Origin of the sequence: Ruminococcus sp. RTP21358st1_G6_RTP21358_211008, assembly GCF_040908885.1 — a bacterium.
In the GTDB taxonomy this organism is placed as follows: Bacteria; Bacillota; Clostridia; order Lachnospirales; family Lachnospiraceae; genus Blautia_A; species Blautia_A faecis.
The window spans coordinates 57,672-155,056 of the sequence record NZ_JBDGDM010000002.1 but is presented as its reverse complement, the minus strand read 5'-3'; the positions used below and the strand labels follow the sequence as shown (position 1 = coordinate 155,056).

General features: G+C 43.6%; 85 protein-coding genes and 8 pseudogenes (1 of these 93 only partly in view). 74 read left to right on the top strand and 19 right to left on the bottom strand.

Going from position 1 to position 97,385, the window contains the following annotated elements; all coding sequences use genetic code 11:
* Positions 1-82 precede the first annotated feature (82 nt).
* From AB5Z12_RS01515 to rpsA, 20 genes are all read left to right on the top strand, one after another.
* A complete protein-coding gene (locus AB5Z12_RS01515) occupies positions 83-1,687 on the top strand; it encodes a DUF1538 domain-containing protein (RefSeq protein ID WP_330602360.1) in 1,605 nt (534 codons plus the stop codon).
* Positions 1,688-1,875: 188 nt separating this feature from the next.
* Positions 1,876-2,568 (top strand): P-II family nitrogen regulator, encoded by a 693-nt coding sequence (locus tag AB5Z12_RS01510; RefSeq protein WP_118578026.1) that lies wholly within the window; start codon positions 1,876-1,878, stop codon positions 2,566-2,568.
* Between the two features lie 134 nt (positions 2,569-2,702).
* The gene (locus AB5Z12_RS01505) at positions 2,703-3,971 is read left to right on the top strand and encodes a D-alanyl-D-alanine carboxypeptidase family protein (RefSeq protein WP_173736118.1); all 1,269 of its coding nucleotides are present in this window, start codon (positions 2,703-2,705) and stop codon (positions 3,969-3,971) included.
* 323 nt (positions 3,972-4,294) lie between these two features.
* Positions 4,295-6,043, top strand: a complete 1,749-nt coding sequence (locus AB5Z12_RS01500) for an ABC transporter ATP-binding protein (RefSeq protein WP_148461980.1) — start codon at positions 4,295-4,297, stop codon at positions 6,041-6,043.
* A gap of 39 nt (positions 6,044-6,082) precedes the next feature.
* On the top strand, positions 6,083-7,111 hold the full coding sequence (locus AB5Z12_RS01495) for a molybdopterin-binding protein (RefSeq protein WP_173717744.1): 1,029 nt from the start codon (positions 6,083-6,085) through the stop codon (positions 7,109-7,111).
* Positions 7,093-7,218 carry a DUF6783 domain-containing protein gene (locus AB5Z12_RS01490; RefSeq protein ID WP_368356998.1) on the top strand — a complete coding sequence of 42 codons (126 nt, stop codon included), beginning with the start codon at positions 7,093-7,095 and terminating at the stop codon, positions 7,216-7,218. Before AB5Z12_RS01495 ends, AB5Z12_RS01490 begins: the two co-directional genes overlap by 19 nt.
* Complete coding sequence (locus AB5Z12_RS01485) at positions 7,190-7,978, top strand: metallophosphoesterase (protein WP_118578029.1); 789 nt, start codon at positions 7,190-7,192, stop codon at positions 7,976-7,978. Before AB5Z12_RS01490 ends, AB5Z12_RS01485 begins: the two co-directional genes overlap by 29 nt.
* 17 nt (positions 7,979-7,995) lie before the next feature.
* Complete coding sequence (locus AB5Z12_RS01480) at positions 7,996-8,787, top strand: ScpA family protein (RefSeq protein ID WP_118578030.1); 792 nt, start codon at positions 7,996-7,998, stop codon at positions 8,785-8,787.
* 3 nt (positions 8,788-8,790) lie between these two features.
* Positions 8,791-9,360 (top strand): SMC-Scp complex subunit ScpB, encoded by a 570-nt coding sequence (gene scpB / locus AB5Z12_RS01475; protein WP_118578031.1) that lies wholly within the window; start codon positions 8,791-8,793, stop codon positions 9,358-9,360.
* A gap of 194 nt (positions 9,361-9,554) precedes the next feature.
* Positions 9,555-10,289 (top strand): zinc dependent phospholipase C family protein, encoded by a 735-nt coding sequence (locus tag AB5Z12_RS01470; protein WP_368368534.1) that lies wholly within the window; start codon positions 9,555-9,557, stop codon positions 10,287-10,289.
* 152 nt (positions 10,290-10,441) lie between these two features.
* Complete coding sequence (locus tag AB5Z12_RS01465) at positions 10,442-11,770, top strand: D-alanyl-D-alanine carboxypeptidase family protein (protein WP_243249254.1); 1,329 nt, start codon at positions 10,442-10,444, stop codon at positions 11,768-11,770.
* Between the two features lie 172 nt (positions 11,771-11,942).
* Positions 11,943-13,379: an acyl-CoA carboxylase subunit beta gene (locus AB5Z12_RS01460; protein ID WP_195409343.1), complete on the top strand. Its 1,437-nt coding sequence runs from the start codon at positions 11,943-11,945 to the stop codon at positions 13,377-13,379.
* 14 nt (positions 13,380-13,393) lie between these two features.
* Positions 13,394-14,125, top strand: coding sequence for an OadG family transporter subunit (locus tag AB5Z12_RS01455; protein ID WP_118578035.1), 732 nt, complete (start codon positions 13,394-13,396; stop codon positions 14,123-14,125).
* An 18-nt stretch (positions 14,126-14,143) separates the two neighbouring features.
* The gene (locus AB5Z12_RS01450) at positions 14,144-14,512 is read left to right on the top strand and encodes a biotin/lipoyl-binding carrier protein (protein WP_118578036.1); all 369 of its coding nucleotides are present in this window, start codon (positions 14,144-14,146) and stop codon (positions 14,510-14,512) included.
* A 16-nt stretch (positions 14,513-14,528) separates the two neighbouring features.
* Complete coding sequence (locus AB5Z12_RS01445; RefSeq protein ID WP_118578037.1) at positions 14,529-15,677, top strand: sodium ion-translocating decarboxylase subunit beta; 1,149 nt, start codon at positions 14,529-14,531, stop codon at positions 15,675-15,677.
* 87 nt (positions 15,678-15,764) lie between these two features.
* Entirely contained in the window at positions 15,765-17,177 is a 1,413-nt protein-coding gene (locus AB5Z12_RS01440) for an oxaloacetate decarboxylase subunit alpha (protein WP_195409342.1), read from the top strand.
* Between the two features lie 175 nt (positions 17,178-17,352).
* Positions 17,353-18,630, top strand: coding sequence for an NAD(P)/FAD-dependent oxidoreductase (locus tag AB5Z12_RS01435; protein WP_173715970.1), 1,278 nt, complete (start codon positions 17,353-17,355; stop codon positions 18,628-18,630).
* A 60-nt stretch (positions 18,631-18,690) separates the two neighbouring features.
* Positions 18,691-19,359 (top strand): (d)CMP kinase, encoded by a 669-nt coding sequence (gene cmk / locus AB5Z12_RS01430; protein WP_195409341.1) that lies wholly within the window; start codon positions 18,691-18,693, stop codon positions 19,357-19,359.
* A 3-nt stretch (positions 19,360-19,362) separates the two neighbouring features.
* Positions 19,363-20,232 (top strand): 4-hydroxy-3-methylbut-2-enyl diphosphate reductase, encoded by an 870-nt coding sequence (ispH, locus tag AB5Z12_RS01425; RefSeq protein ID WP_195409340.1) that lies wholly within the window; start codon positions 19,363-19,365, stop codon positions 20,230-20,232.
* Complete coding sequence (rpsA, locus tag AB5Z12_RS01420; protein ID WP_195409339.1) at positions 20,213-21,292, top strand: 30S ribosomal protein S1; 1,080 nt, start codon at positions 20,213-20,215, stop codon at positions 21,290-21,292. The genes ispH and rpsA overlap by 20 nt, the downstream gene beginning before the upstream one ends.
* A gap of 1 nt (position 21,293) precedes the next feature.
* On the opposite strand, the pseudogene AB5Z12_RS01415 reads toward rpsA, so the two are convergent.
* Positions 21,294-21,470 (bottom strand): annotated as a pseudogene (locus tag AB5Z12_RS01415) (DUF6783 domain-containing protein); the annotation flags it as partial.
* 55 nt (positions 21,471-21,525) lie between these two features.
* On the opposite strand from AB5Z12_RS01415, the gene AB5Z12_RS01410 reads away from it, so the two are divergent.
* Positions 21,526-21,603: a DUF6783 domain-containing protein gene (locus tag AB5Z12_RS01410; RefSeq protein WP_334285302.1), complete on the top strand. Its 78-nt coding sequence runs from the start codon at positions 21,526-21,528 to the stop codon at positions 21,601-21,603.
* A 71-nt stretch (positions 21,604-21,674) separates the two neighbouring features.
* Here the strand turns inward: AB5Z12_RS01410 and AB5Z12_RS01405 are convergent, their stop codons facing one another.
* The gene (locus tag AB5Z12_RS01405) at positions 21,675-22,697 is read right to left on the bottom strand and encodes a ribonuclease H-like domain-containing protein (RefSeq protein WP_368356997.1); all 1,023 of its coding nucleotides are present in this window, start codon (positions 22,695-22,697) and stop codon (positions 21,675-21,677) included.
* A gap of 132 nt (positions 22,698-22,829) precedes the next feature.
* Here AB5Z12_RS01405 and AB5Z12_RS01400 point away from each other — a divergent pair, with 132 nt between their 5' ends.
* The 17 genes from AB5Z12_RS01400 to AB5Z12_RS01320 all read left to right on the top strand — a co-directional run bounded on the left by AB5Z12_RS01400 (position 22,830) and on the right by AB5Z12_RS01320 (position 41,611).
* Complete coding sequence (locus tag AB5Z12_RS01400) at positions 22,830-23,720, top strand: hypothetical protein (protein ID WP_173715973.1); 891 nt, start codon at positions 22,830-22,832, stop codon at positions 23,718-23,720.
* 100 nt (positions 23,721-23,820) lie between these two features.
* Positions 23,821-25,146, top strand: coding sequence for an electron transport complex subunit RsxC (rsxC, locus tag AB5Z12_RS01395; RefSeq protein ID WP_256144057.1), 1,326 nt, complete (start codon positions 23,821-23,823; stop codon positions 25,144-25,146).
* 17 nt (positions 25,147-25,163) lie between these two features.
* Entirely contained in the window at positions 25,164-26,144 is a 981-nt protein-coding gene (locus tag AB5Z12_RS01390; protein WP_118578045.1) for an RnfABCDGE type electron transport complex subunit D, read from the top strand.
* Positions 26,141-26,755, top strand: coding sequence for an RnfABCDGE type electron transport complex subunit G (locus AB5Z12_RS01385; RefSeq protein WP_118578046.1), 615 nt, complete (start codon positions 26,141-26,143; stop codon positions 26,753-26,755). The genes AB5Z12_RS01390 and AB5Z12_RS01385 overlap by 4 nt, the downstream gene beginning before the upstream one ends.
* Positions 26,752-27,462, top strand: a complete 711-nt coding sequence (gene rsxE / locus AB5Z12_RS01380; protein WP_118578047.1) for an electron transport complex subunit RsxE — start codon at positions 26,752-26,754, stop codon at positions 27,460-27,462. Before AB5Z12_RS01385 ends, rsxE begins: the two co-directional genes overlap by 4 nt.
* Positions 27,463-27,468: 6 nt before the next feature.
* A complete protein-coding gene (gene rsxA, locus AB5Z12_RS01375; protein ID WP_021925525.1) occupies positions 27,469-28,044 on the top strand; it encodes an electron transport complex subunit RsxA in 576 nt (191 codons plus the stop codon).
* Positions 28,045-28,056: 12 nt separating this feature from the next.
* On the top strand, positions 28,057-28,854 hold the full coding sequence (locus AB5Z12_RS01370) for an RnfABCDGE type electron transport complex subunit B (protein ID WP_173773324.1): 798 nt from the start codon (positions 28,057-28,059) through the stop codon (positions 28,852-28,854).
* Positions 28,855-29,109: 255 nt separating this feature from the next.
* Positions 29,110-30,396 carry a putative ABC transporter permease gene (locus AB5Z12_RS01365; protein WP_330602879.1) on the top strand — a complete coding sequence of 429 codons (1,287 nt, stop codon included), beginning with the start codon at positions 29,110-29,112 and terminating at the stop codon, positions 30,394-30,396.
* A 193-nt stretch (positions 30,397-30,589) separates the two neighbouring features.
* Entirely contained in the window at positions 30,590-32,128 is a 1,539-nt protein-coding gene (locus AB5Z12_RS01360; protein WP_173773322.1) for an alkaline phosphatase, read from the top strand.
* Positions 32,129-33,250 (top strand): YibE/F family protein, encoded by a 1,122-nt coding sequence (locus AB5Z12_RS01355; RefSeq protein WP_173773321.1) that lies wholly within the window; start codon positions 32,129-32,131, stop codon positions 33,248-33,250.
* 254 nt (positions 33,251-33,504) lie between these two features.
* The gene (gene ruvA / locus AB5Z12_RS01350; protein WP_118578051.1) at positions 33,505-34,119 is read left to right on the top strand and encodes a Holliday junction branch migration protein RuvA; all 615 of its coding nucleotides are present in this window, start codon (positions 33,505-33,507) and stop codon (positions 34,117-34,119) included.
* An 88-nt stretch (positions 34,120-34,207) separates the two neighbouring features.
* Complete coding sequence (gene ruvB / locus AB5Z12_RS01345; RefSeq protein WP_173715981.1) at positions 34,208-35,209, top strand: Holliday junction branch migration DNA helicase RuvB; 1,002 nt, start codon at positions 34,208-34,210, stop codon at positions 35,207-35,209.
* Between the two features lie 277 nt (positions 35,210-35,486).
* Complete coding sequence (gene zapA / locus AB5Z12_RS01340; RefSeq protein ID WP_021925518.1) at positions 35,487-35,894, top strand: cell division protein ZapA; 408 nt, start codon at positions 35,487-35,489, stop codon at positions 35,892-35,894.
* A 172-nt stretch (positions 35,895-36,066) separates the two neighbouring features.
* Positions 36,067-38,274 (top strand): DUF3656 domain-containing protein, encoded by a 2,208-nt coding sequence (locus AB5Z12_RS01335; RefSeq protein ID WP_368356996.1) that lies wholly within the window; start codon positions 36,067-36,069, stop codon positions 38,272-38,274.
* 6 nt (positions 38,275-38,280) lie between these two features.
* Positions 38,281-39,654, top strand: a complete 1,374-nt coding sequence (locus tag AB5Z12_RS01330; RefSeq protein ID WP_118578052.1) for an FtsW/RodA/SpoVE family cell cycle protein — start codon at positions 38,281-38,283, stop codon at positions 39,652-39,654.
* Positions 39,578-41,059 (top strand): penicillin-binding protein 2, encoded by a 1,482-nt coding sequence (locus AB5Z12_RS01325; RefSeq protein ID WP_187564807.1) that lies wholly within the window; start codon positions 39,578-39,580, stop codon positions 41,057-41,059. The genes AB5Z12_RS01330 and AB5Z12_RS01325 overlap by 77 nt, the downstream gene beginning before the upstream one ends.
* 96 nt (positions 41,060-41,155) lie before the next feature.
* Positions 41,156-41,611: an NUDIX hydrolase gene (locus AB5Z12_RS01320; protein ID WP_021925514.1), complete on the top strand. Its 456-nt coding sequence runs from the start codon at positions 41,156-41,158 to the stop codon at positions 41,609-41,611.
* 46 nt (positions 41,612-41,657) lie between these two features.
* On the opposite strand, the pseudogene AB5Z12_RS01315 reads toward AB5Z12_RS01320, so the two are convergent.
* Positions 41,658-41,768 (bottom strand): annotated as a pseudogene (locus AB5Z12_RS01315) (DUF6783 domain-containing protein); the annotation flags it as partial.
* On the opposite strand from AB5Z12_RS01315, the gene AB5Z12_RS01310 reads away from it, so the two are divergent.
* The 5 genes from AB5Z12_RS01310 (at position 41,727) to AB5Z12_RS01290 (ending at position 44,110) form a co-directional block, all read left to right on the top strand.
* A complete protein-coding gene (locus AB5Z12_RS01310) occupies positions 41,727-41,846 on the top strand; it encodes a DUF6783 domain-containing protein (RefSeq protein WP_368357000.1) in 120 nt (39 codons plus the stop codon). The pseudogene AB5Z12_RS01315 and the gene AB5Z12_RS01310 sit on opposite strands and share 42 nt — an antisense overlap.
* A 141-nt stretch (positions 41,847-41,987) precedes the next feature.
* The gene (locus AB5Z12_RS01305; protein WP_118578053.1) at positions 41,988-42,299 is read left to right on the top strand and encodes a hypothetical protein; all 312 of its coding nucleotides are present in this window, start codon (positions 41,988-41,990) and stop codon (positions 42,297-42,299) included.
* A 4-nt stretch (positions 42,300-42,303) separates the two neighbouring features.
* Positions 42,304-43,470 carry a DUF2953 domain-containing protein gene (locus AB5Z12_RS01300; RefSeq protein ID WP_368356995.1) on the top strand — a complete coding sequence of 389 codons (1,167 nt, stop codon included), beginning with the start codon at positions 42,304-42,306 and terminating at the stop codon, positions 43,468-43,470.
* Between the two features lie 2 nt (positions 43,471-43,472).
* The gene (locus AB5Z12_RS01295) at positions 43,473-43,850 is read left to right on the top strand and encodes a GerW family sporulation protein (protein WP_118578055.1); all 378 of its coding nucleotides are present in this window, start codon (positions 43,473-43,475) and stop codon (positions 43,848-43,850) included.
* A 122-nt stretch (positions 43,851-43,972) separates the two neighbouring features.
* The gene (locus AB5Z12_RS01290; protein ID WP_173715983.1) at positions 43,973-44,110 is read left to right on the top strand and encodes a hypothetical protein; all 138 of its coding nucleotides are present in this window, start codon (positions 43,973-43,975) and stop codon (positions 44,108-44,110) included.
* A gap of 235 nt (positions 44,111-44,345) precedes the next feature.
* Here AB5Z12_RS01290 and rpmB read toward each other — a convergent pair whose 3' ends face one another.
* A complete protein-coding gene (gene rpmB / locus AB5Z12_RS01285) occupies positions 44,346-44,531 on the bottom strand; it encodes a 50S ribosomal protein L28 (RefSeq protein WP_118578056.1) in 186 nt (61 codons plus the stop codon).
* Positions 44,532-44,743: 212 nt separating this feature from the next.
* On the opposite strand from rpmB, the gene AB5Z12_RS01280 reads away from it, so the two are divergent.
* The 9 genes from AB5Z12_RS01280 (at position 44,744) to AB5Z12_RS01240 (ending at position 60,042) form a co-directional block, all read left to right on the top strand.
* The gene (locus AB5Z12_RS01280; RefSeq protein ID WP_117851829.1) at positions 44,744-45,103 is read left to right on the top strand and encodes an Asp23/Gls24 family envelope stress response protein; all 360 of its coding nucleotides are present in this window, start codon (positions 44,744-44,746) and stop codon (positions 45,101-45,103) included.
* Positions 45,104-45,124: 21 nt separating this feature from the next.
* Entirely contained in the window at positions 45,125-46,810 is a 1,686-nt protein-coding gene (locus AB5Z12_RS01275) for a DAK2 domain-containing protein (RefSeq protein ID WP_118578114.1), read from the top strand.
* A 249-nt stretch (positions 46,811-47,059) separates the two neighbouring features.
* Positions 47,060-49,138, top strand: coding sequence for an ATP-dependent DNA helicase RecG (gene recG / locus AB5Z12_RS01270; protein WP_368356994.1), 2,079 nt, complete (start codon positions 47,060-47,062; stop codon positions 49,136-49,138).
* 275 nt (positions 49,139-49,413) lie between these two features.
* The gene (locus tag AB5Z12_RS01265; protein ID WP_118578057.1) at positions 49,414-49,926 is read left to right on the top strand and encodes a DUF6465 family protein; all 513 of its coding nucleotides are present in this window, start codon (positions 49,414-49,416) and stop codon (positions 49,924-49,926) included.
* A 561-nt stretch (positions 49,927-50,487) separates the two neighbouring features.
* Complete coding sequence (gene miaB / locus AB5Z12_RS01260; RefSeq protein WP_118578058.1) at positions 50,488-51,936, top strand: tRNA (N6-isopentenyl adenosine(37)-C2)-methylthiotransferase MiaB; 1,449 nt, start codon at positions 50,488-50,490, stop codon at positions 51,934-51,936.
* 376 nt (positions 51,937-52,312) lie between these two features.
* Complete coding sequence (locus AB5Z12_RS01255; protein WP_368368533.1) at positions 52,313-53,365, top strand: GGDEF domain-containing protein; 1,053 nt, start codon at positions 52,313-52,315, stop codon at positions 53,363-53,365.
* Positions 53,366-53,422: 57 nt separating this feature from the next.
* Positions 53,423-54,964: a GGDEF domain-containing protein gene (locus tag AB5Z12_RS01250; RefSeq protein ID WP_368356993.1), complete on the top strand. Its 1,542-nt coding sequence runs from the start codon at positions 53,423-53,425 to the stop codon at positions 54,962-54,964.
* The gene (locus AB5Z12_RS01245) at positions 54,961-58,575 is read left to right on the top strand and encodes an ATP-binding protein (protein WP_368356992.1); all 3,615 of its coding nucleotides are present in this window, start codon (positions 54,961-54,963) and stop codon (positions 58,573-58,575) included. Before AB5Z12_RS01250 ends, AB5Z12_RS01245 begins: the two co-directional genes overlap by 4 nt.
* Positions 58,576-58,671: 96 nt before the next feature.
* A complete protein-coding gene (locus tag AB5Z12_RS01240) occupies positions 58,672-60,042 on the top strand; it encodes an MATE family efflux transporter (RefSeq protein ID WP_325064514.1) in 1,371 nt (456 codons plus the stop codon).
* A gap of 206 nt (positions 60,043-60,248) precedes the next feature.
* On the opposite strand, the gene AB5Z12_RS01235 is transcribed toward AB5Z12_RS01240, so the two are convergent.
* Both AB5Z12_RS01235 and AB5Z12_RS01230 read right to left on the bottom strand, forming a co-directional pair.
* A complete protein-coding gene (locus AB5Z12_RS01235; protein WP_368368535.1) occupies positions 60,249-61,484 on the bottom strand; it encodes a M56 family metallopeptidase in 1,236 nt (411 codons plus the stop codon).
* Between the two features lie 28 nt (positions 61,485-61,512).
* Positions 61,513-61,917, bottom strand: a complete 405-nt coding sequence (locus AB5Z12_RS01230; protein ID WP_173715990.1) for a hypothetical protein — start codon at positions 61,915-61,917, stop codon at positions 61,513-61,515.
* Between the two features lie 279 nt (positions 61,918-62,196).
* On the opposite strand from AB5Z12_RS01230, the gene AB5Z12_RS01225 reads away from it, so the two are divergent.
* Both AB5Z12_RS01225 and AB5Z12_RS01220 read left to right on the top strand, forming a co-directional pair.
* Positions 62,197-63,243 carry a 5'-3' exonuclease H3TH domain-containing protein gene (locus AB5Z12_RS01225; RefSeq protein ID WP_313718522.1) on the top strand — a complete coding sequence of 349 codons (1,047 nt, stop codon included), beginning with the start codon at positions 62,197-62,199 and terminating at the stop codon, positions 63,241-63,243.
* A gap of 205 nt (positions 63,244-63,448) precedes the next feature.
* Positions 63,449-68,251, top strand: coding sequence for a hypothetical protein (locus AB5Z12_RS01220; RefSeq protein WP_368356990.1), 4,803 nt, complete (start codon positions 63,449-63,451; stop codon positions 68,249-68,251).
* 112 nt (positions 68,252-68,363) lie between these two features.
* On the opposite strand, the gene nrdG is transcribed toward AB5Z12_RS01220, so the two are convergent.
* The 5 genes from nrdG to AB5Z12_RS01195 form a co-directional block, all read right to left on the bottom strand.
* Positions 68,364-68,873 (bottom strand): anaerobic ribonucleoside-triphosphate reductase activating protein, encoded by a 510-nt coding sequence (gene nrdG / locus AB5Z12_RS01215; RefSeq protein ID WP_227199024.1) that lies wholly within the window; start codon positions 68,871-68,873, stop codon positions 68,364-68,366.
* Positions 68,874-69,099: 226 nt separating this feature from the next.
* Positions 69,100-71,289, bottom strand: a complete 2,190-nt coding sequence (gene nrdD / locus AB5Z12_RS01210) for an anaerobic ribonucleoside-triphosphate reductase (RefSeq protein WP_118578071.1) — start codon at positions 71,287-71,289, stop codon at positions 69,100-69,102.
* A 432-nt stretch (positions 71,290-71,721) separates the two neighbouring features.
* Positions 71,722-72,585: a carbohydrate ABC transporter permease gene (locus AB5Z12_RS01205; protein WP_118578072.1), complete on the bottom strand. Its 864-nt coding sequence runs from the start codon at positions 72,583-72,585 to the stop codon at positions 71,722-71,724.
* Position 72,586: 1 nt separating this feature from the next.
* Positions 72,587-73,465 (bottom strand): carbohydrate ABC transporter permease, encoded by an 879-nt coding sequence (locus tag AB5Z12_RS01200; protein ID WP_227200503.1) that lies wholly within the window; start codon positions 73,463-73,465, stop codon positions 72,587-72,589.
* Positions 73,466-73,612: 147 nt separating this feature from the next.
* Positions 73,613-74,842: an ABC transporter substrate-binding protein gene (locus AB5Z12_RS01195; protein ID WP_226840958.1), complete on the bottom strand. Its 1,230-nt coding sequence runs from the start codon at positions 74,840-74,842 to the stop codon at positions 73,613-73,615.
* 103 nt (positions 74,843-74,945) lie between these two features.
* On the opposite strand from AB5Z12_RS01195, the gene AB5Z12_RS01190 reads away from it, so the two are divergent.
* Positions 74,946-75,071 (top strand): hypothetical protein, encoded by a 126-nt coding sequence (locus AB5Z12_RS01190; RefSeq protein WP_368356989.1) that lies wholly within the window; start codon positions 74,946-74,948, stop codon positions 75,069-75,071.
* Between the two features lie 13 nt (positions 75,072-75,084).
* On the opposite strand, the pseudogene AB5Z12_RS01185 reads toward AB5Z12_RS01190, so the two are convergent.
* Positions 75,085-75,231, bottom strand: a pseudogene (locus tag AB5Z12_RS01185) (DUF6783 domain-containing protein); the annotation flags it as partial.
* Between AB5Z12_RS01185 and AB5Z12_RS01180 the strand changes: the two are divergent.
* From AB5Z12_RS01180 to AB5Z12_RS01170, 3 genes are all read left to right on the top strand, one after another.
* A complete protein-coding gene (locus AB5Z12_RS01180; protein WP_368356988.1) occupies positions 75,181-75,420 on the top strand; it encodes a DUF6783 domain-containing protein in 240 nt (79 codons plus the stop codon). The pseudogene AB5Z12_RS01185 and the gene AB5Z12_RS01180 overlap by 51 nt on opposite strands.
* A 1-nt stretch (position 75,421) precedes the next feature.
* Entirely contained in the window at positions 75,422-75,679 is a 258-nt protein-coding gene (locus tag AB5Z12_RS01175) for a hypothetical protein (protein ID WP_148462016.1), read from the top strand.
* A gap of 133 nt (positions 75,680-75,812) precedes the next feature.
* On the top strand, positions 75,813-76,745 hold the full coding sequence (locus tag AB5Z12_RS01170) for an AEC family transporter (RefSeq protein ID WP_173717774.1): 933 nt from the start codon (positions 75,813-75,815) through the stop codon (positions 76,743-76,745).
* Here AB5Z12_RS01170 and AB5Z12_RS01165 read toward each other — a convergent pair.
* Complete coding sequence (locus AB5Z12_RS01165) at positions 76,723-76,848, bottom strand: hypothetical protein (RefSeq protein WP_368356999.1); 126 nt, start codon at positions 76,846-76,848, stop codon at positions 76,723-76,725. The two genes, AB5Z12_RS01170 and AB5Z12_RS01165, sit on opposite strands and share 23 nt — an antisense overlap.
* Between AB5Z12_RS01165 and AB5Z12_RS01160 the strand changes: the two are divergent.
* A pseudogene (locus AB5Z12_RS01160) lies at positions 76,813-76,887 on the top strand (DUF6783 domain-containing protein); the annotation flags it as partial. The gene AB5Z12_RS01165 and the pseudogene AB5Z12_RS01160 overlap by 36 nt on opposite strands.
* Positions 76,888-76,911: 24 nt before the next feature.
* Here AB5Z12_RS01160 and AB5Z12_RS01155 read toward each other — a convergent pair.
* The 3 genes from AB5Z12_RS01155 to gnpA form a co-directional block, all read right to left on the bottom strand.
* The gene (locus tag AB5Z12_RS01155) at positions 76,912-78,255 is read right to left on the bottom strand and encodes a sensor histidine kinase (RefSeq protein ID WP_173769053.1); all 1,344 of its coding nucleotides are present in this window, start codon (positions 78,253-78,255) and stop codon (positions 76,912-76,914) included.
* A gap of 2 nt (positions 78,256-78,257) precedes the next feature.
* Positions 78,258-78,974 (bottom strand): LytTR family DNA-binding domain-containing protein, encoded by a 717-nt coding sequence (locus AB5Z12_RS01150; RefSeq protein WP_173717776.1) that lies wholly within the window; start codon positions 78,972-78,974, stop codon positions 78,258-78,260.
* 117 nt (positions 78,975-79,091) lie between these two features.
* Positions 79,092-81,254 carry a 1,3-beta-galactosyl-N-acetylhexosamine phosphorylase gene (gene gnpA, locus AB5Z12_RS01145; RefSeq protein ID WP_173769052.1) on the bottom strand — a complete coding sequence of 721 codons (2,163 nt, stop codon included), beginning with the start codon at positions 81,252-81,254 and terminating at the stop codon, positions 79,092-79,094.
* 269 nt (positions 81,255-81,523) lie between these two features.
* Between gnpA and AB5Z12_RS01140 the strand changes: the two genes are divergently transcribed.
* Positions 81,524-82,348 (top strand): AraC family transcriptional regulator, encoded by an 825-nt coding sequence (locus AB5Z12_RS01140; protein ID WP_173716000.1) that lies wholly within the window; start codon positions 81,524-81,526, stop codon positions 82,346-82,348.
* Positions 82,349-82,678: 330 nt separating this feature from the next.
* On the opposite strand, the pseudogene AB5Z12_RS01135 reads toward AB5Z12_RS01140, so the two are convergent.
* Positions 82,679-82,933 (bottom strand): annotated as a pseudogene (locus AB5Z12_RS01135) (DUF6783 domain-containing protein).
* On the opposite strand from AB5Z12_RS01135, the pseudogene AB5Z12_RS01130 reads away from it, so the two are divergent.
* From AB5Z12_RS01130 to AB5Z12_RS01075, 12 genes and pseudogenes are all read left to right on the top strand, one after another.
* Positions 82,871-83,047: pseudogene (locus AB5Z12_RS01130) on the top strand (DUF6783 domain-containing protein); the annotation flags it as partial. The pseudogenes AB5Z12_RS01135 and AB5Z12_RS01130 overlap by 63 nt on opposite strands.
* Complete coding sequence (locus AB5Z12_RS01125; protein WP_148462023.1) at positions 82,999-85,104, top strand: ATP-binding protein; 2,106 nt, start codon at positions 82,999-83,001, stop codon at positions 85,102-85,104. The pseudogene AB5Z12_RS01130 and the gene AB5Z12_RS01125, both read left to right, overlap by 49 nt.
* A 176-nt stretch (positions 85,105-85,280) precedes the next feature.
* The gene (locus AB5Z12_RS01120; protein WP_148462024.1) at positions 85,281-86,642 is read left to right on the top strand and encodes an MATE family efflux transporter; all 1,362 of its coding nucleotides are present in this window, start codon (positions 85,281-85,283) and stop codon (positions 86,640-86,642) included.
* 204 nt (positions 86,643-86,846) lie between these two features.
* The gene (locus AB5Z12_RS01115) at positions 86,847-88,184 is read left to right on the top strand and encodes a TrkH family potassium uptake protein (protein ID WP_148462025.1); all 1,338 of its coding nucleotides are present in this window, start codon (positions 86,847-86,849) and stop codon (positions 88,182-88,184) included.
* 18 nt (positions 88,185-88,202) lie between these two features.
* Entirely contained in the window at positions 88,203-88,850 is a 648-nt protein-coding gene (locus AB5Z12_RS01110; RefSeq protein WP_148462026.1) for a TrkA family potassium uptake protein, read from the top strand.
* Between the two features lie 43 nt (positions 88,851-88,893).
* Complete coding sequence (locus tag AB5Z12_RS01105; protein WP_148462027.1) at positions 88,894-89,169, top strand: hypothetical protein; 276 nt, start codon at positions 88,894-88,896, stop codon at positions 89,167-89,169.
* A gap of 37 nt (positions 89,170-89,206) precedes the next feature.
* On the top strand, positions 89,207-90,844 hold the full coding sequence (locus tag AB5Z12_RS01100; RefSeq protein WP_226815022.1) for an ATP-binding protein: 1,638 nt from the start codon (positions 89,207-89,209) through the stop codon (positions 90,842-90,844).
* The gene (locus tag AB5Z12_RS01095; protein ID WP_173771418.1) at positions 90,837-91,556 is read left to right on the top strand and encodes a response regulator; all 720 of its coding nucleotides are present in this window, start codon (positions 90,837-90,839) and stop codon (positions 91,554-91,556) included. The genes AB5Z12_RS01100 and AB5Z12_RS01095 overlap by 8 nt, the downstream gene beginning before the upstream one ends.
* A 79-nt stretch (positions 91,557-91,635) precedes the next feature.
* The gene (locus tag AB5Z12_RS01090; protein WP_173771420.1) at positions 91,636-92,685 is read left to right on the top strand and encodes an FUSC family protein; all 1,050 of its coding nucleotides are present in this window, start codon (positions 91,636-91,638) and stop codon (positions 92,683-92,685) included.
* A 180-nt stretch (positions 92,686-92,865) separates the two neighbouring features.
* Positions 92,866-93,086 (top strand): annotated as a pseudogene (locus tag AB5Z12_RS01085) (amidase); the annotation flags it as partial.
* A gap of 30 nt (positions 93,087-93,116) precedes the next feature.
* Positions 93,117-93,872 carry an N-acetyltransferase gene (locus AB5Z12_RS01080; protein ID WP_148462030.1) on the top strand — a complete coding sequence of 252 codons (756 nt, stop codon included), beginning with the start codon at positions 93,117-93,119 and terminating at the stop codon, positions 93,870-93,872.
* A 27-nt stretch (positions 93,873-93,899) separates the two neighbouring features.
* Positions 93,900-94,751, top strand: coding sequence for a DegV family protein (locus AB5Z12_RS01075; protein ID WP_148462031.1), 852 nt, complete (start codon positions 93,900-93,902; stop codon positions 94,749-94,751).
* 59 nt (positions 94,752-94,810) lie between these two features.
* On the opposite strand, the gene AB5Z12_RS01070 is transcribed toward AB5Z12_RS01075, so the two are convergent.
* Positions 94,811-95,191 carry a hypothetical protein gene (locus tag AB5Z12_RS01070; protein WP_368368532.1) on the bottom strand — a complete coding sequence of 127 codons (381 nt, stop codon included), beginning with the start codon at positions 95,189-95,191 and terminating at the stop codon, positions 94,811-94,813.
* A gap of 52 nt (positions 95,192-95,243) precedes the next feature.
* Between AB5Z12_RS01070 and AB5Z12_RS01065 the strand changes: the two are divergent.
* Positions 95,244-96,013 (top strand): annotated as a pseudogene (locus AB5Z12_RS01065) (IS5 family transposase).
* 17 nt (positions 96,014-96,030) lie between these two features.
* On the opposite strand, the gene AB5Z12_RS01060 reads toward AB5Z12_RS01065, so the two are convergent.
* Positions 96,031-96,765: a helix-turn-helix domain-containing protein gene (locus tag AB5Z12_RS01060; RefSeq protein WP_368357259.1), complete on the bottom strand. Its 735-nt coding sequence runs from the start codon at positions 96,763-96,765 to the stop codon at positions 96,031-96,033.
* 234 nt (positions 96,766-96,999) lie between these two features.
* On the opposite strand from AB5Z12_RS01060, the gene AB5Z12_RS01055 reads away from it, so the two are divergent.
* A protein-coding gene (locus tag AB5Z12_RS01055) for a sigma-70 family RNA polymerase sigma factor (protein ID WP_148462033.1) crosses the window boundary here: on the top strand, positions 97,000-97,385 show its 5' portion. It continues 94 nt past the right edge of the window; only the first 386 of its 480 coding nucleotides appear in the window; it begins with the start codon at positions 97,000-97,002; the stop codon falls past the right edge of the window.

The window sequence follows — 97,385 nt, the reverse complement described above, 5'->3', positions numbered from 1 at the left end:
TGTGGCTTATTCACTGAGATATGAAAGGTTGAAAAACCTTGAATTTTCAATAAAAAACACTTGATTATATGAGGAGGTATATGTGGAAAAAAGAAAATTAATCAGAGAACTTCAGTCCCATCAGTCCGTCTTAAAGGAAAAAGCCAGGGAGAAAGCCAGAGAATCCATCAGCGCAGTGATTCCCATTGTACTGATCGTTTTTATACTTGGTTTTACCGTGGCTGCGTTATCTCCAGGCATCCTGGTGGAATTCCTGGTAGGATCTGTGCTTGTGATCCTGGGAATGATCTTTTTTTCCATGGGAGCAGAATTATCCATGACGCCCATGGGAGAACATGTGGGAGGCAGTATGCTTCGCACGAAAAAGTTAGGCTTTATTATAATTATCGGTTTTATTCTGGGCTTTATTATCACAATATCTGAACCAGATCTGCAGGTTCTTGCAGAACAGGTTTCTTCTGTGCCCAATCTGGTGCTGATCTTATCCGTGGCACTTGGTGTTGGTGCGTTTCTTGTTGTGGCCTTATTGCGTATCCTTTTTGGAATTGCACTGCCGCCATTGTTATTCAGTTTCTATATTTTAGTATTTGTATTAGCCATGTTTGTTTCTGAGAATTTTCTGGCAGTGGCATTTGATTCCGGTGGAGTGACCACTGGACCTATGACAGTACCCTTTATTATGGCATTGGGTGTTGGTATTGCATCCATCCGTAATGATAAACATGCCGGAGATGATAGTTTCGGGCTTGTGGCCCTGTGCTCCATTGGACCTATTTTGGCAGTTCTGATTCTGGGACTTTTGTACCACACGGAAGGCAGTGCTGCGCTGGAAGTGGTTTCTGAAGTGGAAAATTCTATAGAACTGGGAAAATTATTTGCAGTTGCACTGCCGAAATATTTTAAGGAGATCGCCGTATCCCTTTTCCCAATTGTTGTTTTCTTCGGAATTTTCCAGATTGTTTCGCTAAAATTGAATAAAACTGTGCTGATCAAAATTTGTATCGGTTTATTTTATACATATATAGGACTTGTTCTGTTTCTTACCGGAGCAAATGTAGGCTTTATCCCAGCTGGAAATTACCTGGGGATGGTATTGGGAAATCTGCCTTATAACTGGATTCTTGTGCCTCTTGGAATGGTGATCGGTTACTTTATTGTAAAAGCCGAGCCTGCGGTATATGTGCTGATGAAGCAGGTTGAGGAGCTGACTGACGGAGCGATTTCCGGGAAATCTATTCAGATCGGTTTGTCTGTGGGTGTGGCAGTCTCTGTTGGGATTTCCATGCTTCGGGTGCTGACCGGAATTTCCATTTTCTATTTTCTGGTGCCAGGCTATGCTATTGCTTTAATTCTCAGCCTGTTTGTGCCGAAAATTTTTACTGCCATTGCATTTGACTCTGGTGGTGTTGCCTCAGGACCTATGACCGCAACCTTTCTCCTTCCTCTTGCACAGGGCGCCTGTGAAGCTGTGGGGGGAAATATTGTGACAGATGCCTTTGGAGTAGTGGCGATGGTTGCCATGACGCCTCTTATTACTCTTCAGGTGCTGGGCTTGGTTTACCAGGTAAAAGGCGGCGAGCTTGGAGGCAAGGGGAAGAATTTGCCTGCGGACAAAATACCAGTGGAAGCTATACCAGTGGCGGAACTGTTTGAAGAACTGGAAGACACAGAAATTATAGAGTTATAGAAAATTAAGAAAATAGGGATTGAGTGTTGACTCAAACACATTATAAATGAACAATTATAGTTAGGAAGACCTAATAGATGCCATTTTTGTGTGGCACAAAGTGGAAGTACAGATTATAGGAATGATGATTGGGTACACTCAGGGAAGATTATGAACAGCAACGAACTTTATAAAGAAAGGAATCATCTATGAGCGAATTATACATGATGGTTACCATCACCAACCGAAAATACATGTCGAAATTTGCAGCACTTTACCGGGAAAATCAGATAGAAGTAGGAACGGTTTCCCTTGGTATGGGAACTGCCTCAAGCTCCATCCTTGACTATATGGGATTAGAAGATGATGAGAAAAGCATCTGTTTTCACTTTGTGACAGAAGCTACCTGGAAAAAGGTGAAAAAGGGCTTGCAGAACCAGCTGCGGATCGACGTGCCCGGAACTGGGATTGCATTTACCATTCCCATGAGCAGCATTGGCGGCAAACGGGAATTGGGATTTCTCATTCAGGGACAGGAGTTTGTAAGAGAGGAGGAAGGTACATTGAAAGAGACAAAGCATGAACTGATCGTGGCAATTGCCAATTACGGATATAACACCCAGGTGATGAAAGCAGCAGAGGAGGGTGGCGCAACCGGCGGTACCGTTCTTCATGGAAAAGGGGTAGGAATGAAGCGCGCCGAACAGTTTCTTGGCGTTTCCCTGGTTTCCGAAAAAGAGGTGATCTTCATTGTGGCAAAATCAGAACAGAAAAATGCCATTATGAGTGCTATCATGGAAAAAGCCGGTCTCACCTCCAAAGCAGGAACCATCGTATTTTCCCTCCCCGTAACCAGCACAGCCGGGCTGCGGATCCTGGAAGATGAGGAAGAAAATTCGTAAACTCCACTTTTTTACGTGGAGAAGTCATGGAAATATTTGCAGATTGGTGATGCTTTTGCATTCTGAGATTATAGTAATAAAATTATGGTGACCGCTTTACAATAGAATAGAACTTATTTTTGAGGAGACATCCTATGCTTGGAAAGGCAATAAGAAAGGCGGTTTTACCTATTTTGCTGGCCAGTCTCATGGTGGGAACTGGCTGTCGGATTGTATATGGGAAAGCAGATATATCGTTGAATGAAAGGGCAGAAAATTTTACAAGTGATAATACCGCTGCATCCCCGGAAGAACAAGAAAAAACCACGGAGCCAGCAGCACCTGATGATGCGCTTGTGCAGGCACCTTCTGCTCTTTTAATGGAGGCCAGTACAGGCACTGTAATTTACGAAAAAGATTCGGATACCAGGCGAAGTCCAGCGAGTATTACAAAGATTATGACGTTAATCCTGATTTTCGATGCGTTGGAGAATGGTACACTGAAAATGGATGATCTGGTAACCACCAGTGCCTATGCGAAATCTATGGGTGGCTCCCAGGTATTTCTGGAGGAAGGAGAAACCCAGGACGTGGAGACTATGATCAAGTGCATTGTGATCGCCTCTGGAAATGACGCCAGTGTAGCAATGGCAGAGCATATTGGAGGCAGCGAGCAGGAATTTGTGCGGCAGATGAATGAGCGGGCAGCAGGGCTTGGAATGGAGAATACCCATTTTGTAGACTGCTGTGGATTGACAGAATCCACAGATCACTACACAACTGTCCGGGACATTGCCATTATGAGCCGGGAGCTGATCACCAAATATCCGAAGATCCTGGAGTACTCTTCTATATGGATGGAAAATATTACTCATGTGACCAGACAAGGCTCCAAAGAGTTTTGCTTAACGAACACTAACAAACTCCTTCGAAGCTACGACGGATGCATCGGTCTGAAAACTGGAAGTACCAGTCTGGCAAAGTATTGCGTATCTGCTGTGGCGTCCCGAAATAACATTACCTTGATTTCTGTAGTTATGGCAGCACCCGATTACAAAGTTCGTTTCAAGGACGCCGCTGCCATGCTGAACTACGGTTTTTCAAAATGCAGCTTTTACACGGATGAAAATCCCGAAAAGCTTCCCCAGATAGAGGTCCGAAAAGGAACCAAACCTACTACAGAAATAAAATATGAAAAGAACTTCCAGTATCTGAGCACCGACGGCAAAACCATAGGCGAAGTGGAACGGAAACTGAATCTGGAAACTCAGGTCCAGGCGCCTGTAAAAGAAGGCGATGTTGCCGGTACCCTGGAGTATTACCAGAATGGACAAAAGCTTGGAGAGGTGAACATTCTTTTTTCTGAAACTATAGAAAAAGCAACCTATAAAAACTGTCTGGAAAAGCTATTAAAGCTATTGTAAAGAACGTAGTATGGCAGGAGAACCTGATTTTCACCTTTGCCCCTAAAAAGTTACTGTTCACTGGTAACGTTCCGCGAGGCGTTTTTTGTGAACAAAGTTCACAGAAAACCCGAGAATTGCGGCGCGAAATCATGCGAATGCATGATTTCTGTGCATCGCGAAGCGCGTTACTGTGAACGGAGTGAACAGTAACCCTAAAAATAGTTATACAAATTACAGAAGCATTTTGACAAAACAGTCCTCATCGGTTTATAATAAACTCTGTATGAAAATTTTTGCTGATGTCTTACAAAAATATAGCAGCAAAAGCGGAGGAGAATCATATGAAACAAGAGAAAAAACAGCCTGGCAGATTAAAGATGCTTGCAGGCTATTATAAACCATATAAGGGACTGTTTTTTGCAGATCTTTTTTTTGCATTCCTTGGGGCAGCAGTGACACTTGTCATTCCACTGATGGTTCGTTATATTATGAATTCCATAAGTGAAATGCCAGCGGCTGAAGCGAAGACCATGATTTTGAAAATCGGGGTGGGAATGCTGGTATTGATCCTGGTGCAGCTTGGAAGCCGTTATTTTATCACCTATTATGGACATATGATGGGTGCTTATATTGAGCATGATATGCGAAACGAGATATTCAGCCATTACCAGAAGCTCTCTTTTGCATTTTATGATAATCAGAAGGTCGGCCAGCTTCTTTCCAGGATCACAAGTGATCTTTTTGATATTACAGAGCTTCTCCACCATGGACCGGAGGATATTCTGATCTCAGTGATCAAGCTGTTCGGAGCACTGATCATTCTTATGAATGTAAAGCCGCAGATGGCGCTGCTGTGTTTTGCAGTTGTAATTATTATGCTGATCTATGCACTGATTTATAATAAAAAGATGAAAAGTGCATTTAAGGAAAACCGTGTGCGCATGGGCGAGATCAACAGCCAGATCGAGGACAGTCTTTCCGGAATCCGTGTGGTAAAATCTTTTGGAAATGAGAAGCGTGAGATTGAGAAATTCCGTAAAGGAAATGAGCGTTTTGTGGATTCCAAGCGTGTGACTTACCGCTATATGGCAGGTTATCATGCAGGCATGGATGCGTTTACCACGCTGATCACAGTTACTGCACTGGTTTCCGGAGCCATGTTCTTGGCAGCAGGAGATTTAAGCGCCACAGATCTTGTGACCTTTCTTTTGTATATTAACAATTTTACAGAGCCGGTTACCAAGCTGGTAAACTTTACCGAGCAGTTCCAGAACGGCTACAGTGGTTATGACCGCTTCCTGGAAATGATGTCCATTGCGCCGGATATTGAGGATGCGCCGGATGCCGTTTCTATGGATCATGTAAAAGGAGATATCCGTTTCGAAAATGTTTCTTTCCACTATGAAGACCACAATGAGAAAGTGCTTTCTAACGTAAATCTGGAAGTGAAGCCCGGTGACTATGTTGCCCTTGTAGGCACCTCTGGAGCTGGAAAGACTACCCTTTGCAGTCTGATCCCCAGATTTTATGATGTTTCATCTGGTGCCATTTATCTGGATGGAAAAGATATCCGAAAGATCAAACTGAAGGATCTTCGTAATCAGATTGGAATTGTGCAGCAGGATGTATACCTGTTTGCAGGAAACATTATGGAAAATATCAGATATGGCCGTCCGGACGCTACCGACGAGGAAGTCATCCGCGCAGCCAAGCTTGCCAATGCTCATGATTTTATTATGGAAATGCCGGATAACTATGGCACAGACATTGGACAGCGTGGCGTGAAGCTTTCCGGAGGACAGAAACAGCGTCTTTCCATTGCGAGAGCGTTTCTGAAGAATCCGCCGATCCTGATCTTTGATGAGGCAACATCCGCCCTGGATAACGAAAGTGAGAAGGTAGTGCAGCAATCTCTGGAACGTCTTGCCAAAGACCGAACCACCTTCGTGATCGCCCATCGTCTTTCCACGATCCGCAATGCCAGAAGGATCCTGGTGCTGACCGAAGATGGAATTGCAGAAGAAGGTACACATCAGGAGCTGATGGAGAAGGACGGCGTATATGCGAAACTTTGCAAAGCCGGATTGTGATCGTAAACAGCAATTATATGCGAAAGGATGAATTGCAGAATGAAAGAAATAAGAACCGAAGACGCAGCAGGCCAGATCCTCTGCCATGATATTACACAGATTATAAAGGATGAGAAGAAAGGCGTTCTGTTTTCCAAAGGACATATTGTGAAAGAAGAGGACATTCCGCTGCTCCTTTCTGTTGGAAAAGAACATCTTTTTGTGTGGGAAAAGAAAGAGGGAATTCTTCATGAAAATGAGGGCGCTGATATTTTGTATAAAATCTGTGCAGGAGATTCCATGCATGGAACTGATGTGAAAGAAGGCAAGATCGAACTGGTAGCAGACGAGGACGGAGTTCTGAAAATCCGCAGAGATGCCCTTCTGGCAGTGAATTCTCTGGGGGAGATGATGATTGCTTCCCGCCATGGGGACTTCCCGGTAAAAAAAGGAGATAAACTGGCTGGCACCAGGATCATCCCTCTTGTAATCGAAAAAGAAAAAATGGACAGAGCTGTGGAAGCCGCTGGCCCGGAACCGATTTTTTCCATTCTTCCCTATCATTTTAAAAAGGTTGGAATCGTTACAACTGGAAGCGAGGTAAAAAAAGGTCTGATTCAGGATACTTTTACCCCTGTATTAAAAGAAAAGCTTTCTGAGTACCCCACTGAGGTGATCGGTCAGACGACTCCAGGAGATGACAAGGCACAGATCACAGACGACATTATGGAATTTATTAACCAGGGTGCAGACATGGTAGTCTGCAGCGGCGGTATGAGTGTGGATCCAGATGACCGTACACCTGGAGGAATCCGTGATACAGGAGCCAGAGTTGTTACTTACGGTGCACCGGTACTGCCAGGAGCCATGCTTCTCATCGCTTACTATGAGAAAGAGGGCAAATGCATCCCAATCCTTGGGCTTCCTGGATGTGTCATGTATGCGAAGCGTACTGTATTTGACCTGGTTCTGCCAAGAATCATGGCAGACGATGAAATTTTCCCGGAAGAAGTTGCTGCATACGGAGAAGGCGGTCTCTGCCTGAGCTGCAAAGTCTGTACCTTCCCCAATTGTGGATTTGGAAAGTAAGCAGGGCCTGGGGCGTGCAGATTGCAGAAGGCCTTTTTCAAACACGCTCTGGAAATTACAAAGTATTTAAGGAGATTTATGGAAAAATTTCGAACTGTAACCTATGAAGTCCATAACCCGAAAATAAAAAAAAGCGTGCGCTTTGCTGTTCTTGCAGACCTTCACGGAAGCATTTTCGGCGAAGAGAACAGTGCTTTGCTGAAAAAAATCCAGGAAAATGACCCCGATGCCATTCTTCTTGCCGGAGACATGGTGGTCCGGATGGATCCTTCCACCCTGGAAACTGCCAGAAAACTGCTTTGTACACTGGCGAAGAACTTCCCCATCTTTTACGCCATGGGAAACCACGAAACCAAAATGAAAGCCAAAGGGCACCTTTATCGGAATGAGTACCTGAAATATCAGGCAGAGTTGAAACAAAAAGGAATCTGTTTTCTGGCAAATGAGAAGAGCAAAGTTGTTCTGGCTGGCAATTCCTTTGTGGTAAATGGACTGGAACTTCCACTGGAATACTATCACAAGCCTTTTTCCCCGAAGCTAACTTCTGAAAAAATGGAAGAGCTTATGGGAAAGCCAGATCCGGAAGCCATAAATATTCTTCTTGCCCATAACCCAAAATATGGCAGAACCTATTTCCACTGGGGGGCAGACCTGATTCTGTCTGGACATTACCATGGCGGTGTGCTCCGTTTTTCCAGACATGTGGGAGCCATCAGTTCCCAGTTTATACCTTTTCCAAAATACTGTTGCGGCGATTTTTACAAAAATGGCAAATGTATGATCGTAAGTGCAGGCCTTGGGGAACACACAGTGCCTCTTCGGATCCATAATCCAAGAGAGCTGATTTTTATAGAAATGAAACCGTAAGGGAGAGAGGAAAGCGCATGGCAATTCCCGTAAAACTGAATGTTTTTGAAGGACCGCTTGATCTGCTCCTTCACCTTATTGATAAAAATAAAATTGATATTTATGATATACCGATTGTGGAGATTACGGATCAGTATATGGAATACATTCACGCTATGGAAAAAGAAGATCTTGGAGTTATGAGTGAGTTTATGGTCATGGCAGCCACACTTCTGGATATCAAGTGCCGGATGCTTCTTCCAAAAGAAATCAATGAAGAAGGAGAAGAGGAGGACCCCAGAGCGGAACTGGTTCAGAAACTTCTGGAATATAAGATGTATAAATATATGTCTTATGAGCTGAAGGACAAAATGGACGATGCCAGCGGCGTTTATTTCCGTGAGCCGGATGTGCCAAGGGAGGTGCTTCAGTATCGGGAGCCAGTGGATCCCTCAGAACTTCTGGCTGGTCTTACTCTTGAGAAATTAAACGCCATTTACCAGTCGATCATCAGGCGGCAGGACGACAGACGGGACCCTATCCGAAGTCAGTTTGGAAAAATCGAGAAGGAAGAAGTCAGTCTTTCTGATAAAATGCTGGAGATGAAAGAATTTGCAAAGACTCACAGGAAATTCAGTTTTCGGGATCTGTTGAAAAAGCAGTGCTCCAAAGTACAGGTAATCGTTACCTTCCTTTCCGTGCTGGAACTGATAAAAATGGGACACATTCATGTGGTTCAGGAAGAGATTTTTGATGACATTCAGATCAATGTTGTGACAGAGCCGGAAACCTGGAAGAATCTGACAGAATTTGCAGAGGAAGAAGGATAGTGTATGGAAATTAAACGATTAGAAGGTGCCGTTGAGGCAATCCTGTTTGCGATGGGTGAATCTGTGGAATTAGGTCAGATTGCGAAAGCAATCCAGCAGGATAAGCCAACTACAGAAAAACTACTCCATAATCTGATGGATAAATATAAGGATGAGGGAAGGGGAATCCAGATCATTGAGCTGGAGGGCTCTTATCAGCTGTGCACCAAACGGGATTACTATGGCTGTCTGATCCGGATTGCCATGCAGCCTAAGAAACCTGCCCTTACAGATGTTATGCTGGAAACGCTGTCTATTATAGCCTATAAGCAGCCTGTGACAAAAGCTGAGATTGAAAAGATCCGGGGAGTAAAAAGCGATCATGCAGTAAATAAGCTGGTTGAGTATAATCTGGTAAAGGAGCTTGGGCGTCTTGATGCACCTGGACGGCCGATCCTTTTCGGCACTACAGAAGAATTTCTTCGCACATTTGGTGTTCAGGGTCTGGAAGAGCTGCCGGCTGTGGATCCGGTAAAAATGGCGGATTTTAAGGCTGAGGCAGAAGAGGAAGTACAGCTGAAGCTGGATATATAAGACAGGACAAGTAAGCCACAGATAAACTGCAGACGATATAACAGAACAAGTAAGCCCGGATAAACTGCAGACAATGAAACAGGACAAGTAAGCCGCAGATAAACTGCAGGCGATAAGACAGGAGAGAAAAAATGCCCACAACATATGCACATGATTTGTTTGGTCAGAAAGTATACAGGCAATTGCCCGATCAAGTGAAAGAAATTATTCGGAAAAACGGTGAACTGTATCGGATCGGTCTTCACGGACCGGATATTTTCTTCTATTATTTTATTTTTAAGAATCACGTAAGCAGTGTAGGATACCGTATGCACAAAGAAAAAGCCCGGGCATTTTTTACCCAGGGAATGGCGCAGGTCAGAGAGACTGGTGATGAGGCACTTCTTGCCTATCTTCTTGGCTTTGGCTGTCATTATCTTCTGGACTCTTCCTGTCATCCTTTTGTAAATGAAATGAATGATAAGGGCAGGATTTCCCACAGCCTTCTGGAAATTGAATTTGACCGCTTCCTTATGGAAGAAAATGGGAAAAATCCATATGCCTTTTATCCTTCTGATTGTATCAAAGCAAAACGCAAAAATGCAGCGGAAATCCACAAGGCTTTTCCTCTTGTAAAAACAGGAGATATTCTTCTGAGCCTTAAACTGATGAAATTTATGACAAATCTGCTGGTATGTGACGATGGCGGGACGAGACGGGCGCGTCTGTCGAAGCTTTCCAGCCTTGGAGGAAGAAGAGCACAGTCTGCTTTGATCGATCACTATATGATGGCTCAGCCGGCAGGTGGCAGCAGGGAACCTGTGGAACAGCTGAATACATTGTTTGAAAAAGAGGTGAAAGAGGCACCGGCAGAATTGCTGGAGCTGTATCAGCTTTCCCAGGAGGACATGCTGTTGTCTGAGCGATGGAATCTGACTTACAATGGTTAGCTGTGATATACAAACTGAAAATTGAACCAATTTCAGGGACAGGTATTTTGTAAGATACCTGTTCTTTTTATCAGGCAAAACTTGTAGAGTGAGCTTTGCATAGTTTGGGACAGGTCCGCGTAAAATACTATAAACGGAATGTGGGGTGGACTATGAAAAGCAGATACAGATTCTTTTGTTTTACACTGACTTTTGTACTTGTTTTATGCACTGCTGCCCAGGTGTCAGGAAGCACTGGCACAGATGAAAAAAAGACTGTCAGTTCCATTGTGCAGATGATACCGGCAGCTGTTGATATGAAAGAAACAGACGGACCTGGAAATCTCTATGCCTTATCCGCAGTTCTTATGGATGGGGATTCTGGCCGGGTACTGTACGAAAAAGAGGGCTATACAGCTCGCCCGAATGCCAGTACCACAAAGGTAATGACCTGTATCCTTGCCTTGGAAAAGGGCTCCGGTGATGATTATGTAATGGTGTCAGAAAATGCGGCCTCTCAACCAGAAGTAAAGCTGAATTTAAAGGAAGGGGAGCAGTATTACCTGGAAGATCTTCTTTATTCTTTAATGTTGAAAAGCCATAATGATACGGCTGTGGCAATTGCTGAATACATTGGCGGTTCTGTGGAAGGGTTTGCAAAAATGATGAATGCAAAAGCAAAGGAGATTGGCTGCACGAACACTCATTTTGTTACGCCGAACGGTCTTGACAGTGCAGATGCAGGAGGCATTCATCAGACTACCGCAAGAGATCTGGCTTTGATCATGAGCTATGCTGTGAAAAATAAAGCATTTCTTCATATCACACAGACCAGGGATTATTCTTTTTCTGATATTACAGGAAAACGTCAGTTTTCCGTCCATAATGCAAATGCATTTCTTGATATGACTTCGGACGCCATTTCAGGAAAAACAGGTTTTACAGGAAATGCGGGTTATTGTTATGTGGCAGCCTGTGAAAATGAGAAAAGAAAATTTATTATTTCCCTTCTTGGCTGCGGCTGGCCGAATAATAAGACATATAAATGGAAAGATGCCATGAAACTGCTGGAATATGGCAAAGCAAATTTTCACAAGGAAACCTATTGGCAGGAGCCGGAGATTCCGGCTATACCAGTAAAGGATGGGACTGACGAAAGCAGCGGGAAAGAATCTGGTAAGGAAAACCAGGAAAATTCCGGGAGAATTTTCACAGAAACTGGGACAGGTTTCGCAGATGTATATATAAATGGCCAGATTCAGGCATCTGATTCTGACAAAAAGAAACAGATCCTTCTGAAAGAAGGGGAAAAGATTACCTGCCATCTGCGTATTGAGAAAAATTTGACAGCACCTGTGAAAAAGGGGCAGAAAATTGGTCAGGTCACTTTTTGTCTTGGAGAACTTGTCCTGGATAACTATTTTGTGACAGCAGATCGCAATATTGTCAAAATCACCTATTTATGGTGCGCAAACAAGGTGTTTCATGACTTTTTTCACTAAAAAGCCTGACGGAATATGTATGATATATAAAAAAATCCCCCGAAAATCGAGGGATTTTTTTGCATAAAAACACGGAAAACTATTGAAAAATTGTGTGAAAAAATGTACAATTAGAATCGGCAGAATTTTTGGTTATACTTTTAAATTATTATAAAATGGAGGGCAAGAAAGAATGAGTAACGCAACACAAAGTTTAGCGGGCACAAGAATCACTTCTTTGCTTGACGCGAACAGTTTTGTTGAGATCGGCCAAAGTGTAACAGCCAGAAATACAGATTTCAACATGACTGAGAAAAAAGCACCTTCAGACGGTGTTATTACCGGATATGGTGTAATCGATGGAAATCTGGTGTATGTGTACAGCCAGGATGTTTCCGTACTGAACGGAACCGTTGGTGAAATGCATGCCAAGAAGATTACCAGACTTTATGATATGGCTATGAAGACCGGTGCTCCGGTGATCGGCCTGATCGATTGTGCAGGTCTCCGTCTTCAGGAGGCAACTGACGCACTGGAAGCATTCGGTGAAATTTATATGAAACAGACTCTGGCATCCGGACTGATCCCACAGATCACAGGTATCTTCGGTACCTGCGGTGGTGGTATGGCACTTGTACCGGCACTGACAGACTTCACATTTGTTGAAGAGAAGAAAGGCAAACTGTTTGTAAACACCCCGAACGCCCTTGAAGGCAACCACGTTTCCAAATGTGACACATCCTCAGCCAGATTCCAGAGCGAAGAGACAGGTCTTGTAGACGGAATCGGCACTGAGGACGAGATCCTTGGAAAAATCCGTGAACTCGTAACATATCTGCCATCTAACTGCGAAGACACTGATTCTTACATGGAGTGCACAGACGACCTGAACCGTGTATGCGAGGATATTGAGAACTGCACAGGTGACACAGCCATTGCACTTTCCAGAATCGCTGATAACGGACAGTTCTTCGAGGTAAAAGCTGACTACGGCAAGAGCGTTGCTGTTGGATTTATCAGACTGAACGGCGCTACTGTTGGTGCTGTTGCAAACAGAAGCGAGAGCTATGATGCAGAAGGCAAAAAGGTATGGGAGTCTGATGGAACCCTTAGTGCACGCGGTGCAAGAAAAGCAGCAGAGTTCGTAAAATTCTGTGACGCTTTCGAGATCCCGGTACTTACTCTTACAAATGTAAACGGCTTCAAGGCTACTGTATGTGGCGAGAAGATGATGGCGAAATCTGTTGGAACACTGGTTCATGCATTTGCAGATGCTACTGTTCCGAAGGTTAACGTTGTGATCGGCAAAGCATTTGGAACCGCTTACACAGCTATGAACAGCAAAGCAATCGGTGCAGACATGGTATATGCATGGGAGAACGCAGAGATCGGTATGATGGATGCTGACCTTGCAGCCAAGATCATGTATGCAGGCGATGACGCAGCAGCTCTTACTGAGAAAGCAGCTGAGTACAGAGAACTTCAGAACTCTGTTTCCTCTGCAGCAGCAAGAGGATATGTTGACACCATTATCAGCCCGGCTGATACAAGAAAATATGTGATCGGTGCATTTGAAATGCTGTTCACAAAAAGGGAAGAACGTCCGTCCAAGAAACACGGCACGGTCTAAGCGAGGTGGAGCATATGAAACAGATTTTTAAGAAAGTATCCTCCCTTTGCACAGTACTTCTCATGATGGCAGTTCTCACTCTTACCGGAGTATCCTCCGTATGGGCAGCTGATGAGGTAGATGACACGGTAAAGCAGACCCTGGTCACTACCGCTGAGGGACTTACCGATACCATCATTGCTCTCAGTGACGAAGATATTGAGAATTATACCAAGTCATCTGATGAGTTTACTGTTGGTGCAATGACTGCATGGGCAGGCTCCAAGGATGAAGTTGGGGCTTTAAAGGAGAGAACCGGAGAGACAGAGGTGAAGGCTTCTGACGATGGATATACCGTTACTGTACCGGTCTCCTTTGAGAAAGCAGATGCAAATTTCGTTTATATTTTCGATGCTTCTACAGGAGCACCTACATCCCTTACTGTTGATGTACAGTACTCCATGGCTGAGACCTTAAGAAGAGCTGTTATGAATACTATCATGGGTATTGCGATCGTATTCATCGTTCTTATTTTCCTAAGCTTCCTGATCTATCTGTTCAGATTCATCCCGAATCCGGAAGCAAAGAAAAAAGCTCAGGCAGCAGCCCCTGCACCTGCTCCGGTGGCAGCACCAGTAGAAGTTGCAGAAGCAGACGATACAGAACTGATCGCGGTTATCGCAGCAGCAATTGCAGCAGCTGAGGGAACCACTACAGATGGATTCGTTGTACGTTCCATCCGCAAAATCAATCGTAAAAAGAGATAAATACAGGAGGATCCTAAAATGAAAAGTTATACAATTACCGTTAACGGAACAGCATATGAAGTAACTGTTGAAGAGACAGGAAGCGTTTCTGCACCAGCAGCTGCAGCTCCTGCAGCTGCACCGAAGGCAGCACCTGCACCGAAGGCAGCTCCGAAGGCAGCAGCCGGAGCAGGCGCAGTTAAGGTTGCAGCTTCCGTACCTGGAAAGGTTCTGAAAATCGCAGCAAGCGTTGGACAGGCTGTAAAAGCCGGAGACAACATTGTAATCCTGGAATCCATGAAGATGGAGATCCCGGTTGTAGCTCCTCAGGACGGAACCGTTGCAAGCATTGATGTTGCAGAAGGTGCCTCTGTAGAAAATGGAGATACCCTGGCAACAATGAACTAAGTCGGGAGGTAATAGGATGTCTTACGTAGCAGACACTTTGTCCAACCTGATCCATCAGACTGCTTTTTTTAACCTGACATGGGGAAACTACCTGATGATCGTGGTTGCTTGTGTATTCTTATATCTTGCCATTGCAAAGGGATTTGAGCCTCTTCTGCTTGTTCCCATTGCATTTGGTATGCTCCTTGTTAATATTTATCCGGACATTATGGCAAATCCGGAAGACATGTCCAACGGTGTTGGTGGTCTTCTTCATTACTTCTACATCCTTGATGAGTGGAGTATTCTTCCTTCCCTTATCTTTATGGGTGTAGGTGCTATGACAGACTTTGGTCCGCTGATCGCGAATCCGAAGAGCTTCCTGATGGGTGCTGCAGCACAGCTCGGTATCTATATGGCTTACTTCCTTGCAATCTTCCTTGGATTCAACGGAAAAGCAGCAGCAGCAATCTCCATTATCGGTGGTGCAGATGGCCCGACCTCCATTTTCCTTGCAGGTAAGCTTGGTCAGACTGCTCTTATGGGACCGATCGCCGTGGCTGCATATTCTTATATGTCACTGGTTCCGATCATCCAGCCTCCGATCATGAAACTGTTTACCACTGAGAAAGAGCGTAAGATCAAGATGGAGCAGCTTCGTCCTGTATCCAAGCTTGAGAAGATCCTCTTCCCGATCGTAATCACAATCGTTGTCTGCATGATCCTTCCGACAACAGCTCCTCTGGTTGGTATGCTTATGCTTGGTAACCTGTTCAGAGAGTGCGGCGTTGTAAAACAGCTTACAGAGACAGCTTCCAATGCACTTATGTACATCGTAGTTATCCTTCTTGGTACATCTGTTGGTGCTTCCACAAGTGCAGAGGCATTCCTGAATGTGGATACTTTGAAGATTGTTGTATTAGGTCTTGTGGCATTTGCATGTGGTACTTTCGGCGGTGTTATGCTCGGAAAGGTTATGTGCAAGCTTACAGGCGGCAAGATCAATCCGCTTATTGGTTCCGCCGGTGTATCTGCGGTACCTATGGCAGCCCGTGTTTCCCAGAAGGTTGGTGCTGAGGCAGATCCTACCAACTTCCTTCTGATGCATGCAATGGGACCAAACGTTGCCGGTGTTATCGGTACAGCCGTTGCTGCCGGAGCATTTATGGCTATTTACGGAATCTAATAATGATACCAGAAATTCGGATTTTTCCCGGCTTTCTATAGTGAAACCGGGAAGTCCGGATGAACTAAATAAATAAGGAGAACAATTATGGCAGAAATTGAAAAAAAACCTGTTAAAATTGTGGAAACCATTCTGCGTGATGCACATCAGTCCCTGATTGCAACCCGTATGACAACAGAGCAGATGCTTCCAATCGTTGATAAACTTGATAAAGTAGGCTACCATGCAGTTGAGTGCTGGGGCGGTGCTACTTTCGATGCAAGCCTTCGTTTCCTTCATGAGGATCCGTGGGAAAGACTTCGTAAATTACGTGCAGGATTCAAGAACACAAAGCTGCAGATGCTTTTCCGTGGCCAGAACATTCTTGGATATCGTCCATACGCTGATGATGTAGTAGAGTATTTTGTTCAGAAATCTCTGTCAAATGGTATCGATATCATCCGTATTTTCGACTGTATGAATGACCTTCGTAACCTTCAGACTGCTGTACATGCTGCAAACAAAGAGCATGGCCATGCACAGGTTGCTCTTTCCTATACACTTGGTGATGCGTATACTCTTGAGTACTGGACAAGCATTGCGAAACGTATCGAGGAAATGGGTGCAGACTCTATCTGTATCAAAGATATGGCCGGCCTTCTTCTTCCATATAAGGCAACTGAGCTTGTTACAGCCCTGAAAGAGACTGTTAAGATCCCGATCGATCTTCATACACATTACACCTCTGGTGTAGCTTCCATGACTTACTTAAAAGCTGTTGAAGCTGGTGTTGATATCATCGATACTGCAATGTCTCCATTTGCACTGGGTACTTCCCAGCCTGCAACTGAGGTTATGGTTGAGACCTTCAAAGGCACTCCATATGATACTGGATTTGATCAGCAGCTTCTTGCTGAGATCGCAGACTACTTCCGTCCAATGCGTGACGAGGCTCTTGAGAGCGGCCTTCTGAATCCGAAGAACCTTGGCGTAAACATCAAGACTCTTCTGTATCAGGTACCAGGTGGTATGTTATCCAACCTTACTTCCCAGCTGAAAGAGCAGCATGCAGAAGACAAGTTCTATGATGTTCTTGAGGAAGTTCCGCGTGTACGTAAAGACCTTGGTGAGCCGCCGCTTGTTACTCCGTCTTCCCAGATCGTTGGTACACAGGCTGTATTTAACGTTCTCATGGGCGAGAGATACAAGATGGTTACCAAAGAGACAAAAGATGTTCTCAGCGGAAAATATGGTGCTACAGCAAAACCATTCAATCCAGAAGTTCAGAAGAAATGTATCGGTGACACACAGCCGATCACATGCCGCCCGGCAGATCTTCTTGAGAATGAGCTGGGCAAACTTGAAGGCGAGATGGCACAGTATAAAGAGCAGGATGAGGACGTTCTGTCCTATGCACTGTTCCCACAGGTTGCTACTGACTTCTTCAAGTATCGTCAGGCTCAGGAGAAAAAGGTGGATGAGACGGTTGCTGATACCAAAAACGGAGCATATCCGGTTTAATCAGTGAGGAATAATTTGTCAGTGTCTGGCCTATAGACACTTTGCTGACAAAAATAATGAAAGACACGTGCAGAGAAGCCTTTTGCACGTGTCTTTTTGAAAAATATAAGTAAAATTTGTGTAACTTTCGGTAGTTACTGAATAGTTGCAAATCTGTTTTATGAAAGGTATGTAAATGAGTAAAATACTGATCATAGGCGGCGGTGCTGCCGGAATGATGGCCGGTGTTTATCTGGCAAGGGCAGGACATGAGGTCCACATCCTGGAGAAAAACGAGAAACTTGGAAAGAAAGTGTATATTACAGGAAAAGGCAGATGCAATGTTACAAATAACTGTGACACGGAAGAACTGTTCCGGGCAGTTATGTCTAACCCGAAATTCCTGTACAGTGCTTTCTATTCTTTCACGCCCCAGGATGTAATGGAATTCTTTGAAGAAGCGGGAGTTCCACTGAAGACAGAGAGAGGCAACCGGGTTTTCCCTGTGTCTGACCATTCTTCAGATATTATCCGCGGTCTGGAACGGGAACTTAAGAAAGCTGGTGCCCATATCCATCTTCGCACAGAGGTGAAAACGGTGAAGGTCAGTCCCTATGAGGAACCGGACGTGGATGAGAAAAAGGCACATCACAGCCGGGTAACAGGTGTAGAACTGGCAGATGGAAGTTTTATGGAGGGCGATCATGTTCTGGTTGCCACTGGAGGGCTTTCCTATCAGTCAACAGGCTCTACAGGTGATGGCTATCGCTTTGCAGAGGAAACCGGCCATAAAGTAAAGGAGCTTTCTCCGTCACTGGTTCCTCTTAAGACAAAAGAGGATTATATCCCAAGACTTCAGGGACTTTCCTTAAAAAACACCGAACTTACGATTAAGTCAGGCAAAAAGGTGCTCTTCCGGGATTTTGGTGAGATGATGTTCACCCACTTTGGCGTGACAGGCCCCATGATTTTATCTGCAAGCGCACATATTGGCAAACAACTGCAGAAATCCGGAGAATTGAATGCTTATCTGGATCTGAAGCCTGCCCTTACCATGGAACAGCTGGATGCCAGGATTCTGCGGGAATTTGAGGCAGGACAGAATAAACAGTTTAAGAATGTGATCGGCGTACTTTTTCCATCATCCCTTACACCTGTCATGCTGGAACTGGGTGGTATTTCTCCGGAAAAAAAGATACACGATATTTCCAGGGAAGAAAGAATTCACTTTGAAGAACTGGTGAAAGCTTTCCCATTTACCATCAATGGAATGGGAGAATATAAAGAAGCAGTTATTACAAGAGGCGGTGTTTCTGTGAAGGACATTCAGCCGGGAACTATGGAATCCCGAAAGGTAAAAAATCTCTATTTTATTGGAGAAGTGCTTGACCTGGATGCGGTAACCGGTGGCTATAATCTTCAGATTGCCTGGTCAACTGCGTATCTGGCAGCCATGGCATTGAAAAATGGATGAAAATCTGTTATAAATGTAAGAAGTGAAAAAACTGCGATTTAAGAGGAGGTAACAGAGAAAATGGGATGTAACATTGCCATTGACGGGCCGGCAGGAGCAGGCAAAAGCACAATTGCAAAGAGAGTGGCAAAGGAGCTGTCTTTTATCTATGTAGATACAGGCGCTATGTACCGCGCCGTAGCACTTTATCTGCTGAGAAATGAAATTGACGGAACAGATGCGGAAGCAGTTGCAGATAACTGTCAGAGCGCTGAGGTTTCCATTCGATATGAAAATGGAGAGCAGGTTGTAATTCTTAACGGTGAGAATGTAAATCAGTATATCCGTACGGAAGAGGTTGGAAACATGGCATCCAAAACATCTGCAAACCCGGCGGTAAGGGCACATCTTCTCAATCTTCAGAGAAATCTGGCAGCAAAGAACGATGTTGTAATGGATGGCAGGGATATTGGAACTGTAATTCTTCCGGACGCACAGGTGAAGATTTATCTTACTGCCAGCGTGGAGACAAGGGCTAAGAGACGTTATGATGAATATCTTGGAAAGGGCGAGAGCGCTGATCTTGAAGAAATCAAGAAGGACATTGAGAAACGTGATCATCAGGATATGACAAGAGAAATTTCTCCTCTTCGCCAGGCTGAGGATGCAGTGCTTGTGGATTCTTCTCTTATGAACATTGAGGAAGTGGTAGCTGCGATCCTTGGAATTTACAAAGATAAGGTGGAATAAACCATGGAAGTAAAAGTTGCAAAAACAGCAGGCTTTTGCTTTGGCGTGCAGCGTGCAGTGGATAAGGTATATGAACTGATCGACAGCTGCCAGGACAGGCTTTTTACCCTGGGCCCCATCATCCATAATGAAGAAGTGGTAAATGATCTGGAAAAGAAAGGTGTCCGTGTTGCTTCAGAAGAAGAACTGAAAACTCTTCCAAAGGGCAGCACCGTAGTGATCCGCTCACACGGTGTTGGAAAAAAAGTCTACGATCAGCTGAAAGAGTGCGGTCTTTCCTATGTGGACGTGACCTGTCCTTTTGTCCTGAAGATCCACCGAATTGTGGAAAAGGAGAGCAAAGCCGGTTCCCATATCGTGATCATTGGAGATCCGGATCATCCTGAGGTTGTGGGAATCTGCGGCTGGTGTATAGGATCCTATACTGTGATCTGCACCAAACAGGACGCACTGGATTTCGTGCCTCCGGAAAGCAAAAATGTGTGTATTGTGTCTCAGACAACATTTAATTATAATAAATTTAAAGATTTAGTTGAAATTCTTTCAAAAAAGAGGTATGATAATACTGTTTTAAATATTCTTAATATTTTAAACACTATTTGTAATGCTACCGAAGAACGGCAGAGAGAAGCAAAGAGCATAGCCGGAGAGGTAGACACTATGTTAGTCGTAGGAGGCCGACATAGTTCCAATACTCAAAAGCTGTTTGAAATATGTAAAAAGGAATGTGAAAATACTTACTATATACAAACACCTGTAGACTTGGATTCAGATATGTTCCAATGCAGTAGTTATGTAGGTATTACAGCAGGGGCTTCAACCCCAAAGAAAATTATTGAGGAGGTTCAAGAACATGTCAGAATTAAGTTTTGAACAGATGCTGGAAGATTCCGTAAAAACAATCAGAAATGGAGAAATCGTACAGGGAAAGGTCATCGATGTGAAAGAAGATGAAATTATCCTGAATATTGGCTATAAAGCTGATGGTATTATCACCAAGAGTGAATATAGCAATGATCCTTCCGTAGTACTCACAGACGCTGTACATGTAGGTGACTCCATGGAAGCCAAAGTGCTTAAGGTAAACGATGGCGAAGGCCAGGTTATCTTAACCTACAAGAGACTTGCTGCAGAGAAAGGCAATAAACGCCTTGAGGAAGCATTCGAGAATCAGGAAGTATTAAAAGCTCCTGTAACTCAGGTACTTGACGGTGGATTATGTGTTAACGTTGAGGAGACACGTGTATTCATTCCTGCAAGCCTTGTTTCCGACACATATGAGAAAGATCTCAGCAAATATGCTGATCAGGAGATTGAGTTCGTTATCACAGAGTTCAATCCAAGAAGACGTCGCATCATTGGTAACCGCAAACAGCTTCTTGTTGCTGAGAAAGCTAAGAAACAGCAGGAGCTTATGGAGCGTATCCATGTTGGCGATACAGTAGAGGGTGTTGTTAAGAACGTTACAGATTTTGGTGCATTCATCGATCTGGGCGGCGCTGACGGACTGCTTCACATCTCTGAGATGTCCTGGGGCAGAGTAGAGAACCCGAAGAAAGTCTTCACAGTTGGTGAGACTGTAAAGGTTATGATCAAAGATATCAAGGGCGAGAAGATTGCTCTTACAATGAAATTCCCAGAGGAGAATCCATGGCTTACAGCTGCTGAGGATTTCGCTGTTGGAAACATAGTAACTGGTAAAGTTGCACGTATGACAGACTTCGGTGCATTTGTTGAGCTTGCACCTGGCGTAGATGCACTTCTTCATGTATCTCAGATTTCCAGAGAGCACGTTGCAAAACCATCTGATGTGCTTACAATCGGACAGGAAATCCAGGCTAAAGTTGTTGATTTCAATGGCGAAGACAAGAAGATCAGCCTTAGCATGAAAGCTCTTGAGGCTCCGGCTGAGGAAGAGTCTGTAGAGGAATAATTTAACCAAGAGGGAAATGTTGTGCATTTCTCTTATCCCATGTAACTAACCGCCATTCACAGGATTTGTGAATGGCGGTTAGTTTTGATATCATGAATATGATGTTGATAAAAAGACATTGTCTGTTAGAGCGTGTCTGGAAAAGGCTTTCTGCAAGATGTGCGTCACAATTTGCGGGAGATTTTGTCCGGATGAAGGCGCCGTAGCGAGCTACGACAACCGAATTCGGGTGAATCTCCCGCAAGTGGGGTGTTCAGATTGCGGGAATGATTTTTCAGATACGCTCTGGGGATGATGTCTTTTTTACGTGAGATTTTATATGCTTTGGAAGTTAGAGTATGTTTGAAAAAGGTTTCTGAATTTTGAAATATAGGTTGAAAGTTTATTTTAATTTCCAAAATAAATATTCCAGGGCATGTATTAAATATTGCTTTTGCTTTTCTTCATTTTCCAGAAATTCCTCTGTGCATGGAAACCAGGTATAACAGGTCTCTCTTGTAGCAGATTTTTTCAGTCCTTTTTCCATAAATTTGCTAATAGATTTAGGGACTGCCATGTCCTCTCCGGGCAGATAATCATAACTTTTGTAATCGCTGTAATATTGGCGGATACGGCCATTTAAAGGCTTTACAAGGAGACTTACCAGGTTGTCCTGACCTGTAATATAGAATTCTTCTGTGCCGTTAGAAAAGGAAGCGGGTAGGCTGTAATGGGGGTTCATCTGCAAAATCAGATTTTCCCCGTCAAAATCAGTTCCGCGAACAGTAAATGCACCATCCCTGAGCGCAAGATACCCCATCATCTTAAACACATCTCCAAGTCCGAGAAGATCTTCCATATTGTGTCCCATAACCGTATCCAGGTCTGTCTGCTCCTGGTGTGCCATATATTTTTTATATATTTTAATGCATTCCCCGCCATTACAGTAAATGCGCTTCTGTTCTCCTAGAAAGGCTTCCATCTGTTCCTGCTTTAACCCTGGGAGCTTTAAAAATCCCTTCAGAGGGCGAAGCACTTTATACAGGTCAAAAGAAGAAATCCCCTCAAAAGGATCTGGTAGCTCATAGAATTTATAACGAGCCTGAAGGTAAGGCTGATCAAAAGAATCTCCATTGTATTGGATGGTACAGCTGAAATTTTTTATAAATTCTGAAAAAAACTCCAATAATGCTTTTTCTTCCCGGAAATCGGGTGCAAGCCACTGATATAGCTGCCAGGAACCAGATTCATAGCAAACTGCACCAATTAAATATAAAAAAGATGAATTTCGTCCCAATCCAGTGGTTTCAATATCATAAAATAATGGTGAAAAATTGACATCCTCAGCAGCATTTCCAGATAAATTTTTAACAGTCTCAAAGTCCGGAAAACCTTGTAAAATCGGCATTTTTTTAACAATCAGCATGTTTATACTCCTTTCATGGATTGTATTTAATTATACACAATTTTTTTATTTTTAGGTAGTGAATTTTTTCATAAAATGCGGTATAGTAGAATGTATAGAATAGTCAGAATATATAAAGAAAAGGAGAAACCTATGTGGGATTTAGCAATTAATGGAGTGGATTTCTATCACATTGCCAATTGGTTTTACATATACAGTTTTCTTGGCTGGCTTTGGGAAACCTGCTACGTGTCTGTGCGAAAGGGCAAATTGATAAACAGAGGATTTATAAATGGTCCCCTGTGTACCATATATGGCTGTGGAGCTCTTGCTGTATACTTGATTCTTCTTCCCATCAGTGATAATCTGCTTCTTTTATTTGTGGGTGGAGTTGTAGTCGCCACTGCACTGGAATATGTGACAGCAGTGTTGATGGAGAATATTTTCCACACATCCTGGTGGGATTACAGTGATAACAAGTTTAATTTCCAGGGACGTATCTGTCTGGGCTGTTCCCTTGGATGGGGGGTGTTTACCGTTGGGCTTTTCAGAGTGCTTCATCCGGTAGTTCAGGAATTTACAGAATTGTATACCAGAAGAACTGGAGAGGTGGCTGTCTGTGTAATTACAGTCGTTTACATTGTGGATTTTGCTTTTTCTGCAGCTGCCGCTTTCCATTTGCACGAGCGTATTCCTGCATGGGAGCAGGCACTGGATCAGATGCGTGCAGAACTGCTTGTACAGGCGCGTGAGAAGATGGAGAATCTGGAGGAGAGCAGCGGACTTTCCAGAGATAGAATCAAGAAACAGTTAGAGAATAAGCTGGGACGCCTTGATGATGTTGCACTGATCAAGGAACTGGAAGAGAAGAGAACTGCTATGATGTCAGATATCTCTGAAGAGCTTCAGAAGCGTAAAGAGGCTATGGCTGGAAAGGTCAGCCACAACATGCAGCGTTTTGTAAAGGCATATCCAAATCTGAACCGTGGATATAAGCTCCATAAGAAATATGGATTTGGCAGGAAAAATAAAGACGCTGAATAAATACTCAGACAAAAGTGATATTAATAATATAAATCAAACAGACAATAAATCAGGTTGCTGCAGACAAAAGAGTCAGTGATCAATAATATAAAGGCGGTGAATATTAGTGCGATTAACTTTTAAAGGAGGCGTACACCCCTTCGAGGGGAAAGAAATGTCAAAGGACTGCCCGGTGGAGAAATATCTCCCTAAGGCAGATCTGGCGTATCCATTGTCCCAGCACATTGGTGCTCCGGCGAAGCCTGTGGTTGCAAAGGGGGACCACGTGCTTGCAGGCCAGATGATCGCAGAAGCAGGCGGATTTGTATCTGCCCCTGTTCATGCTTCTGTATCCGGTACGGTGAAAGGCATCGAGAAACGTCTGACAGCTACCGGAAGTATGGTAGATTCCATTATAGTGGAGAATGACGGACTGTATGAAGAGGTGGAATTCCACCCGGCAGATCCGGCTTCGCTTACCCGTGAGGAGATTATCGGAAGGATTCGCGATGGCGGTGTAGTAGGTCTTGGTGGTGCAGGCTTCCCCACACATGTGAAGCTTTCCCCCAAGGAGCCTGACAAGATTGAATACATATTGGTGAACGGTGCAGAATGTGAGCCCTATCTTACAAGTGATTACAGGCGCATGATGGATCAGCCGGAGAAGGTTGTGGAAGGACTGAAAATCGTAGTCGGACTTTTTCCAAATGCAAAGGGTTGTATCTGCATTGAGGACAATAAGCCGGATTGTATTGCCAGAATGAAAGAACTGGCTGCCGGAGTCCCGAATATCGAAGTAAAAGAACTGATGACCAAATATCCCCAGGGTGGTGAGCGTACCCTGATCTATGCAGTGACAGGAAGAGAAATCAACTCATCCATGCTTCCAGCAGATGCCGGATGTATTGTAGATAATGTTGAAACAATATGCAGTATTTATGACGCAGTGGCACTTGGAAGACCGATCATGAAGCGGATTTTCACAGTAACTGGTAAGGGCATCAACCGTCCGGCACATTTTGAAGTCTGTACAGGAACGGATATGGCCGAACTGATTGACGCAGCCGGTGGCCTGAAGGAGCATGCCGGTAAGGTGATTTCCGGCGGTCCTATGATGGGATTTGCTATGTATGATCTTCATGTACCATGTGTGAAGACCTCTTCTTCCCTTCTGTGTATGCAGAGTGACCCGGTATCAGATGCGAAAGAGGAAGAGACAGCCTGCATTAACTGCGGACGCTGTGTAAGTGTCTGTCCCGGACATGTTATTCCGGCAAGACTTGCGACCTTTGCACAGCGCGGCGATATGGAGAGCTTCCAGAAGTTTGATGGAATGGAATGCTGTGAATGCGGCTGCTGCAGTTACATCTGTCCGGCCAAACGTCCGCTGACCCAGAGCATTAAGTCCATGCGTAAAATGGTTCTGGCAAGCAGGAAGAAGAAATAATAAGGGGGAAGAAACGAATGGAACAAATGTTTAATGTATCATCTAATCCCCATGTCCGGGCAAGGATGACCACTGCAAAAATCATGCAGCTGGTTGTCATAGCGCTTTTGCCTGCTGCCCTTATGGGAATTTATAATCATGGATTAAAGGCTCTTGCCGTTCTGGTGGTATCCACCGGTTCAGCAGCGCTTGCAGAGTGGTTATATGATCATTTTATGCACAAAAAGAACACTGTGAAGGATTTCAGTGCAGTGGTAACCGGACTTCTTATCGGCCTGAATATGCCGGCAGGAATTCCGCTCTGGATCCCGGTGCTCGGCAGTATTTTTGCAATTATTGTGGTAAAACAGCTTTTTGGCGGTCTTGGACAGAACTTTATGAATCCGGCCCTGGCAGCCCGCTGTTTCCTTATGATTTCCTTTGCCGGCAAGATGACAGATTTTTCTGTATCAGACAGCTTTAAAGGTGCAGTTGACGGTGTGACAGGCGCCACTCCTCTGGCCGCTCTTCGTGACCATGGCTTTGTGGCAGGCTCCTCCGTTCCGGTTAAAAATCTTATTTTTGGTAATATCCAGGGAACCATCGGAGAGACTTCTGTAATTGCCATCCTGATCGGTGCAGCAATCCTGCTTTGCTACAAAGTGATCAGCGCCAGAATTCCGCTGACCTATATCGGCAGCTTTGCAGTATTTGTGATCATCTACATGCTCGCTTCCGGCAAAGGCTTTGATGTAAATTATCTGCTCACCCATCTCTGTGGTGGTGGTCTTATGCTTGGTGCATGGTTTATGGCGACGGACTACGTTACAAGCCCCATTACACCAAAGGGGCAGTATGTATATGGCGTCTGTCTTGGTGTTCTTACCGGAATTTTCCGTATTTTCGGAGCTTCCGCAGAGGGCGTTTCCTATGCGATTATTTTCTGCAACCTGCTGGTACCTCAGATTGAGCGTTTCACCCGTCCGGTTGCTTTTGGAAAAGGAGGCGCGAAGAAATGAAAAATAAGATCGTAAAAGATACTCTTGCGCTGACCGTGATCACACTGGTTTCCGGGCTGCTTCTTGGTCTTGTAAACGATATTACAGCAGGTCCGATTGCAAGCCAGCAGGCGAAAGAGAAAGAAGAGGCATATAAGGCAGTATTTGCTGATGCAGCCAGCTTCGAGACAGTTACAAGCGGTGAGGATACGGATCTGGAAAGCTATCTGGATGAAAACGGTTTCAAAGCTCAGAATATTGATGAAGTCATGCTGGCAAAGGATGACCAGGGAAATGAACTTGGCTATGCCTTTACCGTAACAACCTCAGAAGGCTATGGCGGGGACATTCAGTTTGCCATGGGCGTTCAGGATGATGGAACTCTGAACGGAATTTCCATTTTATCCATCAGTGAGACCGCTGGTCTTGGTATGCGTGCAACTACAGATGATTTTAAAAATCAGTTCAAGGATAAGAACGTAGAGAAATTTACCTACACAAAAACTGGTGCCACCTCTGATGATGAGATCGATGCTTTAAGTGGTGCGACAATTACCACAAATGCCATGACAAATGGCGTCAATGCAGGACTTGCCGCATTCCGTTATGAGAAAGGGGGCAGCCAGAAATGAAAAAGAATACACCATCTGAACGACTGATAAATGGTATTATCAAAGAAAATCCTACTTTTGTGCTGATGCTTGGTATGTGTCCAACACTGGCCATCACCACATCTGCAATCAATGGTATCGGAATGGGACTTACTACAACGGTGATTCTGGCAGCATCCAACCTGATGATCTCCCTGCTCCGTAATTTTATTCCGGACAGTGTGCGTATGCCTGCTTACATTGTTGTTGTAGCATCCTTTGTAACAATTGTGCAGATGCTTCTCCAGGGCTTTATCCCGTTTTTGTATTCTTCCCTTGGAATTTACATTCCGCTGATCGTTGTAAACTGTATCATCCTGGGAAGAGCAGAGGCTTATGCATCCAAGAACAAACCAATTCCCTCACTTTTTGATGGTATTGGAATGGGACTTGGATTTACTTTAAGCATCACCTGCATCGGAGCAGTACGTGAGCTGATCGGTGCCGGCAGTATTTTCGGCAAACAGATCCTTCCTCTTGCAGACGCTGCAGCAGGAAAAATGGGCTATGAGCCGGTAACCATCTTTATTCTTGCACCTGGCGCATTTTTTGTCCTTGCATTTTTATCTGCGCTTCAGAACAAATTCAAGATTGGTGCTGCAAAACGGGGCATCGATCCAAGCAATCCGGATTGCAAGGGTGGCTGTGCTTCCTGCGGAAATTCCATGTGTTCGGGAAAAAGGGGGTAAGAGAAGATGAAAGAATTATTACTGATCATTGTAAGCTCTGCGCTGGTAAATAACGTAGTCCTGAGCCAGTTCATGGGACTTTGCCCTTTCCTTGGAGTCTCCAAGACTACAGATACGGCAGCTGGTATGGGCGGTGCGGTTATTTTTGTAATCACCTTGTCCTCCTTTGTAACAAGTGTGATCTACAAGCTGATCCTCCAGCCGCTTGATCTGACTTACCTTCAGACCATTGTGTTCATTCTGATCATTGCAGCACTGGTGCAGTTCGTAGAAATGTTCCTGAAGAAAAGTATGCCTTCTCTTTACAAAGCACTTGGCGTGTATCTGCCTCTGATCACCACAAACTGCGCAGTTCTTGGTGTGGCTCTTACAAACGTGCAGAAGGATTACAATATTCTGGAAGGCACTGTAAACGGTTTCGCAACAGCATTTGGTTTCTCCATTTCTATTGTGCTGATGGCAGGAATCCGTGAGAAAATTGCCTACAACGATATTCCGGAAGCTTTCCAGGGATTTCCAACCGTTCTTCTGACAGCTGGACTGATGGCGATTGCGTTCTTCGGATTTTCAGGATTAATTTAAGGAGGCGTCGGGATGAATATTAGTGCGATTATAGCAGCAACAATTCTGGTTGCAGCAGTAGGCCTCTTCATCGGTGTTTTTCTTGGAGCAGCCGGAAAAAAATTTGCTGTTGAAATTGATGAGAAGGAAGTTGCCATAAGAGAAGCTCTTCCTGGAAATAACTGTGGTGGCTGCGGATATCCGGGCTGTGATGGTCTGGCAGCAGCAATTGCCAAAGGTGAAGCGCCTGTAAACCGTTGCCCGGTAGGCGGCGAGCCTGTTGGGAAAATAATTGCCGGTATTATGGGACAGGCGGCAGTTGAGACTGCCCGTCAGGTAGCTCATGTAAAATGCTCCGGAACCTGTGAAAAAGCGAAAGAAGAGTATATTTACACTGGAGTGGAAGACTGCGAGATGCTTCCTTTCGTGCCAAACGGCGGAGCAAAGACCTGTACATATGGCTGCTGTGGCTTTGGTAGCTGCGTAAAGGTCTGTCCATTTGATGCCATTCATATTGTAGATGGCATTGCAGTAGTAGATAAAGAAGCATGTAAAGCCTGTGGTAAATGTGTTGCCAAATGTCCGAGACATCTGATCGAGCTGATTCCGTACGACCAGAAAGTGGCTGTGGACTGCAGCTCCCATGATAAGGGCAAACAGGTAATGGCTGCCTGTGAGATTGGCTGTATCGGTTGCAAGAAGTGCGAGAAGACCTGTCCGAACGGTGCAATTACCGTTGAAGATTTCTGTGCACATATTGATTATGAGAAGTGTACAGGATGCGGAGCATGTAAGGAGGCCTGTCCGAGAGGGGTTATCCGGGAGGCGTAAAATAAAAATGAAAAGCCTGTATTTTCAGACTGTTGGCATAGAATGTAATTTTTATGAGAACCAGCAGCTGGAATACAGGCTTTTTATATTGTAGAAATGTTCCAATTCCCCAAAGTCTTTCAGACAGCCATCTTTTTTGTTTACGCTTCGTTGCGTGTGTGGTATGATGTTCCAATCAGGATTATATAGTTGCAGATAAAGAATACTGCAAGATTTTTTTTATTAAATATTACAAACAAAAGAGGAGACATGCATATGATCTGGAAATTAATTTGGCTGTTTCTCATCTATTCCTTTGCAGGATGGGTGCTTGAGACAGTTCTTGCATCCCTGAAACAGAAGAAATTCGCAAACAGAGGTATTATCAACGGTCCGTTCTGTCTGATCTATGGATTTGGAGGATTCTTCATTACTGCATTTACAAGAGAACTGACTGGCATCTGGCTGTTTCTTGGCTGTGCCATTGTAGCCTCCCTGCTTGAGTGGATCGCCGGTCATTTAATTGAAATGTGGTACCACGAAAGATGGTGGGATTACCGGAATATCAAGTGGAATCTGGATGGATATGTCAGCGTACCGACCTCCTGTGTCTGGGGTCTTCTTGGTGTATTTGTGATCAAAATTGGAAACGGGCTTTGCATGTCTTTGTACAGTCTTCTTCCGGGACTTATAAGCAGAATTCTCATACTGGTTCTGATGGGATTTCTGGCAGTGGATGCTATTGCCACACTGACCATCCTTTTTGGGCACAGCAAGAATCCTGAAAGATGGATCGCTGCTGACCGGGATATTGATTCCGCAACAAAGAAGCTTGGGGCAAAAATTGATGATGTTGTAAATCGTCGAATTACCAAAGCATATCCTCAGAAGCAGCACACGGAGAGCGAAGAGGCACATCCGGAGATTTTTGCCTACGGCTGCAGCTTTTATAAAATCGTACTGCTGTTTTTTATCGGCGCATTTCTTGGAGATATTACAGAGACTATTTTCTGCAGGATCACAGCCGGATATTGGATGAGCCGCAGCAGTGTGGTATGGGGAGATTTCAGTATTGTGTGGGGCCTTGCCATTGCAGCAGTTACAGCTCTTCTCTACAAATACAGAAACCGCTCCCAGCAGTTCCTTTTCTGGATGGGTACATTTCTTGGTGGTGCCTATGAATATATCTGCAGTGTTTTCACAGAAATTGTATTTGGAACTGTATTCTGGGATTACAGTGATATCCCGTTTAACCTTGGCGGCAGGATTAATCTTCTGTATTGCTTCTTCTGGGGATTTGCAGCAGTGGCATGGTTTAAAATATTCTATCCGCCTGTTTCCAGGCTGATCGAGAAGATTCCGGTGAAAATTGGAAAAATCATTACCTGGCTTCTTATTATATTTATGCTTGCTGACGGAATTGTATCCAGCGCTGCACTTGCGCGTTATAATGCCAGAAGCAATGGCATAGAAGCGGAAAACAGCTTTGAAAGCTGGGTGGACAAACATTTTGACGATGAGCGGATGGCGCAGGTATATCCCAAGGCAAAGAAGGTTGGTTAAGGACTTGTTTTAACCGAATAATTGCTTGATATAAATTCTAGAAGTTATAATAATGCTGTCAGTGTGAAAGGATTTTTTACACCGACAGCTTATTTTTTGCCGGAATTTAACAGGGGGAAAACAGCGGATTTTACAAATAATGTATAAAATCATACGTGTTCGAATTAATCGCTTTATGAAAAAGAAGGAGAAAATGTACATGAAAGCAAAAAAGATCAGCGCATTATTATTAGCAGCAGCAATGACCGCTTGTGCGGTTCCTGCACAGGGTGCAGCAGCAGATGAACCAAAAGTTCCGAAATATATTTTCTTGTTTATTGGTGATGGAATGAGTTATCCTCAGGTTCAGACAACAAACTATTATCTGAATGCAATTGAAGATGATGGAGATGATATTCTTACAAGTGAAAGCAAGCTGAATATGATGAAATTTCCGGTAGCAGGCTCTGCGCAGACCTATGACAGCACTTCATTCTGTCCTGATTCCGCTTCTACAGCTACTTCCATTTCCACAGGTCATAAGACTTATAGTGGAACCATCAATATGGATGAGAAGATGGAAACTTCTTATGAGACAATTGCTGAAAAATTAAAAAAACAGCTTGGCTATAAGGTTGGAATTCTTTCTTCCGTAAACTTAAATCATGCAACACCGGCTGCATTTTATGCTCATCAGGCTTCCCGAAATAACTATTATGAAATTGGTCAGGAACTGATTGCAAGTAATTTTGATTATTTTGCAGGTGGTGGTCTTAAGAAAACAACTGGTTCAGAGGGAGACCAGACAGATTTATATGAGCTTGCTCAGGAAGCTGGATATAAAGTGATTAAGACAAAAGCAGAGGCAGAAAATCTTACTGCAGAAGATGGAAAAGCAATTGTAATTGATGAGACACTTGCTGATGACGATGCGATGAGCTATGATATGGATCTGGAAGATGGCGAATGGGGTCTTTCTGACTATGTGAAAAAAGGTATTGAAGTTCTGGATAATGATACTGGATTTTTCATGATGGTTGAGGGAGGAAAAATTGACTGGGCCTGTCATGCAAATGATGCAGCTGCAACTATTACAGATACTGTTGCAATGGATGAGGCAGTGGGAAAAGCTGTTGATTTTTATAACGAGCATCCAGACGAAACTTTGATTTTGGTAACAGGTGATCACGAGACAGGTGGTCTTACCATAGGATTTGCAGGCACCGACTATGATACATTTCTTGCAAATATCAGTAATCAGAAAATCTCTTACGCAAAATTTGATTCTGATTATGTAGCGGCATATAAAGAAAACAAAACTGATTTTGATACAGTAATGGCTGATATCACAGAACTCTTTGGTCTGCAGGCACCTACTGGTACAACAGAGTCCTCAAATCAGGCTGACAGCAAGGATGTGCACCCAGAAGGCGAAGAAGATAAGGGAAGTCTTGTAATGACAGATTATGAGTATCAGAAGCTTCAGAATGCTTATGAGGAAACAATGAGCAGAACAGGAGAAGAGGAAGAGTTTGGTCAGGAAGAATATCTGATGTATGGAAGCTATGAACCACTTACTGTAACAATTACTCATATTCTGAACAACAAGTCTGGCATTAATTTTGCATCTTATGCACATACAGGACTTCCGGTGGAAGTATTTGCCATGGGAGCCGGACAGGAGCAGTTTGAAGGCTATTATGACAATACCGATATTTTCAATAAAGTGGCTGCAATTACAGGAGTAAAATAAATGGTAAGAGACAGACTTAAAAAAAGTTCTGTTTCTATAATAGCAATATTGTTAATCCTCATCCTCATAGTTCTTCCAACGGGCTATGAGGATGCTGCTATTTATAAGGGAACAGACAGAGTAAGAGCAAAGGTGATTTCCACAGATGAAAGCTCTGTGATTAATAATGGCTTGATTCAGTCAGGCGAGCAGTATTGTAAGGTGAAAATACTTGATGGAAAGTTTAAAAATGAGACTGCAGATGCAGTAAATATGCTGAGTGGCTCTTTGGAAGCGGACAAAATATTTCAGAAAGGAGATGTTGCCCATGTAGTAATCAGTTATAGCAAAGATAAGATTCTTTCAATTATGATGAGTGACCATTATCGTCTGGATAAAGAAGCTATTCTGGCTGGATTATTTGTTTTGCTTTTAATCGGGTTTGCAGGAAAAACAGGTTTAAGAGCAGTATATTCGTTTCTCATTACAATTTTGGCAATCTGGAAAATTTTGACACCAGCTTATTTAAAAGGTGCGAATCCAATATGGTGGGGAATTGCGTTGACTGCCTTTCTTACTCTTCTTATTATATTTTTGGTGTACGGATTTGACAGAAAAACACTGGCTGCATCTTCAGGTGCTTTGCTGGGGGTGTTTGTGACTTGTGTTATGGGGTGTATTTTTACAGACGCTTTTAAAATTCACGGAGCAGTTATGGCATATTCGGAAAGTCTTTTGTACGCTGGTTATCAGAATCTGAATCTTTCTCAGATTTATATGAGCGGTATTTTTATCGGAGCATCAGGTGCTATGATGGATCTGTCCGTTGATATTACTTCGGCAGTAAATGAAGTAATTTGTAAAAAGCCGAATATTGGATGGAAAGAAGCAGCCAGATCAGGAATGAATGTTGGCAGAGCAGCAATGGGAACTATGACTACCACATTGCTTCTTGCTTATTCTGGCGGTTATATTGCTCTTTTGATGACGTTTATGGCGCAGGGAACACCAATTGATAATATTATGAATTACAAGTATGTTGCAGCTGAATTACTGGATACTGTAGTTGGAAGCTTCGGGCTTGTGACAGTTGCCCCTTTTACAGCCCTGACAAGTGCCTGGCTTCTTACAAAGAAAAAATAATACTACACTTTTACTATTATTTTCTGAAAATTAAAGTGCTATACTCCTTTCGGACAAGGAAATAAGGGCCCGCAAGTTTCCTTCCTGCAACTGAAAGGAGTATTTTATTATTATGAAAAGAAAATATATCGCTTGCCGGCGCGTCCTTTTTGAAAAAATCGAATGAATGTTTGCTTTTTTCGGTGGAATATGGTATGATGACAAAGAATTTCGAATATAACTCTTTACAATAGATAAAACAGGAGGTCCTCCCCATGATCTCATTCATCCGAGGAACAGTAGCAGACCTTACCGAGAATTCTGCAATCATAGAATCAAATTGCATCGGATTTGAAATAAATATGACCGGAAACGCTCTGGCACAGCTGCACATTGGACAGGAAGTGAAGCTTCATACTTATTTTCAGGTAAGAGAAGATGCAATGGTTCTCTATGGATTTTTCAATAAAGATGATTTACAGGTGTTTAAACTCCTTCTTGGTGTAAACGGAGTTGGACCGAAAGCTGCTCTGGGAGTTCTGGCAGGAATCACTGCAGATGAGCTTCGCTTTGCTGTTCTTTCCGATGATGTGAAAACTTTGTCAAAAGCCCCTGGAATCGGTAAAAAAACAGCCCAGAAGCTGATCCTGGAGCTGAAGGATAAGCTCAGTCTGGAAGAAGCCTTTGAGCAGAAGCTTGCCAATGAACAGGCTCAGGCTACTACAGCTGCAGCTGGAGCAGGAATGACAGATGCCAGACAGGAAGCAGTAGAAGCACTGGTGGCACTTGGCTACAGCAGTACAGATGCCCTCCGCGCAGTGCGCAAGGTGACAGATGTGGAGCCGACGGATGTAGAAGGAATCCTGAAAGCTGCATTGAAGAATTTTTAGATTCCATAAATTTTTTCGCAAAGGGTGCTATCGTGAATGAAATGCATCCCGGTATATAAATGCAAACACTAATTTCAAGAGGTAAAAAATGGACAATCGTATCATAACCACTGATGTTATGGAAGAGGATTTTTCTCTGGAAGGGAATCTTCGCCCACAGACCCTGGACGAGTATATTGGCCAGGAAAAAACCAAAAATACCTTAAAAGTATATATTGAAGCTGCCAAACAGCGTCACGATTCCCTGGACCATGTCCTTTTCTATGGCCCTCCGGGACTTGGAAAAACTACCCTTTCCGGTATTATTGCCAATGAAATGGGTGTGCATATGAAAGTGACTTCCGGCCCTGCAATTGAGAAGCCTGGAGAAATGGCGGCGATTCTGAATAATCTTCAGGAAGGGGATATTCTTTTTGTAGACGAGATCCATCGCCTGAACAGACAGGTGGAAGAGGTGCTTTATCCTGCCATGGAGGATTTCGCCATCGATATTATGATCGGGAAGGGCGCTTCCGCCAGGTCGATCCGACTGGATTTGCCGAAATTTACCCTTGTAGGTGCTACCACCAGAGCCGGGCTTCTTTCTGCGCCGCTCCGCGACCGTTTTGGTGTAATTCATCATCTGGAATTTTACAGTAAGAAGGAACTAACCACAATCATCATGCGCTCTGCCCAGGTACTTGGAGTAGAAATTGACGTGAAAGGTGCCGGAGAGATCGCCATGCGCTCCCGGGGAACGCCCCGTCTTGCAAACCGTCTGTTAAAGCGTGTCCGTGATTTTGCCCAGGTGAAATATGATGGAAGGATCACTTACGATGTTGCATGCTTTGCTTTGAACCTTCTGGAGGTAGATCAATATGGTCTGGACAAACTGGACCGCCAGATCCTGACTACTCTTATTGTAAATTTCAAAGGCGGCCCTGTTGGACTTGACACTTTGGCAGCAGCCATCGGTGAAGATTCCGGTACTTTAGAAGATGTGTATGAGCCGTACCTTCTGAAAAATGGCTTTCTGAACCGCACCCCGAGAGGGCGGATGGCCTCCGCACTTGCTTACGAACACCTTGGTTTTCCTGTTCCGGAAATATAAAAGATAAACTTTTGTAAAAAATCCTATACTTTTCAACATTTTTCGATTATAATAGGAGTGCTTACATAAATTGTAATACGAAAAGATAATAAACAGACTGGTTTTTCCGGGCATATTATGTTGCTGGTCACAGAGTGAACAGTAACAATATGAAGTTGCTGTTTTCTGCTAATATTCCGCGATACGGTTACTGTCTATAGAAGAAAAGCAGCGGATTATTTGTGGGTAACAGTGTAAGGAGAAGCTGGTAGTATAAAGATACAGGAGGCTTGAACGAATGGCGGTCAAGAATACAGCACAGGTGATCATCGGGGGTAAGATCATTACCCTTGGAGGATATGAATCAGAGGAATATTTCCAGCAGGTTGCATCATATATGAATAAGAAGATAGGAGAGCTGGAGACTGTGCCAGGATACGGCAGACAGCCTATGGAGACCAAGCATATGCTTCTCAGCCTGAACATTACCGACGATTACTTCAAGGCGAAGAAGCAGGTGGAGACTTATGAACTTGATCTGCAGCAGAAGGATCAGGAGATGTATGATCTGAAGCATGAGCTTATTTCTCTTCGTATGCAGATTGAAGAGGCACAGAAGAATGAACAGGAAGCCCTTGACGAGAAGAATCTTCTGGAGGGTAAAGTAAAAGAACTGGAAAAAGAACTGGATGAAATGCTGAAATAATAGCAGGAGGGATTGCTTAGGTGATTCCTCTTTTCCTTTATCAGAGTGTGTAAAAAACGTTTTCGCAATTTGCAGATTTAGGCCTGCTATACATAAAGGAAAAAGCTGTGAATTGTGGAGGCTGTTTTCATTGAAGAAACCTTAAATTTTCATAAAAATTGGAGGACAAACTTTGAATCCTAATAACATAGAATTGCTGGCTCCTGCCGGTTCCTACGAAGGCTTTGAAGCTGCACTTGGAGCAGGTGCGGACGCTGTGTACGTAGGCGGTGCAATGTTCGGAGCCAGAGCATATGCCCAGAATTTTAACGAAGAAGAGCTTCTTCGCGCCATTGATGTGGCGCATATTCATGGTAAGAAGCTGTATCTTACGGTCAATACCCTGTTAAAAAATAGAGAATTAAAAGAAGAACTGGTTTCCTATCTGGAACCATACTACAATGCAGGCCTGGATGCAGTGATCGTCCAGGATATGGGAGTATTTTCCCTTTTGAAAAAAGAATTTCCGAAACTTCACCTTCATGCCAGCACGCAGATGACTGTAACTGGTCCGGAAGGAATGAAATTCCTGGCAGATCAGGGGGCGACCCGGGTGGTAGCTGCAAGAGAACTTTCCCTTCAGGAACTTTCCCGTATGCATGAAGCCTGCCCAATTGAGATAGAGGCTTTTGTCCATGGAGCACTTTGCTACAGCTATTCAGGACAATGTCTGATGAGCAGTCTTTTGGGAGGCAGAAGCGGAAACAGAGGCCGTTGTGCCCAGCCTTGCCGTCTGCCATACCAGGTGAAGAATTTCAGGGCAAAAGAGTATGGAAAAGGAGAATTCTGCCCGTTAAGCCTGAAAGATATCTGTACCATTGAAATTTTACCTGAAATTATAGAAGCGGGAGTTACCTCTCTGAAAATAGAGGGCAGAATGAAGCAGCCGGCTTACACTGCTGGCGTTACCGGTATGTATCGGAAATATCTGGATTTTCTTTTTGAAAAAGGACCTGCGAATTATCACGTGACAGAAAAAGATAAAAAATATCTTCTGGATCTGTTTAATAGAGGCGGTTCCTGTACAGGCTACTATCAGATGGGAAATGGTCCTCAGATGATGGCATTTACAAATGAGAAAAAAACGGGGGAAGTTTTTCTGGAAACGAAGCAGCTGAAAGAGAAAATTACAGGCGAACTTCACCTTGTCCCCGGTTCTCCGGTTCTTCTTCATGTTTCCTGTCAGGGGGAAGATGCATATGAATGTGTTGGAGAAGTACAATACGCAAAGAGCCAGCCGGTAACGGAAGAGCGGGTGCGTCAGCAGATGGACAAGCTGGGAAACACCTCATTTATATGGGAAAAACTGGAAATTTATATGGAAGATTCCGTTTTTGTTCCCATGAAGACTTTAAATGAAGCGCGGCATCAGGCATTAGAGGATCTGAAGGAGAAGCTTTTACAAAAATACAGGCGAAACGTGGGAGACGAGCGGGTTAAGAGAATTGCGGAGGAGACGCCGGCAAAAATCAGTGCGATTGCGGCCTGTGATAATGTTCCCCGCAAAAAAGAGGAATACATTCCGGTTTACGTGTCCTGTGAAAGCGAGGAGGCTTCTGAAGTCCTCTGCCAAAAAGACGGAATCCAGGGTATTTATCTTCCTTACGCATTAATAGAGAAACATTTGCAGACAGGTCTTGACAATGGAAAAGAAATGTATCTTTCTCTTCCTCACATTACAAGAGAAAATCCACCGGAAGGCTATATGGAGCAGGTGAAAAAGTGGCTGGAAGCAGGGCTGAGCGGATTTCTTGTGCGGAATCTGGAGTCCTACAGTGCACTGGCACAGATGGGACTGGCAGACAAGTGTGTGCTGGATCACTCCCTGTATACCTGGAATGATGAAGCCATCCGTTTCTGGAAAGATCAGGGAATCCTTCGAAATACAGTTCCCCTGGAGCTGAATGAGAAGGAACTTCGCCACAGAGAAAATGCAGGCAGCGAGATGATTGTCTACGGCCGTCTGCCTCTTATGCACAGCGCCCAGTGTGTACGAAAGAATACTTTCGGCTGCAATGGACAGGAGGAGAGGCTTGTTCTGAAAGACCGTTATGACAAGGAATTTCCTGTAGTCTGTTATTGTCGTCCATGGAAAATGGGAAATACAAAGGCGGCAGAGTCGTGTTATAATATCATCTATAACAGTCTGCCATACGGTCTTTTGAAGGAAGCTGACAGGGTGAAAGCGCTTGGTGTTTCATCTGTAAGACTGGCTTTTACCATAGAAAGCAGGGAAGAAACAGAACGGATCGTGGAAGACTTTGTGGCTGCATATCATGGCAGCCAGGTATCTCACGAATATGAGTTTACAAAAGGTCATTTTAAAAGAGGAGCCGAGTAAAGGCGTATGATTAATATTGTTGTTGAATTATCCAAATATGTGATCCTGACACTGATGATCGTGTACACAGTTTTGTGCTACTACCTTGTTGTGGGGAAACACGCTTCAGACAGGAAAGGACTTTTAAGAAGTCAGATCACTTTAACCTTTTTTCTGGATTTTACCGCATTTGTTGTGATTTTTCTGAAAACCTTTGATTTTAAGGTTGTCATCTTTTATGCAGAAATGATGATATATTTTGCTGCGATCCTTATTTTATACCGCAGAATTTATAAAAATGCGTCTATGCTGCTTTTAAATAATATGTGCATGCTTTTAAGCGTTGGATTTATAATGCTGTGCAGGCTGGATATTGCCTCTGCCAATAAGCAGCTTTTGATCGTTGCGTGCGGAAGTGCAGTGGCGCTGGTGATCCCGGTTATGATCCGCAAGATGAAATTTCTCAAGGATCTTACCTGGGTGTATGCAGGGCTTGGGATTGTTCTTCTTGGAGCAGTTCTTGTTCTGGCACAGACAAGCTACGGCGCCAAGCTTTCTCTGATGGGAATCCAGCCTTCCGAGGTGATCAAGCTCACCTTTGTGTTCTTTATGGCATCCCTTCTGGCAAGAGAGGTAACTTTTAAGAAAGTTGTGCTGGCTACTGTTGTGGCAGGTCTCCATGTGGGAATCCTGGTGCTTTCAAGAGATCTTGGAAGCGCTGTAATCTTTTTTGCAGCTTATCTGGTGCTGATCTATGTATCAACCAGGAAGCCGGCATACCTTTGCATTGGAATTGCAGGCGGTACAGCAGGCGCTGTAGTGGCATATCACCTGTTTGGTCATGTAAGGCAGCGTGTCAGTGCGTGGAAAGATCCTATGGCAGTTTATCAGAATGAAGGATACCAGATTGTACAGTCCCTGTTTGCCATTGGTACAGGCGGATGGTTTGGAATGGGACTTTGCCAGGGCTCTCCGGAGAAAATTCCGGTTGTAAAAAACGACTTTATTTTCAGTGCGATCTGCGAGGAGCTTGGCGGGATTTTTGCCATCTGCCTGATCTTTGTGTGTATGAGCTTTTTCCTTACTATCGTGGAGATTGCCCTGCAGATCAAGAATCCATTTTATAAACTGATCGCCATTGGTCTTGGTGCGGAATATGCGTTTCAGGTGTTCCTTACCATTGGAGGTGCTACCAAATTCATACCTATGACAGGTGTGACTCTTCCTCTGGTCAGCTATGGAGGAAGTTCCATTATGTGTATGATTTTGATGATCGCTATTATCCAGGGCTTGTATATTTATAGAGAGGACGAGGACGAAGAAATTGAGAGACATCGACGAGAGGCAGCAAAGAGAGCGAGACAGAGAGCTGTTGAGGCAGCGGAAGAAAGAGATTACTAAAAAGCGCAAAGCCAGAAATAAAGAATATACCTTTGTTTCCATCTTCTTTGGGATTATTTTTATCAGTATGATCGGGTATCTGATTTATTTCGATGGCTTTAAAAGCGATGATTTTATTAACAGCCCTTACAATACCAGACAGGATTCCTTTTCCGACCGTGTAGTACGAGGTAAGATCCTGTCTTCTGACGGACAGATTTTGGCGCAGACCAATGTAAGTGAGGATGGAACTGAGACACGTAATTATCCATATTCCAATATGTTCTCCCATGTTGTGGGTTATGATACCAATGGAAAAAGCGGTCTGGAATCAGAGGCGAACTTTACCCTTCTGACTTCCCATTCTTTTTTTCTGACGCAGATGAAGAATCAGTTCCTTAATGAGAAGAATACAGGAGATACGGTTGTATCTACCCTGAATGCCAATCTTCAGAGCATTGCATACAATGCATTGGGTGACAGAAGAGGGGCTGTTGTGGTAATGGAACCATCTACCGGAAAAAGGCTTGTAGAAGTGAGCAAGCCTGATTTTGATCCCAATACCATTGGGGATAATTGGGACTATCTGGTAAACGACGAGAATGACAGCAGTCTTCTGAACAGAGCCACAAATGGTGCATATCCGCCAGGTTCCACCTTCAAGGTTGTGACTGCACTTGACTATTTCCGCAAAAAAGGAACTTTTGAGGGATACAATTATATCTGTGAGGGAAGTATCACCTTGCAGGATCACACGATCCACTGTTATCACAATACAGTTCACGGGCAGGAGAATTTCTATTCTGCATTTGCAAATTCCTGTAACTGTGCATTTGCAGATATTGGAGTTGGTCTTGGGGGTGCGTCTCTTCGCGAGACTGCGGAGAATCTTCTGTTTAACAAGAGTCTGCCTCTGAACTCCTACAGAACCAGCAGCTTTTCCCTTGATGCAGATTCCGTAACGCCTCTGATCATGCAGACTGCCATTGGACAAGGCAATACTCTTGTGTCTCCTATGCATATGGCATTGATCACCTGTGCCATTGCAAATGACGGTGTTCTGATGAAACCTTATCTTATTGACGAGGTGGTAAATGACAATGGCGATTCAGTAAAAAAGACAGAACCGGTAGCTTATAAACGGCTGATGAGTTCCAATGAGGCCAATCTTCTTGGCAAATTAATGAAACAGGTGGTTGATTCCGGTACAGCTTCCGCACTTTCCGGCAGAAGCTATACAGTAGCAGGTAAGACTGGTTCCGCAGAGTTTGACGAGGAAGGACACAGCCATTCCTGGTTTATCGGCTATTCCAATGTGGATGATCCGGATCTGGTGGTTGCCGTGATCGTGGAGAATGGCGGTTCCGGCAGTGAGGCAGCAGTTCCGATTGCGGGACAGATTTTTGATGCTTATCACGCCAGCTAACAGCAATCTATATGATATTCCCTGTTGCCAGTTTTCTGAAAAAGAGGTATACTATATACAGTTTAGAAAACACACGCATTACAGGAGGATTGCAGCATGATAGAAGCAACGAGCTGTGGCGGTGTGGTAATTCATCGAGGTAAGATTCTTGCACTATATAAATCTTACAAAAACCGTTACGAAGGCTGGGTTTTACCGAAAGGAACCGTAGAGCCAGGAGAGACTCATGAGCAGACCGCATTGCGGGAAGTGAAGGAGGAAGCTGATGTCAGAGCTTCCATTGTGAAGTATGTAGGCAAGAGCCAGTACAATTTCACAGTGCCGGAAGACATGGTCAATAAAGAGGTACACTGGTATCTTATGACGGCGGATAATTATCATAGCAAGCCTCAAAGAGAGGAATTTTTCGTGGACTCCGGGTATTACAAGTTTCACGAGATTTACCATCTGCTTCGTTTTGCAAACGAGAAGCAGATCGTTGAGAAGGCGTACCAGGAATATCTGGAACTGCGAAGTGCCGGATTATGGGACAGGCAGCAGAAATATTTCTGATTCATGGGGAGAATAAAGGCTGCGTAGCTGATTTACGCAGCCTTTATTATATGATAATGTTGCTAGAGCCTGTTTGAAAAAGCATTCCCGCAATCTGCACGCCCCACTTTGCGGTATATTTTGCCCGAATTCGGTTGCCGTAGCCCGCTACGGCGCCCTCCTCCGGACAAAATCTCCCACAAATTGTGACGCACATCTTGCAGAAAGCCTTTTTCAAACACGCTCTAGCATCTGACAGGTTCGTTCTGTGAACGAGGTTCACAAGAAATGCTTTGCGGAATAGTTGCAAAATGTTTAAAATTTCCAGAGAAGGGAATCATTAATATAACAAAAGGTGTATGTCAAGCAGTAATAACAAAGGAGAGTTGTGCCGAATATGCTGAAATGGCGAGAAGACTATTATGTGGGAGAAGGAATCAAAGACGCGGCAAAAGCACGGAAGAGGATTGACGCAGGCAGGGTGGCTTTTGGTGTTTATCTGGTTACATTGTCTGAGAATCCGGGAAATCTTCTTGAAATTGTACCGTCCTACATGCTGATCCAGAAGAGCTATTATGCCAGATGTCCTGAGATTGTTGGTATGGCGAAGGGAAAAGACGAAGCCATTGATCTGGCAGTAGATATTGTGAAGAATATTTACGGGGAGACAGGTGCATTTCAGGTAAAAGAATATTTTAAGAACAGGTGAGCGCATGTTACATATACTGTGGATCCTCATAAAGTTTATATTGATCATACTGGGAATCCTGCTGGGACTTGCGCTTCTGGCAGTGCTTCTTCTGTTGTTCTGCCCGGTACGCTACCAGGCGAGGGCTGTGAAGGAGACCGGCAGCTTCAAGGAGACAGAACTGGAAGCCAGAATTACCTGGCTGTTCCACGTCATAGGCGTCAGGTTTTGCTTTCATAATGGAGAAGGAAAGCTGGTGATCCTGTTTTTTGGAGTTTCATTAGAAACTATAAAAGGCTGGCTTAAGAAGCTAAAAGGCGGCAGAAGAAAGAACTCCGTCAGCCAAACCTCCAGGAGTAAGGCAAAGAAGAGGAAAAAGAAATCTGCGCAAACGAAGGGAATATCTCAGGAGAACAGAACAAAAAAGCCAGATGTAAAAGAAGCTTCTGGTGAAGAGTCGAATGTGAGTAATGCTGTTGCTGAAGAGAAAACTAAGCAGATGGCAGAGTCTCGCATAGAAACTGAGAAGAAAGCATCTCAGCCTGAAGCACATGCAGCAGAGAATTTTCAAGATCATGCACCAAAAACTGAGGCGGTGCTGTTGGAAAATAATACAGCAGAACCGCAGACAGGGAAGCCATCAGCAGAGAAGCAGGAAGAAAATATCAAATCTGCTTCAAAGTCCGGCTTAATTACGCGTATTTGGGAAATACTAAGCAAAATAATCCGATTCCCGGGTAATCTGTGGAATAAGGTTATTTCAATAATTAAAGGTATAATTGAGAAAATTAAAAATATAAAGAAAACAATTTCAGGAATCACAGATAAGCTTGGCTGGTGGAAAGAATTTCTTACCAATGAACGGACCAAGGCTGCAATTTCTCTTATATGGAAAGATGCAAAAGGTCTGCTCCATCATGTACTTCCAACGAAATTGGAAGGTGATGTTACTTTTGGATGCGATGATCCGGCCATTACCGGGACAGTTCTGGCAGTGCTTGGTATGACCTTTCCATTTCACAAGAACAGGATTCAGGTGAATCCGCTTTTTGATGGAGAGAACCAGCTGACTGGAAATGTATTTCTGAAAGGTCGTATTTATGGCATTGTGCTTATCAAGGCAGCAATAGAGATTTACTTCAATAAAAATATGAAATACGTTATCAACCGATGGAAGCATAAGGAGGACTAGAAATGGAAAACGAAAACAACTTTAAAGAAACCGTAAGCTCCCTGTTTAAGGGAATGGATGGATTTGTATCTGCGAAGACAGTGGTAGGAGATGCGATCCATGTAGGAGACACCATTATACTTCCCCTGGTGGATGTATCCTTTGGTGTAGGCGCTGGTGCATTTGCAGGTGATAAAAAGAACAATGGCGGCGGAGGTCTCGCCGGAAAGATGACCCCATGCGCAGTTCTGGTAATCCAGAATGGTACCACCAAGCTTGTAAACGTAAAGAACCAGGATGGTCTTACTAAAGTTCTGGATATGGTTCCTGACTTTGTAAACCGCTTCGCACCTGGCGGAGATAACAGCGCGGATGAAACTGTAGATTCTGAAGAGAACTAGATCGTGTCTGATCGAGTAACTGATTATAAAAGCTGCAGGCGGTTATTTTAGAAGTTAATGTGTTCAGATGTGGCATTTCAGCATAAAATATACTAAACCAAAGAGGCAAGGCTGTATGAATTATGGGAAAAGCTCTTGGTTTTATGCTGTTTTTCATCGGACTTGGAATGGTGATCGGCTTGCTTGTCTCCGAGACCACCGCACTTCTGATTGCAGCAGCTTTGTGTATGCTGTGTGGCTATCATTTATTTTGTAAATAAAATGGGTATGAAAAGATTATCAGCGAATCCTTTCATACCCATTTACATTTTATGTAACTATCCTTTTTATTAAAATAATTTCTGTCTGGGAGAAGCTGCTCTGGAGTTTGTTGAAAAAGGCCTTCTGCAAAATGTGCGCCATACTTTGCGGGAATGATTTTCAACCACACTTAGAAAATACTTATTCGGGAAACAAAAAAAATAGCCCCCACAAAACTGTGAGGGCAGGTGTTTCTTAGGCTCTTTCAACGTTTCCGGATCTTAAGCAGGAAGTACATACGTACATTTTCTTAGCTCCGCCTTCAGTTTTAACCTTAACGGATTTCACGTTTGATTTCCACATCTTATTGGATCTTCTATGGGAATGACTCACATTATTTCCGAAATGAGCACCTTTTTCACAAATTGCGCATTTAGCCATGATAGCACCTCCTTGACGCTTTTTTTCAACAGTTCATATTCTAACAGATGGAAAAACATTTTGCAAGCAAAAAAAGGAAAATTTTAAAACAATTTAAAATAAATTTGCTATTTGCGTGGATGCGTGCTAAAATTGGACATTGTGTTATGAATGAAAAAAGGGTATAATATGGTATATACATTTTGAAAATCAAATTAATGGAGGTAAACCATATGAAGGGACGTATAGATTCCGGCCTTGGCCAGATCATTATTGATACGGATGTAATCGCGACTTATGCAGGAAGCGTTGCAGTAGAATGTTTTGGTATTATCGGTATGGCCGCTGTCAGCATGAAGGACGGCCTTGTAAAGCTGCTCAGGAGAGATTCCTTACAGCATGGTATAAATGTTAAGATCACAGAAGATAATAAGATTCGCCTTGATTTTCATGTAATCGTGGCGTACGGTGTGAATATCAGCACTATTGCAGATAATCTTGTAAACAATGTGAAATATAAAGTCGAGGCTTTTACAGGAATGGAGATTGAGAAGATCAACATTTACGTAGAAGGTGTTCGTGCAATAGATTAGGATTAGAGGAGGAAACTTGTGGTGGATAGACAGACCATAGATGCCAAGATACTTTCCAGAATGTTTCTGGCAGGAGCCAAGAACCTGGAAGCGAAGAAAGAATGGATCAACGAGCTGAATGTATTCCCGGTTCCGGATGGAGATACCGGTACGAATATGACAATGACTATTATGTCAGCTGCATCAGAGGTAAGCAGTCTTACAGATCCTGATATGGAGACACTCGCCAAGGCTATTTCGTCCGGTTCCCTGCGTGGAGCCAGAGGTAACTCAGGCGTTATTCTTTCCCAGCTTCTCAGAGGCTTTACCAAGGGAACCAAGGGACATAAAGAAATGGATGCAGTTGTGATCGCAGCTGCTATGGAGAAGGCTGTAGAGACTGCATACAAAGCAGTTATGAAGCCGAAGGAAGGTACCATTCTTACAGTAGCACGTGAGGCCGCAGTAAAGGCTGCTGAGATTGCAGAGGAATCTGCAAATCTGGAGCTTTTCTTCCGTGCCATTTTCGAGCATGCTGAGAAGACACTTGCCCGCACACCGGAAATGCTTCCTGTCCTGAAAGAAGCAGGTGTAGTAGACTCAGGCGGACAGGGACTTCTAGAAGTTTTCCGTGGTGCATTTGATGGTTATCTTGGAAAAGAAATCGACTATTCTGCATTTGAGAAGGTATCTTCCGGTCCGGCAGTGACCAGGATCTCCCAGCAGGCAGAAGCGGATATCAAATTTGGATATTGCACGGAGTTCATCATTCTTTTGAATAAGCCTCTTCCAGATGAGGAGCTTCACAGCTTCAAGGAGTTCCTTACATCAATTGGTGATTCCATTGTACTGGTAGCAGATGATGAAATCGTGAAAGTACATGTACACACCAATCATCCTGGCCAGGCATTCGAGAAAGCGCTTACCTACGGTGCACTTTCCCGCATGAAGATTGATAACATGCGTGAGGAACATCAGGAGAAGCTGATCAAGGATGCCGAGAAGCTTGCCCGGGAGCAGGAAGAACAGGAGAAGAAGGAAGCTGCTGCGAAAGCTGCCAAAGAGCATAAGAAATACGGATTTATCAGTGTTTCCGTCGGAGAAGGACTCTCCACCCTGTTTAAAGAGCTGAATGTAGATTATATCATCGAGGGCGGTCAGACCATGAACCCAAGTACAGAGGACATGCTCAATGCCATCGCTGAAGTAAATGCAGATACTATTTATATTTTCCCGAATAATAAGAATATTGTTCTTGCTGCAAACCAGGCGAGAGACCTTACCGAGGACAAAGAGATCGTGGTAGTTCCTACCAAGACGATTCCGCAGGGAATCACAGCTCTGATTAGCTTCCAGCCGGAAATGAATGGAGAAGAGAATCTGGAAGCCATGATGGAGGCTGTATCCATGGTGAAGACCGGACAGGTAACATACGCAGTCCGAGACACCAGACTGGATGAGAAAGAAATCCACGAGGGCGATATTATGGGAATCGGTGATCACGGAATTCTTGCAGTAGGAAAGGGACGTGAGAATGTTGCCAAAGAGATGGTGGCAGCTATGGTAGACGAGGATTCTGAGGTGATCAGCATTTACTACGGTGCTGAGACCACAGAAGAGGATGCCGAGAGCCTTGCCGCAGAGCTGGAGGAAGCATATCCGGACTGCGAAGTAGAGGTAAATATGGGCGGACAGCCGATTTATTATTACATTATTTCTGTTGAGTAATGAATAGCTGCAGGGCTGCGAGTGATAAAGAGATGGAAGACAGGGTGGAAGATTTCCGCCCTGTCTTCTTTAACAATAAACATAGGCTCATTGGTAATATTAAGTTTTTTGCGCACCGTGAAGCTGTTATTGAGTTCGAAGTGGTTAGCATGTGCAAAGTGAAATAAGTATGGAAAATCGGCAGTCTTTGTTGTAAAATAATGAGAACACTTTTCGGGCAAATGAAGAAAGACCCGGAAACAGAGATGAATGATCAGAAAGAGAGGAAAAACAGTGGCAAAGCTTCTTCGGGAACTAAAAGGAGTAGGAGAAAAGACGGAAAAACTATTTCAGAAGATCGGTATCACTACAACAGATGATCTGCTCCATTATTATCCAAGAAATTACGACTCATATGAGGCACCGGAGGAAATTGGTTCTTTGAAGGAGAACTCCGTGGTGTCTGTTCGTGGAACAGTCACTGCCGGAGTCTATGTAAACAGGATCCGTAATCTTCAGGTGATCTCCATCACTGTGGCAGATACCACCGGAAAACTTCCTGTGGTATGGTTTAATGCCCCCTACTTAAAAAACACCCTGAAAAAAGGCAGCTGCTTTATTTTCCGTGGCAAAATCTCCAGAAAAAAAGGTCATCTGGAGATGGAGCATCCGGAGATTTTCACACCGGCGGCTTATGAAGAAATCCTTCACAGCATGCAGCCCATATACGGACTTACTGCAGGGCTTACAAACAAACTGATAATCAAGCTGATGCATCAGATCCTGGATGAACAGAGCCTGCAGACAGAATTTCTCCCAGATGAGATTAAGGAATTTTATCATCTGGCAGATGATAATTATGCTATTTCAACTGTCCATTTTCCAGGCAATATGCAGGAACTTCTGGTGGCACGAAAACGCCTTGTGTTTGACGAATTTCTTTTGTTTATTCTGGCAGTACAGATCCTGAAGGGAAAAACAGAAGAAGCTCCTAACGCTTTTCCCATGAAGCCGGTGTGGACCACAGAACAGGTTATGGAAGGTCTTCCTTATCATCTGACAAAGGCACAGCTAAACGCCTGGCATGAGATTGAAAGAGACCTTTGCGGGCATACCCTTATGTCCCGGCTGGTTCAGGGCGACGTTGGAAGCGGAAAAACGATTCTGGCGTTTCTGGCAATGATCCTTACTGTGGAAAATGGCTATCAGGCAGCATTGATGGTACCCACAGAGGTACTTGCAAATCAGCATTTTGAAGCATTTACAAAGCTGATAGAGGAACAGGAAATTTCATCCTGCCATCCGGTTCTTCTTACTGGCTCAACCACCCAGAAAGAAAAAAGAAGAATCTATGGAGAAATCGCATCCGGGGAGGCAAATGTGATCATTGGAACTCACGCCCTGATCCAGGAAAAAGTGGTGTACGAGAATCTTGGCCTTGTGATCACCGATGAGCAGCATCGCTTTGGCGTGAAGCAAAGAGAGGCACTGACTACCAGGGGAAATGCGCCGCATGTGCTGGTTATGAGTGCCACTCCCATCCCCAGAACTCTTGCGATCATTGTATACGGGGATCTGGATATTTCCATTATAGATGAGCTTCCTGCCATGCGTCTCCCGATTAAGAACTGTGTAGTTGGCACGTCTTATCGCCCGAAAGCCTACTCCTTTATAGAAAGGCAGGTGCGGGAAGGGCGCCAGGCGTATGTGATTTGCCCTATGGTCGAAGAAAGTGAGGGGGCAGATGGGGAAAACGTGACGGACTATACAGCACGGCTGAGGGAGATTTTCCCATCAGACATCACCATTGGAATGCTCCATGGAAAAATGAAGCCCAAGGAAAAGAATGGAATCATGGAACAGTTTGCAAGGGGAGAAATCCAGGTGCTGGTGTCTACTACAGTAGTGGAAGTAGGGGTAAATGTGCCAAACGCTACGGTGATGATGGTAGAAAATGCGGAGCGGTTCGGACTTGCGCAGCTTCATCAGCTGAGAGGGCGTGTTGGACGTGGGGCGTATCAGTCTTACTGTATTTTTATGCAGGGAAATGAAGAGGAAGAGACCTCCAGAAGACTGGAGATTTTGAATAAATCGAATGATGGATTTTTTATAGCAGGGGAGGATCTGAAGCTTCGGGGACCGGGAGATCTGTTTGGAATCCGTCAGAGCGGACAGCTGGAGTTTCGGATCGGAGATATTTATCAGGATTCGGATATATTGAAGGCTGCCAGTGATGCTGCGGGAGGAATCCTGGATCTTGACAGGGAGCTGGAGCTGCCCCAGCACGAAAAATTGAAAGAAAGATTGAATGCTTATATGAAATATGACCTTGAGAACCTTGGATTGTAAGGTTTTACAGGGAAATAGATGACGAAAAAAATAAGAAAATCCATCCTTTTTTTGGTAATAACTGTGCAAGAAAACAAAAATTATCAGGATTTTAAGATTTGTACCCGAGGATTTCCTGAAATTAACAGGTTTTGTTTGTATACTTTTACCTATGAATTCAGAGAAATGGTTTGTCAAGGGGGATTTTATCAGAACTTGCAAAAAAAATTGATTCGTAGTATTCTATCATAGAAGCGAAAACGAAGATTATATTCACCGTCAAGGAGGCTATTATAATGGCTACGAAGAGAACTACAAAAAAGGCAGAAACAATGGCGGCCAAGAAGGCTGCTAAGACTGTGGCTGAGGTTAAAGCTACAGCTGCAGCAGAGGTAAAGGCTGAGCCAAGTAAGGCAGAGGCTGTTAAGACAGCTGTTGTTGAGACTGTGAAAGCAGCTACAGAGACTGTTAAGGCTGCTACTGAGAGCGTTAAAGAGACTGCGAAAGAGGCTGTTAAGGAGACTGCAAAGGCTCCGGCTAAGACAGCTGGGAAGGCAGAGGCTAAGAAGCCTGCTGTTAGAAGAACTGCTAAGAAGGCGGCTGTTGCAGCAGAGGAGATTTTTATTCAGTATGCAGGCAAGGAATTCACTACTAAGGATGTAGTAGCAAATGTGAAAAAGGCCTGGACAGAGATGACCGGAAAGAAAGAAGAAGATATCCAGGATATTAAAGTTTACGTTAAGACTGAAGAGAATAAGGCATATTATGTAGTAAACGGTGAAGCAGAGGGACATTACGTAGAGCTGTAATTTCCCCTATATGAATGGCTTCAGGGAGTGTGTGAGTGCGTTCCCTGAAGCCTTTTTTGATTTCGAGGGACGTGAGAGGAAGTGAGTGCCGTCTGGGGGCGGTGCCGAAATGGGGTGTCTGGCTCCGCCGCCTAGTGATCTATAAAATTGCAAACTCGCCCTTGCAGGGCTCAGACAGTGCAATTTTATAGATCGCTATGCTCGCCAGACGCCCCATTTCGGCAATGCCCCCAGACGGCACCCACTTCCTCTCACTGGTTACTGGGAAGGGACGGCGGCTGCAGGCAGCGCCTGGGGATAGGATAATTGTATAGGTGGGAAGGTGCAAGATGGGATCGGGGGATGGAGAGCTTGCGTGCGGGCAGCGCCTGGGGGAGGATAATTGTGTAAGTGGGAAGGTGCAAGATGGGATCGGGAAATGGAGAGCTTGTGTGCAGGGCAGTGCTTAGTGTGGGGAAATAAATTGCTGGACAAAAGGGGGTAAATAGGATAAAATATTTAGATATAGACAGGAGTAGCCCCTTGATTTGACAAGGGGTCTTTTTATGAAAGGAATAAAGTATGTTTAATGAAATTGATTTCAGTAAGATAGATACGAGTATTACACCGCCTCAGGATGATACAGAGCGTCAGTATTATTATATGGCGAAGCTGGCTGAGATGGTGGCTTTGAGGGAGCGGGAGCTGGGACGGCGGATTACTTATTGTCTGCAGACGTTTGGGTGTCAGATGAATGAGAAGCAATCTGAGGTTGTCGCAGGGATTATGGATGAGATTGGTTTTAAGAGACAGGAAACAGAGGATGCGGATGTTGTGATTTATAATACCTGTACGGTTCGTGAGAATGCCAATCTTAAGGTGTATGGTCGCCTTGGTAAGTTGCATAGTCTGAAGAAGTCTAATCCGGATATGAAGATTGCTTTGTTTGGGTGTATGATGCAGGAGAAGCAGGTTGTGGATAAGATCCAGAAGGATTATCCATTTGTCAATCTGGTGTTTGGAACCCATAATATTTTTAAGTTTGCAGAGCTGTTTTATGAGATGGAGAATCGTGACAGCCAGCTGATCGATATCTGGGAGGGTACGGATAAGATCGTGGAGGAGCTGCCTACAGAGCGTAATTATTCTTTTAAGTCCGGTGTGAATATTATGTTTGGATGTAATAATTTCTGCAGTTATTGCATTGTGCCTTATGTAAGAGGGCGTGAAAGAAGCCGTGAGCCGGAGGCGATTGTGAAAGAGATAGAGGCTCTGGTGGCGGATGGCGTTACAGAGGTTATGCTTCTGGGACAGAATGTAAACTCTTATGGAAAGACTTTGAAGGATCCGGTGACTTTTGCACAGCTTCTTGAGAAGGTGGAGCAGATCGAGGGGCTGAAGAGAATCCGGTTTATGACTTCTCATCCGAAGGATCTATCTGATGAGCTGATCGAATATATGAGTAAGAGCAGGAAGGTGTGCCATCATCTGCATCTGCCTATGCAGTCTGGCAGCAGCCGTATCCTGAAGATCATGAACCGGCATTATGATAAGGAGAAGTATCTGGGACTGGTGGAGAAAATCCGTACAGCGGTGCCGGATATTTCCCTGACTACAGATATTATTGTAGGTTTCCCGGGTGAAACTGAGGAGGATTTTCAGGAAACTCTGGATGTAGTGGAGAAATCTGATTTTGATACTGCATTTACCTTTATCTATTCCAAGAGAAGCGGCACTCCTGCGGCGAAGATGGAGGATCAGGTTCCAGAGGATGTGGTGAAGGATCGTTTTGACCGCCTTCTAAAGCTGGTTCAGGAGAAAGGAAGAGAAGTCTCTTCCAGATTCCAGGGCGAGGTTCAGGAAGTTCTTGTTGAGACGGAGAGCAAGGAAAAGGGTATTTTCACAGGAAGAACCCAGTATAATCTGCTGGTTCATTTTCCAGGAACCCCGGATCTTCTTGGCAAGTATGTGAATGTGCGTCTGGATACCTGTAAAGGCTTCTATTACATGGGAACAAGAGTGGAGGATTAAAGCACCTGCCGAATCGTTACAAAAGATTTATATATCAGATTTTTTTATTCTGTAATCCTGACTATGAATAAAAAGCAATATTTGGCAAAAAGGCTACTGTCACTCCGTGACCAGTAACACGCTTTGCGATGCGCAGAAATCATGCATTCGCATGATTTCGTGCTGAGATTCCCGGACTTCCTGTGAACTTTGTTCGCAAAAAACACCTTGCGGAACGTTACCATTGAACCGTAAAGTAAAAAGCGCAAATAATATAAATAATTACAAAAAAGGTTGCATTTTTGTGATAAATAGTGCAATATTATTATATTGAACACTCGTGGGAAAGGCGGCACCTGTAATGGTTAAAGGGCTGTGCAGGAAATTTAATGCATTGTTGAGGAAAGAAGCAGTTCATGAGAATGAGCCTCAGCGTATATTGTTCCTTCTCAGAATTATATTGTTGATTCTGGGACTTTATTTTCTGATCATTCCGTTAGTATTCTGCATTGTGGGACCGAAGACAGAGGTCTGGACAGGATATATTTTCGCAGCAATGTCGGTTGCTGCTTTTTATGCAACATACCGGTTGAAGGTACACACCAGTGTGCTTGTCTGCAGTAGTCTGCAGCTGGCATGGGTGATTGTGTTTGTTATTCTCTATGGATGGGACTGCGGTATTCAGCATCTGATGTTTGAGATGCTGGTACTGGTATATTTTGCTGTCTACAATTCTCTTGTGTATAAGGTCAGCTATACAGTAGTTCTGTTCGCAGTACGATTCAGCCTGTTTTTGTACTGCAGGGTAAATATTTCTGTTTTTGCCCTGACAGAAACGGCTACAGTTGTATTACAGATCATAAATACCATTGTGACGTTTGTGCTTATGGCTGTAGCGTGCAGTATGTTCAGCTCCAATGTGGAATCTGCGGAGAAGAAGCTGGTGCTGTATAATGAGCAGTTGAAGAAACAGGCAGGGACCGATCCGCTGACAGGTTTGTGGAACCGCCGTCAGATGATACAGTACATTACGGAGAAGCGCAGGAAAGAGCCTGTTATGGCGTTTACCATTGGTATGGGCGATATTGATTTCTTTAAGAGAATTAATGACCACTGGGGACATGACTGCGGAGATGCGGTACTGGTATGGATCACACAGCACATGAGCCGGGAACTGGGTGAGCATGCCAAATTGTGCCGCTGGGGAGGCGAAGAATTCATCTTCTTTTTCCCGGATATGAACGGAGACGAAGTATGCCTTATGCTCAACACTCTTCGCATGAAGCTGGGCAACGATCTGTTTGACTGGAGGGGAGAATGGATTCCGGTTACTATGACGTTTGGCGTGGAGGAGAATGATTTCAAGTCCAATATAGACACCTTGCTGAAAAATGTGGATGCGAAACTTTATATGGGCAAAGAACAGGGAAGAGACCGGGTGATCTATTAAACTCACCGGGTCTTTTGTCGAATTAACAACAGTAATAAGCAGGAGAATAAAACTTGTATGTATACAGTTGAAGAAATAAAAAATAAAGTAAAAACAGGAACCTGGACAAAAGAGGATGTGGCACGCTGTGTGGAGGAGCTGAAGCAGATATCGGATTTTACTGTTTATACAGAAGAAATCTATTATATAAGTTATGGGATTTTTGCCTATAATTTTCGGGAATATGCTTATTCTCTGATCGAAATCTGCCGGGAGGCCGGAGTTCACATGGAGCGTTCCAAGGAGAAATCCAGACTTTATCTTGCCCTGGTAAGACTTTATTTCTGCCTTGGTTTTCCCCCGAAGATTGTGGAATATGGCCTGAAATATGCCAATTCCGGATTTACCTTAAGATCCCCTCTGAAATCCGTTTATAACACTATCGTAGCCGCTTTTTCAGACTGTGGACTGTTTTTTGAGGCGGATTTTTATCTGGAGAAAATGATGGATATTTCCAGACTGGATCCCTGTGACAGCAGTGTGGATTTCTGGAATTCGGATACTTTAAATGAGCTGGTCTATTATGACAGCAAGGTTTACGTGAAGCTGGGAATGGGAGATGTTGCAGGTGCAGAGCAGGCGTCAGCGGATATGCAGGCGATTCTTACAGAACGGGAGATTCCTGAAGATGGCAGAGCCTTTTTCCTGCTTCAGAAGGAATTTACGGACTTGTATCTTCGCCTTTACCAGCAAAAAGACAAGGCGGTCATTGCGGAAGAATTTAACAATTATATGAAGAAAATGGAAGCCGGGGAGGGTGCCAGGGATACCTTAAGCTTCTGCGTCTGCTATTTCGGAGAGTTCCTTCAGGTAATGGCGGAGGAAGAACGCTGGGACGATATTATACGTATTGGCAATTACATTAAGAATGCCAGAAATTTCAGTGGAAGCTTCTGCACGGTTTATAAGCTTATGCGCACGGCTGCATACGGAAGTGACCGGGAAGAGCTTCGGAGACAGATACCGGAATTCGAGAAAATGTATCTGGAGTCTCTGGAGCAGGAGAAGGAGAATTACGACCAGATGGTACGTCTCCTTACCCGTGAGGAGCTTCGGATTGAACGCCTGAAGGTGTCCATGGAGAAGGATGCCCTTACCGGCTGTCTGAACCGTGCGGCTTTTGACAACAACAGCAAGCGATTTATGAAGAATCATAAGAAGGGCAGCCTTGTATTTATTGACCTGGATTATCTGAAGCTGATCAATGACTGCTATGGCCATGAAAACGGAGACCGTTACCTGGTGTGTTTTGCAGAGAATATGAAGTGTGCTATGGACAGGCAGGATCTTCTGTACCGGTATGCAGGAGATGAGTTCCTTATTTTGTCTGCACTGGAGCCGGAGCAGATCCAGGAACGGCTAAACGAAATTCTGGAAAAGAGCCCGATTCATTTTGATATTAACGGAGAAATCCGCAACATCAGCTTTTCCTATGGCATTGTGGCATTTGAGGAAAAAAAGGGAAAAATCGCAGATTTGGTGAAGGAAGCGGATCAAAGAATGTATCAGTGCAAGAGCCGGAATCATGAGCGTATTTCCAAAAGAGGTGCGGCGGAATGATCACGCGGGAAAATATTATTCATTTTTACACCAAATACAAAGAAAATCTGAAGACGGAAGATCAGATTCAGGAGAATCTGCTGAAGGCAGAAGACCAGGAGGCGTGGATCGAAAATCTGAAGAACAAATCCAGAATGATGCGCCGGCTTTACATTGAAAATGAGGCACTTCTGAATCTGTATATCCGCCCCTTCCTTGACGGAGAGGCGGAGCTGAACGAGGAACTGGCAAGAGAATTTCTGCATCAGATCCGCATGGCCGATGATGAGGGCTATGAGGATAACCTTGCCATGCTGGAAATTCTGGAGCTTCTGGATGGATATTTTCAGAAAAGTGATGATCTGGACTCTTATATCTGGACCCTGAATCTTCTGGGAAATTTTTATAACCGTCCCTTCAGTGATGAAGATGGAAAGAAAGGAGCCATGTATTTTGACAGACTGCGGGCACTTTCTTCCAGATATTTTGAGATTGAGGATTTTGACGTAAGGAAGCGAATCCTTTTTTCCTATTATAATTTTCCGATCGTGTTGATGAACTTTAACCTGGACACGTCCAAGGAGCTTTTGCAGTACATTGATGAGGCACTGGAATTTTATAATGATGAGAAAGTCCGGGAATTAGACGGAGAGCGGTTTGATTTTGATGATCTGATCGAAGAACTGAATTATGATCTTCTTGGAAATTCAGTCCTGAGATTTACAGTGAGGGAGATTGATCCGGAGCTTCTTTCCAGAGCATCCCGGGTACTGGAAGAATATTATCAGCGTGAGCTTGAGAAGAATCCGGAGCCCTACGAAATGCTGGATGAAATATACTGTAATTATAAGTCCTGTCTGTTCTATCAGGGGAAGATAACCTGCACGGAGCTTCTGGAGGATTATCGGAAATTCTGTGAATACAGTATGGAGCATGACGATCTGGACAGCCAGGAGGGAGTGTCTTTTTCTGACAGCCGCTATTTTCAGGTTGCGATCAACCATCTGCCGACGATTCTGGAATTGTTGGAGAAATATGCGGATGAATATCATGGAGCACCAGATCTCCGTGATTTTTGTGTATCCAATTATGTGCATGCTATTCGCAGGCTGTCCAGAACAGAAAACGATACCTTTGTAAATGATGTAGTATGGCGTTCTCTCAGGGATGTGTTGAAATATATTACCGGAGATGAAATAAACACCCTGGTTCTTATGCAGATCATGGTAAGCCGGGATGAGGGCACTGCCATGCACAGTGCAATGGTGGAGCAGATTGCCAGGCGAATTCTGAATGTAGTGCTGAAAAAGCAGCCGGAGCTTCTGATCGGAACCTTTGGATATGAGAATGTGGTGGAAGTGCTGGAAAATCAGGAGACCATTCTGGACTATGTTTCCCAGTCTGCACAGCTTCTGGATATTGGAATGATCAGACTTGCATCTATTGTGAACAAGCAGTCACGGCAGCTGACACAAAGGGAAAAGAATGATATTCTCAGCCATCCCTGCGAAGGGGCTAAATTCGTCGAGGAGATTCCGGCTCTTCGCAAATATCGGGATGCTGTTCTGGGACATCACAAATCCTGGGATGGAAAAATAGGATATCCGGCAGATTTTGACAATACCAGGTCAAATGTGCGTTTCCTTATTGAAATACTGCATATCAGTGATTGTCTGGATGCAGCCACTGACTTTGTGGGACGAAGCTATAAGAATGCCAAGAAGCTGGAACAGGTAGCAGAGGAGTTTTCCTGGGGAAAGGGTTCTGTTTATTGTCCGGAGCTGGTGGAGCTTCTGGAAGTGGACAAAGAACTGCGGGCAGATCTCAGATATCTGCTGGGAGCGGGACGCATCCGTACCTGTTATTCTGTATATGGAAAGGCAGTAGATCAAAATGAAATAGAAGAAAGCAGGTTGTTTACAGATATTGAAAACTGGGAAGCCAGCAGCCAGAAGCAAAGTGATGAAGAGGGAGATACGATTCTCGATTTTCTTCACAAAAGCGGAAACGAGAGCCGTCAGCTTCTTGGAGCACTGGCAAGGAATTCTCTGATCATTTTGTATGTGGATATGATGTCTGGCAAATACAAGGTATACTACCGCGGAAACCAGAGACTTCTGGATAAAAAGATTCCAGACGGTTATTACGGAGACTTCCTGAAAGAATATCTGGCGCCAAACTGTGAACCGGGCGACTGGGAAAAAGTACGGCTGAAAATCAGACTGTCAGAGCTTTCCCATATATTTCTGGAGCAGGAGGGCAGCTATGAGTGTGAAGCCCGGATCCGGGCAAAAGATGCCTACCGATGGGTGCGGTTCCAGTTTATCTGCCTGGACGAAGAAAATGTTATGCCCGGCATGATGACTCTGATCGCAACAGATGTCCAGGAAAGCCACAGCAGAAATGAACAGCTGATGAACAGTCTGAAGGAGGCATATCAGTCCGCAGAAGAGGCAAACAAGGCAAAAAGTATTTTCCTCAGCAGTATGTCCCATGACATCCGCACTCCTATGAATGGAATCCTTGGTATGACCCAGATCGCTATGAATCATCTGAACGATCCGGCACGTATTCTGGATTGTCTTCAGAAGATTGATGATTCTTCCAGACACCTTCTGGAGCTGATCAATGAGGTTCTGGATATGTCAAAAATTGAAAGTGGGGCTACGACACTTCACGAGGAACCACTGTACCTGAGCAAAACCATGAAAATTGTGGATGGAGTATGCCGTCAGGCAGCTGTTAATAAACAACAGATTTTTGATATGGATATAGAAGAAATCCGGGATGATCATGTGCTGGCAGATCCGGTAAGACTCAGGCAGGTTCTGATCAATCTGATTTCAAATGGAGTAAAGTATACGCCTGAGCATGGATGTGTGCAGGTAAAAGTAACCCAGGGCAATAGCTTTGCAGAGGGCAAAGCAAGCTATTCTTTTGTGGTGCAGGATAATGGAATCGGCATGTCGGAAGAATTTCAGGAGAAGCTGTTTGAGCCTTTTTCCCGCGAGGACAACAGTATGACAAATGCTACCCAGGGAACAGGACTGGGACTTTCTATAGCCAAGTCCATCATTTCGCAGATGGGTGGAAGTATTGAGGTAAAGAGCATTCAGGGGAAAGGTACGACTTTTCTTGTGCGGCTGGATCTGAAGCTTGTGGAAGAAGAGAAGGAGGCTGACCAGGCCCTACTGGCAGCAGAGGCTGGTGAAGAGAAGGAAAAAGATCCGGGCTTTTTGAAGGGACGCAGGATCATGCTGGTGGAGGACAATGAGCTGAACCGGGAGATTGCTTACGAGCTTTTGTCCGAATCCGGTCTGATCGTGGATGTGGCAGAGAATGGACAGGAGGCGATCAAGCTTCTTGGAATCAGGCCGGAGAATTATTATGAACTGATCTTTATGGATATTCAGATGCCGGTGATGAATGGTTATGAGGCCACGGCAAATATTCGCGCAGGAGAGAGCGACTACTGGAAAACTATTCCGGTGATCGCCATGACTGCAAATGTGTTCCAGGAGGATGAGAGCCGGGCAGCAGAGTGTGGAATGAGTGATTATGTGACTAAGCCAATTGACATGAATGTGATTTATTCTGTCCTTGAAAAATGGCTTCGAGGACAGAAAGGATGATGTGAGCCAGTACCTGCCAGAGCTTTTTATATACTCTGGCAGCAGACCGGAAGGGGCTTCCGGTGGTGCTGGCATATGGATGAGGGAGCGATAGAGTTGAGTAAGAATAAGTACGAAATAGATATGTGTAACGGAACCATTATGGACAAGCTGGTTTCTTTTGCCATTCCGCTGATGGTTTCCGGAATTCTGCAGCTGATGTTCAATGCTGTGGATATTATTGTGGTGGGACGGTTTTCCGGCAGCCAGGCCCTGGCAGCAGTTGGTTCTACTACCGCTTTGATCAATGTGTTTACCAATCTTTTTATTGGTGTTTCACTGGGAGCTAATGTACTGGCTGCCAGGTTCTATGCGGCAGGTAAGGCGAAGGAGATGTCGGAAACGGTACATACGTCTGTTACACTGGCTTTGGTCAGTGGTGTGGCGATGGCTGCTGTAGGACTTGTTTTTTCAAGATGGGCACTGGAGGTTATGGGAACGCCTGCGGATGTGATTGACCAGTCCACTTTGTATATGAGGATTTATTTCCTGGGAATGCCGTTTTTTATGCTTTATAACTATGGTGCAGCTATTCTGCGTGCGGTAGGGGATACCAAGCGTCCGCTGATGTTCCTAGTTGTGGCAGGTGTGACCAACGCGGTGCTGAATATGATTCTGGTGATCGTGTTTCATCTGGGTGTTGCAGGTGTTGCCATTGCGACCATTATTTCCCAGCTGATTTCTTGTATTCTGGTTCTCCGCTGTCTGTATATGACGGACAGCAGTTATCAGCTCCGGTTTTCCAGATTGTGCATGAAGAAATTTTATCTGGTACAGATTTTCCAGGTGGGAATACCGGCAGGAGTGCAGAGTACGGTTATTAATATTTCCAATGCGCTTTTGCAGTCTTCTGTAAATTCCTTTGGTTCCACTGCTATGGCTGGTTATACGGCGGCGAATAATATTCTGGGATTTTTGTATGCGTCTGTAAATGCGGTCACCCAGGCCTGTATGAGCTTTACCAGCCAGAATTATGGTGTTGGAAAATATAAACGTATGGACAGAGTGCTGCTGGACTGCGGAATCCTGTCCTTTGTGATCGCCCTTGTGCTGGGATGCGGATCTTATATGTGTGGCGGTGAAATCCTGAAGGTTTACACAGAGGATCCGGAGGTTATCCGATGTGGTGTGGAGATTCTTTCCATCACCACAGTGCCTTATTTCTTATGTGGAATCATGGATCTTTTTCCTGGCGCTCTCCGGGGAATGGGACATTCCGGTGTGCCTATGATCCTTTCTATTATCGGTACGGTTGGTACCAGAATTGTGTGGATCTTCTGGATATTCCCACAGCACAGAAGCCTGTACACCTTGTTTATTTCCTATCCGGCATCCTGGTTCATTACCATTGTGCTGCAGGTGGTCTGCTTTGTGTTTGTGAGACGGACGGTGCATGGACAGCTGAAGGGTACCGGGAAAGCGGCGTGATGGAAAGAAAGAAGAGAAATGTTATAATATGTTTCTGAAACGGGTAAGAGCCAGGGAAAGCGAAACGCTTCCCTGGCTCGTTTTTAGCTTCCGTTCCCTCTGAGCTTCACGAAAGATAATAATGGAAAATGACATAATTGGGTAAGTGTGAATGATTTAATAATTCGGCTGGGCTAACTTCCTCCCATTAAAGTTAGTGCAGGCGATTATTTGTGTGGGCATTTGGCGTATGTGTATGTGCCGACATAATCCATGATGACAAGATGATTGCATTTTTGACAAATTTTTGCAGTATAGCGTTTTACTTCACAACCACCATTACTTTTTGAATTATGAACATCAGCATATCCAGATTTAAAATCGTGAGTACAAATAATTGCACGTGGTTCTAAATCGGAGTCATTGACTAAGATATTTACATGTTCATCTGTTTCAAAGTAGATATTAGAATTTGCAAAGGGGTTGTTTGAAGCACTGTCAACAAATGATACTGTTTCATTAAGTTGCACAGAATCTGCAGCTTCCGTTGTCTGCATCGGCGCATACCCAAACACCGTAGTCCCGCTCAAAAACACAGATGCCAATATTGCCGCAGCAGTACCAATTTTACTGACTTTTCTATTCTTCCTCATAATAAATTCCACTCTCCTTTTCATTGTATGTTTGGTCCCCAATAAGTTGTTTTTCCAGACTACAGGAACCTGTCTGTTTCTTGCGGAAAGATTTACGAGAGCGACTGCGTAGGCTTTTCTCTCCTCCGTGGTGAAACCTTCGGTGGCGGCTTGATCTGCAATGTTTTCGGAAAAGCTGGTGTAAAGCAGAAGCGTAAGCAATGTTAACGGATTATAAAAATGAAGGCAAATGGCTAACAGGCAGAGCAGCTTTACTGCTGAGTCATGGCAGCACAGGTGTGAATATTCGTGCCTCAAAATCATTTCTGACAATCTGGAATCCTCAAGGCTCTCCGGCGCGACAATGAAAGGCTTCAGGAAACCTATAGTATAAGGAGAACCGATAAGAGGAGAAATGCGATATTGTACATCTCCAATTCCAGGTAAGAAACAATTTCTCGTCTCAGTAATTCTTTTCAGCTTTCGCGTGAGCCGATGGTACTTAATGATTTCATAAATACTGAAACCGCTTACCAGAAACAGCCAGCATAATCCAATCATAAGAATCCAGTCGGACATCCAGAGTGAAATTCCGTTGTAAGAAATTGCTTCTTTGTCATCAAAATTGATAAAGTAGGAAATGTTCATAAGAGAATCCGTTTCTCTTAACAAATCCTCGGGCATCAGATATTTAACCACCTGAAACGGTATCAAATACCCTGCCAGACTCAGAAACACCAGGTTCCGGCCAAGCCGGTATGAAAATTTTTTCCTTTGGAGAAGCAAGAGCAGGAGACAGATGATCAGTGGCACTGTTCCTGCTATGCTCATACAGATTAAAAGCATGCAAGTCCCTCACTTAAAATTTGTCAATAAAATCCAGCAAGTCCTTCTGATCTTCTTCGCTGAGATCGGAATCTTCGGCAAAGGCACAGAACAGACAGGTAAGTGAATTTTTAAAGCTCTGGAAATCAGAATCTCCAGAATCCCTGCAGCTGGTCTGGCGATTTTTTATCAGCTCCTTCATCGCATTCCGGAACAACAGGTTCTTCTTATCAAGCTTTCGTCTAAGCTGCAAACAGTGTACGAAGAGACCTAAGGTTACCAGAGGAAGGCTAAAGGATAACAGAATTGCTTTCGCCAGGTAAAAGGCAGCAGCCGGCTGATCCAAATTCGGAATTCCGTTCATCATGCAGATCAGCAGCGAGCATCCGGTGACGATCACAAAAAGAACGCCGGATAAGGTTAAAATTATTTTTTTCATTGAGTACCTCCTCATTCTACGTAGAAGCGGGAATTCAGAAATAATTTTGTTTTCTGCTCCCTTCACTATATATACGAAAACCAGAGAAAGAAATAACACGAAATCTGAAAAAATTTTTGGAAATTTTTCAGATAAGATAAATTTATGGTATACTTACAGAGAGATTGAGAAAAATTACAGGTCTGATATCATATTAGATATTGAAAAGACACTTCCTAGAGCATGTAAAAACCAACGCTTTGTTAGGAAACTGCAAATAATCATAGAAGGAGAACAATCATGCCCAAATTTCTGATCATCGACGGCTCCTCCATGCTGTCTACATCCTATTATGGAAATCTTCCCAAATCTATTCTTTTCGCAAAGACAGACGAGGAAAAAGAGAGACACTATCCGGAAATCCTGCACACCTCCGATGGAAAATATACAAATGCCATGTTCACCATGCTTCGCACCCTTCTGGCTGTTTATAAGAAGGTAAAGCCGGAATACGCGGCATTTACCTTTGATATGACAAGAGATACCTTCCGCCGCACCCAGCTTGGCGCCGATTTTTACAAAGCCAATCGCAAGGAGACTGCCCAGCCATTAAAAGAACAGTTTGTCCAGATGGAAGAGCTTCTGAAAGCAATCGGCTGTCCGGTATTTATGAGCCAGGACTATGAGGCTGATGATTATGCGGCATCCCTTGTGGAGAAATTTCAGGGCCCGGATCTGCAGACCTATGTGCTTACCAAGGATCACGATTATTTTCAGCTGGTAAGCGAATACACCCGCATGTGGCGCGTTGTTACAAAGGATAAGCTGGAGAACTTAAAGGATGCATACGGCCTGTTTGGAAAAGAGGCTTACGAGGCACTTCCTTCCAATGTATTTGAATATACACCGGAAATCGTCTGCTCTGAGGAAGGAGTGTATCCGGAACAGATTCCTGTGCTTCTGGCAATCACCGGAGATCCAGGCGATGGAATTCCAGGCTGTAAAGGCGTTTCCTCAGCAGCAGCGCCGCTGGTAGCAGAATATAAAACTCTGGACGCGATTTATGAAGCAATTGAGGACTGCGAAGGCGTGGCAAAGAAAGAAAAGGAACTGAATACTTTCTGGAAAGAAAACCTTGGAATTGGCAGAAGCCCTCTGAAAGCACTGAAAACAAATAAAGAGATGGTATACTTAAGCGAACAGCTGGCAACGATGAAACGCGATATTGAGATAAAAGAAAGCCTGGAAGATATGCGGCTTCATATTAATACAGAAGAACTGATCAGACAGCTGAAGCGCTACGAAATGAACAGTATTGTGACAGAATATGAAAAAATATCAAAATAGTCGAAATATAAAGAAAACAATTAATTGTCAGAAAAAAGAGAAAATATCAGAAAAATACAATTGACGGTTGGTAATGTGTGTTTATTTACACAAAAAATACATAAAATTTTCACAAAACACTTGCCTAAAACGGAGTAATACGCTATAATTTCCCCATACTACTTATTGATCAATTTCAATAAATTTAATTCATGGAGGGAAATGTATGAAGAAAGATTTGAAAACACTCAATAAGTCTGTTGCCATTGCAATTGCAGCGGCAATGACCGCAACTTCCGCACCGACACCACTTCTGGCGTCAGATTTTACAGATGGAGGAGATTTCGTATCTGAGTCTCCGGCAGCGGAAGCGGACACCACAGAGGAAGCTGCTGTAGAGGCAGATGGCTTCGGAGATGAAGCCGCAGTGGCAGCTGTTACAGAGGATGGCTTCGGTGACAGCGAGGCAGTTGCAGACGCAGCAGAGAGCGGAAGCACCGATGATGTTGCTGCTTTTGATGCAGAGGCACCTGGCAAGATCGGACATGTTGCATTTGATGAGGAGGATAAGAATGTTCTTACCTGGTATGCGGATCAGAAGGCAGATGAATACCAGATCCGTGTAACAGACGGAGAGTACACTTACCGCTACTCTTATGATGCAAGCGAGCCAGAGACCGGTTATCCGTCCACTGTCGACTTAAGCTATAGACTTACAGATCTTACCATGCAGCCGTTCAAGGTTGACGCAGAAGGAAACCTTGTATACAAACCAGATGGTAAAGACGGATATATTGCAGGTCTTGAGAATGGCAAGACATACAAAGTTTCCGTTCGCGCCGTAAACCGTAACAGTGCAGATGGAACTGTTGCATATGGTGAATGGTCTGATGCTGTAGATTATACCTACGCAAAGAAGGTCGCTGAGCCGAAGAGCGTGACAATTTATGCAGCTGAAAGAAAGAATCAGATCCAGGTATCCGGCGAGAACCAGAACCTTGAGGTTTCCATTAAGGATGAAGCTGGAAATGAATATTATTCTTATGCATACGGAGCAAAGGAACCCTCCTATGTAACTACTTCAGGTAACTGGCTCTATTTCCATGAGAATTACGGTTATCTGCTTAAAAAGAACGACACCACAGGTCTTTATGAAGTCGCTTCTGATGCAGACGGAAAATATATCGGTGCTTTCCAGAAAGGCAAGAAATATACCGTTAAAGTCCGTGCATATACAGGCTCCGGCGACGAGAAGAAGGTAGGCGACTGGTCCAATGAGCTGGTTGTAGAAGCAGACGACAGCGGAAATCTTGTACCAGAGAAGACCGGTAATTTCAAATACAACGATGAATATGAATATGTAAGCTGGAACCGTATCCAGAATACATATGTATCCCAGTACGAAGTTGAAGTAGATGGAAAAGTTGCCTTTACAACAGATTCCAATTATTCCTATCCAAACTTCTATTTAGGAAGAACCTACGGAGAGTTCAAATTTGAAAGAGGTAAAACCTATACCATCCGTGTCCGCGGAATCAATTACAGATATGAGAATGGTGAAAGCAAGAAGCAGGAAGGTGAATGGTCTGACGCTTACACAGTAACTTATAAAGCAGCAGATACAAGCCTGAAGAAAATCTCCGGCGTAACAGCTTCTTCTTATGTTCTTAACTGGAATCCGGATAAGAATGCAGACAGCTATGAGATTAAGATCACAGACGAAGCTGGTCGCGAGTACTTTGAGTCACTGGCATCCGATCGGAAGAGTGGCAGATATACCAGAGTAAGCGGCACCAGATATTCATTTGATGAGTCTGATTATAAAACTTATACAAGCGTAGACGGAGTTCTGGAACCTGTTATTTACCCGGCTACCGGTCAGCCTGTTTATGCATTTGAAAACGGAAAGACCTATAATCTTTCTGTTCGTGCCGTTAAGAGCGGAGAGGATGGCAAGGAAGTATACGGAGACTGGTCCAATGCATTTGCATACAAAGTAACCGCTTCAGATGCAGGTACCAATGAGAAGCCTGCAACTGTTTCCGGAGTAAACGTAAACACAGAGGATAGTGAGCCAACCTTGCGTTGGAACGCACTTGACAATGTAAACCGCTATGAAATCCTTGTAAAAGATTCTGCCGGCCGTGAATATGTAAGAACGGCTTCTCTGAAGGATGATGGAACAGTTGATAAGACCTACTACAGCGTCGGACGCGGTAATTTCCCAAGTGTTTCCCTGTCAGAGCTTAAAGATGAAGATCTGTATACATATACAACAGATCCTAAGGTTTCATTTGACCGTGTAAGAGATGAGAATGGCGATCCGATCAAGGCAATGGCTCCTGGAGAATCCTATACTTTCCAGGTACGTGCAGTACGCACTTATACCGTTGATACAGACGGAAAGAAAGTCACAAAGACCGTAGAAGGCGACTGGTCAGCACCGTCCGCTGCATTTACAGTAGATGCTCTTCAGCCGATCACAGATCTTCAGTATGTGAAAGCTGACGACAATTACTATTATTTCACATACAGTGCAAAGGTTGATTTAGACAGCGTATGGTATCAGATCGCAACAGGCACAGAATTTACCACTGCAACTATGGCAAGTGACTGGAGCCGCTTCTATTATGATGGCTCAGCTGGTTCTGCGAAACTGAAGATCAGCAAAAACAACAGTAATCTGGAAGCAGGAAAAACCTATTATGTTCGTGCAGTGAGCAGTGCAGACAGACCGGAAGAGGAAGAGGTTGCAAAACTGAAACCTGCAGCAGTCTCCTTCACTACAGATGCAGAAAAGGCACCTAAGAATGTAACTGGCTTAGAGATGTATAAAGAATCTGAAAACAGCTTCGAATTCCGTTTTGATGCTGTTCTGGAAGATGGCGACTCTTATGAGCTCCAGTACACAGATAAGGCACAGCCTTCCGAAGAGGATTGGGTAACAGCTTCTTCCAGTGGTTACTATGATGAAGATGAAGATGAGTACTATGAGGATGATGATGCACTTACATTGAGTAAATCCTTATTAAAAGAAGGAGCAACCTATGTAAGAGTTGTCGCTTATGTAAAAGACAAGAGCGGAAACAAGAAATACGGTACTCCTTCCAATGTAGTAACTGTCAATGTTTCCAAAGCTACTTCAGCGATCAGTAACCTGAAGCTGGTTGAGAAAACACCGGATGGTTATGTATTCTCCTATGACGGAACTGTAAGAAAAGAAGAAGATGTAGAATTCTGGTATTCTGAATCACCTGAATTTGTAAATGATTACAAGGTTACAGATTGTATTTCTGGTGAGAACAATAAGGCAACACTTTACTTTGAATCACTTACACCAGGCAAGACCTATTATGTGCGTGCCCGTGTAAAAAATGATAAGGCAGCTACACTTGCACAGAAATACAGTGCATACACAAATACAGCATCATTTAACGCTGGTATGCCGAATATATCTGTAACAAATGTTATCACAGCTAAGACCGTTACCTTAAGGATGAGCGCTGAAAGCGGAAGCGAAGGCTGGCTCACCGGCTATCAGATCCAGAGAAAGAATGGCAAGAAATATAAAACAATTGCCAAAACTACAGACAGCGTTTATAAGAACACCAAACTGAAAGCAGATACCACCTATACTTACAGAGTAAGACCATATTATTATGATTCCGAAACAGGCAAGACCACTTATGGAGCATGGGCTTATAATAAGGTTACTACCTGGGGCGGTGCGCTGAAACTGAAAGCAACACCTAAGAGCACAACTTCTGTAAAACTGTCCTGGACCAAGATCAAAGGTGCTAAGGGATATGAGATTTACAGATGTGAAGGATCTTCTATTGGAGATACTGTAGCAGCTGGCATGGCCAACAATTTTGCTAAGTATAAACTGATCAAGACTACAAGTGCAAAGGCTTCCAGTTATACAGATAAGAAGCTTCAGAGCGGTATGGATTATTACTATCTTGTAAGAGCTTACAAAACTGTAGGAAACAGCAAGTATTACATTGATGAAGGTGTATATGCAAATCTTAGCTTCGAGATGACTACTGTTAACAGAATTTCTTATGCAAACGGTAAGGTGAAGTTAAGCTGGCAGCCGGTATATGCCGGAAAGGGTTATCTGGTTGAGAAGAGAAATGAAGAGACTGGTGCATGGGAAACCTATAAGACACTGAAAGCTTCCACATCTTCCATTACATTCCCGGCAGCAGATACGGAAACAACCTATCGTGTACGTGCATACAAAGGACAGGAATACAGCAATGAAATCAGCGCAACAGTTATCCCTGTTATAGCAACTCCTGGCAATGTAAAAGCGGTTGCAAACAAAGCAGATGGAAGTATTACTGTAACATGGAATCCGGTAGCAGGTGCTGATTATTATCGTGTATACAGAACCACCTCTTCCTGGAACAGATATAACAAAGACAGCAATTCTTACAGCTATAATTACGGTTCCAGTGCAGCCGTTCCGAATTATGTTGTTGATTCCACAACAGTCAGCGGATATAAATTTGTTAGTGAACTGAAGGAAACGACTATTACAGATCGCGAGATCAAGTACACCTATAATGGTGCAACAAGCACAGAGTACAAGGGACCGAAAGCAGGAGTAAAATATTACTATTATGTAGTTGCTTACAAGAATGGCAAGTCCTATGAGTACAAGGATTCTGCTGATGAAACATACACAAGCGGTGCAAGCAAATCTGCAAGTGCTATGGTTTCCGCAGCAAAGATCGCGAAGCCAACCAGTCCAAAAGCGAAAGCAACAAAGGGCAAGATCACTGTCAGCTGGAAGAAAGTAACAGGAGCTACCGGATATCAGGTATACCGTTCCACTAAGAAAGGTTCCGGATATAAACTGGTAGGAACTATTACAAAAGGCTCCACAGTGAAATACGTTGACAAGAGCTCCAAGAAGGCTGGAACCAAGTATTATTACAAAGTACGCGCCGTTGGAAACAACGAAGCAGGTGTTCCAATCTATTCTTCTTACAGCACACCGAAATATGCGAAAGCAAAATAAATAAAGTGTAATAAAATCCCCCTCCTGTCAGATAGGAGGGGGATTTTTGACTACCCGGATGTAAAAACTTATGTAACTATTTGAATGCAGATATAAGAAAAGAAGACCCGTATCACAGGCCTTCTTTAATAAGCTTACCATCCTTTAAATGCAGAATCCGCTGATTGCTGCTCCCTCTGAACTGAAGGGAGAGGTTTTTCAATTCCTGGATAAACTCTCCGTCTACCAGAACGTCGATGCAGGAGAGCATCCGGTCTGTAAAAGGCGTGTAGACCTTACCTCCGGGAACCATATCTTTGTCAAAAAGATATCCACTGTAACACCAGATGGATTTATCCGGAAAGGTACGCCTGATCTCTTCAAGAAGCTCTGCCAGCACAGGCTGGTTCTCTGGCTCAAATGGCTCTCCTCCAAGTAAGGAGAAACCCTCTATATAAGAAGGAGCAAGCAGCTCCAGGATCTTATCCTGTGTCTCCTGGGTAAATGGCTTACCGTAGTTAAAATCCCACGTAGGTGCGTTAAAACAGCCCTTACAGTGGTGCCTGCAGCCGGATACGAACAGGCTTACACGCACGCCTGTGCCGTCTGCAATGTCGTAGGATTTAATGTTTCCGTAGTTCATAACTGATTCCTCTTTTCCTCCTGTGCCTGATAATCAAATGCACACATCTTGCAGAAAGCCTTTTTCAAACAAGATTCAGGACTTTCATAGTAAAATACCATTATGCAAAAAAAATCCGGACAGAAATCAAAATTATGAAATTCAGAAAACTGTCCGGAGTGTTATTGTTCAGTGGTAACGTTATATAAGGTTCTGTAAACGTAGAAAACCCGGGAACCATTACTTGTTACAGATGTAATACACGATCCTTGATCTCCTGGGTACGTCCCTGGTTCCAGAACTGGGTACCGATGTATCCGCAGGTTCTTCTGGCAACGCTCATCTTGTCCTGATTGCGGTTACCGCAGTTCGGGCATTCCCAGATCAGCTTGCCGTTCTCGTCTTCTTTGATCTGGATCTCTCCGTCATATCCGCAGACATCACAGAAATCACTCTTGGTATTCAGCTCTGCATACATGATGTTATCATAGATAAACTTCATAACAGAGAGAACTGCCGGGATATTCTGCTTCATATTCGGAACTTCCACGTAGCTGATGGCTCCTCCTGGAGAAAGCTTCTGGAATTCAGATTCGAATTTCAGCTTGGAGAATGCGTCAATCTCCTCAGTAACGTGAACGTGATAGCTGTTTGTAATATAATTCTTATCCGTAACTCCTGGAATGATGCCAAAACGCTTCTGAAGACATTTGGAAAACTTGTATGTGGTGGATTCCATCGGAGTGCCATATACAGAGTAGCTGATGTTCTCAGCTGCCTTCCACTGGGCACATTTGTCATTAAGGCGCTGCATAACCTTCAGCGCAAACGGACGAACCTCAGGGTCTGTATGAGGCTTTCCGTACATTCTCATGCACATCTCATGGAGACCTGCATATCCAAGTGAGATCGTAGAATAGCCGTCATAAAGAAGCTTGTCAATGGTCTCACCCTTCTTAAGCCGTGCAAGAGCACCATACTGCCACAGGATCGGGGCAACATCGGAAACTGTGCCAAGAAGACGCTCATGTCTGCAGCGGAGTGCTCTGTGGCAAAGCTCCAGGCGCTCCTCCAGAATCTCCCAGAATTTATCAAAATCGCCGTCTGAGGAGCAGGCTACATCTACAAGGTTAATGGTAACAACACCCTGGTTAAAACGGCCGTAGAACTTGTAAGAACCGTCCGGGTTCTTCTGCTTCTCCTCAACGGTAAGGAAAGAACGGCATCCCATGCAGGTGTAAACATTGCCATTTTTTAACTGGCGCATGATCTTGGCTGAGATGTAATCCGGAACCATACGCTTGGCAGTACATTTCGCTGCAAGCTCTGTGAGGTACCAGTATTTGGAATCCTCGTGGATATTATCCTCATCCAGCACGTAGATCAGCTTCGGGAATGCAGGTGTGATCCACGCACCACGCTCGTTCTTAACACCCTGCATACGCTGCTTCATAACTTCCTCGATGATCAGTGCAAGGTCATCACGGGTGCGTCCCTCTGGAACTTCATCGAGATACATGAAAATCGTTACAAATGGTGCCTGTCCGTTGCAGGTCATAAGAGTGATCAGCTGGTACTGGATCGTCTGGATACCACTCTGGATCTCATCCTTCAGTCTGCGTTCCGATACCTTCTGGATGATCTCATCATCAAGAGGCTCACCACAGGCCTTACGTTCCTCGATTACCTTGTTGCGGATCTTCTGGCGGCTGATGTCTACAAAAGGAGCCAGATGGGCGAGAGAGAAAGACTGTCCGCCGTACTGATTGCTGGCTACCTGTGCAACGATCTGTGTGGTAACGTTACATGCGGTAAAGAAGCTGTGAGGCTTCTCAATTAGTGTCTGGCTGATAACCGTGCCATTCTGGAGCATATCCTGCAGATTGATCAGGTCACAGTTGTGCTCACGCTGTGCGTAGTAATCGGAATCATGGAAATGAATGATTCCCTCGTCGTGAGCCTTTACGATCTCCTCAGGAAGTAGAACACGCATGGTCAGATCCTTGCTGACCTCGCCTGCCATGTAATCACGCTGGGTAGAGTTAATAGTAGGGTTCTTATTGGAGTTCTCCTGCTTGGCATTCTCATTAATCTGGTCAAGAAGAGCAAGGATGCTGTCGTCTGTGGTATTGGACTTGCGGGTAAGCTCTCTCTTGTAGCGATAGCGCACATACTTCTGTGCAACTTCATAACCGCGCATCTCCATAATGCCGGTCTCTACCATATCCTGAATATCTTCCACATTGACAGCGTGGGAGGATTCAAGGGCACGGGTGGCAATCATATCAGCAAGCGCTGTGATCTGGTAATGACTCAGCCTGTGAAGCTTGGAAACCTCCTCATTCGCTTTTTCAACGGCGTTGATGATCTTCGCCTTATCAAAAATAACTTCCACGCCATTTCGTTTAATGACGTTTGCATTGACCTCGGTACTCATTCTTTCAAATCCCTCCATATATTGTGTTTAAATCTTTAATTACATACTAGATGTTGTGCACTATCAATATTACAGTATTCTACAGAAAAGTCAAGGTCAAAACCATTGATTTTAAAAATCTGTGAAATGTGCTGAATTTTCGTCAGCAGGACAGAAGAATCATTCGGTGATCTCCTGTATAGAGTTCCTGAAATGTGCGGAATCATCGGGGTTATTCCGTATGTGAAATTTTACCGTACACAATAAAACAGTTACTGGATGACCAGTAACATGCTTTGTATGATTTCGCGCCGCAGCTGTGAACAATGTTCACAAAAACACCTGGCGGAATACTGCCTTCTGAATAGTTACGGGGCATGAACAAAGGGCTGCCCTGGGCAACCCTTTCTCGCGTCCGCATCTTTCTCTATTATACTTGGAAAAAAATAAAAATCAACCCTTGACACCACCAGAAGTGAGTCCTCCAACCAGATTTTTTTCGATTCCGACGAACAGAATTACAACTGGAACGATTGCATAGAGGGAAGCAGCAAACAGATACTGCCACTCGATCATATTATAACCGTTGAAAATGTTGATACCAACGGTGAGAGGCTTGAAGGTATCGGTAGAGATCAGTGTCAGTGCCACTGTATATTCGTTCCAGGCGTTGATAAATACGAAAATAAGCGCTGTAACGATACCAGGTGCAGCAACAGGCAGAAGGATCCTTAAAAGGGCATGTACGCGGTTACAGCCGTCAATAGTGGCAGCCTGCTCCATCTCAGGGGAGATGCTCAGGAAAGTACCGCGGAGCAGCCAGATAGCAAATGCCTGGTTAAATGCTGCGTTGATAAAGATCAAGCCGATAATGCTGTTGGTAAGATGGAACGCCATCATAACCTTGTAGATACCGATGAGAAGTACAACCGGTGCGAACATCTGGGAGACAATAACAAATCCCAGAAAAGCAGTCTGGCCTTTGAATTTCATTCTGGACAGGGCATAAGCAGCTGGAATACCGCAGACCATAGCCAGAAGAGTGGAGCCTCCTGCGATCACAATGGAGTTCATCATGTAATTGCTCATGGGAGCCAGCTTCCATACGTCTGTGAAGTTGGACCAGATGGCCTCAACTGGGAAAATAGTTCCATTCATGGAAAAGATTTCCGCACGGCTTTTGAGAGCAGTACATACAGTTACAAAATATGGGTATAAAGTTATCAGACAGATGGCGATAATCACTACATAGAGCAATACACGCAAAACTGTGTTTCTGGTATTTTTTTTCTTAACTGAAGCATTGGTGTTTGCCATATTATTCGTCTCCTTTCTTCAGTACGGAAACCATGTACAGGCTGGCGCAGAAAAGAAGGATCAGGAAGCCGATAACAGATACGGCTGCTGCCTGTCCCTGTTTGCCGTTGTAGAAGGCCAGTTTGTACAGATAGGTAACCAGGGTGTCGGTACGGTTGGCAGGGTCACCCTTGGTTATGGTCCATATGATCGGAAAAGAGTTAAATACGTAGATAATGTTCAGGATGGTACTGATGGTAAGATTCGGACGTACCAGCGGGATGGTGATCTGGAACATTTTCTGCCAGTAGCTGGCTCCGTCTACGGCTGCTGCCTCATAATAGCTGGCATCAATACTCTGCAGACCGGAAAGTACGGTAAAGGTTACAAATGGAATGGTAACAAAAATACCGCAGGCAATTTCCCAGGCGAAATAAGCACCGGCAGTAGGAGTCCAGTTCACAGCGTGGTCAATAATACCAAGCTTCATCAACAGTGTATTTAAGGTACCATAATCTGTGTCGATGATGAATTTCCAGATGCTCGCCTGAACGATCAGGGTTGTAGCCCATGGGAAAACAACAACGGCACGTGCAAGCTTACGGCCTTTAAATTCATTGTTGAGGAGGATCGCAAGGATAAATCCAAGGAGTGTGGAGATGCCGACTACAGCAACGGTCCACACAAGGGTGTTTTTCAGCACCATGGCAAAAACAGGGCTGCTTGTTACCTTGCGGAAATTTTCCAATCCGGCGAAGCCTTTGATCAGACCAGCTTTGCTGACGTCGCTTAAGGCCATACGGAATACAAAGATAATAGGAACCAGGATGAAAATTGCCATGAGAAGGACACTTGGCAGGATCCATATATATGGTTCCACTTTTTTGAATTTTTTCTTCACAGGGATACCTCTCTTTTTATAAAAATAACGTTGACGCTGCGCTGACAAGCACAAGAAGCGGCGTTTGCTACGCAAACTTAAAAATGGACCGGACCTGTAAGTCCGGCCCATTATCTTCCTCGTAATGGGAAAAACAGTGGATTAAGATCAGCCTGCGATTTCTGCCTGAAGGTCATCCAGTAATTCCTGAACGTCGCCGCCAAGAAGAGCATTCTGCTCTACGTTGATAACGCCCTGTTTTACATCTGCCCATTCTGCTTTCGCTGTTGGATAGAATTTACAGCTGTCTAAGATATCAATCCAGCTTGCCATATCTTCGTTAGCTGCTGCGAGAGCCTCGCCGCCGGTCTTTGTTGCCGGAAGGAATCCCTCCATGTCAACCCACTCTGTATAACGGGCATCATCATAGAAATAATCAAAGAATGTGGAGATAGCAGCCTTCTCATCATCTGAGTAGTCGTTATCGAAGCACATGAAGCGGTCCATAACACCTGCAGATACAGACTCGCCTGTATTGGAAGGAATGGAAGCAACGCCGTAGTTTACTTCATTTCCGCCTGTAGCAATGTAGGTAGGTAAGCTGTTCGGTGCGATGAGCATAGCTACTTTGCCAGCGCCGAACATATCCTGCAGATCATAACGGGTATCGTTAGCAGGATCGGTGTTTGTGTAACCGGAATTTACAAGATCGATTGCGTACTGGATTGCTTCAACGTTCTGCTCACTGTTCAGTGTCCAGTTACCTTCATCGTCAACAAATCCGCCGCCGTTGTTCCAGGTGTAGTATGCGAATGCTGCCTGACCTTCGTCAGTAGTCATATCGATACCCCATGGATAAATGCTGTCGTCATAAGCCTTAAGAGCTTCACATGCAGCTTTCAGTTCATCCCATGTAGTAGGAACTTCTACGCCTGCTGCATCAAGGATGTCTTTGTTATAGTACATAGCACGTGCAGATGCAAGATCAGGGATAGCCCATACAGTTCCGTCTACTTCAGACTGTGCAAGGAATGCATCGTACATCTTGCTGTAGGTCTCTTCAGAAACAACGTCCTGGATAGGAAGAAGGAGATCATCTGCCTGATAATCTGCGAATACATCGATATTCAGGACATCAGGAGCTTCGCCATTGGCGATACGGGTATTTACTACGGTGTAGATGTCGTTCCAGGAAACAACTTCTACGTTCAGGTTAATGTCCGGGTTTGCCTCATTAAATTCTGTCACGAAGTTCGCCCACCAGTCAGCAGTCTGCTGGCCATACTGTGCAGCAATGACGTTTATGTCCACTTTGTCTGCGGCGGATGCGGTGACCGGAGTCATGGAGAGGGCCATTGATAAAGCTGCGCCTGTTGCTAAAACCTGTTTCATTTTCATAAGTATTACCTCCCTTTAGATACGAGTTGAGGCATTCCATAGATACATCCTTGTACCAAATGGAGTGCCTCTCTGTAAAAAAGCATACAACAAAAACAGTCAAATGTCAACAGAAATTAGTGAAAAAAACAATGAAAAAGATGAAAAACAAAGAAAAACACAACGAAATACACAAAAGAAAAAACAAAAAACCACAAAAGCCATGGGAGAAATGCAGAGAGTAGAATAAAATAACAGATGAGTTATAAAAAAATATACAAAAAACGAGAAGTATGGTACGAAATCATACAAATTAGGATTTCTTTGATCACGAAGAAATTACGATAACCAGAACGTGTTTGAAAAATCATTCCCGCAATCTGCACGTCCCACTTTGTGGGAGATTTTGTAGAAAGTTTTTTTCAAACACGCTCTGGTTCGTGACAGGTAAGAAGGATTTGGTTAAAATGTGGTTTGACATTTCAGGTGCGGATATTATACAATCATATTTAATCGAAGAAATTCAGGAAAGGAGTATGCGGCAGTCAAAAAGAACTGAGAGGGTAAGCCCTGATGGCATGTACTGCTGCAGAACATAAAATGGAAGAATTATACGCTGCAATTGAGAAAAAAATCAAAGCTTCCGGTTATCCGCGTGAGATTTCCGGTGCAGATGTGTATGATGATATCTGCGACCAGATCGAGGGGAAAGAGAACGGAAGCTATATTCTGTTGTCCAAGTTTGAGGATGATGTAATCTTTGAGTATCATATCACGGTAATGGATGATGATTTTAATCTCGGGGTTCTTACCATGCGTACGCCTGAGGGAGTATTTGAGACCGATTTTGATGAATAAAAGAACTATTCAGACACGCTCTGGCAGAAGAGTTTGCCATACGAAATATCCTGTAAGGTAAGAAATCAGGAAGAGTCTGGATTAAGAAATACCAAAATACAACATTAAGAAATATATAGAAAGCGTGCATAAAATGAAAGTATTGGAAATTATTTTGCCCGTACTGGTGATGATCCTTCTGGGCATGGCCTGCAAGCGGCTGAAACTGCTGGATCAGAATGGAATTAACAATATGAAGCTTCTGGTGACCCAGATCATGCTTCCTGTGGCAATTTTCCATGCCCTTGCTACGTCAGAATATAATAAAGAAACCGGAATTCTGGTTGGAATCATGTTTGTAATGCTGGTTGTTTCCTTTAGCATCGGTTTTTTACTCCGCCCGCTTATGCCGGCAGAGCGTTACCAGAAATATCTGCCCTTTATGGTCAGTGTATACGAAGGCGGTTCCATGGCCTATCCTTTATATACCAGCCTTTGCGGAGCGGAGAATCTTTCCCAGATCGCTGTGCTGGATATTGCAGGTCTTCTGTTTGGCTTTAGTGTCTATATGGGAATGCTCGGACAGGTGGAAAACGGGGAAAAGATCGATCCGGGAAAACTGTTTTCCAGTGCAATACGTACACCGGCGTTTATTGCAAGTGTGCTGGGAATCATTGCCGGACTTACCGGTGTGGTGCAGAAGCTTCTTGCCGGACCGTTTGCAGGTACCTATACAAGTGTGGAGAACATTCTCACCACTTCCATAACCTCAGTTATTCTGCTGGTGGTAGGATTCAGCATTGAATTTGATAAGAAACTTCTTTCCCCATGTATCAGGACCATTGTACTTCGTATTCTTCTTCAGGCAGTCATGATCGGGGGAGTGCTGCTGGCAATACATTACATAGTGGGGGATCATCTGCTTTTGAACCTTGCAGTGATCAGCTACATGTCCGCTCCAGCCACATTCAGTATGCAGACCTTCCTGAAGAGTGAGGATGGAAGCGCTTATGTTTCCACCACCAATTCTCTGTATTGCCTGATATCCATACTGGTGTATGTGGTCATGGCATTTGTAGTTTATTGATGCAGAAAAAGAAAGCTTCAGACAGTATCATTTCTGATATTGTTCTGCAGCTTTCTTTTTTTGTTGGATTCGGGGAAAATATACCGCAAAGTGGGGCGTGCAGATTGCGGGAATGATTTTTTCGACACGTTCCAGAGCGTGTCTGCATGAAACCTCTCTGCTTTGGTTATGGATGGGAAACGGCTGTTTTCTGTATGCGCAGCATAATTTTTGCAGTAAAAACACCATTTTCATAAGTGAAGCTGCTGTCTCCTCCGTTTTTTTCTGCAATGTGGCGGACAGACTGGATTCCCACTCCGTTTCCGGGACGCTTGGACGACTGGAAAATATGATTTTTCTCCTGTATTTTTCCTTCAAAGGTATTTTCCACCTGGATCAGGAGAAGGTGCTTATGATGAAGGTAAACCTCTGCATGGATTCTCCTGTTGGAAGACTTTGCTTTCAGACTGGCTTCCAGAGCATTTTCCAGAAGGTTGGAGAGAACCAAGCACATATCAATCTGGTCTATGGAAATGTGGGCTGGCAGATCGGCCTTTGCCCGGAAAGGAATGTTCTCCCGTTTTGCCAGAGCGGCATAATGGCTGATCACGCTGTCAGCCGCCTGGTTTTCACAAAAATGCAGGTCGTAGTCTGGAATTTTACTGTTTGCATTGGAAAGGTATTCTTTTATTTTTTCCAGATCTCCCTTTTCCGCAAGGGAAGAAAGCTGCAAAAAGTGATGGCGGATATCGTGTCGTGCCTGCCTTGCCTCCTCTATGGCAGAGCAAAGGTTCTCATATCGTGCCTGCTGAAGGGAGAGAAAATGATTTTCCTGCTGAAGCCTTGCATTTTTATTCAGGCTGTTGGCCATCATAAGAAACATTGTGTAAAACAGCATGAGAATTACAAGAAGCATCAGGCTGATCACAATGTAGCCCTGCAAAATACGTCCAGTATACAGAGTTCCCTCATATTTGGGAATCATAAAGAGATTCAGACCTATAAAAATCAGTGGCAGTATCCAGAAAACATACCAGGTCTGGGCTAAATTTTCGTCATCGATCATAGTGCGGGCTGCATGGGAGGCCGGGTACCAGGCGGCAGCAACGAACAGCAGACATATTACATTGTAAAAAATACCGGCACTGGTGTGAAACCAGATCTCTGTTTCCGGAAGTCCAAGTCTTTCTGCCACAATGGCATTCACTGCTCTGGAAAGGCTGTTTACACAGGCAAAGACCCCACATACTGCCAGAAAAATGCTGCCGGATTTCCAGATAGAGATAGTCAGGCTTTTGTGATAGATCAGCATCAGTACCAGCAGAGTGGGAAAAAGCACTGAGCTGGTAGGAATGTTAAGAAAGTAACAAAATCCTCCTTCCAGGAGACAGATTCCTGCCAGAAGAGGTGCAAGCCATGCAGCCAGTCTGCCGGGCGGTTGTTTCAGATAGGTCTGTACCGGCAGATAGGCAAGGAACAGACCGGAAATCATTACCGTAAGCTCCAGAACAGGTCTTAATATAGTATTCATATTCAATGTCCCCTTTGAAACAGAAAATCCATAAAAGTCTGTCTTGCATTTTTGACCAGCTTCCGGCTGACGGAAATCCGGGTTTCATCGTCCAGGATAAACAGGGCTCCATCAAAATCAACAGCATGCTCCAGATTGATCACAACGCCTCTGCTGCAAAGATAAAATCTTGGATCCATTTTTAGGGATGTAGTAAAGGCTTCGAAGGACTGGCGGGTGATCAGCTCTTTGCCGCCAGTGGTGTGAATATGGATCATATGGGAAAAATGTTCTGCGTATATAATATGTCGAAACGGAACCTGCACATTGCTTCCGTTTACTTTTATATCTATGTATTTTCCAGAATCCGGGATCCGGGAAAGCACCTCATCGATCAGGTCTGAAATCTCATTTTCGGGATATGGCTTCACAAGGTAGTGCATGGCACGGACCTTGAACCCATCCAGAGCATGATCCGTAGAAGTGGTAGTAAAAATTAAAAGTGCATCTGAGTCAAATATCCGAAGCTCTCTGGCAGTCTCGATCCCATTTGCACCACTCATGTAGATGTCCAGAAAAACGACGGTGAAAGGACGTTCCTTTGCCGCAATAAGAAAATCTTCTCCATTTTCAAATTCAAATAAATTTACGTGAATCCCACGTCTGGAAAGCTGTTTCGTCAGTACGTCTGCGAGCTTGTCACGCTCTTCTTTAATGTCATCAACAATTGCAATTCTCATAATGGTTTCCTTTGTTTTGTGATAGGTTTATTATAATACCATTCGTGCCATTTTCCAACACTTCGTGACAGAATTATTGAAATAGGATGTGGTTTAATTATAATAAACCTATGACTATTAAATCTGGTACCATTTAATTTCGTTTGCATCCATATGAAGCGGGAAGCTGCTGCCATCTCCTTTATAGACAACTGTATCCTGTGGCTCGTAAGTATTGTTTACGACACAGTACTTGCCATTCTTTACATAAGCGTGGACTTCTACATTATAATTGGTGGAATACCATCGGTTCAGTTCGTCCTCGGCAGATGCAGACCAGAGAACCGCACGGTAGAGTACACGGCTGTTTCTGAAGCTGTATGGAAGTCCGCTGATGTAAACACCGCGGCCTTTTCCAAAGGTTTTTACTGCCATCTGAACCTCATGGTCATTCTGGATCAGGATCTGGGTTTCCGGAAGCGCAAAAATATTCTTTTTGCCCTCACCGAAGTCCACATCACCTTCTACATCAGCCAGAATAAAGTGGTCTCTGTGTTCCTCCCAGTTGTATTTATCGGTATTTAAATTGAAGCCTCTTTCTTCTTCCACACCCAGTACATCATCCAGCTGGAAGAATTTTCCCTGCCACTGATGGGCTGCAGGCTCGCCAACTCCGATGAAACCGCCACCATTGTAAACGAACTCCTTTACAGCAGTAATAATGGTTTCATTTACCCAGTACTCGCCGCCGCTTTGCGCAGTATCCGCATCCCCTACATTGATCACAACATCAAATTTTTTCAGCAGATCCTTATCTGCCAGAATATCATCAAAACTGATAAAGGATACATCAAAGGGTGCACCGCTTAATGCCTCAATAATGCCAAAATAAGAGTAATTCTGTTTGTAATAGATTGCGTGATGTACCATATGATTGCCCCAGGAACGCATGCGGCCCCAGCAGTTTAACACAGCAACACGTTTCACGCAGTAAGGAGTCACACCCTGGATATTATCATAAAGGGTACGGAATTCCTGGCAGACCTCTTTAATATACTGGACAAAATCTGGGAACTGAAGAGCCAGCTTCAGATATCCGCCATAACCAATTCTCTGGATGGGGCTTCTGAGAATGGCACGCCTTGCAGTTACCCAGTTTACCTTCGCCTCTTTCACCGGGTCTCCACCTTCGTGGAAGGTGTCCGGGAAAAAGTATGGAAGAAATCGTCCTTCCGTGTATTTTACATTTTTAATATCGCTGAACAGACGCAGGGTTGCACCATTTCCCACACTTCCAACCACAGCATCAAGACCGATGGAAGCAAACTCATCCATAAATGGCTCCATGCCGATCCAGTGGTCACCCATGAACATCATGGCTTCTTTGCCATATTCATGGACAATGTCTACCATCTCCTTTGCAAGCTTCGCAACCTCGCGACGCTGGAATGCCTGGAAGTCCTTGAATTCCTTAGATGGAATGCGATAGGTATTGTTCATGTAGCCCTGGTCGATAATGTATTCCGGGCGGAATGGATAGCCGACCTCTTTTTCGAACTGCTCCAGCACATATGGACTGACAGATGCGGAATAACCGAACCAGTCCACATATTTTTCCCTTGCCAGCTCATCAAAGATCAGGGTGAACTGATGGAAAAAGGTGGTGAAGCGTACCACATCCACATACTGATGGGTGTCAAGGAATCTGCGGAGGCGCTCCAGGGAATGAGCTCTTGTTTTTGGCTGGCGCACATCAAATGTGATCTGCGGCTCTACATCTTTCCAGTCGTTTACCACTGCATTGTACATATGCACCGGATCCCACATAATATAAGCCAGGAAACTGACGGTATACTCATGGAACGGTTTTACAGGTGTAATTACCACATTTCCGCTCGCTTCTTCATAATGCCACTGACTTGCCGGAACCACTTCTCCTGTGGTGCGGTCGATCACTTCCCACCACTTTGTGATATCATCGCGTGTGTTCACCTTCAGCATATCCGGGTACAGGTGATCCATAAGGTGGATCTCCAGTTTGTCTGATGTTGCAGTGTGGAAAGAACTCATAATGTACATTTGCTGGATCTCATCCGGATTAGCCTTTGCCCAGGCATTGTCCTTTCGGGTGGTATAGTAGGTAGCGTAGATTTTCGCACCGGTGTCCTTCAGCTCCTGTGGGAATTCGGTTCCATCACAGTCACGGATGGCATCTGCGCCCCACTCATTCATAATATCCAGTGTTTCCTTTACCACATCCAGGTTGGTAGGAATGGTAACTCTGCCTTTTTTCTGTTCCATTTTGCGACCTCGCTTTTCTCTTTTTTATTTACAAAGGTTGTTAATATTGTTTGATGGTTGTTTTTCCTATAATATAAGAATACGTTTTTGACAGCTGTTTTTCAACAGAGTTGTTGCTATGGTTTTTAGAAATCTTGCTGTATTTTCCGTTTCATGGTACTCTAAGTGTGCGAGCTTTTTTCATTGCTGCTTGCAGACACTGTATTCGAAATATCGGGAGCTGACAGCGCAGACAACAAACTATAGTTTATGATACGTAAGGAGAATCTATGAGTACACGTTCCTTTTCTTTTTCCAATGATAATCCACTTTCTACAGAAGCAGTTCTGGTGAATGCCTCATCCTCCAGATACGAAGAGGACTGGCCCAGCATTCCTCATACCCATGCTTTTACGGAGCTTTTTTATGTTTCCAGAGGAAGCGGCGAATTTCTTATAGAAAATCAGCGCTTTTCCATTGCCAGGGATGATCTGGTCATTATCAATCCACATATCCTGCACACGGAAACTTCTCAGAGCGCTGCGCCCCTTTCTTATTATACTGTAGGAGTGGATGGAATCAGTTTTTCTTTCCGGGATCAGAAGGAATTCCAGATTTTCAACTGCCGGAAGATTAATACAGATCTTTTGTTTTATTTTCACTCCCTTTTTCAGGAATTAGATGAAAAAAAAGAGGGTTATGAAGAGATTTGCAGACACACGCTTTCCATTCTTATTGCCCAGCTTCGCAGGATTACAGATTCCGGCTTTCAGCTGGTGCCTTCTTTTCATCCAAGTAAAGAGTGTGCACAGATCAAGCGCTATCTGGATTCTAACTATGGGGAGGACATCAATCTGGATCAGCTGGCTGCATTAAGTCATCTGAACAAGTATTATCTAAGCCACGAGTTTACCCGATATTATGGGATTTCTCCCATTAACTATCTGAACCGGCGCAGGATTGAGGTTTGCAAAAATCTTCTGGAAAATACAGATCACGATATTTCTGACATTGCCCATCTTGCAGGCTTTTCTTCCCAGAGCTATCTGGCGCAGAGTTTTCGGAAATCTTGCGGTATGACGGCTATGGAGTACAGACGAAGCAGGCGTGAATAAACAGAGATATTATTTCCGCGAGGCGTTTTTTGTGAACAAGGTTCACAGAAAACCCGAGAATTGCGGCACGAAATCATCCTGCGTCAATATAGCAGATACTTAATTTTCGATGTACTAGTCACGGAGTGACCAGTAACGTTTTGGCTAAAATGCCAAAAAACAGTTGAAGACACAAGTAAAAACTTGTATAATTACTATAGTAAAAAGTGAAATCATATTAAAATCATATACAGGAGGAAACTATTATGAAAGAAGTGAATGACAAAAAAGAGAGCATGAAGCCTATGAGTCAGGCAGCTGTTGAGCTGGATGATGAAGCGTTGGATCAGGTCAGCGGAGGCCTGAAGAGGCTGGACAGCAGTTGGAAACCAGAAATAACAGAGGTTTGTAAGTTATGCGGCTCCACCAGAAACGTCCGTGGTGGTTTGTGCCTGGCATGCAAAAACAAATGCTAGAGCGTGTTTGAAAAATCATTCCCGCAATCTGCACGCCCCACTTTGCGGTATATTTCGCCCGAATTCAGTTGCCGTAGCCCGCTACGGCGCCCTCATCCGGGCGAAATCTCCCACAAATTGTGAAGCACATCTTGCAGAAAGCCTTTTTCAAACACGCTCTAACAGCAAAAGAAAGGATAAAATTAAAACGGTATTATGCTTTCACGAGAAAAAACAAAGACAGACGATCCGAGGCAGGAGGTAAATGATTATCCTGTGAAAGAAAAATATGTCTTAAGCAGATTATTGCCAGAGTATGTATCTTTATACCGGATAGATCTTAATTCCGGTAAATATGAGATACTGAGGCTGGATGAGAATACCAATGCCAGGAAGCTGGCGGAGACAGATCCCCATCCGGCTGAAATTTTTGATGAATATACGAGAAGATATGCAGACAATTTTATTCTAGATGAAGAGAAAGAAGAGTTTATAGACTGGCATCTCTGCGCAAATATGAAAAGAAGGCTTTTACATGAAGAGAAGCTTACTTACCATTACCACAGTGTTTCAAAGGAAGGGAAAGATAGCTATTATGAAGCCTATGTAGTGAAGGGAAAGACAGATGATGAGACCTTTGATGCTTTTCTTGGATATCGCAATATAGACAGTATCCTTTACAAAGAAAAGGAAATCCAGGAGAAACTGCAAAAAGCATTGAATGAGGCCAGATTAGGAAATGAGATCATTTCCTCCATTGCCAGAACGTACCAATATATTTCCAGAATTGATATCCAGGCGGATTATTTTGAGGAAATTTCCAACAGGGATGTGGAGCATCTGAAATATATTCATTCAGGTACTCTGTCTGAAAACAACAAAAGAGTTTGCCGTGGACTGGTGGCAGAAGAGTATCAGGATGCTTTTGAAAAATTTACAGATATCTCTACACTGCCGGAACGAATGAAAGACGAAGAATCCGTCGTTATGGAATACCGGATGAAGGATGGAAGCTGGCATAGTCTGCGCTTTATTGAGAAGAAAAGGGATGAGACTGGCCGCCTGACCCATGTTCTTTGTGCGATTCGAAGTATCAGTGATGCGAAGAGAAGGGAGCAGACTCTTATATACCAGGTTGCAGAAGCAAAGAAGGATGCGGCGGTTAAAACCAGGTTTCTGTCTAATATGAGCCATGATATCCGAACTCCTATGAATGGGATCATAGGCATGGTTGAACTGGCAAACCGTTATCCCAATGACCCTGAAATACAACAAAAATGCAGGGATAAGATTATGGATTCCTCCAGATATCTGGTTTCCCTTGTAAACGATATACTGGATATGAATAAACTGGAGTCGGGAGATATTGTTGATCAGGAGCTTACTTTTGATCTGACAGAAATCCTGAGCAGGATCAACACAGAAAAGCAGCTTCAGGCAGCTGAGAAAAATATAGAATGCATTGTGGATTGGGAAAAATCAGAGCTAAGTCATATATTATTAACCGGAAATTCTGTTTATTTGGAACGGCTTCTGAATGCGATTTCTGATAATGCGGTGAAATTTACAGAACCAGGCGGAAGAATCCATGTATGGTGTAAAGAGAAGTTTGCAGATGAAAAGCGGGTAGTGTATGAATTTGGCTGTGCAGATAATGGTCCTGGTATGAGCCAGGAGTTTGTGGCACATGCGTTTGACCTTTTTGCCCAGGAGAAGGAAACCAGCCGGTCGAAATATGAAGGCACCGGACTGGGACTTCCCATTGCAAAGAAGCTGGCAGACAGAATGGGCGGCACGATCCGGATCGAAAGTAAAGAGGGAACCGGCACAACTGTGATCATGACAATTCCGTTCAAAATCGGAGAAGCAGAAAAAGCCCGGAAACTGGAAGATTTTGTAAAGGACCAGAATACGATTTCCCTTGAAGGTCTCCGGGCATTAGTAGTTGATGATAATGAGCTGAACAGGGAAATCGCCAGCTTTATCCTGGAAGATAACGGGCTTCTTGTGGATTGCGCCAAAGACGGACTGGAGGCAATTGGGAAATTTGAAAAGTCCGAGCCAGGGTATTATGACGTGATTTTAATGGATATCATGATGCCAAACTTAAACGGCTGGGATACTGCCCGGAGAATTCGTTCCATGAAAAGATCAGATGCAGAGCGCGTACCGGTTATTGCCATGAGTGCCAATGCATTTGCAGAAGACATTATAAACAGCCGGATATCTGGCATGGATGAGCATCTTACCAAACCCCTTGAACCGGCAAGGCTTGTAAATGTACTTAAGGATTGTATCTGGAGGAGAAAACATAAGCTGTAAACAGGCTGTTGATCAGTGGAGGAAGGATGCGTGCAATGAGCAACAGCTGCATCCTTGATCGTTGCAAAATCAGAAAAGAAGCTTGATATTGACAAATATATGAGTTAAAATCAGAAGACATAATTCGTTTATATTTTATTGGTTTATGTCAAAAAATTTGTCAGGAGAAAACAGATATGAGTAGTAAATCTAATACACAGGCAATGGAAACGGAAAAAATCCCACGTCTTTTGGCGCAGCTTGCAATTCCTGCTGTTGTGGCACAGATCATTAATCTTTTGTACAACATTGTAGACCGTATTTATATTGGACACATTCCCGGTGTTGGCGCGGCAGCATTAACCGGTGTGGGGTTATTTACGCCAATTCTTATGCTGATTAATGCCTTTGCCATGCTCGCAGGTTCAGGAGGTGCTCCCAGAGCTGCAATTTCCATGGGAAAAAAGGATAATGCGACAGCGGAAAAGATTCTTGGAAACTGTTTCTCGCTTCTTATTCTTATGGCTGTGGCCCTTACGGTGATTTTTTTCGTTTTCGCTCCACAGCTTTTGACAATGTTTGGTGCCAGTGATAAGACCCTTCCTTATGGAGTGTCATACGCAAGAATTTATATACTGGGAAGTATTTTTGTCCTGATCGTAATGGGAATGAATCCCTTTATCACCACACAGGGATTTGCAAAGATCAGTATGATGACCACTGTGATCGGTGCGATGATCAACATTATTCTGGATCCTGTTTTTATTTTTGTATTTGACCTGGGCGTAAGCGGTGCTGCAATTGCTACTGTTTTGAGTCAGGCTGTTGGTGCCATCTGGATTCTTCGTTTCCTGTCAGGAAAAAAGACCATTCTCCATCTCAGGAAAGAGAATTTCAAATTACAAAAAAATATTATTTTACCATGCCTGGGGCTTGGAATATCCACTTTTGTCATGTTGTCCACAGAAAGTATTCTGTCCATCAGTTTCACCTCCAGCCTTTCAAGATATGGCGGAGATCTTGCGGTTGGAGCCATGACTATTATCACAAGTGTCAGCCAGCTTGCAACCTTACCGCTGCAGGGAATATGCCAGGGCGGACAGCCGATCATGAGTTATAATTTCGGTGCCGGCAATAAAGAGCGTGTTAAAAAAGCATTTTTTACGCAGTTTACAGTCTGCACGGTTTTTACCGGCTGCTTCTGGCTGATCATGCTTCTGTTTCCCAGGCTCTTTGCAGGTATTTTCTCTAATGATACGGATCTGATCACGTATACCGCATGGGCACTGAGAATCTATATGGCTGGTATTTTTTCACTGGGATTTCAGGTTTCCTGTCAGCAGAGCTTTATGGCACTGGGACAGGCGAAAGTCAGTCTGCTGCTTGCATGCTTAAGAAAACTGATCCTGTTGATTCCGCTGATCTTTATTCTGCCGCTTTTCATTCAGAATAAGGTATTTGCCGTTTTTCTGGCTGAACCAATCAGTGATATACTGGCAGCAATCATTACAACTTCAACTTTCTTCAGACGATTTGATAAAATATTGGATAGAAGATAAGAATAAAAGCCATTTGGTTGGATATGTTTCTGACGGAATGGCTTATTTTTTTGCTACGACAACCGAATTCGGGCTGAATATGGCGGAAACACATCTTTATACAATCTTAATACAGAATCAGATACTCTTATACCATCTTTAAAGGCAATTATATATAATGGGTGCAACAAAAAAGTAATCATTCGTAAGGAGTTTTGATCATTTATGCCGAAAAAATCATATAAGAAAAAACATCTGACATCTTTTCAGCTAATAATTCTGGGATTTGCAGGAGTGATCCTTTTGGGAAGCATTCTTTTAATGCTTCCCTTTTCATCTGTAGATAGAATACCAACTCCATTTCATGAGGCTCTTTTTACAGCCACTTCTGCAGTATGCGTTACAGGGCTTGTGGTAAAGGATACCGGAAGCTACTGGTCTCTGGCAGGACAGACAATTATTCTTGTACTCATACAAATAGGCGGACTGGGAGTGGTAACGGTGGCTGCATCTGTTTCCCTTCTTTCCGGTAAAAAAATATCCCTTATGCAGAGAAGTACTCTGCAGGATGCGATTTCCGCGCCTAAGGTTGGCGGAATCGTCAGATTGACAAGATTTATTTTAAAGGGGACATTTTTGATTGAAGCTGCAGGGGCATTGTTACTGCTGCCGGTTTTTTTATGGGATTACAAGGGAAAGGGAATCTGGCTGTCAGTCTTTCATTCTATTTCCGCTTTTTGTAATGCAGGATTTGATATTCTGGGAACATCTGCAAATCCTTTTCCCTCTCTGACCGGGTATTCTGCAAATGTTCTTGTAAATGTAGTGATTATGCTTCTGATCATCATAGGGGGAATCGGTTTTCTCACCTGGGACGATATTTATACCAACAAAATGAAGTTTAAACGTTATCGCATGCAAAGCAAGATTATCCTTGTGACTACTGCATGCCTGATTTTAATTCCGATCATTTTTTTCTTCACCTGTGATTTGAAAAATCTATCCGCAGGGAATCGCTTATTAGCTGCGGCGTTCCAATCGGTAACTACAAGAACTGCCGGATTTAACACGATTGATATTTCAAAGATGAGTGAAGCCTCAAAAGCTGTTATGATATTGTTAATGCTGATTGGCGGTTCACCTGGTTCTACAGCTGGTGGAATGAAAACCACAACGTTTACAGTTCTTTTGTTAAATGCAATTGCCACATTCCGAAGCCAGGAAAATGCAGGGGCTTTTGGCAGGAGGCTGGAATATCATGTGATAAAAAATGCGGCGACAATAGCCATACTTTATTTTACGTTATTTTTTTGCGGCGGACTTGCAATCAGTGTATATGAAGAGCTTCCTCTTTTAGACTGCCTGTATGAAGCTGCTTCAGCTGTGGGAACAGTAGGACTCACACTGGGAATTACACCGAAGCTTCATATGTTTTCGCAAATTGTGCTGATTATACTGATGTATCTGGGGCGTGTAGGTGGTCTGACTCTGATTTATGCGGTGCTTTCAAGAAGAAACAGGGGAAATGCAAAACTGCCTCTGGAGAAAATAACAGTTGGATAAGAAGGAGAAAATATAATTATGAAAAATGTATTGCTTATTGGACTTGGAAGATTTGGAAGACATATTGCTATGCAGCTGAATCAGCTGGGACATGAAATTATGGCAGTTGACTGGAATGAGGAGAGAGTAGATAAAGCATTACCATTTGTGACCAATGCGCAGATTGGTGACAGCACCAATGCTGAATTTTTGCGTTCCCTTGGAATAGGAAATTACGATATCTGTTTTGTAACCATTGGAGGAAGCTTTCAGAATTCTCTTGAAACAACTTCTCTTCTGAAAGAACTGGGAGCGAAACTGGTGATATCCAGGGCTGAGCGTGATGTTCAGGAAAAATTCCTTTTGCGTAATGGTGCGGATAAAGTGGTTTATCCGGAAAAGCAGGTTGCAAAGTGGGCCTCGATCCGTTACACAGATGATCATATCCTCGACTATATGGAGGTGGATGCATCCCATGCGATTTTTGAAGTGGAAGTTCCAGAAGAATGGGTTGGAAAAACAGTAGGAGAACTGGATATCAGAAAACGCTACAATATTAATATTCTGGCAGTAAAAAATGAAGGAGAATTTGGTATTGCAATTTCACCGGATACGTATTTTGAAGAGAATCATAAATTACTGGTATTAGGGGAATACAGAGCCCTTCAGAAATGTTTCCGAATATAATATAGTCATTTGTTATAAAGAGGCTGCTATAGAGGTGAAGACAATGGCAGAAGGAATATTGGCTGTTACTGTATTTTGTTTGTTTGGACTTGGATTTTATATTGCAAATAAAGCAGATCAGTTTTGGGGTGAAATTCAGGAAAATACGGAAGAAAAACAGCAGTCATCGAAGATATTGTTTTTGAATACTCTTTCGGATGAAGAATTGTTAAGAGAGATTCATGAGTGTAAAATTGAATATAAGGAAGCTGAAATTATAATTCTTGATGGACAGTCCGGGTATGAAAAAAAGGATTTTGACCATAATACAGTCGCATGATATAATTGCAAAAACGGCAGAAAAGGGGACTGGCAGGATGAGTCTGGGAATTGAAGAGGATAATAAAAAAACAGACGAACCGGATATTGATATCCATATTATTCCGGATACGGTCAAAACAGAAAACTATCAGAAACGGTCATTTACATGGTATATGGAAAAACCGTCTGCAAAGGATTATTTTCTGACAGTTTTTATATTTGCAGTATGTACTTTGATTGGTCTGCTGTTTCAGAAGCTGGATTTCACAGATACAAATATTGTAACCATATACATTTTGGGAGTTTTGCTTACTTCCATTGTGACAGATGGTTATCTATGCAGTGTGGCCGGTTCTTTCTTAAGTGTCTTTTTATTTTGCTTTTTTCTGACAGAACCAAGGATGTCTTTTCAGACCTATGCGGTGGGTTATCCGGTGACCTTTTTCATAATGCTAATTTCATCCGTACTTACAGGGGCACTTGCGGCGAAGCTGAAAACACATGCAAAGCTTTCTACACAGCTTGCCTTTCGTACACAGATTCTGTTTGATACAGACCGTTTGCTGCAAAAGGCTAAAGGAGAGAGAGAAATTCTTGATGTCACCTGTACACAGCTTCTTCGTCTGCTAAACCGCAATATTACAGCATATGTAGTAGAAAACGGAGCTTTATCAGCGGGAAAGCTTTTTTCCGGTGAGGAAAGAGAGGACGCGGAAGATTTTTTAACACCTGAAGAACAGAAGATAGCCAGATGGGCCTATGAAAACAGACAGCGTGCCGGTGCATCCACACATCATTTTCCACATGCCAAATGCTTATATCTGGCAATTCGGAGCGGGAACAATGTTTACGGTGTAATAGGAATACCGCTGCAGAAAGAAACACTGGACTCTTTTGAATACAGTATCCTGCTGTCCGTGATAAATGAATGTGCACTTGCAATGGAAAATGCCCAAAATGCTATGGAAAAAGAAAAAAATGCAGTGATAGCCAAAAACGAACAGCTGCGGGCAGATCTTCTTCGGGCAATTTCCCATGATCTTCGAACTCCTCTTTGCTCCATTTCAGGTAATGCAGATATGCTTCTTAGCAACAGTGAACGGCTGGATGAAGCTACAAAGCATCAGATCTATACGGATATTTATGATGATTCTGAATGGCTGATCGGAGTTGTGGAGAATCTGCTTTCCGTTACCAGGCTAAATGATGGAAGACTGAAATTCAAATTTACAGATCAGCTGTTAGATGAGGTGATCGCAGAGGCTCTGCGGCATATCAGCCGGAAGCATGACGATTATAAAATCGTAACTGACTGTGAAGAACTTGTTCTTGCACGTATGGATGTCCGCCTTATTATACAGGTTCTGGTAAATTTAATTGACAATGCCATAAAATATACGCCGCCAGGTACTGTAATCAGAATCCGGGGAACTAAAACAGATGGAAAAGCGCAGATAAGCGTGGAGGATAATGGACCTGGGATTCCGGAAGAAATGAAGCCGCATATTTTCCAGATGTTTTATACCGGCAAAACAACAGTTGCGGATAGTCACCGAAGTCTGGGACTGGGGCTGGCGCTTTGTCACTCTATTATAGAAGCCCATGACGGAACCCTGATTCTGACGGACCATGATCCCCATGGATGTAATTTTACTTTTACTTTACCCTTAAGTGAGGTGACATTGAATGAATAAAACATTAATTCTGGTGGTTGAGGATGACAGACCTATAAGAAACCTGATTGTTACGACATTAAAGACACATGACTATAAATATCTGGCAGCAGAAAACGGCTCTTCGGCCATTTTGGAAGCATCTTCTCATCATCCGGATATTGTCCTTCTGGATCTCGGGCTTCCTGATATGGAAGGAGTAGAAGTAATAAAGAAAATCCGTACCTGGTCGAACATGCCGATTATTGTGATCAGTGCCAGAAGTGAGGATACAGATAAAATTGAAGCACTGGACGCTGGTGCAGATGATTATATTACGAAACCGTTTTCTGTAGAGGAATTGCTTGCGCGTATTCGTGTTGCGCAAAGGAGACTTGCAATAACGCAGCCAGGAGAACAGCAGGAAACATCTGTTTTTAAAAATGGTGAATTAGAGATCGATTATTCGGCTGGCTGTGCATATCTGAAGGGTGAAGAATTACATCTTACTCCTATTGAGTATAAGCTGCTTTGCCTTTTATCCCGTAATGCGGGAAAAGTATTGACACATACATTTATTACCCAGCAGATCTGGGGGCGGTGTTCTGAAAATGACGTTGCTTCCCTCCGTGTTTTTATGGCGACACTGCGAAAAAAACTGGAGCCAGAAAAAAATGGTGTGCAATACATCCAGACGCATATTGGAATTGGGTATCGTATGATCAGAATTGAAAGCAATGGTCTGGCCAGGTAATTATTCTCTTAAAAATCATTCTTGAATTATCTTCCTGTTTGTGATAAAATGCCTATTTACAAAAAAGCGGAGGTGCTATATGACATTTTATCAGGAACTTCAGTTGAATCAGGCAGGTTCAAAAGACCTGCTGAAAAAAAGTGAGACCGCAAAAGAAAAAATATATCATCTGTTTGTATATATGGCGAAGGTAGCGGTCACGATGGCATTTTGTTTTTTATTTGTTACTATTTTCAGTATTCTGCTTGGAAATGAGAACAGTATTGTAGGAGTCGTTGTCTTATTATGTCTTATGGTATTTCGAAATGCCGATCTCGGAATCCATACCGGACAGTCTACCATACTTCTGGCTTTGTTTTTCGCAGTTATGACAGTGTGTCCACATCTGGCAAATCAGCTTTCCCCGGTACTGGGAATGCTGTTAAATATTGCTGCATTGGCAGTGCTGATTCTGTTCGGCTGTCATAATCCATTTATGTTTAATCAGTCCACACTCGTTCTTGGATATCTGTTGCTATATGGATATGATGTAACAGGAAAAAGCTACGAGATGAGACTGGTGGGAATGGCAGTAGGAGCTGTACTTACCTGTCTGGTATTTTATCGAAATCACAGAAACCGGGTTTATAAAAGAAAGATACAGGATGTACTGCAGGAATTTGATCTCTCTTCTTCCAGGACAAAATGGCAGTTATGCCAGATCCTGTGTGTACCGGCTGTACTTTGTATTGCAGAGCTTTTTAAAATGCCACGTGCAATGTGGGCAGGTATTGCAGCTATGTCAGCAATCTTACCGTTTATGGAAGACATGCAGTACAGAGTGAAGAAAAGAATTGTGGGAAATATTGCAGGAGTTCTTTGTTTTACAGCATTGTATTTCCTGCTTCCGTCATCCATCTATGCATACATAGGAATCCTTGGTGGAATCGGTGTGGGATTTTCTGCAAAATATGGCTGGCAGGCTGTATTTAATACATTTGGCGCTTTGGCTATCGCTGCAGAGAGTTATGGATTAAAGGGTGCAGTCAGCCTCAGAGTGATTCAGAATATATTTGGTGTTGTTTTTGCTCTGGTATTTTGCGCTGTGTTTTATTGGGGTATGTCAAAAAAAATGGCAGGAGAAAACTGATATAAGTAGCCATTTGGTTGGATGCAATTCTGACTGAATGGCTTATTTTTATGCAATAGAAAATATAAAATTTCAAAAATATATACGCTGAAATCAGCCTATTGCAGTATACGAAATCTCAATAACGTGGTATAGTTAGCTTAAATAGGCTTTTTAGAAAACATGCCGTATTTCATATGGCTTCCTGTAGAGCATTGCATCCGCGGTACCTATGGTTGGGAAATCAGGGAGGAGATTGCAGAGCTTCTGGAATCTGGTCCCATTGATAAACCTACCTTTGGAAGCCATTTTTGCCGGAAGTGCCAATCATTGTAGATTCGCTCTGTTGCGCAGGAGTAACGCCAGAGAGTCATGAACTGGCTCTGGAAGCCATGAAAGCGTGTCAGATCAAGGTTATTTAAGCAATCATGATATCTGGGAAAGGTGATATTATGCATTATATTAGAATTACAAAAGAAAACATTGACAAGGAACATATCTGCTGTGCTATGTCAGGAAAAAACAGTATCGTAAAAAAAGAGTGGTTAAAACAGCGTTTTGAAGAAGGACTGGTTTTTTATCGGAGTGCAGAGCGCGGAAAGTGTTTTATTGAATATATTCCTGCAGAAAATGCATGGGTGCCCATTGATGCAGACGGATATATATATATTAACTGCTTATGGGTTTCCGGTTCCATGAAGGGACACGGCTATTCCAATGATTTGCTGAATGAATGCATTCGTGATGCAAAAGAACAAGGGAAAAAGGGAATCTGTATTCTGTCTTCAGAAGGGCGAAAGAAAGAATTTCTGGCAGACCCGAAGTATTTAAAATTTAAGGGATTTTCTGTTGCAGATACTTCGGACTGCGGAATCACTCTTATGTATTTACCATTTGACACAGATACTGAGCCGCCAAAATTCAAAGAATGTGCAAGACACCCGAAAGTAGAAGAGGAAGGATTTGTTCTTTACTATACAGATCAATGTCCCTTTACCTGTTACTGGGTGCCCCGTGTGGCGGAAGTGGCAAAAGAACACAATATTTCTTTCAGGGTAATTCATGTTACAAGCAGAGAAGCCGCACAGAACGTTCCTGCACCGGTGACAACGTATGCACTATTCAGAGATGGAAGATTTCTGACACAGGGAATACAGTCTGATAAAAAATTTCTGGCTCTTGTAGGCCGGGAATCTGATAGAAAATGAATCGGGATTATTAAGGAGAGAAAAAATATGGTAAAAATTATTTCAGACAGTACCTGCGACCTTTCGCAGGAATTATTGAGAAAATATGATATTGACATTCTTCCGCTTCATATTCTTCTGGGTGACAGTGAATATAAAGATGGAAAAGACATTACCCCTGATCAGATTTTCACCTGGTCTGACGCAAACAAGACAACACCAAAAACTTCAGCCCCTGCTCTGGCAGATGCCATGGAGCTTTTCCGCCCATATGCAGAGGCTGGAAGGGAAATTGTCTGCTTTTCTATTTCTGCAGGTATGTCCACCTCTGGAAATGTGATGCGCCTTGCTGCTGAAGAGCTGGGGGCTTCAGACAGGATAAAGGTAATCGATTCTGCAAACCTTTCTACAGGTATCGGTCTTCTTGTAGTAGAGGCTGCAATTATGGCAAAGAATAACCGGACAGCTTCCCAGATTGTTTCTGAGATAGAGAGGTTGAAACCAAATGTGCGAGCAAGCTTTGTGGTTGATACCCTCACCTATTTATACCGCGGTGGACGCTGCAATGCAGTAGCGGCTATGGCCGGAGGTATTTTAAAACTGCATCCCAGGATTGTAGTAGAAAATGGCGCCATGAATGCTTCTAAGAAATACCGGGGGAAAATTAATTCTGTTATCATGGACTATGTTAAAGATATGGAAAAAGATTTAAAAAATGCGAGACCAGAACGTGTATTCATAACACATTCTGGCTGTAAACAGGAAACTGTAGAGAAAGTGCGGGCTTATCTGGAAGAGCTTGGCGTTTTTGATGAGATATTGGAAACCAGGGCAGGTGGTGTTATATCAAGTCATTGTGGACCTGGCACATTAGGTGTGTTGTATATTGCAAAATCGTAAAGCATGCCCCCCTTTTTATAAAACTGCACAGTATAGTTTTTCATTTGGCTTTGTAATTGTTATTCATCCCTGACACACTTCCATAAATTGCTCAGCTCGCTTTTTTCCTGGCTTTTGATAAATTCATCAACCCCAATCATGGCAGTATCACCAAAATCATCAAAAGCGCTTGCAGGAGTCTTACAGAAAACAAATCGGATACTTGAAACATCGTAATTTGGTGATTCGTCGAAGTGCAATGCAACATCCTTTGCTCGCCGAAGGCTGTTGATTGCTTCTTCTTTTTTACACAGCGACAGCAGAACATCCGCTCGCAGTGCCCAAAGAAATGCTTCGCTTTTGTCCATATATCCCTGTTTTTCGGGATCTTTTAGCCCGGGATAAAAGGCAAGAGCCCAATCCACAAGAGCTAGAGCGTGTTTGAAAAATAAAAGTTGCACAAAACATATATTCGTTTACCCTTTTTCATGTTAAAATAAAGAAAAAGGGGTGTTGATTATGTTGCGCCGATACGAATTAACCGATGATGAATGGAATCGTGTTGCTCCCTTACTGCCACCTGAAAATTCTGGAAAGCAAGGTCGTCCTTCAAAATGTAATCGGACAATTCTAAATGGAATTGTTTGGATTGCTCGCAGTGGGGCTCCCTGGCGGGACCTCCCAGAACGTTATGGGGCCTGGCAAACGGTTTATTCCCGTTTTCGTAAATGGATTGAAGATGGCATCCTTGATAATATTTTTCGTGTCTTGAGCTTAGAAGCTGAATTAACGGAACTATCAATTGATGCCTCTATCGTCCAGGCTCATCAGCATAGTGCTGGAGCAAAAAAAGGGGGCCATCAAACGAAATTGGACACAGCCGTGGTGGAGCCAGCACAAAAATCCATGCAGTTGTAGATGCATACGGTTATCCGGTTTATTTTATGATCAGCGAAGGGCAGCGTAACGATATTAATTACGCAATCCCTTTGTTAGATCATGTCGACACAAACGGAAGCAATGTATTAGCTGACCGTGGATACGATAGCAACAAGCTGATTGACTATATTTATACCCACGGTGGAGAGCCAACAATTCCTTCTAGAAAAGGAGCTAAGTTTGATCGTTATTGCGATTGGTGGCTTTACAAAGAGAGACATTTAGTAGAAAACTATTTTCTCAAATTGAAAGCGTTCCGTCGAATAGCTACGCGTTACGATAAACTGGCTTCAACCTTCTTAGGAATTATATGCATTGCCTCAATATTAATTTGGTTAAAATGAACAACTTAGAATGTTTTTCAAACACGCTCTAGAGCATTTGCATAATCTTTTGTCTTACAGAAAACATTCATATATCCCACCACAATTTCAAAGTGCGTCACAGTTAAATCTAATAATGCCCTCGATAAAAAGGGAAGTGCTCCCTCCGGATCATTGCAAGAGGATGCAAGCACCATTCCAATCGAAGAGTGGTTCAGCCGACATGGATTGTTCTCTTTCAATAATGCAATTCCTTTGTCATATTCCCCAAGCGCAAAATGGATTTCAGCCATTTCCCTGCGAACAGAAACATCACTTATCTCCGGATCTTTGTTTTGTCCGATCAGTATACATGCACGTTCACAAAGGGAAAGCGCCTTCTTTGAATAAGCAGCATTCTTTTGCGTCAGTCCTCTTAAACGGTAGATTCTGGCACTGTAATAAACAACATCAAAACAATTCGGATAACACTGTAATGCCTTTTCAACATCAGAAAAAACATCCTCAGTATCTCTGTCGTGAGAATACTGCTTCAGCCTTGTAATTACAGTTTCTCTGTTATTGTTTCTAAACTGGTATCCGATAAGCGCATCGATAGACACCTCAAACAGATCTGCCATCTCCGCAATCAGGTTTAATTCCGGCGTCGCCACACCCCGTTCCCATTTTGAGACAGATGCAAAGGTAACGCCTAAAGCTTCCGCTAACTGCTCCTGTGTCATAGCGTGTTCTTTTCGCAACTTGCTTATATTTGCAGAAAGTGATAATTTCATCTTTGGTACCTCCCTTTTTCTTTATATCTATATTTTACTGCAAATTTGCAAATAAGGAAGGTATCAAGAGTACAATTAGTTTAGTTTTTTTTGGACTGTTAGTTTAGCATTTGCATAGTCAGCTTATCATAATTATTTATGCGAAAATGAATTATTGGGGGATATTTTTGTTTTCTATGCGTCTAATAGATGTAAAGAAAAAGCTGGCCGGCATGAAAAAGAGGTGGTATTTAAATGACAAAAGAACAACTGGGAAATCTGGTCCTGGATTCGGAAAGACAATTATACTCAACTGCAAAAACAATCTTATTCAGTGACCAGGACTGTGCAGATGCTATCCAGGAGACAATTGTAAAAGCTTTTTCCAAAATAGACACATTAAAAAACGATAAATATGCCCGTACCTGGTTGATCCGAATTTTGATCAACGAATGTTACAACCTCGTACGTAAGTCCAGTAAGTTTATTTCGTTTGAAGATCTGGAGGACAGACTGGAAATGGAATCAGAAAAGTCAAAGGATTACAGCGAATTGTATGCCGCTGTAAATTCCTTAAAAGAGGAGCTGCGTTTGCCCGTTATTTTGTATTACATAGAAGATTTCAGCGTAAGAGAAATCGC

Excerpts from the sequence above, each read along its gene's own strand:
- AB5Z12_RS01510 (WP_118578026.1), top strand. The coding sequence starts at position 1,876 with ATGAGCGAATTATACATGATGGTTACCATCACCAACCGAAAATACATG.
- AB5Z12_RS01505 (WP_173736118.1), top strand. The coding sequence starts at position 2,703 with ATGCTTGGAAAGGCAATAAGAAAGGCGGTTTTACCTATTTTGCTGGCC.
- AB5Z12_RS01500 (WP_148461980.1), top strand. The coding sequence starts at position 4,295 with ATGAAACAAGAGAAAAAACAGCCTGGCAGATTAAAGATGCTTGCAGGC.
- AB5Z12_RS01495 (WP_173717744.1), top strand. The coding sequence starts at position 6,083 with ATGAAAGAAATAAGAACCGAAGACGCAGCAGGCCAGATCCTCTGCCAT.
- AB5Z12_RS01485 (WP_118578029.1), top strand. The coding sequence starts at position 7,190 with ATGGAAAAATTTCGAACTGTAACCTATGAAGTCCATAACCCGAAAATA.
- AB5Z12_RS01480 (WP_118578030.1), top strand. The coding sequence starts at position 7,996 with ATGGCAATTCCCGTAAAACTGAATGTTTTTGAAGGACCGCTTGATCTG.
- scpB (WP_118578031.1), top strand. The coding sequence starts at position 8,791 with ATGGAAATTAAACGATTAGAAGGTGCCGTTGAGGCAATCCTGTTTGCG.
- AB5Z12_RS01465 (WP_243249254.1), top strand. The coding sequence starts at position 10,442 with ATGAAAAGCAGATACAGATTCTTTTGTTTTACACTGACTTTTGTACTT.
- AB5Z12_RS01460 (WP_195409343.1), top strand. The coding sequence starts at position 11,943 with ATGAGTAACGCAACACAAAGTTTAGCGGGCACAAGAATCACTTCTTTG.
- AB5Z12_RS01455 (WP_118578035.1), top strand. The coding sequence starts at position 13,394 with ATGAAACAGATTTTTAAGAAAGTATCCTCCCTTTGCACAGTACTTCTC.
- AB5Z12_RS01450 (WP_118578036.1), top strand. The coding sequence starts at position 14,144 with ATGAAAAGTTATACAATTACCGTTAACGGAACAGCATATGAAGTAACT.
- AB5Z12_RS01445 (WP_118578037.1), top strand. The coding sequence starts at position 14,529 with ATGTCTTACGTAGCAGACACTTTGTCCAACCTGATCCATCAGACTGCT.
- AB5Z12_RS01440 (WP_195409342.1), top strand. The coding sequence starts at position 15,765 with ATGGCAGAAATTGAAAAAAAACCTGTTAAAATTGTGGAAACCATTCTG.
- AB5Z12_RS01435 (WP_173715970.1), top strand. The coding sequence starts at position 17,353 with ATGAGTAAAATACTGATCATAGGCGGCGGTGCTGCCGGAATGATGGCC.
- cmk (WP_195409341.1), top strand. The coding sequence starts at position 18,691 with ATGGGATGTAACATTGCCATTGACGGGCCGGCAGGAGCAGGCAAAAGC.
- ispH (WP_195409340.1), top strand. The coding sequence starts at position 19,363 with ATGGAAGTAAAAGTTGCAAAAACAGCAGGCTTTTGCTTTGGCGTGCAG.
- rpsA (WP_195409339.1), top strand. The coding sequence starts at position 20,213 with ATGTCAGAATTAAGTTTTGAACAGATGCTGGAAGATTCCGTAAAAACA.
- AB5Z12_RS01405 (WP_368356997.1), bottom strand. The coding sequence starts at position 22,697 with ATGCTGATTGTTAAAAAAATGCCGATTTTACAAGGTTTTCCGGACTTT.
- AB5Z12_RS01400 (WP_173715973.1), top strand. The coding sequence starts at position 22,830 with ATGTGGGATTTAGCAATTAATGGAGTGGATTTCTATCACATTGCCAAT.
- AB5Z12_RS01390 (WP_118578045.1), top strand. The coding sequence starts at position 25,164 with ATGGAACAAATGTTTAATGTATCATCTAATCCCCATGTCCGGGCAAGG.
- AB5Z12_RS01385 (WP_118578046.1), top strand. The coding sequence starts at position 26,141 with ATGAAAAATAAGATCGTAAAAGATACTCTTGCGCTGACCGTGATCACA.
- rsxE (WP_118578047.1), top strand. The coding sequence starts at position 26,752 with ATGAAAAAGAATACACCATCTGAACGACTGATAAATGGTATTATCAAA.
- rsxA (WP_021925525.1), top strand. The coding sequence starts at position 27,469 with ATGAAAGAATTATTACTGATCATTGTAAGCTCTGCGCTGGTAAATAAC.
- AB5Z12_RS01370 (WP_173773324.1), top strand. The coding sequence starts at position 28,057 with ATGAATATTAGTGCGATTATAGCAGCAACAATTCTGGTTGCAGCAGTA.
- AB5Z12_RS01365 (WP_330602879.1), top strand. The coding sequence starts at position 29,110 with ATGATCTGGAAATTAATTTGGCTGTTTCTCATCTATTCCTTTGCAGGA.
- AB5Z12_RS01360 (WP_173773322.1), top strand. The coding sequence starts at position 30,590 with ATGTACATGAAAGCAAAAAAGATCAGCGCATTATTATTAGCAGCAGCA.
- AB5Z12_RS01355 (WP_173773321.1), top strand. The coding sequence starts at position 32,129 with ATGGTAAGAGACAGACTTAAAAAAAGTTCTGTTTCTATAATAGCAATA.
- ruvA (WP_118578051.1), top strand. The coding sequence starts at position 33,505 with ATGATCTCATTCATCCGAGGAACAGTAGCAGACCTTACCGAGAATTCT.
- ruvB (WP_173715981.1), top strand. The coding sequence starts at position 34,208 with ATGGACAATCGTATCATAACCACTGATGTTATGGAAGAGGATTTTTCT.
- zapA (WP_021925518.1), top strand. The coding sequence starts at position 35,487 with ATGGCGGTCAAGAATACAGCACAGGTGATCATCGGGGGTAAGATCATT.
- AB5Z12_RS01330 (WP_118578052.1), top strand. The coding sequence starts at position 38,281 with ATGATTAATATTGTTGTTGAATTATCCAAATATGTGATCCTGACACTG.
- AB5Z12_RS01320 (WP_021925514.1), top strand. The coding sequence starts at position 41,156 with ATGATAGAAGCAACGAGCTGTGGCGGTGTGGTAATTCATCGAGGTAAG.
- AB5Z12_RS01305 (WP_118578053.1), top strand. The coding sequence starts at position 41,988 with ATGCTGAAATGGCGAGAAGACTATTATGTGGGAGAAGGAATCAAAGAC.
- AB5Z12_RS01300 (WP_368356995.1), top strand. The coding sequence starts at position 42,304 with ATGTTACATATACTGTGGATCCTCATAAAGTTTATATTGATCATACTG.
- AB5Z12_RS01295 (WP_118578055.1), top strand. The coding sequence starts at position 43,473 with ATGGAAAACGAAAACAACTTTAAAGAAACCGTAAGCTCCCTGTTTAAG.
- AB5Z12_RS01290 (WP_173715983.1), top strand. The coding sequence starts at position 43,973 with ATGGGAAAAGCTCTTGGTTTTATGCTGTTTTTCATCGGACTTGGAATG.
- rpmB (WP_118578056.1), bottom strand. The coding sequence starts at position 44,531 with ATGGCTAAATGCGCAATTTGTGAAAAAGGTGCTCATTTCGGAAATAAT.
- AB5Z12_RS01280 (WP_117851829.1), top strand. The coding sequence starts at position 44,744 with ATGAAGGGACGTATAGATTCCGGCCTTGGCCAGATCATTATTGATACG.
- recG (WP_368356994.1), top strand. The coding sequence starts at position 47,060 with ATGATCAGAAAGAGAGGAAAAACAGTGGCAAAGCTTCTTCGGGAACTA.
- AB5Z12_RS01265 (WP_118578057.1), top strand. The coding sequence starts at position 49,414 with ATGGCTACGAAGAGAACTACAAAAAAGGCAGAAACAATGGCGGCCAAG.
- miaB (WP_118578058.1), top strand. The coding sequence starts at position 50,488 with ATGTTTAATGAAATTGATTTCAGTAAGATAGATACGAGTATTACACCG.
- AB5Z12_RS01250 (WP_368356993.1), top strand. The coding sequence starts at position 53,423 with ATGTATACAGTTGAAGAAATAAAAAATAAAGTAAAAACAGGAACCTGG.
- AB5Z12_RS01245 (WP_368356992.1), top strand. The coding sequence starts at position 54,961 with ATGATCACGCGGGAAAATATTATTCATTTTTACACCAAATACAAAGAA.
- AB5Z12_RS01235 (WP_368368535.1), bottom strand. The coding sequence starts at position 61,484 with ATGAGCATAGCAGGAACAGTGCCACTGATCATCTGTCTCCTGCTCTTG.
- AB5Z12_RS01230 (WP_173715990.1), bottom strand. The coding sequence starts at position 61,917 with ATGAAAAAAATAATTTTAACCTTATCCGGCGTTCTTTTTGTGATCGTC.
- AB5Z12_RS01225 (WP_313718522.1), top strand. The coding sequence starts at position 62,197 with ATGCCCAAATTTCTGATCATCGACGGCTCCTCCATGCTGTCTACATCC.
- AB5Z12_RS01220 (WP_368356990.1), top strand. The coding sequence starts at position 63,449 with ATGAAGAAAGATTTGAAAACACTCAATAAGTCTGTTGCCATTGCAATT.
- nrdG (WP_227199024.1), bottom strand. The coding sequence starts at position 68,873 with ATGAACTACGGAAACATTAAATCCTACGACATTGCAGACGGCACAGGC.
- nrdD (WP_118578071.1), bottom strand. The coding sequence starts at position 71,289 with ATGAGTACCGAGGTCAATGCAAACGTCATTAAACGAAATGGCGTGGAA.
- AB5Z12_RS01205 (WP_118578072.1), bottom strand. The coding sequence starts at position 72,585 with ATGGCAAACACCAATGCTTCAGTTAAGAAAAAAAATACCAGAAACACA.
- AB5Z12_RS01195 (WP_226840958.1), bottom strand. The coding sequence starts at position 74,842 with ATGAAAATGAAACAGGTTTTAGCAACAGGCGCAGCTTTATCAATGGCC.
- AB5Z12_RS01190 (WP_368356989.1), top strand. The coding sequence starts at position 74,946 with ATGTCAACAGAAATTAGTGAAAAAAACAATGAAAAAGATGAAAAACAA.
- AB5Z12_RS01175 (WP_148462016.1), top strand. The coding sequence starts at position 75,422 with ATGGAAGAATTATACGCTGCAATTGAGAAAAAAATCAAAGCTTCCGGT.
- AB5Z12_RS01170 (WP_173717774.1), top strand. The coding sequence starts at position 75,813 with ATGAAAGTATTGGAAATTATTTTGCCCGTACTGGTGATGATCCTTCTG.
- AB5Z12_RS01155 (WP_173769053.1), bottom strand. The coding sequence starts at position 78,255 with ATGAATACTATATTAAGACCTGTTCTGGAGCTTACGGTAATGATTTCC.
- AB5Z12_RS01150 (WP_173717776.1), bottom strand. The coding sequence starts at position 78,974 with ATGAGAATTGCAATTGTTGATGACATTAAAGAAGAGCGTGACAAGCTC.
- gnpA (WP_173769052.1), bottom strand. The coding sequence starts at position 81,254 with ATGGAACAGAAAAAAGGCAGAGTTACCATTCCTACCAACCTGGATGTG.
- AB5Z12_RS01140 (WP_173716000.1), top strand. The coding sequence starts at position 81,524 with ATGAGTACACGTTCCTTTTCTTTTTCCAATGATAATCCACTTTCTACA.
- AB5Z12_RS01125 (WP_148462023.1), top strand. The coding sequence starts at position 82,999 with ATGCTTTCACGAGAAAAAACAAAGACAGACGATCCGAGGCAGGAGGTA.
- AB5Z12_RS01120 (WP_148462024.1), top strand. The coding sequence starts at position 85,281 with ATGAGTAGTAAATCTAATACACAGGCAATGGAAACGGAAAAAATCCCA.
- AB5Z12_RS01115 (WP_148462025.1), top strand. The coding sequence starts at position 86,847 with ATGCCGAAAAAATCATATAAGAAAAAACATCTGACATCTTTTCAGCTA.
- AB5Z12_RS01110 (WP_148462026.1), top strand. The coding sequence starts at position 88,203 with ATGAAAAATGTATTGCTTATTGGACTTGGAAGATTTGGAAGACATATT.
- AB5Z12_RS01105 (WP_148462027.1), top strand. The coding sequence starts at position 88,894 with ATGGCAGAAGGAATATTGGCTGTTACTGTATTTTGTTTGTTTGGACTT.
- AB5Z12_RS01100 (WP_226815022.1), top strand. The coding sequence starts at position 89,207 with ATGAGTCTGGGAATTGAAGAGGATAATAAAAAAACAGACGAACCGGAT.
- AB5Z12_RS01095 (WP_173771418.1), top strand. The coding sequence starts at position 90,837 with ATGAATAAAACATTAATTCTGGTGGTTGAGGATGACAGACCTATAAGA.
- AB5Z12_RS01090 (WP_173771420.1), top strand. The coding sequence starts at position 91,636 with ATGACATTTTATCAGGAACTTCAGTTGAATCAGGCAGGTTCAAAAGAC.
- AB5Z12_RS01080 (WP_148462030.1), top strand. The coding sequence starts at position 93,117 with ATGCATTATATTAGAATTACAAAAGAAAACATTGACAAGGAACATATC.
- AB5Z12_RS01075 (WP_148462031.1), top strand. The coding sequence starts at position 93,900 with ATGGTAAAAATTATTTCAGACAGTACCTGCGACCTTTCGCAGGAATTA.
- AB5Z12_RS01060 (WP_368357259.1), bottom strand. The coding sequence starts at position 96,765 with ATGAAATTATCACTTTCTGCAAATATAAGCAAGTTGCGAAAAGAACAC.